110 protein-coding genes, 9 tRNA genes, 7 rRNA genes and 1 riboswitch (2 of these 127 cut by a window edge) are annotated in these 115,343 nt (G+C 40.3%); of the genes, 41 read left to right on the top strand and 85 right to left on the bottom strand.

What is annotated here, in order from left to right; translation table 11 throughout:
- The 6 genes from ilvA to ilvL all read right to left on the bottom strand — a co-directional run.
- Window positions 1–552, bottom strand: partial view of a threonine ammonia-lyase, biosynthetic gene (ilvA, locus tag GTH25_RS00910; protein ID WP_075674046.1) — the beginning only. 1,023 nt of this gene lie to the left of the window's left edge; only the first 552 of its 1,575 coding nucleotides appear in the window; its start codon is at window positions 550–552; its stop codon lies off the left edge, out of view.
- A 2-nt stretch (window positions 553–554) separates the two neighbouring features.
- A complete protein-coding gene (gene ilvD / locus GTH25_RS00905; RefSeq protein ID WP_075674045.1) occupies window positions 555–2,405 on the bottom strand; it encodes a dihydroxy-acid dehydratase in 1,851 nt (616 codons plus the stop codon).
- A gap of 72 nt (window positions 2,406–2,477) precedes the next feature.
- The gene (ilvE, locus tag GTH25_RS00900; protein ID WP_023583659.1) at window positions 2,478–3,404 is read right to left on the bottom strand and encodes a branched-chain-amino-acid transaminase; all 927 of its coding nucleotides are present in this window, start codon (window positions 3,402–3,404) and stop codon (window positions 2,478–2,480) included.
- A 10-nt stretch (window positions 3,405–3,414) separates the two neighbouring features.
- On the bottom strand, window positions 3,415–3,690 hold the full coding sequence (ilvM, locus tag GTH25_RS00895) for an acetolactate synthase 2 small subunit (protein ID WP_075674044.1): 276 nt from the start codon (window positions 3,688–3,690) through the stop codon (window positions 3,415–3,417).
- On the bottom strand, window positions 3,687–5,336 hold the full coding sequence (gene ilvG / locus GTH25_RS00890) for an acetolactate synthase 2 catalytic subunit (RefSeq protein ID WP_164530267.1): 1,650 nt from the start codon (window positions 5,334–5,336) through the stop codon (window positions 3,687–3,689). The genes ilvM and ilvG overlap by 4 nt, the downstream gene beginning before the upstream one ends.
- A gap of 130 nt (window positions 5,337–5,466) precedes the next feature.
- Window positions 5,467–5,568, bottom strand: a complete 102-nt coding sequence (gene ilvL / locus GTH25_RS00885; protein WP_071788577.1) for an ilv operon leader peptide — start codon at window positions 5,566–5,568, stop codon at window positions 5,467–5,469.
- Between the two features lie 451 nt (window positions 5,569–6,019).
- Between ilvL and GTH25_RS00880 the strand changes: the two genes are divergently transcribed.
- Entirely contained in the window at window positions 6,020–7,552 is a 1,533-nt protein-coding gene (locus tag GTH25_RS00880; RefSeq protein WP_075674374.1) for a YifB family Mg chelatase-like AAA ATPase, read from the top strand.
- A gap of 46 nt (window positions 7,553–7,598) precedes the next feature.
- Here the strand turns inward: GTH25_RS00880 and GTH25_RS00875 are convergent, their stop codons facing one another.
- Window positions 7,599–7,937: a MaoP family protein gene (locus GTH25_RS00875; protein WP_072070866.1), complete on the bottom strand. Its 339-nt coding sequence runs from the start codon at window positions 7,935–7,937 to the stop codon at window positions 7,599–7,601.
- A gap of 115 nt (window positions 7,938–8,052) precedes the next feature.
- On the opposite strand from GTH25_RS00875, the gene hdfR reads away from it, so the two are divergent.
- The gene (hdfR, locus tag GTH25_RS00870) at window positions 8,053–8,874 is read left to right on the top strand and encodes an HTH-type transcriptional regulator HdfR (RefSeq protein WP_075674375.1); all 822 of its coding nucleotides are present in this window, start codon (window positions 8,053–8,055) and stop codon (window positions 8,872–8,874) included.
- A 248-nt stretch (window positions 8,875–9,122) separates the two neighbouring features.
- On the opposite strand, the gene GTH25_RS00865 is transcribed toward hdfR, so the two are convergent.
- From GTH25_RS00865 to GTH25_RS00840, 6 genes are all read right to left on the bottom strand, one after another.
- Window positions 9,123–9,198, bottom strand: a tRNA-Trp gene (locus tag GTH25_RS00865).
- Between the two features lie 7 nt (window positions 9,199–9,205).
- Window positions 9,206–9,282 (bottom strand) — tRNA-Asp (locus GTH25_RS00860).
- A 50-nt stretch (window positions 9,283–9,332) separates the two neighbouring features.
- A 5S ribosomal RNA gene (gene rrf, locus GTH25_RS00855) occupies window positions 9,333–9,448 on the bottom strand.
- 116 nt (window positions 9,449–9,564) lie between these two features.
- Window positions 9,565–12,572: ribosomal RNA gene (locus GTH25_RS00850) — 23S ribosomal RNA — on the bottom strand.
- Between the two features lie 241 nt (window positions 12,573–12,813).
- Window positions 12,814–12,889, bottom strand: a tRNA-Glu gene (locus tag GTH25_RS00845).
- A gap of 84 nt (window positions 12,890–12,973) precedes the next feature.
- A 16S ribosomal RNA gene (locus GTH25_RS00840) occupies window positions 12,974–14,516 on the bottom strand.
- Together the 16S, 23S and 5S rRNA genes with 3 tRNA genes alongside form the textbook arrangement of a ribosomal RNA operon.
- 613 nt (window positions 14,517–15,129) lie before the next feature.
- Here GTH25_RS00840 and GTH25_RS00835 point away from each other — a divergent pair.
- Window positions 15,130–15,693: a gamma carbonic anhydrase family protein gene (locus GTH25_RS00835; protein ID WP_075674030.1), complete on the top strand. Its 564-nt coding sequence runs from the start codon at window positions 15,130–15,132 to the stop codon at window positions 15,691–15,693.
- Here the strand turns inward: GTH25_RS00835 and GTH25_RS00830 are convergent.
- The 5 genes from GTH25_RS00830 to dprA are packed head-to-tail and all read right to left on the bottom strand — an operon-like array spanning window position 15,669 to window position 19,039.
- Window positions 15,669–15,929, bottom strand: a complete 261-nt coding sequence (locus GTH25_RS00830; protein WP_075674031.1) for a DUF1488 family protein — start codon at window positions 15,927–15,929, stop codon at window positions 15,669–15,671. The genes GTH25_RS00835 and GTH25_RS00830 overlap by 25 nt on opposite strands.
- Window positions 15,926–16,750, bottom strand: a complete 825-nt coding sequence (gene aroE / locus GTH25_RS00825) for a shikimate dehydrogenase (protein WP_075674032.1) — start codon at window positions 16,748–16,750, stop codon at window positions 15,926–15,928. Before aroE ends, GTH25_RS00830 begins: the two co-directional genes overlap by 4 nt.
- Before the next feature lie 5 nt (window positions 16,751–16,755).
- Window positions 16,756–17,325, bottom strand: a complete 570-nt coding sequence (tsaC, locus tag GTH25_RS00820; protein ID WP_075674033.1) for an L-threonylcarbamoyladenylate synthase type 1 TsaC — start codon at window positions 17,323–17,325, stop codon at window positions 16,756–16,758.
- Entirely contained in the window at window positions 17,318–17,875 is a 558-nt protein-coding gene (locus GTH25_RS00815; protein WP_075674034.1) for a topoisomerase DNA-binding C4 zinc finger domain-containing protein, read from the bottom strand. Before GTH25_RS00815 ends, tsaC begins: the two co-directional genes overlap by 8 nt.
- Before the next feature lie 18 nt (window positions 17,876–17,893).
- Entirely contained in the window at window positions 17,894–19,039 is a 1,146-nt protein-coding gene (gene dprA, locus GTH25_RS00810) for a DNA-processing protein DprA (RefSeq protein ID WP_099660731.1), read from the bottom strand.
- A 130-nt stretch (window positions 19,040–19,169) separates the two neighbouring features.
- Between dprA and def the strand changes: the two genes are divergently transcribed.
- The 5 genes from def to mscL all read left to right on the top strand — a co-directional run bounded on the left by def (window position 19,170) and on the right by mscL (window position 24,048).
- On the top strand, window positions 19,170–19,694 hold the full coding sequence (def, locus tag GTH25_RS00805; RefSeq protein WP_075674036.1) for a peptide deformylase: 525 nt from the start codon (window positions 19,170–19,172) through the stop codon (window positions 19,692–19,694).
- A gap of 26 nt (window positions 19,695–19,720) precedes the next feature.
- Window positions 19,721–20,668 (top strand): methionyl-tRNA formyltransferase, encoded by a 948-nt coding sequence (gene fmt, locus GTH25_RS00800; RefSeq protein WP_164530266.1) that lies wholly within the window; start codon window positions 19,721–19,723, stop codon window positions 20,666–20,668.
- 99 nt (window positions 20,669–20,767) lie between these two features.
- Window positions 20,768–22,036 carry a 16S rRNA (cytosine(967)-C(5))-methyltransferase RsmB gene (gene rsmB, locus GTH25_RS00795; RefSeq protein WP_075674038.1) on the top strand — a complete coding sequence of 423 codons (1,269 nt, stop codon included), beginning with the start codon at window positions 20,768–20,770 and terminating at the stop codon, window positions 22,034–22,036.
- Between the two features lie 112 nt (window positions 22,037–22,148).
- Window positions 22,149–23,525, top strand: coding sequence for a Trk system potassium transporter TrkA (gene trkA, locus GTH25_RS00790; protein WP_075674039.1), 1,377 nt, complete (start codon window positions 22,149–22,151; stop codon window positions 23,523–23,525).
- Window positions 23,526–23,640: 115 nt separating this feature from the next.
- Window positions 23,641–24,048 (top strand): large-conductance mechanosensitive channel protein MscL, encoded by a 408-nt coding sequence (gene mscL / locus GTH25_RS00785; RefSeq protein ID WP_023583476.1) that lies wholly within the window; start codon window positions 23,641–23,643, stop codon window positions 24,046–24,048.
- Between the two features lie 3 nt (window positions 24,049–24,051).
- Here mscL and GTH25_RS00780 read toward each other — a convergent pair whose 3' ends face one another.
- The 37 genes from GTH25_RS00780 to GTH25_RS00600 form a co-directional block, all read right to left on the bottom strand.
- On the bottom strand, window positions 24,052–24,258 hold the full coding sequence (locus GTH25_RS00780; RefSeq protein WP_164530265.1) for an alternative ribosome-rescue factor A: 207 nt from the start codon (window positions 24,256–24,258) through the stop codon (window positions 24,052–24,054).
- A gap of 50 nt (window positions 24,259–24,308) precedes the next feature.
- Entirely contained in the window at window positions 24,309–24,722 is a 414-nt protein-coding gene (zntR, locus tag GTH25_RS00775; protein WP_069368787.1) for a Zn(2+)-responsive transcriptional regulator, read from the bottom strand.
- 296 nt (window positions 24,723–25,018) lie between these two features.
- On the bottom strand, window positions 25,019–25,405 hold the full coding sequence (rplQ, locus tag GTH25_RS00770; RefSeq protein WP_004246940.1) for a 50S ribosomal protein L17: 387 nt from the start codon (window positions 25,403–25,405) through the stop codon (window positions 25,019–25,021).
- A 37-nt stretch (window positions 25,406–25,442) separates the two neighbouring features.
- Entirely contained in the window at window positions 25,443–26,432 is a 990-nt protein-coding gene (locus tag GTH25_RS00765) for a DNA-directed RNA polymerase subunit alpha (protein ID WP_006535513.1), read from the bottom strand.
- Window positions 26,433–26,457: 25 nt separating this feature from the next.
- Window positions 26,458–27,078 carry a 30S ribosomal protein S4 gene (rpsD, locus tag GTH25_RS00760; protein WP_004246942.1) on the bottom strand — a complete coding sequence of 207 codons (621 nt, stop codon included), beginning with the start codon at window positions 27,076–27,078 and terminating at the stop codon, window positions 26,458–26,460.
- Between the two features lie 36 nt (window positions 27,079–27,114).
- Window positions 27,115–27,504 (bottom strand): 30S ribosomal protein S11, encoded by a 390-nt coding sequence (gene rpsK / locus GTH25_RS00755; RefSeq protein WP_002919257.1) that lies wholly within the window; start codon window positions 27,502–27,504, stop codon window positions 27,115–27,117.
- A gap of 16 nt (window positions 27,505–27,520) precedes the next feature.
- On the bottom strand, window positions 27,521–27,877 hold the full coding sequence (rpsM, locus tag GTH25_RS00750; RefSeq protein WP_036914623.1) for a 30S ribosomal protein S13: 357 nt from the start codon (window positions 27,875–27,877) through the stop codon (window positions 27,521–27,523).
- A gap of 146 nt (window positions 27,878–28,023) precedes the next feature.
- Window positions 28,024–28,140 carry a 50S ribosomal protein L36 gene (gene rpmJ / locus GTH25_RS00745; protein WP_071788572.1) on the bottom strand — a complete coding sequence of 39 codons (117 nt, stop codon included), beginning with the start codon at window positions 28,138–28,140 and terminating at the stop codon, window positions 28,024–28,026.
- Window positions 28,141–28,182: 42 nt separating this feature from the next.
- Window positions 28,183–29,505 (bottom strand): preprotein translocase subunit SecY, encoded by a 1,323-nt coding sequence (gene secY / locus GTH25_RS00740; protein WP_006535510.1) that lies wholly within the window; start codon window positions 29,503–29,505, stop codon window positions 28,183–28,185.
- A gap of 7 nt (window positions 29,506–29,512) precedes the next feature.
- Window positions 29,513–29,947, bottom strand: a complete 435-nt coding sequence (gene rplO, locus GTH25_RS00735; protein WP_004246944.1) for a 50S ribosomal protein L15 — start codon at window positions 29,945–29,947, stop codon at window positions 29,513–29,515.
- Between the two features lie 3 nt (window positions 29,948–29,950).
- A complete protein-coding gene (gene rpmD, locus GTH25_RS00730; protein ID WP_036914634.1) occupies window positions 29,951–30,130 on the bottom strand; it encodes a 50S ribosomal protein L30 in 180 nt (59 codons plus the stop codon).
- 5 nt (window positions 30,131–30,135) lie between these two features.
- On the bottom strand, window positions 30,136–30,636 hold the full coding sequence (gene rpsE, locus GTH25_RS00725; RefSeq protein ID WP_023583472.1) for a 30S ribosomal protein S5: 501 nt from the start codon (window positions 30,634–30,636) through the stop codon (window positions 30,136–30,138).
- Between the two features lie 14 nt (window positions 30,637–30,650).
- Entirely contained in the window at window positions 30,651–31,004 is a 354-nt protein-coding gene (gene rplR, locus GTH25_RS00720; protein WP_075674040.1) for a 50S ribosomal protein L18, read from the bottom strand.
- 9 nt (window positions 31,005–31,013) lie between these two features.
- The gene (gene rplF / locus GTH25_RS00715) at window positions 31,014–31,547 is read right to left on the bottom strand and encodes a 50S ribosomal protein L6 (RefSeq protein WP_023583470.1); all 534 of its coding nucleotides are present in this window, start codon (window positions 31,545–31,547) and stop codon (window positions 31,014–31,016) included.
- 14 nt (window positions 31,548–31,561) lie between these two features.
- A complete protein-coding gene (rpsH, locus tag GTH25_RS00710) occupies window positions 31,562–31,954 on the bottom strand; it encodes a 30S ribosomal protein S8 (RefSeq protein WP_004246950.1) in 393 nt (130 codons plus the stop codon).
- Between the two features lie 32 nt (window positions 31,955–31,986).
- Complete coding sequence (gene rpsN / locus GTH25_RS00705) at window positions 31,987–32,292, bottom strand: 30S ribosomal protein S14 (protein ID WP_006535503.1); 306 nt, start codon at window positions 32,290–32,292, stop codon at window positions 31,987–31,989.
- A gap of 12 nt (window positions 32,293–32,304) precedes the next feature.
- Entirely contained in the window at window positions 32,305–32,844 is a 540-nt protein-coding gene (rplE, locus tag GTH25_RS00700) for a 50S ribosomal protein L5 (RefSeq protein WP_075674041.1), read from the bottom strand.
- 13 nt (window positions 32,845–32,857) lie between these two features.
- Window positions 32,858–33,172 carry a 50S ribosomal protein L24 gene (gene rplX / locus GTH25_RS00695; protein WP_075674042.1) on the bottom strand — a complete coding sequence of 105 codons (315 nt, stop codon included), beginning with the start codon at window positions 33,170–33,172 and terminating at the stop codon, window positions 32,858–32,860.
- A gap of 10 nt (window positions 33,173–33,182) precedes the next feature.
- The gene (gene rplN / locus GTH25_RS00690) at window positions 33,183–33,554 is read right to left on the bottom strand and encodes a 50S ribosomal protein L14 (protein WP_004246955.1); all 372 of its coding nucleotides are present in this window, start codon (window positions 33,552–33,554) and stop codon (window positions 33,183–33,185) included.
- 176 nt (window positions 33,555–33,730) lie between these two features.
- Window positions 33,731–33,985, bottom strand: a complete 255-nt coding sequence (rpsQ, locus tag GTH25_RS00685) for a 30S ribosomal protein S17 (protein ID WP_023583468.1) — start codon at window positions 33,983–33,985, stop codon at window positions 33,731–33,733.
- Window positions 33,985–34,176, bottom strand: a complete 192-nt coding sequence (gene rpmC, locus GTH25_RS00680; protein WP_004238624.1) for a 50S ribosomal protein L29 — start codon at window positions 34,174–34,176, stop codon at window positions 33,985–33,987. The genes rpsQ and rpmC overlap by 1 nt, the downstream gene beginning before the upstream one ends.
- Window positions 34,176–34,586, bottom strand: coding sequence for a 50S ribosomal protein L16 (gene rplP, locus GTH25_RS00675; protein ID WP_006535500.1), 411 nt, complete (start codon window positions 34,584–34,586; stop codon window positions 34,176–34,178). Before rplP ends, rpmC begins: the two co-directional genes overlap by 1 nt.
- A 12-nt stretch (window positions 34,587–34,598) precedes the next feature.
- The gene (gene rpsC / locus GTH25_RS00670) at window positions 34,599–35,300 is read right to left on the bottom strand and encodes a 30S ribosomal protein S3 (protein WP_023583467.1); all 702 of its coding nucleotides are present in this window, start codon (window positions 35,298–35,300) and stop codon (window positions 34,599–34,601) included.
- Window positions 35,301–35,317: 17 nt separating this feature from the next.
- On the bottom strand, window positions 35,318–35,650 hold the full coding sequence (gene rplV, locus GTH25_RS00665) for a 50S ribosomal protein L22 (protein ID WP_006535498.1): 333 nt from the start codon (window positions 35,648–35,650) through the stop codon (window positions 35,318–35,320).
- A gap of 14 nt (window positions 35,651–35,664) precedes the next feature.
- Complete coding sequence (rpsS, locus tag GTH25_RS00660; protein WP_004246960.1) at window positions 35,665–35,943, bottom strand: 30S ribosomal protein S19; 279 nt, start codon at window positions 35,941–35,943, stop codon at window positions 35,665–35,667.
- A gap of 14 nt (window positions 35,944–35,957) precedes the next feature.
- The gene (gene rplB, locus GTH25_RS00655) at window positions 35,958–36,782 is read right to left on the bottom strand and encodes a 50S ribosomal protein L2 (protein WP_099660734.1); all 825 of its coding nucleotides are present in this window, start codon (window positions 36,780–36,782) and stop codon (window positions 35,958–35,960) included.
- Between the two features lie 19 nt (window positions 36,783–36,801).
- Window positions 36,802–37,104: a 50S ribosomal protein L23 gene (rplW, locus tag GTH25_RS00650; RefSeq protein ID WP_004246962.1), complete on the bottom strand. Its 303-nt coding sequence runs from the start codon at window positions 37,102–37,104 to the stop codon at window positions 36,802–36,804.
- Window positions 37,101–37,706 (bottom strand): 50S ribosomal protein L4, encoded by a 606-nt coding sequence (gene rplD / locus GTH25_RS00645; RefSeq protein WP_023583466.1) that lies wholly within the window; start codon window positions 37,704–37,706, stop codon window positions 37,101–37,103. The genes rplW and rplD overlap by 4 nt, the downstream gene beginning before the upstream one ends.
- A gap of 16 nt (window positions 37,707–37,722) precedes the next feature.
- Window positions 37,723–38,352: a 50S ribosomal protein L3 gene (gene rplC / locus GTH25_RS00640; protein ID WP_023583465.1), complete on the bottom strand. Its 630-nt coding sequence runs from the start codon at window positions 38,350–38,352 to the stop codon at window positions 37,723–37,725.
- 32 nt (window positions 38,353–38,384) lie between these two features.
- Complete coding sequence (gene rpsJ, locus GTH25_RS00635; protein ID WP_001181005.1) at window positions 38,385–38,696, bottom strand: 30S ribosomal protein S10; 312 nt, start codon at window positions 38,694–38,696, stop codon at window positions 38,385–38,387.
- Between the two features lie 350 nt (window positions 38,697–39,046).
- Complete coding sequence (gene bfr / locus GTH25_RS00630) at window positions 39,047–39,520, bottom strand: bacterioferritin (RefSeq protein WP_159363720.1); 474 nt, start codon at window positions 39,518–39,520, stop codon at window positions 39,047–39,049.
- Window positions 39,521–39,597: 77 nt separating this feature from the next.
- Entirely contained in the window at window positions 39,598–39,795 is a 198-nt protein-coding gene (gene bfd, locus GTH25_RS00625; RefSeq protein ID WP_075674371.1) for a bacterioferritin-associated ferredoxin, read from the bottom strand.
- Between the two features lie 215 nt (window positions 39,796–40,010).
- On the bottom strand, window positions 40,011–41,195 hold the full coding sequence (gene tuf, locus GTH25_RS00620) for an elongation factor Tu (RefSeq protein WP_036933947.1): 1,185 nt from the start codon (window positions 41,193–41,195) through the stop codon (window positions 40,011–40,013).
- Window positions 41,196–41,316: 121 nt separating this feature from the next.
- Window positions 41,317–41,392: transfer RNA gene (locus tag GTH25_RS00615), tRNA-Thr, on the bottom strand.
- A gap of 5 nt (window positions 41,393–41,397) precedes the next feature.
- Window positions 41,398–41,472, bottom strand: a tRNA-Gly gene (locus GTH25_RS00610).
- A gap of 82 nt (window positions 41,473–41,554) precedes the next feature.
- Window positions 41,555–41,639: transfer RNA gene (locus GTH25_RS00605), tRNA-Tyr, on the bottom strand.
- Window positions 41,640–41,654: 15 nt separating this feature from the next.
- A tRNA-Thr gene (locus GTH25_RS00600) sits at window positions 41,655–41,730 on the bottom strand.
- Window positions 41,731–42,166: 436 nt separating this feature from the next.
- On the opposite strand from GTH25_RS00600, the gene coaA reads away from it, so the two are divergent.
- Window positions 42,167–43,114: a type I pantothenate kinase gene (gene coaA, locus GTH25_RS00595; RefSeq protein WP_099660050.1), complete on the top strand. Its 948-nt coding sequence runs from the start codon at window positions 42,167–42,169 to the stop codon at window positions 43,112–43,114.
- A gap of 131 nt (window positions 43,115–43,245) precedes the next feature.
- On the opposite strand, the gene birA is transcribed toward coaA, so the two are convergent.
- The 10 genes from birA to btuB form a co-directional block, all read right to left on the bottom strand.
- Window positions 43,246–44,208, bottom strand: a complete 963-nt coding sequence (gene birA / locus GTH25_RS00590) for a bifunctional biotin--[acetyl-CoA-carboxylase] ligase/biotin operon repressor BirA (protein WP_075674347.1) — start codon at window positions 44,206–44,208, stop codon at window positions 43,246–43,248.
- A complete protein-coding gene (murB, locus tag GTH25_RS00585) occupies window positions 44,205–45,239 on the bottom strand; it encodes a UDP-N-acetylmuramate dehydrogenase (protein WP_159363718.1) in 1,035 nt (344 codons plus the stop codon). Before murB ends, birA begins: the two co-directional genes overlap by 4 nt.
- A gap of 162 nt (window positions 45,240–45,401) precedes the next feature.
- Window positions 45,402–45,517: ribosomal RNA gene (rrf, locus tag GTH25_RS00580) — 5S ribosomal RNA — on the bottom strand.
- A gap of 51 nt (window positions 45,518–45,568) precedes the next feature.
- Window positions 45,569–45,644, bottom strand: a tRNA-Thr gene (locus tag GTH25_RS00575).
- Between the two features lie 43 nt (window positions 45,645–45,687).
- A 5S ribosomal RNA gene (gene rrf / locus GTH25_RS00570) occupies window positions 45,688–45,803 on the bottom strand.
- 116 nt (window positions 45,804–45,919) lie between these two features.
- A 23S ribosomal RNA gene (locus GTH25_RS00565) occupies window positions 45,920–48,822 on the bottom strand.
- 241 nt (window positions 48,823–49,063) lie between these two features.
- Window positions 49,064–49,139, bottom strand: a tRNA-Glu gene (locus GTH25_RS00560).
- A gap of 84 nt (window positions 49,140–49,223) precedes the next feature.
- Window positions 49,224–50,766, bottom strand: a 16S ribosomal RNA gene (locus GTH25_RS00555).
- A gap of 397 nt (window positions 50,767–51,163) precedes the next feature.
- Window positions 51,164–52,030, bottom strand: a complete 867-nt coding sequence (murI, locus tag GTH25_RS00550) for a glutamate racemase (RefSeq protein ID WP_164530264.1) — start codon at window positions 52,028–52,030, stop codon at window positions 51,164–51,166.
- Window positions 51,975–53,852, bottom strand: a complete 1,878-nt coding sequence (gene btuB / locus GTH25_RS00545; RefSeq protein WP_099659457.1) for a TonB-dependent vitamin B12 receptor BtuB — start codon at window positions 53,850–53,852, stop codon at window positions 51,975–51,977. The genes murI and btuB overlap by 56 nt, the downstream gene beginning before the upstream one ends.
- A gap of 69 nt (window positions 53,853–53,921) precedes the next feature.
- Window positions 53,922–54,128: riboswitch (cobalamin riboswitch) on the bottom strand.
- 112 nt (window positions 54,129–54,240) lie between these two features.
- On the opposite strand from btuB, the gene trmA reads away from it, so the two are divergent.
- On the top strand, window positions 54,241–55,338 hold the full coding sequence (gene trmA, locus GTH25_RS00540; RefSeq protein WP_075672970.1) for a tRNA (uridine(54)-C5)-methyltransferase TrmA: 1,098 nt from the start codon (window positions 54,241–54,243) through the stop codon (window positions 55,336–55,338).
- A gap of 123 nt (window positions 55,339–55,461) precedes the next feature.
- Here the strand turns inward: trmA and GTH25_RS00535 are convergent, their stop codons facing one another.
- Both GTH25_RS00535 and fabR read right to left on the bottom strand, forming a co-directional pair.
- Complete coding sequence (locus GTH25_RS00535) at window positions 55,462–55,863, bottom strand: YijD family membrane protein (protein WP_075672971.1); 402 nt, start codon at window positions 55,861–55,863, stop codon at window positions 55,462–55,464.
- The gene (gene fabR / locus GTH25_RS00530) at window positions 55,863–56,549 is read right to left on the bottom strand and encodes an HTH-type transcriptional repressor FabR (RefSeq protein ID WP_069366914.1); all 687 of its coding nucleotides are present in this window, start codon (window positions 56,547–56,549) and stop codon (window positions 55,863–55,865) included. Before fabR ends, GTH25_RS00535 begins: the two co-directional genes overlap by 1 nt.
- A 199-nt stretch (window positions 56,550–56,748) precedes the next feature.
- Between fabR and sthA the strand changes: the two genes are divergently transcribed.
- Window positions 56,749–58,146 carry a Si-specific NAD(P)(+) transhydrogenase gene (gene sthA / locus GTH25_RS00525; protein WP_069366816.1) on the top strand — a complete coding sequence of 466 codons (1,398 nt, stop codon included), beginning with the start codon at window positions 56,749–56,751 and terminating at the stop codon, window positions 58,144–58,146.
- Here sthA and oxyR read toward each other — a convergent pair.
- The 5 genes from oxyR to argC form a co-directional block, all read right to left on the bottom strand.
- Complete coding sequence (oxyR, locus tag GTH25_RS00520; protein ID WP_075672972.1) at window positions 58,138–59,055, bottom strand: DNA-binding transcriptional regulator OxyR; 918 nt, start codon at window positions 59,053–59,055, stop codon at window positions 58,138–58,140. The two genes, sthA and oxyR, sit on opposite strands and share 9 nt — an antisense overlap.
- Window positions 59,056–59,315: 260 nt before the next feature.
- Window positions 59,316–60,698, bottom strand: a complete 1,383-nt coding sequence (gene argH, locus GTH25_RS00515; RefSeq protein WP_156732975.1) for an argininosuccinate lyase — start codon at window positions 60,696–60,698, stop codon at window positions 59,316–59,318.
- A 77-nt stretch (window positions 60,699–60,775) separates the two neighbouring features.
- Entirely contained in the window at window positions 60,776–61,984 is a 1,209-nt protein-coding gene (locus GTH25_RS00510) for an argininosuccinate synthase (protein WP_075672974.1), read from the bottom strand.
- Between the two features lie 75 nt (window positions 61,985–62,059).
- Window positions 62,060–62,833 carry an acetylglutamate kinase gene (argB, locus tag GTH25_RS00505; protein ID WP_088494073.1) on the bottom strand — a complete coding sequence of 258 codons (774 nt, stop codon included), beginning with the start codon at window positions 62,831–62,833 and terminating at the stop codon, window positions 62,060–62,062.
- A gap of 20 nt (window positions 62,834–62,853) precedes the next feature.
- On the bottom strand, window positions 62,854–63,858 hold the full coding sequence (argC, locus tag GTH25_RS00500) for an N-acetyl-gamma-glutamyl-phosphate reductase (RefSeq protein ID WP_075672976.1): 1,005 nt from the start codon (window positions 63,856–63,858) through the stop codon (window positions 62,854–62,856).
- 100 nt (window positions 63,859–63,958) lie between these two features.
- Here argC and argE point away from each other — a divergent pair, with 100 nt between their 5' ends.
- Entirely contained in the window at window positions 63,959–65,122 is a 1,164-nt protein-coding gene (gene argE / locus GTH25_RS00495) for an acetylornithine deacetylase (RefSeq protein WP_075672977.1), read from the top strand.
- Window positions 65,123–65,216: 94 nt separating this feature from the next.
- Here the strand turns inward: argE and poxB are convergent, their stop codons facing one another.
- Window positions 65,217–66,941 carry a ubiquinone-dependent pyruvate dehydrogenase gene (poxB, locus tag GTH25_RS00490; RefSeq protein ID WP_075672978.1) on the bottom strand — a complete coding sequence of 575 codons (1,725 nt, stop codon included), beginning with the start codon at window positions 66,939–66,941 and terminating at the stop codon, window positions 65,217–65,219.
- 568 nt (window positions 66,942–67,509) lie between these two features.
- Between poxB and GTH25_RS00485 the strand changes: the two genes are divergently transcribed.
- Genes GTH25_RS00485 through GTH25_RS00475 form a run of 3 tightly spaced genes read left to right on the top strand, consistent with a single transcriptional unit; the run spans window position 67,510 to window position 69,955 of the window.
- Window positions 67,510–68,331 (top strand): DUF3100 domain-containing protein, encoded by an 822-nt coding sequence (locus tag GTH25_RS00485; protein WP_023583450.1) that lies wholly within the window; start codon window positions 67,510–67,512, stop codon window positions 68,329–68,331.
- Window positions 68,328–68,777, top strand: a complete 450-nt coding sequence (locus GTH25_RS00480; RefSeq protein WP_075672979.1) for a hypothetical protein — start codon at window positions 68,328–68,330, stop codon at window positions 68,775–68,777. The genes GTH25_RS00485 and GTH25_RS00480 overlap by 4 nt, the downstream gene beginning before the upstream one ends.
- A complete protein-coding gene (locus GTH25_RS00475) occupies window positions 68,777–69,955 on the top strand; it encodes a M20 metallopeptidase family protein (RefSeq protein ID WP_075672980.1) in 1,179 nt (392 codons plus the stop codon). Before GTH25_RS00480 ends, GTH25_RS00475 begins: the two co-directional genes overlap by 1 nt.
- Before the next feature lie 64 nt (window positions 69,956–70,019).
- Here GTH25_RS00475 and GTH25_RS00470 read toward each other — a convergent pair whose 3' ends face one another.
- Window positions 70,020–71,033, bottom strand: coding sequence for a LysR substrate-binding domain-containing protein (locus GTH25_RS00470; RefSeq protein WP_164530263.1), 1,014 nt, complete (start codon window positions 71,031–71,033; stop codon window positions 70,020–70,022).
- 708 nt (window positions 71,034–71,741) lie between these two features.
- Between GTH25_RS00470 and proP the strand changes: the two genes are divergently transcribed.
- Genes proP through GTH25_RS00455 form a run of 3 tightly spaced genes read left to right on the top strand, consistent with a single transcriptional unit; the run spans window position 71,742 to window position 75,702 of the window.
- Complete coding sequence (gene proP, locus GTH25_RS00465; RefSeq protein ID WP_075672982.1) at window positions 71,742–73,244, top strand: glycine betaine/L-proline transporter ProP; 1,503 nt, start codon at window positions 71,742–71,744, stop codon at window positions 73,242–73,244.
- Between the two features lie 10 nt (window positions 73,245–73,254).
- A complete protein-coding gene (gene phrB / locus GTH25_RS00460) occupies window positions 73,255–74,685 on the top strand; it encodes a deoxyribodipyrimidine photo-lyase (protein WP_099659461.1) in 1,431 nt (476 codons plus the stop codon).
- Between the two features lie 39 nt (window positions 74,686–74,724).
- Window positions 74,725–75,702, top strand: coding sequence for a glycosyltransferase (locus GTH25_RS00455; RefSeq protein WP_099659462.1), 978 nt, complete (start codon window positions 74,725–74,727; stop codon window positions 75,700–75,702).
- 60 nt (window positions 75,703–75,762) lie between these two features.
- Here GTH25_RS00455 and ppc read toward each other — a convergent pair whose 3' ends face one another.
- The 3 genes from ppc to metB all read right to left on the bottom strand — a co-directional run bounded on the left by ppc (window position 75,763) and on the right by metB (window position 82,929).
- Window positions 75,763–78,399, bottom strand: coding sequence for a phosphoenolpyruvate carboxylase (gene ppc / locus GTH25_RS00450; protein WP_075672985.1), 2,637 nt, complete (start codon window positions 78,397–78,399; stop codon window positions 75,763–75,765).
- 921 nt (window positions 78,400–79,320) lie between these two features.
- Window positions 79,321–81,759, bottom strand: a complete 2,439-nt coding sequence (locus GTH25_RS00445; RefSeq protein ID WP_164530262.1) for a bifunctional aspartate kinase/homoserine dehydrogenase II — start codon at window positions 81,757–81,759, stop codon at window positions 79,321–79,323.
- 9 nt (window positions 81,760–81,768) lie between these two features.
- On the bottom strand, window positions 81,769–82,929 hold the full coding sequence (gene metB / locus GTH25_RS00440; protein ID WP_099659465.1) for a cystathionine gamma-synthase: 1,161 nt from the start codon (window positions 82,927–82,929) through the stop codon (window positions 81,769–81,771).
- Between the two features lie 282 nt (window positions 82,930–83,211).
- On the opposite strand from metB, the gene metJ reads away from it, so the two are divergent.
- Window positions 83,212–83,529 (top strand): met regulon transcriptional regulator MetJ, encoded by a 318-nt coding sequence (gene metJ / locus GTH25_RS00435; RefSeq protein ID WP_006534139.1) that lies wholly within the window; start codon window positions 83,212–83,214, stop codon window positions 83,527–83,529.
- Between the two features lie 134 nt (window positions 83,530–83,663).
- Here the strand turns inward: metJ and rpmE are convergent, their stop codons facing one another.
- A complete protein-coding gene (gene rpmE, locus GTH25_RS00430) occupies window positions 83,664–83,876 on the bottom strand; it encodes a 50S ribosomal protein L31 (RefSeq protein WP_006534140.1) in 213 nt (70 codons plus the stop codon).
- 203 nt (window positions 83,877–84,079) lie between these two features.
- On the opposite strand from rpmE, the gene priA reads away from it, so the two are divergent.
- From priA to rraA, 7 genes are all read left to right on the top strand, one after another.
- Entirely contained in the window at window positions 84,080–86,281 is a 2,202-nt protein-coding gene (gene priA / locus GTH25_RS00425) for a primosomal protein N' (protein WP_164530261.1), read from the top strand.
- A 342-nt stretch (window positions 86,282–86,623) separates the two neighbouring features.
- The gene (gene cytR, locus GTH25_RS00420) at window positions 86,624–87,619 is read left to right on the top strand and encodes a DNA-binding transcriptional regulator CytR (protein ID WP_229578522.1); all 996 of its coding nucleotides are present in this window, start codon (window positions 86,624–86,626) and stop codon (window positions 87,617–87,619) included.
- Between the two features lie 70 nt (window positions 87,620–87,689).
- Window positions 87,690–88,481, top strand: a complete 792-nt coding sequence (locus GTH25_RS00415) for an SPOR domain-containing protein (RefSeq protein ID WP_075672989.1) — start codon at window positions 87,690–87,692, stop codon at window positions 88,479–88,481.
- Between the two features lie 114 nt (window positions 88,482–88,595).
- Window positions 88,596–89,126 carry an ATP-dependent protease subunit HslV gene (gene hslV / locus GTH25_RS00410; protein ID WP_006534149.1) on the top strand — a complete coding sequence of 177 codons (531 nt, stop codon included), beginning with the start codon at window positions 88,596–88,598 and terminating at the stop codon, window positions 89,124–89,126.
- Between the two features lie 12 nt (window positions 89,127–89,138).
- Window positions 89,139–90,473 carry an ATP-dependent protease ATPase subunit HslU gene (hslU, locus tag GTH25_RS00405; protein ID WP_075672990.1) on the top strand — a complete coding sequence of 445 codons (1,335 nt, stop codon included), beginning with the start codon at window positions 89,139–89,141 and terminating at the stop codon, window positions 90,471–90,473.
- 97 nt (window positions 90,474–90,570) lie between these two features.
- A complete protein-coding gene (locus tag GTH25_RS00400) occupies window positions 90,571–91,488 on the top strand; it encodes a 1,4-dihydroxy-2-naphthoate polyprenyltransferase (protein ID WP_164530260.1) in 918 nt (305 codons plus the stop codon).
- Window positions 91,489–91,597: 109 nt separating this feature from the next.
- The gene (gene rraA / locus GTH25_RS00395) at window positions 91,598–92,101 is read left to right on the top strand and encodes a ribonuclease E activity regulator RraA (RefSeq protein WP_075672992.1); all 504 of its coding nucleotides are present in this window, start codon (window positions 91,598–91,600) and stop codon (window positions 92,099–92,101) included.
- Window positions 92,102–92,195: 94 nt separating this feature from the next.
- Here rraA and zapB read toward each other — a convergent pair whose 3' ends face one another.
- Window positions 92,196–92,438, bottom strand: coding sequence for a cell division protein ZapB (gene zapB / locus GTH25_RS00390; RefSeq protein WP_036933299.1), 243 nt, complete (start codon window positions 92,436–92,438; stop codon window positions 92,196–92,198).
- Window positions 92,439–92,732: 294 nt separating this feature from the next.
- Between zapB and GTH25_RS00385 the strand changes: the two genes are divergently transcribed.
- On the top strand, window positions 92,733–93,548 hold the full coding sequence (locus tag GTH25_RS00385; protein ID WP_075672993.1) for an MIP/aquaporin family protein: 816 nt from the start codon (window positions 92,733–92,735) through the stop codon (window positions 93,546–93,548).
- 42 nt (window positions 93,549–93,590) lie between these two features.
- The gene (gene glpK, locus GTH25_RS00380; protein ID WP_075672994.1) at window positions 93,591–95,123 is read left to right on the top strand and encodes a glycerol kinase GlpK; all 1,533 of its coding nucleotides are present in this window, start codon (window positions 93,591–93,593) and stop codon (window positions 95,121–95,123) included.
- Window positions 95,124–95,224: 101 nt separating this feature from the next.
- On the opposite strand, the gene emrD is transcribed toward glpK, so the two are convergent.
- Window positions 95,225–96,409, bottom strand: coding sequence for a multidrug efflux MFS transporter EmrD (gene emrD / locus GTH25_RS00375; RefSeq protein WP_164530259.1), 1,185 nt, complete (start codon window positions 96,407–96,409; stop codon window positions 95,225–95,227).
- Window positions 96,410–96,747: 338 nt separating this feature from the next.
- On the opposite strand from emrD, the gene fpr reads away from it, so the two are divergent.
- Complete coding sequence (gene fpr / locus GTH25_RS00370; protein ID WP_156732969.1) at window positions 96,748–97,494, top strand: ferredoxin--NADP(+) reductase; 747 nt, start codon at window positions 96,748–96,750, stop codon at window positions 97,492–97,494.
- Between the two features lie 65 nt (window positions 97,495–97,559).
- Here fpr and GTH25_RS00365 read toward each other — a convergent pair whose 3' ends face one another.
- Window positions 97,560–97,991 (bottom strand): DUF805 domain-containing protein, encoded by a 432-nt coding sequence (locus GTH25_RS00365; protein ID WP_098941450.1) that lies wholly within the window; start codon window positions 97,989–97,991, stop codon window positions 97,560–97,562.
- 97 nt (window positions 97,992–98,088) lie between these two features.
- Here GTH25_RS00365 and GTH25_RS00360 point away from each other — a divergent pair, with 97 nt between their 5' ends.
- Entirely contained in the window at window positions 98,089–98,724 is a 636-nt protein-coding gene (locus tag GTH25_RS00360; RefSeq protein WP_075672998.1) for a DUF1454 family protein, read from the top strand.
- Window positions 98,725–98,830: 106 nt separating this feature from the next.
- Window positions 98,831–99,601, top strand: a complete 771-nt coding sequence (tpiA, locus tag GTH25_RS00355; protein ID WP_069366847.1) for a triose-phosphate isomerase — start codon at window positions 98,831–98,833, stop codon at window positions 99,599–99,601.
- 105 nt (window positions 99,602–99,706) lie between these two features.
- Here the strand turns inward: tpiA and GTH25_RS00350 are convergent, their stop codons facing one another.
- Both GTH25_RS00350 and pfkA read right to left on the bottom strand, forming a co-directional pair.
- Window positions 99,707–100,708: a sulfate ABC transporter substrate-binding protein gene (locus GTH25_RS00350; RefSeq protein WP_159242284.1), complete on the bottom strand. Its 1,002-nt coding sequence runs from the start codon at window positions 100,706–100,708 to the stop codon at window positions 99,707–99,709.
- Window positions 100,709–100,971: 263 nt separating this feature from the next.
- Complete coding sequence (gene pfkA / locus GTH25_RS00345) at window positions 100,972–101,949, bottom strand: 6-phosphofructokinase (RefSeq protein WP_075673000.1); 978 nt, start codon at window positions 101,947–101,949, stop codon at window positions 100,972–100,974.
- 533 nt (window positions 101,950–102,482) lie between these two features.
- Here pfkA and fabG point away from each other — a divergent pair.
- A complete protein-coding gene (gene fabG, locus GTH25_RS00340; protein ID WP_099659471.1) occupies window positions 102,483–103,238 on the top strand; it encodes a 3-oxoacyl-ACP reductase FabG in 756 nt (251 codons plus the stop codon).
- 126 nt (window positions 103,239–103,364) lie between these two features.
- Window positions 103,365–104,516 carry a glycosyltransferase gene (locus tag GTH25_RS00335; RefSeq protein WP_164530258.1) on the top strand — a complete coding sequence of 384 codons (1,152 nt, stop codon included), beginning with the start codon at window positions 103,365–103,367 and terminating at the stop codon, window positions 104,514–104,516.
- A gap of 48 nt (window positions 104,517–104,564) precedes the next feature.
- Here the strand turns inward: GTH25_RS00335 and GTH25_RS00330 are convergent, their stop codons facing one another.
- Window positions 104,565–105,626 (bottom strand): glycosyltransferase, encoded by a 1,062-nt coding sequence (locus tag GTH25_RS00330; RefSeq protein ID WP_164530257.1) that lies wholly within the window; start codon window positions 105,624–105,626, stop codon window positions 104,565–104,567.
- A 234-nt stretch (window positions 105,627–105,860) separates the two neighbouring features.
- Entirely contained in the window at window positions 105,861–106,412 is a 552-nt protein-coding gene (gene cpxP / locus GTH25_RS00325) for a cell-envelope stress modulator CpxP (RefSeq protein WP_075673003.1), read from the bottom strand.
- A 211-nt stretch (window positions 106,413–106,623) separates the two neighbouring features.
- On the opposite strand from cpxP, the gene cpxR reads away from it, so the two are divergent.
- The 8 genes from cpxR to GTH25_RS00285 form a co-directional block, all read left to right on the top strand.
- Entirely contained in the window at window positions 106,624–107,322 is a 699-nt protein-coding gene (gene cpxR, locus GTH25_RS00320) for an envelope stress response regulator transcription factor CpxR (RefSeq protein ID WP_023583423.1), read from the top strand.
- Window positions 107,323–107,334: 12 nt separating this feature from the next.
- Window positions 107,335–108,711, top strand: a complete 1,377-nt coding sequence (gene cpxA / locus GTH25_RS00315; RefSeq protein WP_164530256.1) for an envelope stress sensor histidine kinase CpxA — start codon at window positions 107,335–107,337, stop codon at window positions 108,709–108,711.
- A 377-nt stretch (window positions 108,712–109,088) separates the two neighbouring features.
- Complete coding sequence (locus GTH25_RS00310; protein WP_164530255.1) at window positions 109,089–110,180, top strand: DegT/DnrJ/EryC1/StrS family aminotransferase; 1,092 nt, start codon at window positions 109,089–109,091, stop codon at window positions 110,178–110,180.
- A gap of 8 nt (window positions 110,181–110,188) precedes the next feature.
- Window positions 110,189–111,232 (top strand): glycosyltransferase, encoded by a 1,044-nt coding sequence (locus GTH25_RS00305; RefSeq protein ID WP_164530254.1) that lies wholly within the window; start codon window positions 110,189–110,191, stop codon window positions 111,230–111,232.
- Between the two features lie 7 nt (window positions 111,233–111,239).
- Complete coding sequence (locus GTH25_RS00300; protein WP_164530253.1) at window positions 111,240–111,932, top strand: WbqC family protein; 693 nt, start codon at window positions 111,240–111,242, stop codon at window positions 111,930–111,932.
- A 7-nt stretch (window positions 111,933–111,939) separates the two neighbouring features.
- Window positions 111,940–112,503 (top strand): acyltransferase, encoded by a 564-nt coding sequence (locus GTH25_RS00295; protein WP_164530252.1) that lies wholly within the window; start codon window positions 111,940–111,942, stop codon window positions 112,501–112,503.
- Window positions 112,504–113,196: 693 nt separating this feature from the next.
- Window positions 113,197–114,348 carry a hypothetical protein gene (locus tag GTH25_RS00290; RefSeq protein WP_164530251.1) on the top strand — a complete coding sequence of 384 codons (1,152 nt, stop codon included), beginning with the start codon at window positions 113,197–113,199 and terminating at the stop codon, window positions 114,346–114,348.
- A protein-coding gene (locus GTH25_RS00285; protein WP_164530250.1) for a glycosyltransferase crosses the window boundary here: on the top strand, window positions 114,326–115,343 show its 5' portion. It continues 116 nt past the right edge of the window; only the first 1,018 of its 1,134 coding nucleotides appear in the window; the start codon lies at window positions 114,326–114,328; the stop codon falls past the right edge of the window. Before GTH25_RS00290 ends, GTH25_RS00285 begins: the two co-directional genes overlap by 23 nt.

Raw genomic sequence — 115,343 nt, 5'->3', positions numbered from 1 at the left:
AAAAATACGGTCAAGATGAACATCTTGTTGTAAGAGTTCCATTGCCAGTGTTGCCTGTCCTGCAATGACAGCTGGATGATCAAATGGCGGAACAAAGGTGTATCCCATCTCTTCAGACAGCGCGATAGCTTTCGCTTTTGCTTCATCAAAGTTGGCTCCATAAAGCAATGCCTCTCCACCAAATTGGCGAACAGCATCAACTTTAATATCCGCCGTTGCTACTGGCATCACGATTAATGCTTTTACACCCATTCGATTCGCTGACAGCGCAACACCTTGAGCATGGTTGCCCGCAGAAGCCGTCACAACACCTTTCGCTTTTTGTTCAGGAGTCAGCCCAGCAATCATGGTATAAGCACCACGTAGTTTAAAGCTATGAACAGGCTGTCGGTCTTCACGCTTAACTAAAATGGTATTCTCTAAACGTTCAGAGATTTTTGTCATCTCTTGAAGAGGAGTGACTATTGCAGCTTCATAAACCGGTGCGCTCAGCGCCGCTTTTAAATATTCAGCGCTACTTGGCGCTGAATTTAAAGGTCTAAAGGCAGCCATTCTTAGCCCCCTAATTTAGATTTATCACGCACCGCGCCTTTATCGGCACTAGTGGCTAAAGACGCATAAGCGCGTAAGGCAAACGAAACTTGGCGCTGTCTATTTTTTGGTGTCCACGCTTTATCACCACGAGCATTTTGTGCATCACGGCGAGCAGATAACGTTTTATCATCTACCTTTAATGAAATTTCACGAGTTGGAATATTGATAGAGACGATATCACCCTCTTCCACTAAACCAATTACACCACCATTTGCAGCTTCAGGGGAAACATGTCCGATAGATAAACCTGATGTTCCACCAGAGAAACGTCCGTCAGTGATAAGTGCGCAAGCTTTACCTAATCCCATTGATTTTAAATAAGAGGTTGGATACAGCATCTCTTGCATACCTGGCCCACCTTTAGGACCTTCGTAGCGAATAATTACCACATCGCCAGCCACGACTGTTCCACCTAAGATAGCTTCAACAGCATCATCTTGGCTTTCGTATACTTTTGCAGGGCCACTAAAAATTAAGTTATCTTCATCAACGCCTGCGGTTTTTACAATACAACCATCTACGGCTAAGTTACCCGATAAAACCGCTAATCCACCATCTTGGCTATAAGCATGCTCTTTACTGCGAATACACCCGTTTTCACGATCGGTATCTAAGGTTGGCCAACGACAATTTTGAGAAAATGCCTTCGTGGTACGAATACCAGCAGGGCCCGCTTGAAACATCGATTTTACTTGCTCATCTTGCGTTAACATTACGTCATATTGCGCTAATGTTTCTGGCAAGCTCAGCCCTAAGATATTATTCACATTACGGTTAAGTAATCCGGCCCTATCTAATTCACCTAAAATACCCATAACTCCACCTGCACGGTGAACATCTTCCATATGATATTTTTGTGTACTTGGTGCTACTTTACATAAATGAGGTACTTGGCGAGAAAGTCTGTCGATATCTTCCATCGTGAAGTCAACCTCACCTTCTTGCGCGGCAGCCAATAAATGCAGAACAGTATTTGTCGAGCCCCCCATTGCAATATCTAAGATCATCGCATTTTCAAAGGCTTCTTTTTTAGCGATATTGCGTGGTAATGCGGACTCATCATCTTTTTCATAATAGCGCTTGGTTAATTCAACAATGCGCTTGCCTGCGTTGATAAATAGCTTTTCACGATCTGCGTGTGTTGCAAGTAATGAGCCATTTCCTGGTTGAGATAATCCCAGTGCTTCTGTTAAACAGTTCATTGAGTTTGCGGTAAACATACCTGAACAAGATCCGCACGTTGGGCAAGCCGATCGTTCGATTTGTTCACTATCCGCATCGCTGACATTTGGATTTGCACCTTGGATCATGGCATCAACCAGATCTAATTTGATCAGTTGGTCTGAAAGCTTCGTTTTACCCGCTTCCATAGGGCCACCCGAAACAAAAATAACCGGAATATTTAAACGTAAAGACGCCATTAACATTCCTGGAGTGATCTTGTCGCAGTTTGAGATACACACCATCGCATCAGCACAGTGCGCATTAACCATATATTCAACAGAGTCTGCGATAAGTTCACGGGATGGCAAAGAGTAAAGCATACCGCCATGCCCCATTGCGATACCGTCATCAACAGCAATAGTATTAAATTCTTTAGCAACACCACCAGCTGCTTCAATTTGCTCAGCAACGAGTTTTCCTAAATCCCGCAGATGCACATGACCTGGTACAAATTGCGTAAATGAATTCACAACAGCGATAATGGGTTTACCAAAATCAGCATCAGTCATTCCCGTTGCACGCCATAAGGCACGGGCTCCAGCCATATTACGACCATGTGTCGTTGTCGCTGAACGGTATTTAGGCATTTTTCACACTCCTGCGATAAAGAAAGCGAGTAGGGAACGATCTACCCGCTAAACAAATTTATTTGATTATGTTTATGAATTGATTGGATCTAACCAGCCGTATTTATCTTCTGTTTCACCTGTGAACAGACCAAAGAAGGCTTTTTGAATTGCTTTGGTCACAGGACCACAACGCCCGATACCCACTTGAATACCATCCACACTACGTACTGGGGTTATCTCTGCTGCGGTACCTGACATAAAGACTTCGTCTGCAAGATAAAGTGATTCACGAGAAAGCACTTGTTCACGCACTTCATAACCAAGATCTTTTGCTAATTTGATGATGGCATCACGCGTAATCCCCGGCAGTGCTGATGAAGTAAATGGAGGTGTAAAAATAACACCATCTTTTACTTCAAATAGGTTTTCACCGGCACCTTCAGATAAATAGCCATGAACATCTAATGCAATCCCTTCTTGATAACCATGACGGCGAGCTTCACTTCCTACTAATAATGAAGATAAATAGTTACCACCCGCTTTAGCTGCGGTTGGAATAGTATTTGGTGCCGCACGGTGCCAAGAAGAAACCATTGCATCAATACCTTTATCTAAAGCTTCTTCACCGAGATATGCTCCCCATGGGAATGCAGCAATGATCACATCTGTTTTATAGCCTGCTGGTGGATTAACCCCCATACCGACATCACCAATAAAAACTAATGGCCGAATATAAGCACTGACTAATTTGTTTTTACGTAAGGTTTCACGACACGCTTCCATTAACTCATCAACGCTTTGCTCGACAGGCATACGGTAGATTTTGGCTGAGTCATGTAAACGTTGCATATGCTCACGATGGCGAAATACCACAGGTCCTTTATGAGAATTGTAACAACGCACACCTTCAAATACGGAAGTACCATAATGCAATGCGTGAGACATTACATGAACCTTGGCCTCAGCCCATGGAACCATTTCACCGTTAAACCAAATATAATCAGCTTGCTTTGTCATTCTTTTATCCTTACATGGCACTTAGTGCACTCATGAATCGTAATTTTTCTTTCTGTTGATGTGATACTTGAATACCTGCAACATCAGCTAATTTTGTTAACTGGCTGCACAGAAGTTCTAATGGGCGCTGACTACTCACCGTTAAACTTAAATTGATATTGTTGCTCTCTGTGATATTCATATTCATTGAGCATATATGAAAACCACGATGACGGATAACTCTCAGGATACGTTCTAAGATCTCTGGACAAAAACGGGCTTCAATTGTGATATTGTGTTGGTTCATTTTGATTTCTCCATCATCTCATCATTACTTGCGCCCGGCGGAACTAAAGGCCAGACATTTTCTGCGTCATCGATAGATACCTGTAATAAATAAGGGCCATCGCTCTCTAATAAACATTTTATTGCATCAGCAACTTGTGCTTTTTCTGTGATACGTTGCCCAGGAATATCAAAAGCGTTAGCTAAGGCAACAAAATCGGGATTGTCTGTTAAAATAGTTTCGCTATAACGTTGTTCAAAAAACAGCTCTTGCCATTGGCGAACCATACCAAGACGTTGGTTATCTAATAACACCAATTTGACAGGTAATTGTTTACGTTTAATTGTCCCCAATTCCTGCACATTCATCATAAAAGAGCCATCACCAGATACACAGATAACACATGCATCAGGTCTAGCAATTTGAGCTCCAACCGCGGCAGGGATACCAAATCCCATCGTGCCTAAACCACTTGAGGTAATAAAATTTTCAGGTGCATCAAATGTCATATGTTGCGCTGACCACATTTGATGTTGGCCGACATCTGTTGTCACAACTGTATTTTCAGATTTCGCATCTGATAATTGTTTTAATAATAACGGTGCATAAATTGCAGAGCCTGGGTGGTCGTAACGCCATGCGTGTTCTGCTTTTAATTCTTGAACCTCTTGTTGCCAAGCTGTGATAGATAATGGCTGAGACAAAGCCGGTAACAACACTTTTGCATCACCCAATAACGCAACATGCGCCTGTTTCAATTTATTTAATTCTGCATAGTCGATATCGATATGGATAACCTTGGCATTAGGTGCAAAAGTATTTAATCGACCCGTTACGCGATCATCAAAACGTGCACCAACAGCAATTAATAGATCACTACGCTGAACAGCATAATTTGCCGCTTTAGTACCATGCATACCTAACATGCCTAAATAATTGGCATCTAATGCATCAGCACAACCTAATCCTTTTAAAGTAGAAACAACGGGCATTTCTGTTTGCGTCACAAATTCTCTTAACGTTTCCACAGCATTACTCATGGCAACGCCACCACCTACATACAAAATAGGTTTTTGTGCCTTCGCTAACATTTGCTTAGCTTGAGCCAGCTCTTGTATCGGATAGGGAAACTCTTGTTCTTCTGGCAATTCATAACTTGATAAATGGGAAGCATCAGCCAATTGAACATCTTTAGGAATATCAATTAAAACAGGCCCAGGGCGACCTTGAGATGCGATAGAAAATGCCTCTGATAACACTCTTGGTAATTCATCAACGGTCGAAACTAAAAAACTATGTTTTGTACACGCTAATGAAAGTCCTAAAACGTCAATTTCTTGGAATGCATCTGTTCCTATTAAATCAGAAGCAACTTGCCCTGTGATGGCAACAACAGGCACAGAATCTAACAATGCATCAGCAAGTCCAGTGATAACATTAGTAGCGCCTGGGCCTGATGTCGCGATACAAACACTCGTTGTACCTGTAGAGCGAGCAAAACCAATAGCAGCAATTGCAGCACCTTGTTCATGGCGACATAAAACATGTTCAACACCGCCATCATAAAGGGCATCGTAAACAGGCATGATCGCACCACCAGGATAACCAAAGACTGTTTCGATTTGATGTTTTCGTAATGCCTGTACTAACCACTGTGCTCCATTCATTTTCTCACCCTGCCATCTTAACTTCTTGTTTAATTTGAATTTATTTTCTACTTAATCTCTTTTTCAAACTGAGGCTCAAAAAAAACCCCCGCGCCTTTCGGTGCGGGGGTTTTTAAGAGATCCGGCTAGTTTAGTTAGCCTTTCTTCGTCCTAGTGCAGCCCCGCACGGTGGGTTAATAATCACCACCACGCTGACAATAATTAGGCTAATCACTAGGACGATAGTATTCATAGTTTTATAACTTCTTTTCTTATTAAAAATGTATGTTTGTTCTGTTATGTTGTGTTTTCTTTCACTCTGTCCTTTTAGAGTTATCATGATATTTTAGAATTGACAACGTTTATTTTAAAAATAATCACAACGCAATGAATTTTATACATATTTTTATACCCCAAATCACAACCAGAACATTTATCTATAAAATATTTATTTTTTAGTTATTAATGCCAATAAAAAACCTGTTGTTTTATTTTTTATACTATTACACGTCATTATTTAATGCCTAAAAGAGAACATATTTTTTATTATATTTATATTAATTTATTAAATTATTCATTTGTTAAATTAACCATTATATTTCAATGCATTATGTTATTTTCGAGATACTTCTCATTTATTTAACTCTCTATTTAACACAAAAGAAAAAATAATTTAAAAAGAGAAAAATAATGGAGAATAAAAAATGGCATTAGCAATAATATATACACGTGCCTCTCTAGGAATATCAGCTCCGCTTATTACTATTGAGGCTCATATTAGCCAGGGATTACCCGGATTAACATTAGTTGGATTACCAGAGACAGTCGTAAAAGAAGCAAAAGACAGAGTAAGAAGTGCACTAATTAATAGCGGATATACTTATCCTGCAAAAAGAATAACAATTAATCTATCACCAGCCGATTTACCTAAAGAAGGTGCGCGTTATGATTTACCTATTGCACTTGCAATATTAATTGCATCTGAACAATTAACATCAAATAAATTAGAACGTTATGAGTTTATTGGAGAGCTTGCGCTTTCTGGTAAATTACAACGAGTTAATGCAGTTATTCCATCAATTCTTAGTGCTTCAAAAGATCGTCGAATATGTATTGTATCAACAGAACATCAAACTGAAGTTTCATTATTACCCAATAAATCGGCTTTATTAGCCTCTCATCTTTTAGAAATTTGCCATCACCTAGAAAATAATACGCCATTAATTGAAACAGAAAATTTTATTATTAACGATGAAATTGAAAATCAAGATAATAAAGATATGAGCGATATAATTGGCCAAAACAATGCAAAAAGAGCAGCAGAAATCACAGCAGCAGGAAATCACAATATTTTATTTCTTGGCCCACCAGGAACAGGCAAAACAATGTTAGCGCAAAGGATAAGTACGCTTCTTCCACCTTTAACTACTAAAGAAGCACTTGATGTATTAATCATTAGTAGTTTAAGAGGAGTGACATTTGATGAAAAAAAGTGGCCTACAAGACCATTTAGGGCCCCACATCATACTTCCTCTGCTGTTGCTTTAACAGGAGGAGGTTCCCTTCCTAAACCAGGAGAAATTACATTAGCACATCATGGTATTTTATTTTTAGATGAACTGCCTGAATTCGAACGCCGTGTACTCGATGCATTACGAGAACCTCTAGATGCTAGAGAAATTACTATTTCTCGAGCAAAAGCCAAAATAAGCTACCCTGCCAACGTATTATTGGTCGGTGCATTAAATCCAAGCCCAACAGGGCACTATCAAGGTAATCACAATCGAGTACCAATAAAACAGATCCTGCGCTATTTAAACAAGGTTTCTGGACCATTTTTAGATAGGTTTGATTTATCTGTCGAAATGCCACTGCTTCCTCAAGGCGCGCTTATTCATCCTACACTTACCGCGGAAAGTAGTACTACAATTAGAGAACGTGTTCTAAAAGCAAGAGAAAAGCAATTTGAACGAGGTGGAAAAGTGAATACTTATTTAACCGGAAAAGAGATTGAATGCTATTGCTCGTTAAATACTAGTGATGCAACTTTTCTTGAAGACACACTAAATAAATTAGGATTATCAATACGAGCTTGGCATAAGATTTTACGAGTATCGAGAACTATCGCAGACCTTGAGAATGAAGAGAAAATACAAAGAAATCATTTAATTGAAGCATTAAGCTTTCGTGCAATGGATAGATTAATGATCTATTTACAGAAACAACTAGATGGGTAAATAAAAAGGAGCGAAAATACGCCCCTTTTAACTAAAACTAATGATATTAATCATCAGAGTCGGTATAGTCATCAGATGGATCGAGCTGCGGCTTTCCACCCGATAATGTATGAAAACGTTTTGGACGACTTATACGACTAGTATATTTCTTCCAAATTTTTTCTTCGACCGTTGCTGCTTCTCGTTCGCCACGACACATGGCAACAAATAATTTTTCCGTTTCGGTTGTTGGCTCTCGTTTGCCTAAATCAAGTTCATTAAAGGCTTGACCATGACGTTCCAATATCTGGGATTCCTTGATAGTGAAATCGCCATGACGAGAAAAACCACGCGGATAATGTTTATTGTCAAAAAAACGATTAGTCGTGATAAAACTTTCTGCCATCTGACACACTCCTAATTCTCTATCGTCATACTTATGGCGCGGAGTATTAGATAGTCATGCGGTTCTGTAAAACAAAATATTTAAATCGTAACGACAAATTTTTTTGGAGATAGATGTGGATACCGAATTACTGAAAACCTTTTTGGAAGTCAGTAAGACTAGACACTTTGGACGAGCCGCTGAATCTCTTTATTTAACGCAGTCTGCGGTTAGTTTTAGAATACGACAATTGGAAACACAGTTAGGTACAAATCTGTTTACACGCCATCGTAATAATATTCGTCTAACTGTCGCTGGTGAAAGGCTGATCCCTTATGCTGAATCGTTAATGAATACATGGCTTCTCGCTAAAAAAGAGATTAGCCATGCTTCTCAACATTCAGAGCTATCAATTGGCGCCACAGCATCACTCTGGGAAGCATATCTAACATCTTGGTTACAGGAATCTTATCTAGAAAGAAAAGAGCTCAGAATCGAATCTAGAGTCTCTACAAGGCAATCTCTTGTAAAACAACTTCATGCAAGAGAGCTCGATCTTCTTTTTACGACTGAATCACCAAAGATGGATGAACTAGAAAGTAAAATTATTGGTGATATTACTTTCCAGTTGATGAAAATAGCATCAAATAAAACAGAAGAAATAGCACAATTTATTAAAATTGAATGGAGCGCTGATTTTCAGCCTTTTATTCCTAATGGTGTAGCGCAAAAAATTGATCCTATTTTGACCACTAATTCCGCAATGATTGCTTATCAATTAATGAAAACAACGCAAGCAGCTGCGTTTCTACCTACACATTGGCTCGATCTTTATTCAGATCTTGCTCCTGCCTCAACAGAAATTATTCAAAAACCTTTATTTGCGGTTTGGCTAAATACTAGTGATCAGCAAGTATTGATACAACAACTATTAAAACAGCCGATAAATAATCAATAAAGCTTAAATCTACTCTATACAGTTATCCATGATATTAACGAATAACTTTTAGATTTAAGCTTTATCTCTAAAATTCATAATATATAACAGAGAATATTACCCATAAACATTGGTAAAAGGAGTGTATTGGTAGGTTAGTTGATGAGTGTTTTGAGCAGTAAATATTGAGAATATATAAATAACAAAAAGCCCAGTTAATTAACTGGGCTACAAAGAAGTATAAATTTTGTTATTACTTAATTGGTAACTGGCAGGGGCGGAGAGGCTCGAACTCCCAACACCCGGTTTTGGAGACCGGTGCTCTACCAATTGAACTACGCCCCTAAATAGTTGGCGGAACGGACGGGACTCGAACCCGCGACCCCCTGCGTGACAGGCAGGTATTCTAACCAACTGAACTACCGCTCCGCGTATTCTTTGTGCGACTAATGTTATTAAACACTAACGCTTTAATTGATGCCTGGCAGTTCCCTACTCTCACATGGGGAGGCCCCACACTACCATCGGCGCTACAACGTTTCACTTCTGAGTTCGGCATGGATTCAGGTGGGTCCGCTGCGCTATGGCCGCCAAGCAAATTCTGTTTAATCACCCGTTACTTCGATTTCTCTTCGTAACCAGCAATGTTCAATCTTAAACAAGCCTACTTCATCTACTATCGTCTCTCAGACAAAACACCTTCGGTGTTGTCAGGTTAAGCCTCACGGTTCATTAGTACTGGTTAGCTCAACGTATCGCTACGCTTACACACCCAGCCTATCAACGTCTTAGTCTTAAACGTTCCTTTAGGTCACTCTAGGTGACAGGGAAGACTCATCTCGAGGCAAGTTTCCCGCTTAGATGCTTTCAGCGGTTATCTCTTCCGCACTTAGCTACCGGGCAATGCCATTGGCATGACAACCCGAACACCAGTGGTGCGTTCACTCCGGTCCTCTCGTACTAGGAGCAACCCCTCTCAATCTTCCAACGCCCACGGCAGATAGGGACCGAACTGTCTCACGACGTTCTAAACCCAGCTCGCGTACCACTTTAAATGGCGAACAGCCATACCCTTGGGACCTACTTCAGCCCCAGGATGTGATGAGCCGACATCGAGGTGCCAAACACCGCCGTCGATATGAACTCTTGGGCGGTATCAGCCTGTTATCCCCGGAGTACCTTTTATCCGTTGAGCGATGGCCCTTCCATTCAGAACCACCGGATCACTAAGACCTACTTTCGTACCTGCTCGAGCCGTCACTCTCACAGTCAAGCTGGCTTATGCCTTTGCACTAACCGCATGATGTCCGACCATGCTTAGCCAACCTTCGTGCTCCTCCGTTACTCTTTAGGAGGAGACCGCCCCAGTCAAACTACCCACCAGACACGGTCCCCGATCCAGATTATGGACCTAGGTTAGAACATCAAACGTTAAAGGGTGGTATTTCAAGGTTGACTCCATGCAGACTGGCGTCCACACTTCATAGTCTCCCACCTATCCTACACATCAAGGCTCAATGTTCAGTGTCAAGCTATAGTAAAGGTTCACGGGGTCTTTCCGTCTTGCCGCGGGTACACTGCATCTTCACAGCGAGTTCAATTTCACTGAGTCTCGGGTGGAGACAGCCTGGCCATCATTACGCCATTCGTGCAGGTCGGAACTTACCCGACAAGGAATTTCGCTACCTTAGGACCGTTATAGTTACGGCCGCCGTTTACTGGGGCTTCGATCAAGAGCTTCTCCCTAAGGATAACCCCATCAATTAACCTTCCAGCACCGGGCAGGCGTCACACCGTATACGTCCACTTTCGTGTTTGCACAGTGCTGTGTTTTTAATAAACAGTTGCAGCCAGCTGGTATCTTCGACTGGCTTCGGCTCCGTCCGCAAGGGACTTCACTTACCGCCAGCGTGCCTTCTCCCGAAGTTACGGCACCATTTTGCCTAGTTCCTTCACCCGAGTTCTCTCAAGCGCCTGAGTATTCTCTACCTGACCACCTGTGTCGGTTTGGGGTACGATTGTTGGTAACCTGAAGCTTAGAGGCTTTTCCTGGAAGCAGGGCATCAATTGCTTCACCACCTTAGTGGTTCGTCATCACACCTCAGCATTAAGTGACCGGATTTGCCTAATCACTCTGCCTACATGCTTGAACCGGGACGACCGTCGCCCGGACAACCTAGCCTTCTCCGTTCCCCCATCGCAGTTACCACCAGTACGGGAATATTAACCCGTTTCCCATCGACTACGCTTTTCAGCCTCGCCTTAGGGGTCGACTCACCCTGCCCCGATTAACGTTGGACAGGAACCCTTGGTCTTCCGGCGTGCGGGTTTTTCACCCGCATTATCGTTACTTATGTCAGCATTCGCACTTCTGATACCTCCAGCATACCTCACAGTACACCTTCGCAGGCTTACAGAACGCTCCCCTACCCAACAACACTTAGTGTCGCTGCCGCAGCTTCGGTGCATGGTTTAGCCCCGTTACATCTTCCGCGCGGGCCGACTCGACCAGTGAGCTATTACGCTTTCTTTAAATGATGGCTGCTTCTAAGCCAACATCCTGGCTGTCTGAGCCTTCCCACTTCGTTTCCCACTTAACCATGACTTTGGGACCTTAGCTGGCGGTCTGGGTTGTTTCCCTCTTCACGACGGACGTTAGCACCCGCCGTGTGTCTCCCGTGATAACATTCTTCGGTATTCGCAGTTTGCATCGAGTTGGTAAGTCGGGATGACCCCCTAGTCGAAACAGTGCTCTACCCCCGAAGATGAATTCACGAGGCGCTACCTAAATAGCTTTCGGGGAGAACCAGCTATCTCCCGGTTTGATTGGCCTTTCACCCCCATCCACAAGTCATCCGCTAATTTTTCAACATTAGTCGGTTCGGTCCTCCAGTTAGTGTTACCCAACCTTCAACCTGCCCATGGATAGATCACCGGGTTTCGGGTCTATACCCTGCAACTCATTCGCCCAGTTAAGACTCGGTTTCCCTACGGCTCCCCTATACGGTTAACCTTGCTACAGAATATAAGTCGCTGACCCATTATACAAAAGGTACGCAGTCACCCCACCACTAAGCCTCCTCTGCTTGATTTTGTTGGTTGGACGTCGCATTCGCTCCGTCTACCGCACATTATCATGCAAAAGAATCGCTGTGAGTTCACCACTAGCTTAGTGGTGGGGCTCCTACTGCTTGTACGTACACGGTTTCAGGTTCTTTTTCACTCCCCTCGCCGGGGTTCTTTTCGCCTTTCCCTCACGGTACTGGTTCACTATCGGTCAATCAGGAGTATTTAGCCTTGGAGGATGGTCCCCCCATATTCAGACAGGATAACACGTGTCCCGCCCTACTCGTCGAGTTCACAATAACAGCATCTTCGGATACGGGGCTATCACCCTTTACTGCCGGACTTTCCAGACCGTTCTCCTGATGCTGCTATTGATTAAGACTCTGGGCTGTTCCCCGTTCGCTCGCCGCTACTAGGGGAATCTCGGTTGATTTCTTTTCCTCGGGGTACTGAGATGTTTCAGTTCTCCCGGTTCGCTTCATTAACCTATGTATTCAGTTAATGATAATATCCATTGGATATTGGGTTTCCCCATTCGGAAATCGTCGGGTATAACGGTTCATATCACCTTACCGACGCTTATCGCAGATTAGCACGTCCTTCATCGCCTCTGATTGCCTAGGCATCCACCGTGTACGCTTATTCGCTTAACCTCACAACCCGAAGATGTTTCTTCTCGAAGACAAATGTCTTGGAGTGTCACACTTCAAGGTCTGAGATTTTGAGAGACTCATCAATATACCTCGGTGATATATTGATTTGTTTTCAATTTTTCAGCTTGTTCCAGATTGTTAAAGAGCATAATAGGTAAAATAACTCATACGAATTATCTTAACTATTCTCTGACTTGCATCAGACTATAGTGTGGTACGCCTTTCACTCATACCGCGCAATTGGCGTCCCCTAGGGGATTCGAACCCCTGTTACCGCCGTGAAAGGGCGGTGTCCTAGGCCTCTAGACGAAGGGGACTTCAGTCAGCTTCGCAGACGCGCTTTTGCTCGTTCTTCATCAGACAATCTGTGTGAGCACTGCACATAACACGTATCTCTTAGGTAAGGAGGTGATCCAACCGCAGGTTCCCCTACGGTTACCTTGTTACGACTTCACCCCAGTCATGAATCACAAAGTGGTAAGCGCCCTCCCGAAGGTTAAGCTACCTACTTCTTTTGCAACCCACTCCCATGGTGTGACGGGCGGTGTGTACAAGGCCCGGGAACGTATTCACCGTAGCATTCTGATCTACGATTACTAGCGATTCCGACTTCATGGAGTCGAGTTGCAGACTCCAATCCGGACTACGACAGACTTTATGAGTTCCGCTTGCTCTCGCGAGGTCGCTTCTCTTTGTATCTGCCATTGTAGCACGTGTGTAGCCCTACTCGTAAGGGCCATGATGACTTGACGTCATCCCCACCTTCCTCCGGTTTATCACCGGCAGTCTCCTTTGAGTTCCCGCCATCACGCGCTGGCAACAAAGGATAAGGGTTGCGCTCGTTGCGGGACTTAACCCAACATTTCACAACACGAGCTGACGACAGCCATGCAGCACCTGTCTCAGCGTTCCCGAAGGCACTCCTCTATCTCTAAAGGATTCGCTGGATGTCAAGAGTAGGTAAGGTTCTTCGCGTTGCATCGAATTAAACCACATGCTCCACCGCTTGTGCGGGCCCCCGTCAATTCATTTGAGTTTTAACCTTGCGGCCGTACTCCCCAGGCGGTCGATTTAACGCGTTAGCTCCAGAAGCCACGGTTCAAGACCACAACCTCTAAATCGACATCGTTTACAGCGTGGACTACCAGGGTATCTAATCCTGTTTGCTCCCCACGCTTTCGCACCTGAGCGTCAGTCTTTGTCCAGGGGGCCGCCTTCGCCACCGGTATTCCTCCACATCTCTACGCATTTCACCGCTACACGTGGAATTCTACCCCCCTCTACAAGACTCTAGCCAACCAGTTTCAGATGCAATTCCCAAGTTAAGCTCGGGGCTTTCACATCTGACTTAATTGACCGCCTGCGTGCGCTTTACGCCCAGTAATTCCGATTAACGCTTGCACCCTCCGTATTACCGCGGCTGCTGGCACGGAGTTAGCCGGTGCTTCTTCTGCGGGTAACGTCAATTGCTAAGAGTATTAATCTTAACACCTTCCTCCCCGCTGAAAGTACTTTACAACCCTAAGGCCTTCTTCATACACGCGGCATGGCTGCATCAGGCTTGCGCCCATTGTGCAATATTCCCCACTGCTGCCTCCCGTAGGAGTCTGGGCCGTGTCTCAGTCCCAGTGTGGCTGATCATCCTCTCAGACCAGCTAGAGATCGTCGCCTAGGTGAGCCTTTACCCCACCTACTAGCTAATCCCATATGGGTTCATCCGATAGCGCAAGGTCCGAAGAGCCCCTGCTTTGGTCCGTAGACGTCATGCGGTATTAGCCACCGTTTCCAGTAGTTATCCCCCTCTATCGGGCAGATCCCCATACATTACTCACCCGTCCGCCGCTCGTCAGCAAGAAAGCAAGCTTTCTCCTGTTACCGCTCGACTTGCATGTGTTAGGCCTGCCGCCAGCGTTCAATCTGAGCCATGATCAAACTCTTCAATTAAAAGTGTTTGATGCTCAAAGAAATCGAAAACTTAGCTATTCATAAATGAATTTACTTTTGTTGTTCACTCTTCAAGACTTGATACATCTAATATTTTAGAAGATATCGTCTCTGCGAGTGCCCACACAGATTGTCTGATAATTTGTTAAAGAGCAGTGCAACATTCGCTGCCGTTTCCGGTCTTCTGCGTTGTTGCGAGGAGGCGTATATTACGTTATTCCTCTGAAGAGTCAAGAGTTTTTTCAAACTTTTTTCTTTTCTCTTCGCCGTCCTTCGTGGCTGTTGTCAGCTCATCGTCGGTCAGTGGATGCGCATTATAGGGAGTTCTCGGATTAGCGCAAGTATTTATTTCAACTTTTTTTCTGTTCGTTCTCTTTTTGAACTTTACGTCTATTTTTGATACAAAAAACATCTTTTGTGTATAAAAAATATACGCTTTATCTTGTTATTGTCTATTCGGTATATTCTATCAATCACACTCTATTACTCTATTTTCCCCTTTATTATCGATTTTTATAGTCTTACAGTATAAAAATCATTGCTCTCGCCAGCCTGCCCTATCCGTTGCTATGCTTTTCTTATTATAAAGTGAAACCAAAAACGAGGTTAAATTATGGGGAAATCCACAATCAGGAATTACTTACACCTTTCGCCTTCTATTGATAAAAATGTTTTTATTGATGAAACAGCAACTGTGATTGGAGACGTACGTATTAGTGAAGATGTCAGTATCTGGCCTATGGTTGTTATTCGCGGTGATGTGAATTACGTGAGTATTGGCAAAAGATCAAATATTCAAGATGGTTCAGTTCTTCATGTCACTCACATCTCACCCAAGGATCCAGAAGGTTTTCCTCTTATTATTGGTGATAATGTTACTGTTGGGCACAAAGCAATGTTACACGGGTGCACAATAGGAGATCGTGTTTTAGTCGGAATGGGTGCTATTTTACTTGATGGTGCAATTATTGAAGACGATGTAATGATTGGCGCAGGTAGTTTAGTTCCACCAGGAAAGCGACTTGAAAGTGGTTTTCTTTATTTAGGAAGTCCAGTGAAAAAAATCCGCCCACTTTCATCAGCAGAAATAGAGCACTTTATCTATTCTGCTAATAATTATGTCGGGTGGAAAAATAACTATTTAGCTACTCGTCAATCAGCCATTGATAAAGAATAGATAGGATGGAGAGTTGATAACTCATATTCCGTTACCAACTCTTCAAATTCTTCTTCAATATCCCAACGATTTTGTTTAAATAACAAAATTCCTTCCCCAACACCAAAACGCTCGATAAGCTCGTGCTCTGTAATTAGACAATCAAAAAGCATTCCGTTGATCATTATAGGAAAAAGAACACTCCTATTCTCCGCTAGCCATATTTCACGATCTGGAAATTGAATGGATTGGTTCATTGATTCAATCTTTCTCTTAATACATTAAGGACAGGATTAACATCTGGCACAAGTTCATACCACAGTTCAAATGCATAAGCGGCTTGTCCTACTAACATACCTAATCCATCTGATAAACGTGTACTTCCATGTTTTAGTGCGTTATATAGAAATGATGTCATCCCTGTTTGATAATAAAGGTCGTAGCACGCTGTATCAAAACCATAAACATCGTTAGGAATAGGCGGTAAATCATTAGTCATGCTGGATGCAGAGGCATTTATAATTAAATCATAATGTCTATCGGCAACATCTTCAGTAGCTATTGCTCGGATCGTTCCAAACTGACTAAATTCTTTTACTAATTGTTCAGCTTTGGCAAATGTACGGTTGGTTAAAGTAATATCACAATCAAAATCGAGTAATGGAAGCAATATTCCTCTTGTTGCACCACCAGCGCCAATAACTAAGACTGATTTAACCTTACTAGGCACAATAAAATCGAGTCTAGCTAAATCCAAAATAAGTCCTTGCCCGTCAGTGTTATCACCAAGGAGTGAGCCATCTTCCAATTTAACAATAGAGTTAACTGCACCACATGCTTTCGCTCTATCCGTTAATTTATCCACAAAGTGGAATGCATCTTCTTTAAAAGGAACTGTAACATTAGCACCCCGCCCCCCATTAGAAAAAAAATGTGAGGCTGTTTTGTCAAATTCACCTAAAGGAACAAGTAAACGTCCATAGCCATACTCTATTCCTGTTTGTTTTGAAAAAAATTGGTGGATGAAAGGAGACTGACTATGCTCGATAGGATTTCCCATCACTAAATATTTTTCCATCACAATCACCCTTGTCGGTATAATTCACCCGTTAATGCATCTCGGATTTCAGAAGGATTCTGTCTACCACCAACATTCCCTTCAACGATAGGAATTGTATCCTGAAACTGTTCTTTTACTTCTTCAACTGTACGACATGGTGGTAATCCACTTAAATTCGCACTCGTTGAAACTAAAGGTTTTCCATAGGCTAGGCAGAGTTCTTTAACAATTGTGTGGTCTGTTACTCTCACAGCTAAAGAAGTGAATTTTCCAGTTAACCACTTTGGCGTCGTTGATTTGGCAGGAATAACCCATGTAACAGGTCCCGGCCAAGATGCAAACATTCTATCTCGCTGAGTTTGAGTCAATGCACTATCGTCGATATAAGGTTTCAATTGCTCATAATTATCAGCAATTAAAATTAGCCCTTTGTCAATTGAGCGTTGTTTTAACGTTAATAATGCCATAACAGCATGCTCGCTATCAGGATCACAACCAACCCCAAATACGGCTTCTGTTGGATATGCGATAACTTTATTATTTTTTAATGCTGCTATTATAGTGTTGCTTACAGGTGATGCTTTGTTATTCATGTTCTTCTCTTTTTGTTTGTTGCTTTCCACATAATTTGCTGGCGCACACTAATCTTACTCCTTGAGAAGACCTTTTTTCCATCAATAATGGATAGTGGCAATGTTCGCATTCACCATTAACAGGCTTGTTATTTAATACAAATTGGCATTCTGGATATTGGTTACAAGCATAAAATATCTTACCAAACCTAGACTTACGTTGTAGTAATTTTCCTTTTTCGCATTGAGGACAAGGTATAACAGTTTCATCAGGTTTATCAATTTGTTCTATATGTTCACATTCTGGATAATTACTACAACCAATAAACATCCCAAATTTACCCTGACGCAAAACTAAATCAGCACCACAACACTTACAAGGTTGCCCTTCTAAAACTTTTATAATTTGTCCATCACCCTGTGATTTTAATGTTTTAATATAATGGCAATCAGGGTAAGCCGAACATCCTAAAAAAGGGCCATGTCCTCCATTTTTCATCACTAATACGCTGCCACATTCAGGGCATTTTTCCTGTTCAGGTTGCTGTGTAAACGGCATATTCTTTGCCATTGTTTTACCTCATTACACTTATTCCAATCGAGTATAGCCACCAGCCACAATAGCGACTTTTTCAATAAGCTCAAGTTCTAATAAAAGAGGAGCTAATTCAGAAGTTGATAATCCACTATCCTGAGCAATGATATCAATGGGTACTGCTTTATTAAAACGTAGAAAAGGTAATATCACATCCATTGCCTTTTGTTGTTCTAGTGTAAATTGTTCTACTTTGATCTCTTGTTTTTCATTATTAATAAGTGTTGTATATTCTTCTGTAATTTGTTTTTGTTGATACTCATTAACACAAGTAAGCCACTGCAAAGAGCTATTTAAATATTCAAAGATATCTTCAGGTGAGGATGCTAAATTTGCACCTTGCTTAATAAGTTGGTGATTGCCTTCAAAATGAATATCACCCAATAGCCCCGGTAACACGAACAACTCTTTACCTTGTTGCAAAGCATAGTTTGCTGTTATTAAAGAACCACTTTTAATTCCTGCTTCAACAATAAGTAGTGCAGTACTTAGCCCACTAATAATCCGATTACGTTGAGGGAAATAGCGCGCTAAAGGCGGTGTCATTGGTAAATGCTCAGAAATAAGAAGACCAGATTCTTTTATTTGTGTTGCAAGAGTGCGATGAAATGATGGATAAATCTGCTCTAAACCACTCCCTAGTACAGCAATAGTAATACCATTATTTTTTAATGCACTTCGATGTCCAATACCATCAATACCTTGAGCTAACCCACTTGTAATAGTTAACTCTTTTTTTACTAGTTCCTGTGCAAAATAAGTTGCCCACTTGGAACCATATGGTGTAGCAACTCGACTACCGATTAATGCAATTTGTGTGCTTTTTAAATGCTGTCTATTCCCTGCAACAAAAAGCAAAAGCGGAGGCGATGATATTTGCTTTAATAAGGATGGATAATCTGAATCTGTAATCGTTAATAATGATGATTCATTTTTATCTAACCATTTTAATGTATCGTTGACAGCATTTGCATGAAGTCTTAAGAATTGATGACTTTGCTGTTCTGACAGACCACAACCTATTAATAGTCTTTGATTTAATTGAGTTAAAGATTGTAGATACCTTGCAATTTGAATCGCTTTACTAATGGGGAGTCTTGAAACAGCGTTAAGCCTTATCCATATTTCTCTAGCATCCATGCATTATCCTAATATTATTTTTAGCAAACAGGGTGAGTGCTAAACACACCAAATACTGTCAATCTAGACAATAAATGTCTAGAATAGACGTTAAATCCTATTCACATTTTAGAAACAGTCCGAATAAATTATGGCAGTGTTACACGTATTACATTATCCAGACGAGCGTCTTCGCACGATTGCAAAGCCAGTCGAAAAAGTTGATGCCGAAATCCAAAAAATTGTCGATGATATGTTTGAAACAATGTATTTGGAAGAAGGTATCGGCTTAGCTGCGACACAGGTGAATATCCACCAGCGCATTATCGTCATTGATGTCTCTGAAACCAGGGATCAAAGACTGGTATTAATAAACCCAGAACTTCTTGATGCTGATGGCGATACAGGCATAGAAGAAGGCTGTTTGTCTGTTCCCGAACAGCGCGCTTTTATTCCTCGTGCAGAGTACGTAAAAGTAAAAGCCCTTGATTACAATGGTCAACCTTTTGAGTTAGAGGCTGATGATTTATTAGCTATCTGTATTCAACATGAAATGGATCATTTAGTTGGTAAACTATTTGTGGATTATTTATCCCCATTGAAACGCCAACGTATCCGTCAAAAAGTTGAAAAACTCGATAAGCTAGATAAAAAAAGAGCTAAAGCAAGACAGTAACAGTTAAATTGAAACAGGAAGAAAACGTGTCTGATTCATTACGTATTATTTTTGCGGGAACACCCGATTTTGCGGCTCGACATTTAGCGGCATTGTTATCAACTCAACATCGTGTGGTGGGAGTACTTACTCCTCCAGATAAACCCGCAGGAAGAGGTAAGAAACTGACTATTAGCCCTGTTAAAGCTCTGGCGTTAACTCATAATATTCCTGTTTATCAGCCTGTCTCTTTAAAACCAGAAGAGAATCATGAATGGATAGTAGCACAACAAGCAGACATTATGATTGTTGTCGCTTATGGCATGATCTTACCTAAAGCAGTTCTTGAAATACCGCGTTTAGGTTGCCTTAATGTGCATGGTTCTCTCCTTCCTAAATGGCGTGGTGCTGCACCAATTCAACGCTCTTTGTGGGCAGGAGATAAAGAAACAGGTGTCACAATTATGCAAATGGATGTTGGCTTAGATACAGGCGATATGTTGTATAAAGCCTCGTGCCCAATTACGAGTGAAGATACCAGTGCATCTCTTTATGAAAAACTTGCAGAGCTTGGACCAAAGGCTCTAACAACTACGTTAGATCTCATTACCTCAGGTAAAATAAAGACTGAAAAACAAGATGATAATTTAGCGAATTACGCACAAAAATTATCTAAAGAAGAAGCAAAAATTGATTGGTCATTATCTGCAGAACAGATTGAACGTTGCATAAGAGCATTCAATCCGTGGCCAATGAGCTTTTTTATGTTGGACGAGCAACCAGTGAAAGTATGGAAAGCACAAGCTATTGCTGATGATACAGATCAACCTGCAGGAACCTTATTAAAAGCAGATAAAACGGGTATTTATATTGCGACAGGTAACGGCATTCTAAATATCACAGAGTTACAACCATCAGGTAAGAAACCTATGGCTTCTGCCGATTTTTTAAACTCCAAGCGAGATTGGTTCACTCCTGGAAAAATCATTCAATAATTATTCTAAACCCTGATATTTAACACTATTATCAGGGTTTTCCTTTTTTCACGCCAATGTAGTACATCTCTGGCGCTCAATATTAAACGTTAACTCATCATGAAAACGTCATACAACTTACGTAGCATTGCAGCCAAAGCAATTAGCCAAGTATTAGATCAAGGCTTATCTCTAAGCACCGTCATACCAGAACTTCAAAAAAATGTTTCAGACAAAGACAAAGCATTACTACAGGAACTTTGCTTTGGTGTATTACGTACATTGCCACAATTGGAATGGATTATTCAGCAACTCATGGATAAACCATTAAAAGGCAAACAACGTATTTTACACTACCTTATTATGGTTGGCTTATATCAGCTTCTTTATACACGTATTCCTGCTCATGCAGCTCTAGCCGAAACCGTAAATGGCGCTGTTGCACTAAAAAAACCACAGTTAAAAGGATTAATTAACGGTGTGTTGCGTCAGTTTCAACGTCAACAAGATATCCTAAATGAACGTTTTCAAAACAGCGAAAATCATTTTCTCCATCCATCATGGCTACTTACCCGTGTTAAACAGGCTTATCCTGAACAATGGATGAGTATTGTTGAAGGTAATAATCAAAAACCACCTATGTGGTTACGTGTAAATCAACGCCATCATTCACGAGAAGAATATTTAACATTACTGAAAAAGGAAGAAATTACCGCTGTTGCTGATGATAACCACCCTTTTGCGATCCGTTTAGAGAACCCATGTAACGTAAATCTTCTTCCTGGATTTGCTGATGGTTGGGTAACAGTTCAAGATCGTTCAGCCCAGCGTTGTGCTGAATTATTGGCGCCAAAAAATAAAGAACAGATCCTTGATCTATGTGCGGCACCGGGCGGCAAAACAACGCATATTTTAGAGATAGCTCCTCAAGCTCAAGTATTAGCAATCGATATAGATGAACAACGTTTGAAACGTGTACAAGAGAACCTTACGCGTTTAAAACTTAATGCCGTAGTCAAAAGTGGTGATGGTCGTTATCCTGAACAATGGTGTGCCGGTATGCAATTTGACCGAATTCTCCTTGATGCACCATGCTCAGCAACAGGCGTTATCCGCCGTCATCCAGATATTAAGTGGCTTCGCCGTAATGAAGACATTGAGCAATTAGCTCAAATTCAAAAAGAGATCCTTCACGCTATTTGGCCATACCTAAAATCTGGTGGTACGTTGGTTTATGCAACCTGCTCTATTTTGCCTGAAGAGAATAAACAACAGGTTGAAGCATTTTTAGCGTCAACGAAAGATGCACAATGTGATTATCAGCACCAATGCTTACCAGAAGAAAAAGGTGGCGATGGTTTCTTTTATGCATTGATCAAGAAAATATGATCTTGTGATAAAAGATGATATCGGATCTAAAAAACGCTACTATTTTAACGCAAGATCATTAAGATCTTGCGTTTCTTTTCTATTTGTTAATCGAATACTCTGAGAAATTACGATGAAAATTATTATCTTAGGCGCTGGTCAAGTAGGTGGTACTCTCGCTGAAAATCTTGTCGGGGAGAATAATGATATTACTGTCGTTGACACTAATGCAGATCGTTTGCGCCAACTTCAAGATAAATTCGATTTACGAGTAGTCAATGGGCATGGCTCTCACCCAAGGATCTTAAGAGAAGCTGGTGCTGAAGATGCAGATATGCTAGTTGCCGTCACCAACTCTGACGAAACCAATATGATAGCATGCCAAGTTGCTTACACTTTGTTTAATACACCCAATAAAGTTGCTCGGATACGTGCCTCTGAATTTGTTCGTGAAGCAGACAAACTCTTCCTCCCAGAAGCTATTCCCATTGATTACTTAATCTCTCCTGAGCATTTGGTTATTGATTATGTATATAAATTAATCCAATATCCTGGTGCCTTACAAGTTGTTAATTTTGCCGATGGCCAAGTCAGTATCGTTGCGGTAAAAGCATATTATGGCGGTTCTCTCGTCGGAAATGCACTATCAACATTACGCGATCATATGCCACATATTGATACTCGTGTTGCTGCAATTTTTCGTCAAGACAGACCTATCCGACCTCAAGGCTCCACAATTATTGAAGCGGGAGATGAAGTTTTCTTTGTCGTTGCATCTCAGCATATTCGTGCAGTAATGAGTGAATTACAACGATTAGAAAAACCTTATAAACGCATTATGATTGTTGGTGGTGGTAATGTCGGTGCAGGTTTAGCCGCTAGATTAGAAAAAGATTATAGCGTCAAACTTATTGAGCATAATCAGCAACGTGCAACAGAACTCGCTGAACTACTCCATGACACTATTGTTTTTTATGGCGACGCATCGGATCAAGAACTTCTTGCTGAAGAACATATAGAACAAATCGATGTCTTTATCGCACTGACTAATGATGATGAAGCTAATATTATGTCAGCGATGCTAGCAAAAAGAATGGGTGCCAAAAAGGCGATGGTGCTTATTCAGCGTAGTGCTTATGTTGATTTAGTCCAAGGCGGAGTTATTGATATTGCAATATCACCACAACAAGCAACAATTTCTGCACTTTTAGGTCATGTTCGTAAAGCTGATATTGTTAGCGTTTCCTCATTACGACGAGGTGTTGCAGAGGCAATCGAAGCCGTTGCACATGGTGATGAAAATACATCAAAAGTTGTTGGCCGTCGTATACAAGATATAAAACTACCACCAGGAACTATCATTGGTGCAATTGTAAGAGAGCAAGATGTTATTATTGCGAACGCTAGTCACTCCATAGAACAAGGAGATCATGTGATTATGTTTATCACTGATAAAAAATATGTCCCTGAAGTAGAGAAGCTTTTCCAACCTAGCCCATTTTTCTTATAAAAACCAAGTAGAAATAAGAATAATAGTAATTGTTACTTATAATGGTCTACTATTATCATGTTAGATACTATATTTTTACATAATAAATCTATGTATAGACAAATAAGGGGTGGTTATGTCTTTTTTTAAAGAGTTTCGTGAATTCGCAATGAAAGGCAACGTTGTTGACATGGCAGTCGGTGTCATCATTGGAGCAGCCTTCGGTAAGATTGTTTCATCATTAGTTGCTGATATTATTATGCCACCATTAGGCTTATTAATCGGTGGTATTGACTTCAAACAGTTTAGCCTTGTATTAAGAGATGCTAGTGGGGATGTACCAGCAGTTGTACTAAATTATGGCATGTTCATTCAAACTGTTTTTGATTTTGCCATTGTTGCATTTGCGATTTTCTGTGCAATCAAATTAATTAACAAGACACGTCGTCAAGCAGAAGAAGCACCTAAAGCACCACCGGCACCTTCAGCAGAAGAAACTCTATTAACAGAAATTCGTGATTTATTAAAAAATCAGCAAAAATAAAAACTAAAAGGCCAGTGATAACAATTGAAAAAATCTTTTGTTATCACTGGCCTCCCAGTTTCCCTTCTTGTCATGTTTCGCTTTTCTCATATAACTTCCTTTTCCTTTTTTATTCTTTTCCACGCGTTGTCTAAATAGTGGATCATGAACAAGTGCTGCTAAGGCATTATCTTTAATAACACCTTTCTGGTGCCGATATTTGCTAGACATAAAAACCTCTTAAATTGTTAAAGAACATAAAACGTAATGCGGTACAGATATTATTGCTTTGTGGCTCCAGATTCAAGTATTTCAAGAATAGAACAATAAGTACTTTCATGAGCACTACCACAACATGCATTACTTAACATCTTCAGTGAATCTCGCATTCTTTCCATTTCTTTCAAGCGAATTTCGACTTCAGCAAGTCTTGCATCAACAATGTGTTTAGATTCAACACAAGTGTGATGAGCGGGATCAACACGAATAGAAAGTAGCTCTGTAATCGCGTCTAATGTAAAGCCCAACTCTTTTGCATAACGAATAAAACGTAAACGTTGGAGATCTTGCTCTGTATATAAGCGATAACCGCCTTCTGTTCGCCTGTCATGATCCATCAATCCTTGTTTTTCATAAAAACGGATTGTATCTGTTGTCACATTCGCTAATTTTGCAACCTGTCCAATACGATACATGGATCATTTCCTCACTCTAACTGATGTCTAAGCATAACAAATAATCAAAAGAATAGAATTGAAATATAGTGCGAAGCTTATCTTACCAAAATAGCAGTATGCTGAAATAACAGAAAATAAATATGATGTAACACAAGAGTAGGCAAAAAAGCATGGAATAACAAATAGAAAGGCTAGGATATGGCTTGATAGATTATTTTTATAACAGTAATTTCATAACTATCATTTTCGATAGATGTAAAAAAACCGGATTAAAAATCCGGTCTTTTTATTCGCTTCACTAAATAATAATTAAATTATTCAGCTGCTGCTTCTGTTTCAGAATCAGCACGGTCAACAAGCTCAATGTAAGCCATTGGAGCGTTGTCACCAGCACGGAAGCCACACTTCAGAATACGAGTGTAACCACCTGCACGGCTCGCAAAACGCGGACCTAATACTGTAAACAGTTTTGCCACGACTTCGTTATCACGAGTACGGGCGAATGCCAGACGACGATTAGCTACGCTGTCGGTCTTGGCAAGAGTAATCAGCGGCTCAACGACGCGACGCAGTTCTTTCGCTTTAGGCAAAGTTGTCTTGATGATCTCATGACGAACTAAAGAACCTGCCATGTTACGAAACATAGCCTGACGATGGCTGCTGTTGCGGTTCAATTGACGACCACTCTTACGATGGCGCATGACCTTATCCTTCTCAGTAAAACCTTAACCTGTGATCTTATTCATCAGCGATACTTGCAGGTGGCCAATTCTCAAGGCGCATGCCCAGAGATAAACCACGCGACGCCAGTACGTCTTTAATCTCAGTAAGAGATTTCTTACCAAGGTTAGGCGTCTTAAGTAATTCAACTTCAGTACGCTGTACCAGATCACCGATGTAGTGGATTGCTTCTGCCTTCAGACAGTTAGCAGAGCGGACAGTCAATTCAAGATCGTCTACTGGGCGCAGTAAGATAGGATCGAATTCTGGCTTCTCTTCTTTAACTTCTGGTTGACGAACATCACGTAAGTCAACAAAAGCTTCAAGCTGTTCAGCCAGGATAGTCGCTGCACGGCGAATCGATTCTTCTGGATCGATAGTACCGTTAGTTTCCATCTCGATAACCAGCTTATCCAAGTCGGTACGCTGTTCAACACGAGCTGCTTCCACATTATAAGCAATACGCTCAACTGGGCTATAGCACGCGTCTACTAAAAGGCGACCGATAGGGCGCTCATCTTCTTCCGAATGAATTCGGGCAGAAGCCGGCACATAACCACGACCACGCTGAACTTTGATACGCATATTAATAGATGCGTTCTCGTCTGTAAGGTGGCAGATAACGTGCTGCGGCTTGACGATTTCGACATCACCGTCATGGATGATATCGGCTGCAATAACAGGGCCAATGCCAGATTTGCTCAAAGTAAGAATAACTTCATCTTTACCATGAACTTTTACCGCCAACCCTTTAAGGTTGAGCAGTATTTCTAGGATATCTTCCTGAACACCTTCTTTGGTGCTGTACTCATGCAGTACACCATCAATCTCAACCTCTGTTACCGCACAACCCGGCATAGACGAAAGCAGAATACGGCGCAGTGCGTTACCAAGAGTATGGCCGAAGCCTCGCTCTAATGGTTCAAGGGTCACCTTGGCGTGCGTCGAACTGACTTGCTCGATATCAACCAGGCGCGGTTTTAGAAACTCTGTCACAGAACCCTGCATTGTGTCCTCTCTTTGGTGCTAAGCCTTACTTGGAGTAAAGCTCGACGATCAGGTGCTCGTTAATGTCAGCAGACAAGTCAGTACGTTCAGGAATACGTTTGAACACACCTTCCATCTTAGCAGCATCAACTTCCAGCCATGTTGGCTTTTCACGCTGTTCAGCCAGCTCTAAAGCAGCCTTAATACGAGACTGTTTTTTCGATTTTTCACGAACGCTGACTACGTCATTCGGGGAAACCTGATAAGAAGCAATGTTAACCACGCGACCATTTACCATGATTGCTTTATGGCTAACCATCTGACGTGCTTCTGCGCGAGTTGCGCCAAAGCCCATACGATAAACAACGTTATCCAGACGACCTTCCAGCAGAGTCAGCAGGTTTTCACCTGTGTTGCCTTTCAGACGAGTTGCTTCTTTGTAGTAGTTACGGAATTGACGTTCTAGAACACCGTAAATACGACGTACTTTTTGTTTTTCACGTAACTGAACACCGTAATCAGAAAGACGCGGTTTACGTGCGCCGTGCTGACCTGGTGCTTGTTCCAGTTTACACTTGGTGTCAATCGCCCGAACGCCAGATTTTAGAAATAAATCTGTACCTTCACGGCGGCTCAGCTTGAGCTTAGGACCCAAATATCTTGCCATTTTCTTTCTCCAACTTTCCTAAAAACGAAAACGTTATTAAACGCGACGTTTTTTCGGTGGACGACAACCGTTATGAGGAATCGGAGTCACATCAGTAATATTAGTGATGCGGAAACCAGCCGCGTTTAATGCACGGATAGTTGACTCACGACCAGGACCAGGTCCTTTAACCATAACTTCCAAGTTCTTAATTCCGTACTCTTTAACAGCTTCAGCGCAACGTTCTGCTGCAACCTGAGCCGCGAACGGAGTAGATTTACGAGAACCACGGAAACCGGAACCACCGGCAGTAGCCCAACCCAATGCGTTACCTTGACGATCGGTAATAGTAACGATTGTGTTGTTGAAAGAAGCATGGATATGAGCCACACCGTCAGAGACTTGTTTTCTTACACGCTTACGTGCACGAATAGGTGCTTTTGCCATTGTTCAAATACCCCGATTATTTCTTGATCGGCTTACGCGGACCCTTACGGGTACGTGCGTTAGTCTTAGTACGCTGACCGCGAACTGGTAGACCACGACGATGACGTAAACCACGGTAAGTACCAAGATCCATCAGACGTTTGATGCTCAGGGTAACTTCACGACGCAGATCACCTTCTACAACGTATTTGGCAACTTCGTCACGCAGCTTGTCGATTTGCTCTTCAGACAGCTCACTGATCTTAACATTTTCAGCAATACCAGCAGCTACACAGATAGCCTGTGAGCGGGTCTTACCGATACCGTAAATCGAAGTTAATGCGATTACAGTATGTTTATGATCAGGAATGTTAATGCCTGCTATACGGGCCACTATGCACTCCTAAATTAGCAGTTATACAGTACCATTCTGAAAAGCCCGTTTTCAGGATACTCAAACAATACTGTATATATTATAAAAGATTGGGCTGGCTAATTTAGCCAGCTCAACCGAACTTTGCAAGAAAAAAATGCAATAAATTAGCCTTGACGCTGTTTATGCTTAGGCTCGACGCTGCAAATTACACGCACGTGACCGTGACGTCTAACAATTTTGCAGTTACGGCACATTTTCTTGACGGAAGCACGAACTTTCATTTTTACTCTCCGTAACTTCTAAAACAAATCGCTTATCAGTAATTAACCTTTAAGATTTGCTTTTTTCAATGCAGACTCATACTGACTTGACATCAGGAGAGTTTGCACTTGAGCCATAAAATCCATGATGACCACAACCACGATTAAGAGGGAAGTACCACCAAAATAGAAAGGTACTTTCATTGCGTCACGCATGAACTCCGGGATGAGACAGATAAAGGTAATATACAAGGCACCGATTAAGGTTAAACGTGTCATTACTTTATCTATATATTTAGCCGTCTGCTCTCCCGGGCGAATTCCTGGTACAAATGCACCGGACTTCTTCAGGTTATCTGCCGTTTCTCTTGGGTTGAAAACCAACGCCGTATAGAAGAAACAGAAGAATATGATTGCAGCAGCGTATAGTAACACATAAATAGGTTGACCAGGCTGTAGATTTAAAGAAATCGTCGTCAGCCAACCCCACCCTGTACCATCGCCAAACCAAGAGGTTATTGTACCAGGAAACAGGATAATACTTGAAGCAAAAATTGCTGGTATAACACCCGCCATATTTACTTTAAGTGGTAGATGTGTACTTTGTGCCGCGTATATTCTACGCCCTTGTTGACGTTTTGCATAGTTAACAACGATACGACGTTGTCCTCTTTCTACAAAAACAACAAAGAAAGTAACCGCGAACACCAATACTGCAACCAACAATAACAGGAGGAAGTGCAGTTCGCCTTGCCGCGCCTGCTCGATGGTTTGACCAATGGCAGGCGGAAGACCTGCAACGATACCTGCAAAGATAATGATTGAGATACCGTTACCAATACCACGTTCAGTGATTTGCTCACCTAACCACATTAAGAACATTGTCCCAGTGACTAAGCTCACAACAGCCGTAATATAGAATGGTAGACCTGGATTAATTACCAGACCTTGCATTCCTGGCATATTCGGTAAGCCTGTTGCGATACCAATTGATTGGAATATCGCCAGCACCAAAGTACCATAACGGGTATATTGGCTGATCTTACGACGACCGGCCTCCCCTTCCTTCTTAATCTCTGCTAACCGAGGGTTAACCACTGATAAGAGTTGGATAATAATCGATGCCGAAATATAAGGCATGATACCCAGCGCAAAGATAGAAGCACGGCTAAGAGCACCACCAGAGAACATGTTAAACATTTCAATGATGGTGCCTTTTTGCTGATCGAGCAATTTGGCAAGCACAGTGGCATCAATACCAGGGATAGGAATAAAAGAGCCAATCCTAAAGACAATAAGTGCACCAAGAACAAACAAAAGTCTGCGTTTTAGTTCACCAACACCACCTTTAGCACTCTGAAAATCTAAACCTGGTTGTTTAGCCATCTGTCACTTATTCCTCAATTTTACCGCCAGCTGATTCGATTGCTGCACGGGCACCTTTGGTAACACGCAGACCACGAATAGTCACTGCACGGTTAACCTCACCAGACAGAATTAATTTTGCAAATTCAATCTGTGGGCCAACAACGTTTGCGGCTTTCAGTGCATTCAGATCGATTACATCGCCTTCAACGTAAGCTAAATCAGACAGACGGATTTCCGCAGTCACGAATGATTTACGTGAAGTAAAACCAAATTTTGGTAAACGACGATATAAAGGCATCTGGCCGCCTTCAAAACCACGACGTACGCCACCGCCAGAACGAGACTTCTGACCTTTGTGACCACGGCCGCCAGTTTTACCTAAGCCAGAACCGATACCACGACCTACACGTTTAGGCGCATGCTTGGCACCTTCAGCCGGAGACAGAGTATTTAAACGCATCTCTTACTCCTCAACTTTAACCATATAGGAAACCAAGTTGATCATACCGCGAACTGCTGGTGTATCTTCGCGTTCTACAGTGTGACCGATGCGACGCAGACCTAAACCAGTCATGGTTGCCTTATGTTTAGGCAGACGGCCGATTAAGCTGCGTGTTTGAGTAATTTTAATAGTCTTAGCCATGGTCATTACCCCAGAATTTCTTCAACGGATTTACCACGCTTAGCTGCGACCATATCTGGAGACTTCATGCTATCTAAAGCGTCCAGTGTTGCACGAACCACGTTAATCGGGTTAGTGGAACCATAGGTTTTAGCCAGTACGTTACGAACGCCAGCCACTTCTAGAACTGCACGCATTGCACCACCTGCGATGATACCGGTACCTTCATGAGCAGGCTGCATAAATACGCGAGAGCCTGTGTGAGTACCTTTAACAGGGTGGAACAGAGTGCCGTTGTTTAAAGCGACGGTTTTCATATTGCGACGGGCTTTTTCCATCGCTTTCTGGATTGCTGCCGGAACTTCGCGAGCTTTGCCATATCCGAAACCAACGCGGCCATTACCATCACCAACTACTGTAAGAGCGGTGAAGCTAAAGATACGACCACCTTTAACGGTTTTAGATACGCGGTTTACCGCGATCAGCTTTTCCTGCAGTTCGCCAGCTTGTTTCTCGATGTGAGCCATCTTACACTCCTACCTTAGAACTGAAGGCCAGCTTCACGGGCAGCATCTGCCAGTGCCTGGACTCGACCATGATATTGGAAACCGGAACGGTCAAATGATACTACTTTGATACCTTTTTCCAGAGCGCGTTCAGCAACAATTTTACCAATTACTGCTGCTGCTTCTTTGTTTCCAGTGTTTTTCAGTTGCTCAATGATAGCTTTTTCTGTAGTAGAAGCGGCCACCAAAGTTTCAGAACCGTTTGGTGCAATAACCTGCGCATAAATATGGCGAGGGGTACGGTGTACCACCAGGCGAGTCGCACCCAATTCCTGGAGCTTACGGCGTGCGCGGGTCGCACGACGGATACGAGCTGCTTTCTTATCCATAGTGTTACCTTACTTCTTCTTAGCCTCTTTGATACGCACAACTTCGTCGGCGTAACGAATACCTTTACCTTTATAAGGTTCAGGGCGACGGTAAGCACGCAGTTCAGCTGCTACTTGGCCAATCACTTGCTTATCCGCACCTTTCAGTACGATTTCAGTTTGTGTTGGACATTCAGCAGTGATGCCTGCTGGCAGTTGGTGTTCCACTGGATGTGAAAAACCTACTGATAAGTTAACCGCATTGCCTTTAATAGACGCACGATAACCTACACCTACCAGTTGCAGTTTCTTAGTGAAGCCTTCGGTAACACCTACAACCATTGCATTTAACAGAGAACGAGTAGTACCCGCCTGTGCCCATGCATCAGCAAAACCATCGCGAGGTGCGAAAGTTAAGTGGTTGTCAGCATGTTGAATTTCAACTGCATTATGGATAGTACGAGTTAGCTCGCCGTTTTTACCCTTAATCGTAATTACCTGACCGTTGAGTTTAACCTCTACGCCGGCAGGAATGACGACGGGTGCTTTTGCCACACGAGACATTCTTTCCTCCCGAATTAAGCTACGTAGCAGATAATCTCGCCACCAAGACCTGCTTGGCGAGCTGCACGATCAGTCATAACACCTTTTGAGGTAGAAACAACAGCGATGCCCAGTCCTGCCATAACTTGTGGCAGCTCATCTTTTCTTTTATAGATGCGCAGACTTGGACGGCTTACGCGCTGAATGCTTTCTACTACAGCCTTACCTTGGAAATATTTTAAAGTGATTTCCAGTTCTGGCTTAGTGTCGCCTTCAATTTTAAAATCTTCGATATAACCTTCTTCCTTAAGCACGTTGGCAATCGCCACTTTCAGCTTGGAGGAAGGCATTGTGACCGCAACTTTGTTCGCGGCCTGACCGTTACGGATACGGGTCAGCATATCCGCGATGGGATCTTGCATGCTCATCTGTCTTTACTCCCGTGATTCAATTATGGTAATTACCAGCTAGCCTTTCTAAGGCCCGGGATTTCACCGCGCATAGCGGCTTCACGGACTTTAATACGGCTTAGGCCAAATTTCCGCAGGAAACCGTGCGGACGTCCAGTTTGACGGCAGCGGTTACGCTGACGTGAAGGACTTGAATCACGTGGCATAGTTTGCAGTTTCAGAACAGCATTCCAACGATCTTCGTCAGACACGTTCACATCTGAAACGATAGCTTTCAGTTCTGCGCGTTTTGCGAAGAATTTCTCAGCTAAATTCGCACGTTTTACATCACGTGCTTTCATAGATTTCTTAGCCATGAATGCCCTGCCTTACTTGCGGAACGGGAAGTTAAACGCTGCTAACAGTGCGCGACCTTCATCATCTGATTTCGCAGTCGTAGTAATGGTAATATCCAAACCACGAACACGATCCACTTTATCGTAATCGATTTCAGGGAAGATGATTTGCTCACGTACGCCCATGCTGTAGTTACCACGACCGTCAAATGACTTAGCGGATAAACCACGGAAGTCACGGATACGAGGTACAGCAATAGAGATCAAGCGTTCAAAGAACTCCCACATGCGTTCGCCACGCAGGGTCACTTTACAGCCGATCGGATAGCCCTGGCGGATTTTGAAGCCTGCAACAGATTTGCGTGCTTTGGTGATCAAAGGTTTTTGACCTGAGATTGCTGCTAAATCAGCTGCTGCATTATCCAGCAGTTTTTTATCAACAATCGCTTCACCAACACCCATATTCAGGGTGATCTTCTCGACCCGAGGGACTTGCATGACAGAATGGTAACCAAACTGAGACATCAGTTGTTGGACCACCTCGTCTTTGTAGTAATCATGCAGTTTCGCCATCGTATACTCCAAATTACTTGATAGTTTCTTTATTAGATTTGAAGAAACGAACTTTTTTACCGTCTTCGAATCTAAAACCTACACGGTCAGCCTTACCAGTTGCCGCATTGAAGAGTGCAACGTTAGAAACTTGAATAAAAGCTTCTTTTTCAACGATGCCACCTGGTTGATTCAGAGCCGGAACTGGCTTCTGATGTTTTTTAACCAGATTGATACCTTCAACGAGAACTTTACCAGAAGAAAGAACCTGTTTTACTTTACCGCGCTTACCTTTATCTTTACCAGTAAGAACGATAACTTCGTCATCACGACGGATTTTCGCTGCCATTGCCTGCTCCTTAGAGTACTTCAGGTGCCAGAGAGATTATTTTCATGAACTTCTCATTACGAAGTTCACGAGTAACCGGCCCAAAAATACGCGTACCAATAACTTGCTCGCTGTTGTTGTTTAACAATACACAAGCGTTGCTATCGAAGCGAATGACAGAACCGTCAGGGCGACGAACACCCTTCTTGGTGCGCACCACTACCGCTTTCAGTACATCACCTTTCTTAACTTTACCACGTGGAATTGCTTCCTTGATGGTAATTTTGATGATGTCACCTACATCTGCGTAGCGACGGTGCGAGCCACCTAGAACCTTGATACACATTACGCGACGTGCACCGGAGTTGTCGGCCACGTTCAGCATAGTCTGTTCTTGGATCATTTTAGTGCTCCGCTAAATGTCAACTACTACTGAGCCACTTCCACATTAGAAGAGGCCGTTCAATATCCCATAATACGAGGGAGCGGCATTATAACACCACATTCTCGATATGGACAGAAAAAATAAACGGCTCGTTCAGTTTTGAGCCGTTTATTTCGTACGAAAAGGCTATTTTATTACAGAACAGCTTTTTCTACAACGCGAACTAACGCCCAAGACTTAGTCTTAGACAGTGGACGTGTTTGACGAATTTCTACTACGTCACCAATTCCACATTCGTTGTTCTCGTCATGTACATGCAGTTTAGTCGTACGACGGATAAACTTACCATATAATGGGTGTTTAACCATACGATCGATAGCAACGACAATAGATTTCTCCATTTTGTCACTAACTACACGACCTTGCAGAGTACGGATTTTATCGGTCATTACGCACCCGCCTTCTCAGTCAGTAAAGTCTTAACGCGTGCGATATTACGACGCACTTGTTTCAACAGATGAGACTGTTGTAACTGACCACTTGCTGCCTGCATACGCAGGTTAAACTGCTCACGCAGTAAGTTCAGCAGTTCTGTGTTCAGCTCTTCAACGCTCTTTTCGCGCAGCTCTTTTGCTTTCATTACATCACCGTCTTAGTTACAAAGGTGGTTTTGATAGGCAGTTTTGCTGCCGCCAGCTTGAATGCTTCACGGGCCAGTTCTTCAGGCACACCATCCATTTCATATAGGACTTTACCTGGCTGGATTAAGGCAACCCAATACTCAACGTTACCTTTACCTTTACCCATACGGACTTCGAGCGGCTTTTCAGTGATTGGTTTGTCTGGGAACACACGGATCCAGATTTTACCCTGACGCTTAACTGCACGGGTCATTGCACGACGTGCCGCTTCGATCTGACGTGCAGTCAGACGACCACGGCCCACAGCTTTAAGACCGTAAGTCCCGAAGCTTACATCCGCACCAGCAGCTAAGCCACGGTTGCGGCCTTTGTGCACTTTACGGAATTTTGTACGCTTTGGTTGTAACATCAGCGACTCTCCTTACTTGCGGCCTTTACGCTGCTGCTTTTTAGGTTGAGCAGCCGGTTTCTCCGCCTGTTCAACTGCAGCCATACCACCCAGGATCTCACCTTTGAAGATCCATACCTTAACGCCGAGCACACCATAAGTGGTTTGTGCTTCTGAGGTATTGTAGTCGATATCTGCACGCAGAGTGTGCAGAGGTACACGACCTTCACGATACCATTCAGTACGAGCGATTTCAGCGCCACCTAAGCGACCACTTACTTCCACTTTAATACCTTTAGCGCCTAAACGCATAGCGTTCTGTACCGCACGCTTCATAGCACGACGGAACATAACACGACGTTCCAGCTGTGAAGTGATGCTGTCAGCAACTAATTTTGCGTCCAGTTCAGGTTTACGTACTTCGGCGATATTAATTTGCGCAGGAACGCCAGCGATATCCGCTACGTTTTTGCGCAGTTTTTCAACATCTTCACCTTTTTTACCGATAACGATGCCTGGGCGAGCAGTGTGAATAGTCACACGGATGCTTTTCGCAGGACGTTCGATAACGATACGAGATACAGATGCTTTAGCCAGTTCTTTAGTTAAGTACTGACGTACTTTAAAGTCGCTGTCTAGGTTGTCAGCGAATTCATTGGTACCCGCATACCATGTGGAATTCCAAGGCTTGACAATGCCAAGGCGGATACCATTAGGATGTACTTTTTGACCCATTGCTAGTCTCCAGAGTCTCAGCGATCAGACACAACCACAGTGATGTGGCTGGTGCGCTTCAGAATACGATCTGCACGGCCTTTTGCACGAGGCATAATGCGCTTCATAGAAGGACCTTCGTCAACAAAGATCTTAGCTACTTTCAGATCATCAATGTCAGCGCCATCGTTGTGTTCTGCATTAGCAATAGCAGACTCCAGTACTTTCTTCACTAAACCAGCAGCTTTCTTGTTGGTAAAGGTTAAAATTTCCAGAGCTTGCGACACTTTCTTACCGCGAATCAGGTCAGCTACCAAGCGAACCTTCTGAGCAGAAGAACGAGCGTGGCGATGCATAGCGATAGTTTCCATCTCTTCCTCCTACCTTATTTTTTCTTAGCCTTTTTATCGGCTGCATGACCGCGATAAGTACGGGTCGGCGCGAATTCACCCAGTTTGTGACCAACCATTTCGTCGGAAACGTAAACTGGAACATGCTGACGACCATTATGGACAGCGATGGTCAAACCGATCATGTTAGGAAAGATCGTTGAACGACGGGACCAAGTCTTAACAGGCTTTTTGTCACCGCTTTCCACCGCTTTCTCTACCTTCTTCAGCAAGTGCAGGTCAATAAAAGGACCTTTCTTGAGAGAACGTGGCATGGCTTATCCTCTAATTATTTCTTAGTACGACGATGAACGATAAAATGTTCAGTGCGTTTGTTTTTACGAGTCTTCTTACCTTTGGTTTGGATACCCCAAGGTGTTACAGGGTGTAAACCAAAGTTACGACCTTCACCACCACCATGTGGGTGATCGACTGGGTTCATCGCAGTACCGCGAACGGTAGGACGAATACCACGCCAGCGACTTGCACCAGCTTTACCCAGAACGCGTAACATGTGCTCAGAGTTGCCAACTTCACCGATAGTTGCACGGCAATCAGAAGGAACTTTACGCATTTCACCAGAACGTAGACGAATAGTGACATAAGCACCATCACGAGCAACGATCTGAACGTAAGTACCAGCTGAACGAGCTAACTGACCACCTTTACCTGGTTTCATTTCTACGTTATGAACTGTAGAACCAACCGGGATATTACGCATTGGTAAGGTGTTACCCGCTTTGATAGCAGCATCAACGCCAGACTGAACTTTATCACCCGCTTTCAGGCCTTTTGGAGCCAGAATGTAGCGACGTTCACCATCAGCATACAGCACTAAAGCGATGTTAGCTGAACGGTTTGGATCATATTCCAGACGTTCTACTGTCGCAGGGATACCATCTTTGTTGCGTTTGAAGTCAACAATACGGTAAGCCTGTTTGTGACCACCACCGATATGACGGGTAGTGATACGACCATTGTTGTTACGACCACCGGACTTGCTGTTTTTTTCCAGCAATGGCGCATAAGGTTTCCCTTTATGCAGCTCAGGGTTTACCACTTTAACTACGTGGCGACGGCCCGGAGACGTAGGTTTACATTTAACAATTGCCATTGTTCTTTACTCCTCCGACTTACTCAGCGCCGCCGACGAAGTCCAGATTCTGGCCTTCCTTCAGGGTGACGTAAGCTTTTTTCCAGTCGCTACGACGACCAATACGCTGACCGTGACGTTTCACTTTGCCTTTCATCAGCAGAGTGTTAACACTTTCAACTTCGACTTCAAACAGTTTTTGTACAGCTGCTTTAATCTCTGCTTTGGTCGCGTCTTTAGCAACTTTGAGAACGATGGTGTTTGATTTTTCCATCGCGATAGAAGCTTTTTCAGATACATGCGGCGCGCGCAGTACTTTCAGCAGACGTTCTTCACGGATCATGCCAGCATCTCCTCAACTTGCTTCACAGCGTCAGCAGTCATGACGACTTTGTCGAAGGCGATTAAGCTAACAGGGTCGATAGTTGCTGCATCACGTACGTCAACTTTATATAAGTTGCGTGCTGCTAAATATAGATTCTCATCTACATCAGCTGTAATGATCAGAACATCTTCCAGAGCCATATCTTTCAGTTTCTGTGCTAAAAGCTTAGTTTTAGGCGCTTCAACAGAGAACTTCTCTACGACGATCAGACGATCTTGACGTACCAGCTCAGACAGAATGCTCTTCAGAGCACCACGGTACATCTTTTTGTTTACTTTTTGACTGTGGTCCTGTGGTTTAGCTGCGAAGCTAACACCACCAGAGCGCCAAATTGGGCTCTTGATTGAACCTGAACGTGCACGACCTGTACCTTTCTGTCTCCAAGGCTTTTTGCCTGAACCAGAAACTTCAGCACGGGTTTTCTGAGCACGAGTACCTTGACGAGCACCAGCAGCGTATGCAACGACTACTTGATGCACAAGCGCTTCGTTAAAGTCACGCCCGAAGGTAGTTTCGGAAACAGTCAGCGCGCCTTGCGCGTCTTTCATTACCAATTCCATTCCTATCTCCTCGACGTTACGCCTTGACAGCTGGTTTAACGATCAGGTCACTGCCAGTTGCACCTGGAACAGCACCTTTGACCAGCAGCAGGTTGCGCTCAGCGTCAACACGTACTACTTCCAGGCTCTGAACGGTAACTTGTTCGTTACCCAGTTGACCTGCCATTTTCTTGCCTTTGAACACCTTACCCGGAGTCTGGTTCTGACCGATAGAACCCGGAACACGGTGAGACAAGGAGTTACCGTGGGTAGCATCTTGAGTACGGAAGTTCCAGCGCTTTACAGTACCAGCAAAACCTTTACCTTTAGATGTTCCAGTAACGTCGACTTTTTTAACGTCAGCGAAAATTTCTACGCTAATGCTTTGACCTACAGTGTATTCTTCGCCTTCATTCAGACGGAATTCACGTAGTAAGCGGCCAGCTTCAACACCAGCTTTAGCAAAATGACCTGCTTCAGGTTTCAGTACACGGTTAGCTTTTTTGCTACCAGTAGTCACCTGAATGGCACGATAACCGTCTTTCTCTAGATCTCTGACCTGAGTAACACGGTTGTTTTCAATTTCGATAACGGTTACAGGGATTGAAACGCCATCTTCAGTGAAGATACGAGTCATTCCTACTTTCTTACCGACTAAACCAATCATTGTTTCAACCTCTCAATCGCTTGATGACCTGATTAACCTAGGCTGATCTGCACGTCTACGCCGGCAGCCAGATCCAGACGCATCAGAGCATCAACGGTTTTCTCGGTTGGCTCAACGATGTCAACCAGACGTTTGTGAGTGCGAATTTCATACTGATCACGCGCATCTTTATTAACGTGCGGAGAAATCAACACTGTGAAACGCTCTTTGCGAGTCGGCAGTGGGATTGGACCACGAACTTGCGCACCAGTGCGCTTAGCAGTCTCTACGATTTCCGCAGTTGATTGATCAATCAGACGATGATCAAAAGCTTTCAGGCGGATACGGATTCTTTGGTTCTGCATGAGACCAGAGCTCCAACTATTTTTTATAAACGTAAATGATCACTACTCGTACCCATTTCGATTGATGAGAGAGTGTAATCGTTCTGCATATAACTCCCCAATCGGGAGTATTATATTAATGCAATATAAAATCTGCATTAGCTGATAAATCAGCCTCACTAAATCAGTGAGCCTGCGCATTATACTTGCCTGAGTGATGAAATCAAGCCAAGAATAAAAAATCAGCGATAAAAATTCATTTTATCTTTTCAAAAATAAAAAAAGCAAAGGCAACCTTCATTACCTTTGCTTTTAAAAGCGTCTAATCATCCACTACAGGAGATAGATTATTCCTTTCTGTATAAGCTAAATTACTCTTCAATAATTTGAGCTTGTAGATAATTTTGAAGTCCCATGCGTTCGATAAGTTCAAGCTGGGTTTCTATCCAATCAATATGCCCTTCTTCATCGGTTAGAATTTCTAGCATAAGATCACGGCTGACATAGTCATGAATTGAATCTGCGTAAGCAATGGCTTCACGCAAATCTTTGGCGCCACCTAATTCTAATTCCAGATCAGAACGTAGCATCTCTTCAACATCTTCACCTATGTTTAGTTTACCTAAATCTTGTAAGTTTGGAATGCCTTCAAGGAACAAGATACGCTCGATATATTTATCTGCGTGTTTCATTTCATCTATGGATTCATGATATTCCATTTCATTGAGGCGTGTGAATCCCCAATTCTTGAACATTCGGGCATGTAGGAAATACTGATTAATTGCAACAAGCTCACCACCTAATAACTTATTAAGGTGGGCTATCATTTTTTTATCACCTTTCATTTTTATGCTCCTTTGCTTCTAGTCTTTTCAGTGTAGACCTTTTATACAAAGAGGAGAGAAAGGAAATTTAAAATATGTTATGCAACTTCAGAAATTTGTGGGTAAAGAGCTAATTGCTCATTTTCGATAAGTTGGCGGGCTTGGCGTACGCACTTACCGCAACAACTTCCAACGGGTAAGATCTTGCGTAATTCATTAATATTGTGGATTTGATGTTTATGAACAGTCGAGATAATTTTTTTATCACTCACACCGTGGCAAAGACATACGTACATAATAACAACCTCATTAACTACTCACGACCAAGATAGTAAATGATAATTATTATGATTTCAATTTCTATTTATTTGACTTAGGTGTTTTATTGTTTATATCATCAACGATGATGCAGGAAAAACATTAATATCTTACTGAGATTTAAAATATCTAATCTTCAGATACAAAAAAGGGCATCCTACGATGCCCTCTTCATGCATAAATCTATCAGGAATTAACCTAATACTTTAGCAACAACGCCCGCACCTACTGTACGGCCACCTTCACGGATAGCGAAACGTAAACCGTCGTCCATCGCGATTGGGTGAATCAGTTCAACGATCATGTTGATGTTGTCACCTGGCATTACCATTTCTACGCCTTCTGGTAATTCGATAGTACCAGTTACGTCAGTTGTACGGAAGTAGAACTGTGGACGGTAGCCTTTGAAGAATGGAGTGTGACGACCACCTTCATCTTTGCTCAGAATATAAACTTCTGATTCGAATTTAGTGTGTGGCTTGATTGAACCTGGTTTAGCCAATACTTGTCCACGTTCGATTTCTTCACGTTTAGTACCACGCAGAAGAACACCAACGTTCTCACCTGCACGACCTTCGTCAAGTAATTTACGGAACATTTCAACGCCAGTACAAGTTGTTTTAACGGTTGGTTTGATACCAACGATTTCAACTTCTTCACCAACTTTAATAACACCACGCTCAACACGACCTGTTACTACTGTACCACGGCCTGAGATTGAGAATACGTCTTCGATTGGTAACAGGAATGGTTTGTCAATTGCACGCTCTGGTTCTGGGATGTATGAATCCAGTGCTTCTGCTAATTCAACAATTTTTGCTTCCCACTCAGCTTCGCCTTCCAGTGCTTTCAGCGCTGAACCACGGATTACTGGAGTGTCATCACCTGGGAAATCGTACTGAGACAGAAGTTCACGAACTTCCATTTCTACTAATTCCAGTAACTCTTCATCATCTACCATGTCACATTTGTTCAGGAATACGATGATGTAAGGAACACCAACCTGACGGCCTAACAGGATGTGCTCACGAGTTTGTGGCATTGGGCCATCAGTCGCAGCAACAACCAGGATAGCTCCGTCCATTTGCGCAGCACCAGTGATCATGTTTTTAACATAGTCGGCGTGACCTGGGCAGTCTACGTGTGCGTAGTGACGAGTTGGTGTGTCGTATTCTACGTGTGAAGTAGAGATGGTGATACCACGAGCTTTTTCTTCTGGTGCGTTATCGATTTGATCGAATGCACGAGCAGCACCACCGTAAGTTTTAGCTAAAACTGTAGTGATTGCAGCAGTCAGAGTTGTTTTACCGTGGTCAACGTGGCCGATAGTACCAACGTTAACGTGCGGTTTTGAACGTTCAAATTTTTCTTTAGACATTTAAATTGTCCCTCTAAGACACGGAATCGGTGGTTACACCACATCAACCAAGCAGTAAGTAAATTAGCGATTTGCTAGTGCTTGTTAAGATTTTAATCAGGGAGGCAAGAACATGAAGGAGTGGTGCTGATAGGCAGATTCGAACTGCCGACCTCACCCTTACCAAGGGTGCGCTCTACCAACTGAGCTATATCAGCACATCTGGAGCGGGCAGCGGGAATCGAACCCGCATCATCAGCTTGGAAGGCTGAGGTAATAGCCATTATACGATGCCCGCAGAACTCGGCTACCTGACTTAAAATCAGCTTTGTATTCTACTTAAGTGTTTACTAATTTAAAACACTTAAGTTAGGAATTAATGGTGGTGGGAGAAGGATTCGAACCTTCGAAGTCTGTGACGGCAGATTTACAGTCTGCTCCCTTTGGCCGCTTGGGTATCCCACCAAACCTAATTTTTAATGGTGCCGGCACCAAGAGTCGAACTCGGGACCTACTGATTACAAGTCAGTTGCTCTACCAACTGAGCTATGCCGGCTAAGTGGTGCGCATTCTAGGAGGACTTTCATCATGATGCAACAAAAAAATTGCGATATTTGTTCTTTTGCTTAGATTTTGTTCGTTTTTAATTGAATTGTTGATTTTTTAGGAAAAAAACGACCAAAATGCCAACAAAAATTCATGATAGATTAGCAAGCTAATTTATCTATTCAGTCCCAAATTTATTAATCATCAATAAATTTTTAGAAAAAAGATTATTGCACCCTTATTAGTCTACGCTAAAAAATATTTTTATGACTATTTTTTGTACTTTTTTTACAAATTTATTCAGTTCGTGTCAAAAAAAGTAGAAAAAATTAAAAAAATATCTACGCCTAAGAGACATCACTCGTTATGATGCTGTTTATTTTTTATCGGATACGGGTGTTTTAAACAGCCTGTCCAACCTGCGAATATTAGGCAGATGTTGGCTTATGAATAACAAAGAACGCTTTATAACCCCTTATTTAGAATTTGACAGGAAGCACTGGGCAACGTTAAGAGATTCCGTTCCTTTAACGCTAACCGAAAAAGAGATTGTCGATTTAAAAGGGATTAACGAAGAAATTTCTATTGATGATGTCATTGAGATTTATCTTCCTCTTTCAAGATTACTCAATTTTTACATAAGTTCTAATTTACGTCGTCAAGCCGTCTTAGAGCAGTTTCTTGGAACAAGAAGCGCCAAAATCCCTTATATTATTGGTATAGCCGGCAGTGTTGCTGTTGGTAAGAGCACCACAGCTCGTTTACTACAAGCACTTTTAACCCGTTGGCCAGAACATCGTAAAGTTGATTTAATTACTACTGATGGTTTTCTTTTACCTAATGCGGAGTTAAAGAAACGCGGGATAATGAAAAAGAAAGGATTTCCTGAATCCTATGATATGCATAGCCTTGTCTCTTTCGTTTCTGATATAAAATCAGGCAAGAAACAAGTAACAGCGCCTGTCTATTCTCATTTAGTCTATGACATCATCCCGGATAAAAAACAGGTTATTGAACAACCTGATATCTTAATTCTTGAAGGATTAAATGTATTACAGAGTAATCAGGATTATCCTCATGATCCGCATAATGTTTTCGTATCAGATTATGTAGATTTCTCTATTTATGTTGATGCTGATGAAGAATTACTAAAACACTGGTATATCAGTCGCTTTTTAAAATTTAGAGAAGGTGCGTTTACTGATCCTGAATCGTATTTTAATAATTACTCTAAATTAAGCAGAGAAGAATCTATTGAAATAGCATCTTCAATTTGGCAAGAAATTAATGGTTTGAATTTAAAACAAAACATATTGCCAACGAAAGAAAGAGCGAGTCTTATACTAACCAAAGGCCAAAGTCATACGATCACCAACGTTCGATTACGTAAGTAAATCTAAACAATTAGTGGTACTTGATCTCAATATCATTGTATTTCAGTTATTCAAAGTAATATCGATAAACAAAAAGCTTTCCAATTTAGGAAAGCTTTTTTAGTTTTAGATGTTCAATGCAATTTAAAGCATTACAATGCAATTCTCAATGAAATTTCACCACCTATATAAGGTATGATTTTTCCATCTTGTTCCAAAAGTAAGGCACCTTGGTCATTGATACCTTTGGCAATACCAAAGATCTCTTTTTCACCAATAATAAGCTTCACTCGGCGATCCATAAAGTTATCTAAACGTTTCCAACGCTCGATAAACATAGATAACCCTTGTTTTTCAAACTGAACAAATGCTTCCCTTAGTGCATTAGTAATTTCACAAGCAAGTTCATTTCTATCAATTTTGATACCAACTTGCTCTAAATTAATCCATTGCTGGTTAATGGCTTCAGTTTGATTTTTACTCATTGCAATATTGATACCAATACCCGTAACAATATGAGCAACATCACCGGTTTTCCCTGTTAACTCAACAAGAATACCTGAAAGCTTTTTATCATTTAAATAGAGATCGTTAGGCCATTTAACTTTAACGCCATCTGCACCAAGCTTTTGTAATACCTCAGCCATAATAACGCCGACAACCAAACTCAATCCTATTGCAGCAGCAGGTCCTTGATCGAGCCTCCAATACATACTCAAATATAAATTTCTACCAAAAGGCGAAATCCATTGGCGTCCTCTTCGGCCTCGTCCTGCTGACTGGTATTCAGCAATACAAACATCACCCGATTTTAATTCGCTAATACGCTGTATCAAATATTGGTTAGTAGAATCTATAACAGGAATAACACTGGCTGGTTCACCTTTAATGTTTTTGTTTACACTATCCGCATTCAACAAATTCATAGGAGCATCTAATTGATAGCCCTTTCCTGCGACAGTTTGAACATCTATACCCCAACTACGCAATGTTTGAATATGTTTATTAATACCTGCGCGTGTCATTCCTAAGCTTTCGCCTAGTTGCTCTCCTGAATGGATGTTTCCATCAGCAAGAATTTCAATTAATAATAAGGGAGTTGGTGTTTCTTTCATGAAATAGCGTCCACTGCATTGATTTCGCCATATTGGCCAATAAAACGGACTTCTGGCTCTAATTGCACACCAAAGCGCTCAAAGACTTTTTGACGTATATATGCAGCTAAATTAACAATGTCTTTGCCTGTTGCTAGACCCTCTTTATTGATAAGAACAAGTGCTTGCTTCATATGAACAGCAGCACCACCAATCTGATGGCCTTTAAGACCACATTGATCAATCAGCCAACCTGCAGCAAGTTTTACACCATCTTGTTGAACATATTGAGGACAGAAGGGATATTCTGCTTTTAAATGTTGTGCAATGCGAGTATCAACAATTGGGTTCTTGAAAAAACTACCTGCATTACCTGTTATGGTAGGATCTGGTAGTTTACTTGTTCTCATAGAGCACACAGATCCAAACACATCTTTTGGTGTTACTGTTTCTAATGATAATTTTGATAAATCGCCATAGGTAAGAATAGGCTCCCATTTTTTGCTAAGCTGTAACCCTACAGCAACAATGGCAAAGCCTTTCTGGTAGTGATGCTTGAAAATACTATCACGGTAACCAAACTGACATTCATCATTAGATAATCGATGAACATGACCTGTACTTAGCTCAACTATATCAACATAAGCACAAACATCTTTTAATTCTTTGCCATAAGCACCGATATTTTGTATTGGTGCTGAACCTACATTTCCTGGGATCAGCGCTAAATTTTCTAGTCCATAGATATTCTTTTTTAATAGAAATTCAATAAGTGCATGCCAATTTTCGCCCGCACCAACATGAATAGACCAATATTGCTCATCTTCAGTAATCTCAATTCCAGTAATACAATTGCGGATAACAATACCATTAAAATCTTCTGTAAATAGTACGTTGCTACCACCACCTAGAATAAGGGTGGGCAACTTCTGCTCATGGGCATTTTGCCAGCATGTACAAAGCTCATCTTTATTATTTGCAGTGTCTATTTGGTGAGCTTTTGCTCTCAAACCAAATGTATTAAATGCTTGCAATGAAACCGATTCTTTCATGAAAGTCTACCTCATTTAGCTGATGGCTTAGTTTAACAGCCAAGCATCGCTGAGGATAGCAAAGTGATAGGTGATTAGTGTGGGGATATTACATCTGTATTTCAAATTTCTTAGATAGCAAAAAAGCCAACCCAGTGGGTTGGCTTTCTCGTCTTATTTGATGCCTGGCAGTTCCCTACTCTCACATGGGGAGGCCCCACACTACCATCGGCGCTACAACGTTTCACTTCTGAGTTCGGCATGGATTCAGGTGGGTCCGCTGCGCTATGGCCGCCAAGCAAATTCTGTTTTTATAACTATCTGTTTATGTAGTTATAATTAATTTTTTATGGTGCTGATACCCAGATTCGAACTGGGGACCTCACCCTTACCAAGGGTGTGCTCTACCAACTGAGCCATATCAGCACTAGTGGCTTATTGTCACCGGCTGACACAGCCTAAATTTAATGCCTGGCAGTTCCCTACTCTCACATGGGGAGGCCCCACACTACCATCGGCGCTACAACGTTTCACTTCTGAGTTCGGCATGGATTCAGGTGGGTCCGCTGCGCTATGGCCGCCAAGCAAATTCTGTTTAATCACCCGTTACTTCGATTTCTCTTCGTAACCAGCAATGTTCAATCTTAAACAAGCCTACTTCATCTACTGTCGTCTCTCAGACAAAACACCTTCGGTGTTGTCAGGTTAAGCCTCACGGTTCATTAGTACTGGTTAGCTCAACGTATCGCTACGCTTACACACCCAGCCTATCAACGTCTTAGTCTTAAACGTTCCTTTAGGTCACTCTAGGTGACAGGGAAGACTCATCTCGAGGCAAGTTTCCCGCTTAGATGCTTTCAGCGGTTATCTCTTCCGCACTTAGCTACCGGGCAATGCCATTGGCATGACAACCCGAACACCAGTGGTGCGTTCACTCCGGTCCTCTCGTACTAGGAGCAACCCCTCTCAATCTTCCAACGCCCACGGCAGATAGGGACCGAACTGTCTCACGACGTTCTAAACCCAGCTCGCGTACCACTTTAAATGGCGAACAGCCATACCCTTGGGACCTACTTCAGCCCCAGGATGTGATGAGCCGACATCGAGGTGCCAAACACCGCCGTCGATATGAACTCTTGGGCGGTATCAGCCTGTTATCCCCGGAGTACCTTTTATCCGTTGAGCGATGGCCCTTCCATTCAGAACCACCGGATCACTAAGACCTACTTTCGTACCTGCTCGAGCCGTCACTCTCACAGTCAAGCTGGCTTATGCCTTTGCACTAACCGCATGATGTCCGACCATGCTTAGCCAACCTTCGTGCTCCTCCGTTACTCTTTAGGAGGAGACCGCCCCAGTCAAACTACCCACCAGACACGGTCCCCGATCCAGATTATGGACCTAGGTTAGAACATCAAACGTTAAAGGGTGGTATTTCAAGGTTGACTCCATGCAGACTGGCGTCCACACTTCATAGTCTCCCACCTATCCTACACATCAAGGCTCAATGTTCAGTGTCAAGCTATAGTAAAGGTTCACGGGGTCTTTCCGTCTTGCCGCGGGTACACTGCATCTTCACAGCGAGTTCAATTTCACTGAGTCTCGGGTGGAGACAGCCTGGCCATCATTACGCCATTCGTGCAGGTCGGAACTTACCCGACAAGGAATTTCGCTACCTTAGGACCGTTATAGTTACGGCCGCCGTTTACTGGGGCTTCGATCAAGAGCTTCTCCCTAAGGATAACCCCATCAATTAACCTTCCAGCACCGGGCAGGCGTCACACCGTATACGTCCACTTTCGTGTTTGCACAGTGCTGTGTTTTTAATAAACAGTTGCAGCCAGCTGGTATCTTCGACTGGCTTCGGCTCCGTCCGCAAGGGACTTCACTTACCGCCAGCGTGCCTTCTCCCGAAGTTACGGCACCATTTTGCCTAGTTCCTTCACCCGAGTTCTCTCAAGCGCCTGAGTATTCTCTACCTGACCACCTGTGTCGGTTTGGGGTACGATTGTTGGTAACCTGAAGCTTAGAGGCTTTTCCTGGAAGCAGGGCATCAATTGCTTCACCACCTTAGTGGTTCGTCATCACACCTCAGCATTAAGTGACCGGATTTGCCTAATCACTCTGCCTACATGCTTGAACCGGGACGACCGTCGCCCGGACAACCTAGCCTTCTCCGTTCCCCCATCGCAGTTACCACCAGTACGGGAATATTAACCCGTTTCCCATCGACTACGCTTTTCAGCCTCGCCTTAGGGGTCGACTCACCCTGCCCCGATTAACGTTGGACAGGAACCCTTGGTCTTCCGGCGTGCGGGTTTTTCACCCGCATTATCGTTACTTATGTCAGCATTCGCACTTCTGATACCTCCAGCATACCTCACAGTACACCTTCGCAGGCTTACAGAACGCTCCCCTACCCAACAACACTTAGTGTTGCTGCCGCAGCTTCGGTGCATGGTTTAGCCCCGTTACATCTTCCGCGCGGGCCGACTCGACCAGTGAGCTATTACGCTTTCTTTAAATGATGGCTGCTTCTAAGCCAACATCCTGGCTGTCTGAGCCTTCCCACTTCGTTTCCCACTTAACCATGACTTTGGGACCTTAGCTGGCGGTCTGGGTTGTTTCCCTCTTCACGACGGACGTTAGCACCCGCCGTGTGTCTCCCGTGATAACATTCTTCGGTATTCGCAGTTTGCATCGAGTTGGTAAGTCGGGATGACCCCCTAGTCGAAACAGTGCTCTACCCCCGAAGATGAATTCACGAGGCGCTACCTAAATAGCTTTCGGGGAGAACCAGCTATCTCCCGGTTTGATTGGCCTTTCACCCCCATCCACAAGTCATCCGCTAATTTTTCAACATTAGTCGGTTCGGTCCTCCAGTTAGTGTTACCCAACCTTCAACCTGCCCATGGATAGATCACCGGGTTTCGGGTCTATACCCTGCAACTCATTCGCCCAGTTAAGACTCGGTTTCCCTACGGCTCCCCTATACGGTTAACCTCGCTACAGAATATAAGTCGCTGACCCATTATACAAAAGGTACGCAGTCACCCCATAAAGAGGCTCCTACTGCTTGTACGTACACGGTTTCAGGTTCTTTTTCACTCCCCTCGCCGGGGTTCTTTTCGCCTTTCCCTCACGGTACTGGTTCACTATCGGTCAATCAGGAGTATTTAGCCTTGGAGGATGGTCCCCCCATATTCAGACAGGATAACACGTGTCCCGCCCTACTCGTCGAGTTCACAATAACAGCATCTTCGGATACGGGGCTATCACCCTTTACTGCCGGACTTTCCAGACCGTTCTCCTGATGCTGCTATTGATTAAGACTCTGGGCTGTTCCCCGTTCGCTCGCCGCTACTAGGGGAATCTCGGTTGATTTCTTTTCCTCGGGGTACTGAGATGTTTCAGTTCTCCCGGTTCGCTTCATTAACCTATGTATTCAGTTAATGATAATATCCATTGGATATTGGGTTTCCCCATTCGGAAATCGTCGGGTATAACGGTTCATATCACCTTACCGACGCTTATCGCAGATTAGCACGTCCTTCATCGCCTCTGATTGCCTAGGCATCCACCGTGTACGCTTATTCGCTTAACCTCACAACCCGAAGATGTTTCTTCTCGAAGACAAATGTCTTGGAGTGTCACACTTCAAGGTCTGAGATTTTGAGAGACTCATCAATATACCTCGGTGATATATTGATTTGTTTTCAATTTTTCAGCTTGTTCCAGATTGTTAAAGAGCATAATAGGTAAAATAACTCATACGAATTATCTTAACTATTCTCTGACTTGCATCAGACTATAGTGTGGTACGCCTTTCACTCATACCGCGCAATTGGCGTCCCCTAGGGGATTCGAACCCCTGTTACCGCCGTGAAAGGGCGGTGTCCTAGGCCTCTAGACGAAGGGGACTTCAGTCAGCTTCGCAGACGCGCTTTTGCTCGTTCTTCATCAGACAATCTGTGTGAGCACTGCACATAACACGTATCTCTTAGGTAAGGAGGTGATCCAACCGCAGGTTCCCCTACGGTTACCTTGTTACGACTTCACCCCAGTCATGAATCACAAAGTGGTAAGCGCCCTCCCGAAGGTTAAGCTACCTACTTCTTTTGCAACCCACTCCCATGGTGTGACGGGCGGTGTGTACAAGGCCCGGGAACGTATTCACCGTAGCATTCTGATCTACGATTACTAGCGATTCCGACTTCATGGAGTCGAGTTGCAGACTCCAATCCGGACTACGACAGACTTTATGAGTTCCGCTTGCTCTCGCGAGGTCGCTTCTCTTTGTATCTGCCATTGTAGCACGTGTGTAGCCCTACTCGTAAGGGCCATGATGACTTGACGTCATCCCCACCTTCCTCCGGTTTATCACCGGCAGTCTCCTTTGAGTTCCCGCCATCACGCGCTGGCAACAAAGGATAAGGGTTGCGCTCGTTGCGGGACTTAACCCAACATTTCACAACACGAGCTGACGACAGCCATGCAGCACCTGTCTCAGCGTTCCCGAAGGCACTCCTCTATCTCTAAAGGATTCGCTGGATGTCAAGAGTAGGTAAGGTTCTTCGCGTTGCATCGAATTAAACCACATGCTCCACCGCTTGTGCGGGCCCCCGTCAATTCATTTGAGTTTTAACCTTGCGGCCGTACTCCCCAGGCGGTCGATTTAACGCGTTAGCTCCAGAAGCCACGGTTCAAGACCACAACCTCTAAATCGACATCGTTTACAGCGTGGACTACCAGGGTATCTAATCCTGTTTGCTCCCCACGCTTTCGCACCTGAGCGTCAGTCTTTGTCCAGGGGGCCGCCTTCGCCACCGGTATTCCTCCACATCTCTACGCATTTCACCGCTACACGTGGAATTCTACCCCCCTCTACAAGACTCTAGCCAACCAGTTTCAGATGCAATTCCCAAGTTAAGCTCGGGGCTTTCACATCTGACTTAATTGACCGCCTGCGTGCGCTTTACGCCCAGTAATTCCGATTAACGCTTGCACCCTCCGTATTACCGCGGCTGCTGGCACGGAGTTAGCCGGTGCTTCTTCTGCGGGTAACGTCAATTGCTAAGAGTATTAATCTTAACACCTTCCTCCCCGCTGAAAGTACTTTACAACCCTAAGGCCTTCTTCATACACGCGGCATGGCTGCATCAGGCTTGCGCCCATTGTGCAATATTCCCCACTGCTGCCTCCCGTAGGAGTCTGGGCCGTGTCTCAGTCCCAGTGTGGCTGATCATCCTCTCAGACCAGCTAGAGATCGTCGCCTAGGTGAGCCTTTACCCCACCTACTAGCTAATCCCATATGGGTTCATCCGATAGCGCAAGGTCCGAAGAGCCCCTGCTTTGGTCCGTAGACGTCATGCGGTATTAGCCACCGTTTCCAGTAGTTATCCCCCTCTATCGGGCAGATCCCCATACATTACTCACCCGTCCGCCGCTCGTCAGCAAGAAAGCAAGCTTTCTCCTGTTACCGCTCGACTTGCATGTGTTAGGCCTGCCGCCAGCGTTCAATCTGAGCCATGATCAAACTCTTCAATTAAAAGTGTTTGATGCTCAAAGAAATCGAAAACTTAGCTATTCATAAATGAATTTACTTTTGTTGTTCACTCTTCAAGACTTGATACATCTAATATTTTAGAAGATATCGTCTCTGCGAGTGCCCACACAGATTGTCTGATAATTTGTTAAAGAGCAGTGCAACATTCGCTGCCGTTTCCGGTCTTCTGCGTTGTTGCGAGGAGGTGCATTCTACATCTTCCTCATTCAGTGTCAAGCGTTTATTTTCAAGGCTTTCCACTTTTTTCTTCGTTCTCTCGGCTAACTCACTTAGCGTGGTTTGCCGTGACAACGAGGGCGCATTATAGGGAGTTTTGTGAAGCTGGCAACACTTTTTTTGAGTTTTTTTACTGACCGTTGAATTTTCAATCAAATTGCACTTAAAGTGCCAGTTTTCTGAGCGATTCGAAGCCAAAACTCGCCAAAACAGGTTTTAGTAATTCGCTATTCTCATCTTCTTTTAAGCAATAAGCGAAGTTAATTTCATTTGAACCTTTTATTTTAGCTTGATTTACGACCAACCACGCAGTTCTTCGTGCAATTGCAGCACCAGAATCGATAATTCGTGTGCCATCAGGTAAAACAGAAAGAAGTTCATCTGCTAATAAAGGGAAATGAGTACAACCTAATACCACTGTATCGGGTGGCTCTTTCATTTTTAACCAAGGTGTAAGAATTTTGCGAAGCTCATCTAAAGGAACCTCTTCACCATGAAGTTTTCTTTCTGCCAGTTCCACCAGCTCAGCCGAACCTAAAGAGTGAACTTTGCAATCAGTTGCAAAGCGTTCAATAAGTTCGTGAGTATAAGGACGTTTAACTGTCGCTCTGGTCGCTAATAATCCAACCACACCGTTACACGTTAATTTAGCCGCTGGCTTAATAGCTGGAACAACACCCACAATAGGGATCTCTGTAAACTTGGCGCGTAAAGCAGGAAGGCTTACTGTACTTGCTGTATTACAAGCAATAACAATAGTGGCGAGATCATGTTTTTTAGCAACCGCGCTAACTATTCGAACAACACGGTCAATAATGAACTCTTGTGATTTTTCACCGTAGGGGAATGCTTCATTATCGAAAACATAGATATAGTGAGCCTCCGGTAGTTTTTCACGGATCTCACGATAAACAGATAAACCGCCAACCCCTGAATCAAAAACTAATACAGTAGGGTTAGCGGTAGATAGTGCATCAGAAGTTGTAACTTCCTGTGAGGAAGTATTCTCGTCCTGGCGTGCGATAGCCATAAGCTGTCTCATAATCTTTATCAAACAGGTTGGCTATTCTACCACGAATTGAGAGATGTGATGTAATAGGATATGAAGCAGTTAGATCCCAAATGCTCACACCGCCTAAAGAAACAGGTTTAGCCGGGCTTGTGCCGAAATCTTTATCTGTGCGCTGGCCGATATATTGGTAAGTAATTCCCATATCCAATTTCTCGACTTGCCAATCCAGTTGATATTTCAGCTGTTGACGAGCACGACGATCAAGACGTTGATGCGTTTCTTTATTTCTTGCATCTATATATTGCAAGTTAAAGGTATGATGAAAAATCCAAGTATCCATTTCACCTGTAAATTCCACACCTTTAATTAACGCCTCGCCAATATTATGATTTATCCATCCCTGAGTAGAATCAGCTTGAATAAGATTACTAACATCATTTCTATATGCCGTTAATCGCCACTCGACAGGCCCTGTTAATCCTTCAAAACCTCCTTCCCACTGTTTACTCTTTTCTGGCTGTAAGTTTGGATTACTTCCCCATTCACTATAAAGTTGCATCAGTGTCGGAGCTTTAAATGCCGTACCATAACCACCAATCAGACGATAACCATCAACAAACTCCCAACCTAGGTTAGTTTGCCAAGTAGTATGCCAGCCATACTCTGAGTGCTTATCAGAACGCACAGAAGCTTCAGCTATAATTTCGCCTAATTTCTGCTGTCCTGTTAGATATAAACCGGTATTGTCGAAGTGTTCTTTATTAGGAAATCCATTGGAGCCTGCTTTAATAGATTGACGTTGCCAATCAACACCCCCACCGATACTGCCATTCCCTAATAAAAGGTGATTTCCCCACTGCACATTATATTGTTCAGAGTTGGTAAAACGGCTTCCTTTACCATAGCGACCATAACGAGGATCATAGTCATAATCTTTGGTGTAGTTATAGCTAGTATTTAAAGAAGAAGAATAGTTATCGTGATGGAACTTCACACCACCATCATAGGTACGGCTAAATAGCGCTCGAGTATCCGTAATAATAGTGTTGTCGATATAATCAGGCTCAGCATCATAAGCAGTGCGATTATCAAAACCATAAGCACGTGCATATAAAGAAACGTTATCGTTAATATAGTGATTAACCCCTAACCACAGTGACTTATTCATAAAGCCATCGCGATCAGGTTGTGGATGCCCTCCAGTATTCCCATTGGCTTCTACATCATAACCTTTAGTATAGAGATAACTACCTGCTGCCGTTAATGTCGTTCTATCCCCAACTTTCTGTTTTACAGAGCCATCATATTCTTGATAACCATGAGAACCCATTGTGGCATTAAGCGTTCCTCCTTCTGTTTTTCTTTCTGTGAGAATATTAATCACACCACCAATTGCATCAGAACCATAAACAGAAGAACGAGGCCCTCTTATATATTCAATACGTTGAACAAGAGAAAGGGGAATTTGGCTAATATCGGAACTACCAGACACATTAGCCTGATTTAAACGCACACCATCCACTAAAATAAGAACATGACGAGATTCAGTCCCACGTACATAAATAGAGCTCACTTGCCCTATCCCGCCGTTTTGCCCCACATCAATACCTGGCATTCTGCGTAATACATCAATAACACTATTACTCTGCCAACGATCGATCTGTTCACGTTCAACAATAGTGATAGGCGCTAGAATAGAAGAGTTCGGCTCTTGAAAGCGATTCGCAGTCACACTTAATGTATCGCTGTTATTCGCAAACGCGCCAAAACTACTCACCATGACACTCAAAGCCACACTCGAAGCTATACTTGAAATAAAGAAAACTTTTTTATTATTCATGAAAATCTGCATCCAACAGAATAAGTAGCAGGATGCCGCCAAAATTAAATAAAGCGCGTATTTAATTTAAGATGCGACAGGTCTTCGGCAGGTCTTCGGACTCTAGGTTAAATAAACAATTTTGTGTATTTAAGATAATGACTTCCCACCGCACTTATTAAAGTGCTTTGTAGTGTCTTTTATTATCCTTGATCCTATTACCGCTGCGCGTCAGTTCTGGCTTTGCACCAGATTCCCTTTTCACTCCTATAGGAGACCGAATAACTATGCTACGATTTCAAATCCACTGAGTCCAGAAATTGAACATGAAGAATACTGGACATCTTCATGAGGATCTCTACAATTTCGCTCGCTTAACTTTATTACTGCCAAAAAAAGGCGAGATACCATGCAGAATTCATTACCAACGCAAACATATCAGTCTCAACTGAATGAAAAAACACAACGCCTACAAACAATGATGGCTCCTTTTAATGCGCCTGATGCAGAGGTTTTTTCATCCCCAGAACAGCATTATCGTATGCGTGCGGAATTCCGTATCTGGCATGAAGAAGATTCTCTCTATCATATTATGTTTGACCAAGAGACTAAGCAGCGTATTCGTGTTGACCAATTTCCGGTTGCCAGCCAGCTTATTAATAAAATGATGGTTACCTTGTTGGCAGAAATAAAAGATAAACCAACACTCAGAAAGAAACTGTTTCAGATTGATTACCTTTCTACGTTGAGTAATAAAATTATTGTCTCACTGCTTTATCACAAGAAAATTGATGAAACTTGGCAACAAGAAGCAATGGCATTACGCCAATCATTAATTGCTCAAGGATTTGATGTGCAATTAATCGGTCGTGCATATAAAACAAAAATTATGCTCGATAACGATTTTATTGATGAAGTGCTACCCGTTGCTGGCAAAGAGATGATTTATCGCCAAGTTGAAAATAGCTTCACGCAACCTAATGCACAGGTCAATATTAAGATGTTGGAATGGGCATTACAGGCAACGGAAAATGCAAAAGGCGATCTGCTTGAGCTGTATTGCGGTAATGGTAACTTTTCATTAGCGCTCGCGCGTAATTTTGATCGTGTGCTAGCAACAGAAATTGCCAAGCCTTCTGTTTATGCCGCGCAATATAATATTGCAATGAACCATATTGATAATGTGAAGATTATTCGCATGTCTGCGGAAGATTTTACTCAAGCAATGAATGGAGTAAGAGAATTTAAACGCCTAGAAGGGATTGATTTAAAAGATTACCAGTGTGAAACCATTTTTGTTGACCCTCCTCGTAGTGGTTTAGACGAGAAAACTGTAGAGTTGGTTAAAAGTTACCCTAGCATTTTATACATTTCTTGTAACCCAGAAACACTGTGCCAGAATTTGGAAACGCTAATTAAAACACATAAAATCAGTAAATTAGCTTTATTCGATCAGTTCCCATATACCCATCACATGGAATGTGGCGTGTTATTAGAAAAAAGATAACTACTTATTTCACTTGTTATCGATAAAAAACCCGCAATAGCACAAATAAAAACAAAAACACCAGCAAGATAACTTGCTGGTGTCAAAATTTCGCTGTGTTTACAACAAAGAGATAAGTACAGACTAGTACTGTTCTGCTTGTGATGCTCTTTCAGCTTCTTCTGCCTGTATACGTAGGCGTTGACGCTGTTTGAACTGACGATAAATCCACAACGCAACGATAACGATACACACTGAAGAGAAGAAATTTGAACCCCATTCAGGGTTAACTGTTCTGGTGTAAGCGTTATAACCGAACAAACCTAATAAAAAGAATGAAAAAATCAGCTTAGGCATACCATCGGTCATAGGTTGATTTAAATAGCGCTGATATAAACAGTAAACTGCCAAGATTAAACTGATAAGTGGGAAAACCGACCACGTCTCAATAAATGGATTAAAAAAACTCGAATAAGTACCATGTAAAGCGACACCAATGACTGTGGCAAGTAATAGCGTGCTTTTTTCACAGCGATTTTGTTCCATCATTTGTCTCCTTTCTGATGCGTTTTTTTCTTTATCTCTGGGTTATCTTGTAGAGGTATTTGCGTTTCTTGCTCACGTCGATACCAATAATAGGCACCTTTAGCAATCATTCGCAGTTGTATAACTAATCTTTCTTCTAATTGTTGACGCTTTTCAATATCGATATCCAGTGCTTCTGCGCCTGCACTAAATACAATAGTGACCATTGCTTCAGATTGCATTTCTGTAAAATAACGTGGCATATGGCTTTCTTGCTCAAGGTAGTCTGCCAGTTCTGCAATAAAATGTTGGATCTCTCGTGCGACCGCGGCACGAAATTCCGCCGAAGTCCCTGAACGCTCACGTAATAATAATCTAAACGCATTAGGATTATTGCCAATGAATTCCATAAAAGTAGCTACAGATGTTCTAATAACACTACCACCTTTAGCAATACGTTGACGTGCTTGGCGCATTAATTGACGTAGCATCAATCCACTTTCATCAACCATCGTGAGCCCTAGTTCATCAACATCTTTAAAATGGCGATAAAATGAGGTAGGTGCAATACCTGCTTCTCTAGCCACTTCTCGTAAACTTAGGCTTGTAAAGCTACGCTCGGCACTGAGTTGGCTAAAAGCAGCTTCAATTAAAGAGCGGCGGGTTTTTTCTTTTTGTTTAGCTCTGATGCCAATATTATTACTCACAGAAATCCTGATAATCCTAATTTGGTTTATACTCAATATATCAAACTTTGTTAAAAAAGCAGTGCGTACAATCATCTCTCAAGACACATTCTCATAAAAACTCAACAAAGTGTGACTAATGCCCTTAATGTCAATTGGGCTATTATTCATTCTAATGTTAATATAGCGTTGTCGGTTTGTATAAAACAGGTCTCTTCCTATGCAACATTCTCATTTCGATGCAATTGTGATCGGTTCAGGTCCTGGTGGTGAAGGCGCGGCCATGGGGCTTGTTAAACAAGGAAAGCGCGTCGCAGTTATAGAACGTTATAACAAAGTCGGTGGTGGCTGTACTCACTGGGGAACTATTCCTTCAAAAGCCCTACGTCACGCGGTAAGTCGTATTATCGAATTTAATCAAAACCCGCTTTACAGTGACCAATCTCGTCTGATTAACTCCTCTTTCTCTCAAATACTTCGCCAAGCAAGTACCGTAATTAGTCAGCAGACTAAAATGCGTCAAGGTTTCTACGAGCGTAATAATTGTACAATGTATTCGGGCGAAGCTGCGTTTATTGATGAACACAGGATCAGCGTGCGTTATCCTGATGGTACTTGCGATATTCTTTCAGCAGATAACTTTATTATTGCAACAGGCTCGCGTCCTTATTGCCCGCCAGATGTCGATTTTTCTCATTCTCGTATTTATAACAGTGACACTATTCTCGATTTAGAACATGAACCTCACCATGTCATTATCTATGGTGCTGGTGTCATTGGTTGTGAATATGCCTCTATTTTTAGAGGATTAAGAGTAAAAGTAGACTTAATTAATACTCGTGATCACCTATTATCTTTCCTTGATCAAGAGATGTCTGATGCACTTTCTTATCACTTCTGGAATAACGGCATTGTTATTCGTCATAATGAAGAATATGAAAGTATTGAAGGTGTCGATGATGGTGTGATTGTTCACTTAAAATCAGGTAAAAAAGTCAAAGCAGATTGCCTACTTTATGCGAATGGTCGAACAGGAAATACAGACACACTTGGCTTAGAAAACGTGGGTATTAAAACAGATAGTCGTGGACAAGTTTCTGTTAATGCACATTACCAAACCAGTTGCGAACACATTTATGCAGTCGGTGATGTCATCGGTTACCCAAGTCTCGCTTCAGCTGCTTATGATCAAGGTCGAATTGCAGCTTTGGCGATCACAACCGGAAAATCAGAAACACATTTAATTGAAGATATTCCGACGGGGATCTACACCATTCCTGAAATTAGTTCTGTTGGTAAAACAGAGCAACAACTCACTGCAATGAAAATTCCTTATGAAGTAGGTCGCTCTCAATTTAAACATCTGGCAAGAGCGCAAATAGCAGGTATGAATGTAGGGAGTTTGAAAATTCTCTTCCACCGTGAAACTAAGCAAATTTTAGGTATTCACTGCTTCGGTGAGCGTGCCGCTGAAATTATTCATATTGGCCAAGCGATTATGGAGCAAAAAGGTGAAGGCAATACTATCGAGTATTTCGTTAATACTACCTTCAACTATCCAACAATGGCAGAAGCCTACCGTGTTGCTGCACTTAATGGTTTAAATCGCTTATTTTAATGCGTTTTGTTTTTCTGCATAAAATGCGGTCATATGTTCACGGATTGTCTCTGCTAACTGTTCATAACGATTACGCAAAGGCGATCCGGGACGGTAAACCAAAATAATAGAACGTGATGGATTGGGATCAGTACATTCTAGATAACAAACCCCATCACGTTTTTGTTCTTGAGGTACAGATAAATCAGGTAATAACGTTATTCCACTACCAGCAGCGACCATATTACGCAAAGTCTCTAAACTCGTTGCTCTAAAATGCGTATCTTCTTTTGCACCCGCTTGAAAGCAAAAACCTAACGCTTGATCGCGTAAACAGTGCCCATCTTCTAACATTAATAAACGCTGTCCCGCTAAGTCGCCCATCGGCACAGACTCGCGTTCATGCCAAGGATGTCCTTCATAAATCGCTAACTTCATTGGCTCTTCAAATAGAGGCACTTCAATAAATGGCGCACTCTCTTTTACCATTGCTAAAATTGCACAATCGAGTTTTCCGCTATCTAACTGAGCTAATAAGCTATGAGTTTGTGCTTCATGAAGATACATCTCTAACTTAGGGTAGTTTTTATGTAATTCAGGAATGATATGAGGCAATAAATAAGGGCCAACAGTAGGAATAAGCCCAATATGTAAAGGCCCTGCCATACTTTCGCCTTGTAATGAAGCCATTTCTTGTAGAACTTTGACTTCACGTAAAACGGTTTTCGCTTGATCCACCAGCAACAAACCTTGTTGAGTAAACAGAACCTTACGGCTAGTTCTTTCAAGCAACATCACACCAAGTTCATCTTCAAGTTTACGAATTTGACCACTTAATGTTGGCTGACTCACATGGCAAGAATCTGCCGCACGGCGAAAATGTTTATGCTCAGCTAGAGCCACCAGATATTCCAAGTCACGGATATTCATTGCAGATCCCATATTTATTGCTGATAGTTAATGTCTATAGATAATATAGTAACTGATAAATTTTTCTATCAGTCGAATGTTATTCTGTCTCTCTTTTTCAAAATTTTTTGAATAAACAACTCAAACAAAACTAATTACTTCATACTCTAAAGAATTCAAGATGAATATAGATATTATCGGCAATTTAAAATAAAAGAACAGAGTGATATTCACTCTGTTCTTTTTGAATAACAATAAGTTGTCTCAGATAAACTCTTTTCTTACTTATTCATATCTAAAACTTCTTTGGCTTTTGCTATCGCATAAGCAACCTGTTTTTGAGAAACACCACCTTTTGCAAGACGTTTATCTAAGCAAGATTGAAGCGATAAAATATCGTACACATCAATCATGATTTTACTGTTAAACATCTGTAATTCAGAAAGAGGGAGTTCTTCAATCGCTTTACCTTGCTCAATGGCGCAAACAACCACTTCACCCACAATATGGTGAGCTTCACGGAATGGTACACCTTTAGCAACAAGATAATCCGCCAATTCAGTGGCGTTAGCATAACCTTGTTTAGCGGCTTCTTCACAGCGGGGGCGACGGATTTGAATGCCATCAAGAACTAATGTTGCCATATGCAAGCAATCAGACCATGTATCGACGGCGTCAAATAGGCCTTCTTTATCTTCTTGCATATCTTTATTGTAAGCGAGAGGTAAACCTTTTAAGGTCATCATCATGCCAGTTAATGCGCCTTGTACTCGTCCACATTTCCCACGGATAAGCTCCAGTGCATCTGGGTTTTTCTTTTGTGGCATTAATGATGAGCCAGAAGTCACTTTGTCTGATAATTCAATAAAGCCCGCTTCACCACTATTAAAGAAAATAAGATCTTCTGCAAAACGAGATAAATGCACCATACCAATAGCCGCAGAGGATAATATCTCTAAGACATGATCACGATCGGATACGCTATCTAAGCTATTATTGGTTGCACTCGCAAAACCTAACCATCCCGCTAATTGTTCACGATCGATATCATAAGCTGTTCCGGCTAAAGCGCCACAACCTAATGGGCTGACATCTAAACGTTTTAATGCATCAGCTAAACGGCTTTCATCTCTGGCTAGCATTTCATTGTATGCTAAACACCAATGTGCAAAAGTGACTGGCTGAGCGCGCTGTAGATGGGTATAACCCGGCATCACGGCATTTTGATTTTGTTCTGCGGTGATAACTAAGGCTTTTTGTAGCTCAACAATCGCTTGGCGAAGATGAATGACTTCTTCTTTACACCATAGCTTTAAGTCTGTTGCGACCTGATCATTACGGCTGCGGCCTGTGTGTAATTTTTTACCTAAATCGCCCACTTTGGCAATAAGCTTACTTTCAACCCAGCTATGAATGTCTTCAGCATCACTTTGCAAGATAGACTGCGGATTTGCCGTGACTTCTTCTGATAATTCATTTAACGCTTGCTCAAGTTGAGCTTGTTCATCTTGCGACAATACGCCAACTGTGACTAACGCTTTAGACCAAGCTACTGAGCCAAAGATATCCTGTTGTGCCAGTCGAAAATCAAACCGCAGTGAATCATTGAATTGTTTAAACCGTTGATCAGCTTCCTGACTAAAACGTCCACCCCAGAGTGCCATAATCGCTTCCTGTATTTATTCTGTGTAATAAAAAAGAGTGAGAGTGATGCTTGTTAGCACCACTCTATTGCTTTGCGTTATTTCTTGCTCAGTGCACGAATACGTGATGGCAGGGAATATAAACGGATAAAGCCTTCAGCATGGCTGTGATCGTAAACTTCATCTTCACCAAAGGTTGCAAACTCTTCAGAGTACAGGCTGTTGTCTGATTTCTTCTGAATAGCATTCACATGCCCCTTATAGAGCTCTAAAACCACTTCGCCATTCACATCTTTTGCCAGTGATTCAGCAGCAGCTTGTAGTGAAGCACGAATTGGCGTAAACCAACGTCCATCATAAGCGACATAAGACATCTCTAAGCCTAATTGCTGACGCCATTTAAATGCATCTCTATCAAGAACAAGTTGCTCAACACCACGCAGAGCAGCCATCATGATAGTGCCCCCTGGGGTTTCGTAGCAGCCACGTGATTTCATTCCTACTAAACGATTTTCAACAATATCAATACGTCCGATACCGTGTTTAACACCTAATGTATTTAGTGTATCTAAACATTCAAAAGGTGATTGTGTTTTACCGTTTACTGCAACAACTTCACCTTCTTTAACTGTAACTGTAACTAATTCTGGCGTTTCTGGTGCTTTCTTAGGATCAACGGTCCATGCCCAGCAATCTTCATTTGACGCATTCCATGGGCTCTCTAATACGCCACCTTCTGTTGAAATATGCCATGCGTTTTCATCACGGCTATAAATTTTCTCAAGAGTTGCTGTTGTTGGGATATTACGAACTTTTAGATAATCCAACAGCGCTTCACGAGAACGTAAATCCCACTCTCTCCAAGGAGCAACCACTTTTAGTTGTGGAGCAAGTGCCGCATAAGTACTTTCAAAACGAACCTGATCGTTACCTTTACCCGTTGCACCATGAGCAACAGCATCTGCACCTAATTTTAATGCGAGTTCAACTTGTGCTTTAGCGATAACAGGACGTGCCATTGAAGTACCTAATAAATAGCTACCTTCATATAAAGCACCGGTTTTTAACACAGGATAAACATAGTCTTTGATAAACTCTTCGCGTAAATCAACGACATAACACTCTGAAGCACCTGAAGCTAATGCTTTTTGTTCTACACCCACTAAATCATCACGGCTTTGACCAACATCAGCAACAAAAGCGACAACCTCACAGTTATCATAATGTTCTTTTAGCCAAGGAATGATTGCAGATGTATCTAATCCACCAGAGTATGCCAATACAATTTTCTTAATACCTTTAGTCATAGTGATAACCTTCAATTCCCAATTTGTTTAAATTCTGCCAACTACCAAATAGCGATAAGATTTCTAGAGTGATTTTTAAGCTAAAATTCGGGTTCCTACTGCAACACCATTAAATAATGTCGTCAGTTTTTCAGCATGGCGCCAGCTTGCAATTTCAACAGGTCGTCCTAACGTTTTAGCTGCTTCCAATGCCGCATTTACTTTCACTATCATGCCGTCAGTGATAATGCCCTGATCGATTAACATTTGTGCTTTTTCAGCTGACATCTCAGCAATCTTCTGACCTTTACCATCTAAAATGCCACTAACATCAGAAAGCAGAACTAAATCAGCACCTAATGTTTCAGCAATAGCAGTTGCCGCTTGATCAGCATTCACATTCATCAGCTCACCTTTTTCAGTCATCCCGATAGAACTGATAATAGGTAGATAGCCAGCACCCAATAATAAATTGAGTAAATCAGGAGAGCCGGGAGTTGCATTTCCTACATGGCCTAACTCTTCATTGATTTGAGTGACTTTAGCTAATTGTCCATCACCCAAAGAAAGCCCCACCCCATTAAGCCCAAACTTGGTTGCCCACGATAACAAGGTTTTATTGGCACTTCCGGCAAGCGCCCCTGTAATAATGTCTATCTGATCTGCAGGTGTGACACGAAGACCTTGCTTTTTCACCACAGGCAATTGCAATTTACCCATTAACTCATCCACCAAACAGCCACCACCATGTACGATGACTAAAGGACGAGAATGTGTTGAGCGATATTGTTGTAATGCAGTGAAAAACCGCGTTAACGCTTCTTCATTATCAAGGAGTACACCACCCAGTTTGATAATTAATGGTTCCATGAAACTTCCCTACTCATTATTTAAATAAGTGATTCGGTTTCAGCGAAACCAAACCGAATGTTCATACATTGCACTGCTTGTGCAGCAGCTCCTTTCAGCAAGTTATCTTCAACACCTACCACAATCAGATGTTCACCTTGCTGAGCAAATCCGATATCACAAAATGCAGTTCCTACAACGGCTTTTAATGCAGGCAATCCTTTTTCATAAACACGTACTAATGGTTTATCTTGATAAGCATCTTCAAAGACTTGTCTTACATCCTCTTGTGTCACGCCTGCTTTTAACTTACAGGTGATAGTGGCTAAGATCCCTCTCGCAAAATTGCCTAAATGAGGTGTAAAAATCACATCAATACCCAGATGTGTTGCAATTTCAGGTTGATGACGATGAGTAAACACGCCGTAAGGTTGCAAACTCACTTCACAAAAACTGCTGGTTAAGGACGCTTTTCTACCTGCACCACTCACACCACTAGTCGCATTAATAACAGGCCACTGTGCTGTATCTAAAAGTCCCGCTTCCACTAAAGGTTTTAGTGACAGCTGAGAGACGGTTGGATAACAACCCGGCACAGCAATTAATTGCGCCTGACTAATAATGTCGGCATTCCATTCAGCTAATCCATAAACGGCCTGTGATAACCAATCAGTATTCTTATGCTCGAATCCATAGTATTGTTGATAAAAATGCTTGTTTTGTACTCGATAGGCGCCGGACAAATCAAATACCACACAACCTTGCTCTAAAAAGACTGGGGCAATGTCATGGCTGACTTCATGAGCAGTTGCGAGAAAAACGATATCAATGTTTTCAGCAGCTTTAGCAACATCAACCATCGGCTCAAGTGGCAGATCCACTAAACCACGATATTGTGGATGAAGTTCAGAAAAGCACTTTCCTGCATCTGCACTTTGAGCTGATACCATCAGTCTGCTCAAATTCACATGAGGATGCTGCTGAAGATAGGCGGCTAATTCAGCGCCAGTGTAACCACTTGCTCCTACAATCAGAGTATTTAACATGTCATTCTTACCTTGTACTATGAACACAAACCGATTAATGTATTTTTATTCAAAAAAAGTGCATGAATATTGATACTATTATGAAGAAAGGCTGTCAACAGTGAATATTAAATTACCTACATTTATTGAGATTTATCGTCAATTAATTGCAACACCCTCTATCAGTGCTACAGACGCTAAAAACGATCAAAGTAATGAAGCACTGATTAACTTACTTGCTAATTGGTTGGAAACATTAGGTTTTTCAATTGAAATTCAACCTGTACCTGAAACACGAGGCAAATTTAACCTTCTAGCAACATTAGGAACGGGAAAAGGTGGATTATTGCTCTGTGGCCACACTGACACAGTACCGTTTGATGACGGTCGTTGGACGCAAGATCCTTTTACACTGACAGAAAAAGAAAATAAGTTATATGGCTTAGGCACTGCTGATATGAAGGGATTTTTTGCCTTTATTCTCGATGCATTGCGAGATGTAGACACTAAGACGTTAACTCACCCTCTTTATATTCTCGCCACTGCTGATGAAGAAACCTCTATGGCAGGGGCACGTTATTTTGCTGCTAATACGGCAATCCGTCCTGATTTTGCCATTATTGGCGAACCCACATCGCTAAAACCTATCCGTGCACATAAAGGGCATTTATCAAATGCGATACGTATTACTGGACAATCAGGACACTCTAGTGATCCAGAAAAAGGCGTAAATGCGATAGAGTTGATGCATGAATCTATTACTCACCTTAGTACACTGCGCGATACGTTAAAAACTCGCTATAACAACCCTGCATTTGTTATCCCTTATCCTACGATGAACTTTGGCTATATTAATGGTGGTGATGCAGCAAATAGAATTTGTGCTTGTTGTGAATTGCATATGGATATTCGCCCATTGCCGGGATTAACGTTGCAAGATTTGGATGATTTACTTCACGAAACATTAGCCCCAGTCAAAGCACGTTGGCCGGGTCGTTTAAGTGTTGAGGCATTACACGATCCTATTCCGGGTTATGAATGCCCAACCGATCACAAAATGGTCGCGGTGATCGAAAAACTATTAGGTGAGAAAGCGCAAACAGTGAATTACTGTACTGAAGCGCCGTTTATTCAAGATCTCTGCCCTACCTTAGTTTTAGGCCCAGGTTCTATTGAACAAGCACATCAGCCTGATGAATTTATTGATATGGCATTTATTGAGCCAACGCGTGAATTAATGGGGCAATTAATTGAAAACTTCTGTTTAACAGAGAAAACTCAATAATGAAAAAACCCTATCAGCTTATGTTGATAGGGTCTGGCCTATTGATTTACGATTTGTACTTATACTCTAAATAATTCAAGTTGCAGGTAGGCGATTAGCGTAACCAATTAGTTTTGGCTAGTTGAACAATTTCATCACCTCTACCATTAATAATCGCTTTCATCATATACAGGCTAAAACCTTTTGCTTGTTCAAACTTCACTTCAGGAGGCATTGAAAGCTCTTGTTTTGCAGTGACTACATCTACAATCACAGGACCATCATGTTCAAAGGCTTCTTTAAGTGCATTATCTAAGTCTTCACCTTTTTCTACTCGAATACCTTTAATACCGGACGCATTGGCAATAGCAGCAAAATCTGGATTATGTAAATCCGTGCCATCCGTTAAATAACCACCGGCTTTCATCTCCATCGCGACAAAACCTAATACACTGTTATTAAAAATAATCACTTTGACTGGTAAATTCATTTGAGCTAATGAGATAAAATCACCCATTAACATGGTAAATCCGCCATCACCACACATTGCTACAACTTGGCGTTTTCTATCTAACGCCTGCACACCAATAGCTTGAGCCATCGCATTTGCCATAGAACCATGATTAAACGATCCCAGTAAACGACGTTTTCCATTCATTCCAACATAACGAGCTGCCCACACTGTTGGTGTTCCAACATCACAGGTAAAAATGGCATCATCATTTGCTAGTTCACTTAATCGACGTGCTAAATATTGTGGGTGAATAAGTTCACGCTCACTGGGTTGTGCAAGTGCATCTAGATCTTGCCGTGCTTTGGCATAATGTTTTAATGAAGCGTCAAGGTGAGTGGTATCTGTTTTCTCTTTTAAACGAGGCTGTATCGCATTTAGTGTTGCTTTAATATCGCCAATCATCGCCATATCGACATGACAATGTGAACCAAGACTGCTTGGATTAATATCAATTTGAATAATATTGGCTTTTGATGGATAAAATGCCCGATAAGGGAACTGCGTACCTAATAACACCAAAGTGTCGGCATTTTCCATCGCATGATAACCCGATGAAAAACCAATTAGCCCAGTCATTCCTACACTATAGGGATTTTTCCACTCAATGTACTCTTTCCCCCGCAATGCGTGTACAACAGGGGCTTTTAAGGTTTGAGCCAGCTTAATCACTTCATCGTGAGCTTGAGCACATCCTGCACCGCACATTAAGGTGATATTTTTTGCATTATTCAGTGCATCGGATAGTTTTTCAATTTCGAAACGATTAGGCATGATGAGTGGAAATTGTAACGGATACCAATTTTCATGCGCATCTTCTGGGGCTGGTTTTAGTGCAACATCCCCCGGCAATACAACAACTGCAACCCCTTTTTTCAAAATAGCGGTTCGCATCGCAATGGCTAGCACTTGAGGGATCTGCTCTGGATTTGAGACTAACTCACAGTAATGACTACATTCGCGAAAAAGTTCTTGAGGATGTGTTTCTTGAAAGTAATTGCTACCAATTTCAGCAGAAGGAATATGCGCAGCAATGGCTAACACAGGAACATGATTACGATGGCAATCAAAAAGCCCATTGATAAGATGTAAATTTCCCGGTCCACAAGAGCCAGCGCAAACCGCTAATTGGCCATTAACTGCTGCTTCTGCCCCTGCGGCAAATGCCGCGACTTCTTCATGGCGGGTTCCCATCCACTCAATTGTTCCCATCTTTCGCAAGCTATCACTTAATCCATTGAGAGAATCGCCTGTTACGCCCCAAATACGTTTTACACCTGCATTATGGAGTACTTTAGCAATATAAGTTGCAACGGTTTGCTTACTCATGGTGATATTTTTCCTCAGTTTTGGGTAAATTGCACCTCTGCAAGCTACACTTATCTCCTTCCCATATTCTGTTTCTTTTCCTCACCAGCTTGCAGAGAAAATCATCTCACTAACTCAAATATAAAGAATAACACCAATCACTATAATGTCACTGTCGTGATAAAGTAAGCACTGATAAAAATGTAAAAATAAAATATCACTTCCAAATACATTCATTAAACTTATAATAACCGCACCAAATAAGAATATATCTCATTAATAACGTATTATTATTTACTAAGTGGTAGACAAAGTTTATTTATAGGATTATTTTAATAATTAAAATAATTTTTAATTATTATTTTTCTCTTCACATCTTTATTAACAATTAAGCTGACTCATTTCAGCCTTACCCACTGTCTTTATTAAAAAATTTAACTTTCTTCTATTTGTTAATAAATTTATCACCATTGTATTATTTCATGCCCCATGAAAAAGAGGTATGAAATAAACATGACATTGGTCACGCTACCTTTTGCTTTTTGTCCTCTAGAATAAAGCCTGATTATTTTTCAACGGAGATTAACGGATGGACAAAAGTAGAAGTCCGATAAAGGTTTTCTTTATTAGTATTCTGGCAGTCCTTTTCTTAATTTTTATTTCACAATATGTCATTGGTAAAAAAGAAATTAAGATTGGCATTGCGGTAATACCTATTTTACCAATGCTATTTGCTGTAATTATTGGTATGTGTATATCTGCTGGATTTACCCGTAAAAAAATTAAAGTATGGGGTAAATTATTCACAGAAAAAGAAGAAGGCTTCTGCGGTAAAATGGTAGGTTTCAGCCTGCTTATTTTAGGTACACAATATGCAGGAATGATTGTTCCTAATATTAAAATGATTTTAAGTGTCGGTATTCCTTTATTTGTTCAGGAACTCGGAAACTTATTACCAGTATTAATTGCAGTTCCATTAGCCATTAAATTTGGATTTGGTCGTCGTGCAATTGGTGCTTGTTCATCTATTAGCCGTGAACCTTCTATTGCTGTTATTCAAGGTAAGTTTGGTACAGGCTCTCAGGAATATATTGGTGTATTAGCCATTTATTTATGTGGTTCTGTTATCGGTACTTTATGGTTTAGCGTATTAGGCAGTATTGCTCCATTAACAGGATTGCATCCACTTGCGCTTGCAGCAGGCTCTGGCGTGGGTTCAGGTTCAATGTTAAGTGCTGCATCAGGCGCATTAATTAATGGTCTTGATGAAGCATTAGCACAGCAAGTATTGAGTGTTGCCGCTGCATCTAACTTATTATCTTCAGCACTAGGCGCACTGTCATTAACCTATTTAGGTTTACCTCTTTCAGAAAAAATTTATAAAATTTTCACCAGAGGCAAAACTGCATGAAAAATATAATTATTGATATGAAATTTGTATTCGTTGCTATTTTACTGGCAATGTTTACTCAGACGTTAACATCAGGGATCGCTCTTTATGCAATGTGGGATAGCTTTATTGCTATGTCATTAGTGGTATTTATTTCACTCGTTGCAAAACATTATTTACCTTCATCTTTACCAACATTTGCTTACGCAACAATTATCGGGATACTTATTTGTTTACCCGAAACTCCGGTAAGAGATTTCTTTATTAGTTCTATTGGTAAAGTTTCTTTCTTATCTTGTTGTGTCCCTTTATTAGCATTTGCTGGTTTATCTGTTGGTGGTCAATTAGAAGAACTTAAGAAAATGTCATGGAAAGTTATTCTTATTTTCATGATTGTTTCAACTTGTTGTTTCTTTGGAGCATCAATCGTCGCGCAAATTGGATTTACTATGCAGGGAGTTATCTAATGAATAATATTTACAATGTCAGTGAAAAACTCTTTCAATTAAATGACTTTAGTAAAAAAACACGACAAGACTTACACAAAATACCTGAGCTATCAGGTGAAGAATATAAAACATCTAAATACTGTCGTGAATTAATGGAAAGTTTTGGTTATCAAATTAAAACTTTTGATGGATATACTGGCTTCACAGCAGACTTAATTGTTAATTCTGAATTTCCATTAATTGCTATCCGTGCTGATATGGACGGATTAGAAATGCCAGACTTAACGAATAATGAACATAGTTCAGTTCACCAAGGTTGTGCACACAACTGTGGTCACGATACTCATATGACTATGGCATTAACCAGTGCTAAATATCTTGCCGAAAATAGAGAAGAGATGAGCTCGAACGTTCGCTTTATTTTCCAAATGGCTGAAGAAGATATGCGTGTACCTGGCGCTGAAAAAATGGTTGAACTCGGCTGCATGGAGGGCGTTGATGAAACTTACGCACTTCATAATGATGCAGCGATTGAAACAGGTTGTGTTCGCTTTAATGATGGTGTGATGTCATCTTATGGCTCAGCATGGACATTAGATGTTTATGGTGTTTCTGCTCATGGTTCAACACCACACAAAGGTTTAGATGCTATTCGTGAAGCAACACGCTTAATTGATTACATGGATTACGTTGTTGCGAAGAAAACAGATCCATTTAGCCCTGCTGTCTTTGGTTGTGGCATGATCAATGGGGGAACAATCCCTAATGCATTAGCTGATCACGTACAAGCTCGCGGTACTATCCGTTCTATGGATGAAAATACCGACCAAGTGCTGAAAGCAAGTTTTGATGAAATCGTTGCACGCAGTACAGCTGGCGGATTTAAAACAACATTAAGCTATAGCGGATACCCTGCTGTTGTGAATCACCCAACTGCACATCAGCGTTTATTAGATGCGATGCGTAAATTCTTACCAGAAGAAAATATTGAATCGAACGGTAAGCCAATGACAGGTAGTGAAGACTTTAGCTATATGGTTAACGCCACAAAAGGCAAAGTCGGTGCAATGTTCTTCTTAGGAAGTGGTAATCAAGCGAAGGGTATTAATAATTACCTTCACGCAAATCCTTATTTTGTCGATGATGATTGTTTATTAGTCGGTGCTCAGATTTTTGTTAATATTCTGACTCGCTAATCTCGATTATTCTGCCCTAAGCCCGTTATTGCCCCCGCAACAACGGGTTTTTTTATTTTGATATCTATTCTACAACACTATTATTCACATTCACTGAGCGTAAATCAGGTAATCCTTGGTATACCTCTTTACTGTGCCATTGGGTTTCCCATTGCTCAGGCATCTGAATAATATTTCTATCAATATGTGGCGCATAGAGAGAAATAAACTCATGCATATAATCTTTCATATGGGTGTGTTTACTAACACAGATATGGGTATAACTCGGTTGCACTAAATGATCGATATTAATACATTTTAATGCACCACCATCTTCTGTCTCATCATAAGAGGCTGCCGCAATAACACCGATGCCTAAATGGCGCTTAACATAGTATTTAATAATCTCCGTATCCGTCGCTGTTAACGCCACATTAGGCTTAAGATTATTTTTATAAAATACCTTGTCTAATTTAGATCCCCTTGTAAAACCAAAAACATAAGTAATCAGCGGATACTCTGCCATTTGCTCGATGGTAACCTGCTCATCGTCTTTCAATAAAGCAAGAGGATGGTCATAAGGGACTAATAAACTGCGAGTCCAACGATAACAAGGCAGTGTAATGAGATCTTCATAAAGGTGCATAGATTCTGTTGCGATAGCAAAATCCACATCGCCATTTTTAACCATCTCTGCTAGTTGAGCAGGTGCCCCCTGATGAAAATGTAGAGAAATATTAGGGTAATAGCGACGAAAGTGATCAATCACATTCGGTAATGAATAACGTATTTGAGTATGTGTTGTTGCAATATGTAAATCGACTTTTTTATTACGATCTTCTTCAGCCACAATGCTTTTGATTCGGTCAACCTGCCCAAGAATATCGCAAGCAATTTTATGAACCTCTTTACCCATTAGGCTTAAGGCTAATAAGTTATTATTTTTACGCACAAACAGTGACACATTTAATTCATCTTCTAATATTTTTAGTTGCTTACTGATTGTCGGTTGTGAGGTATAGAGTTTTTCAGCCGCATTAGTAATGTTGAAATTATTTTTTACGACTTCAACAAAGCTTTTCAGTTGATTAATGTTCATAGAGGTACCTGGGTTAATCTGCACAAATGCGCGGTTAATTATTAATTTTATTAATTTTTATTCTAACTATGAGTAATGGATAAACTATCTTTAATATCTCTGTCGTGATATCTCATCATACTATCTTGATTTAGCTTTATAATAAGAATAGCGAGATCTATTCTATTATCCACACTTTCACTTTAACTATTCGAAAGAATAATAAAGCAAAATAAGGTGTTATTATTTTCTACTTACCGATCAACCTTTGTATTATGCATAATACTCATACAGTTGCGTTAGCCTGAATCAAAAAACAACAAACCAATCTAATACCTTGTTATTAAAATAAAATTTTAATTTTTCTCTTATTGTTTTATTGCAAACACTTTTAGTTTACTTAAGCCAAATTTACAATCACTAACACCATAAATTTTACAGAAATACAGAATTACGTTATGATATTGATCACGTTTTAATACTTAGAGGCTATGTTTTGTTATATCAAAACAACGAAGAAAACATCCTAATATCTTATTCAATCTCATCTATACTTAATAAATATTCTCTTATCTATTAGCTTAATATCACTATTTAATTTTGGTAGAAGTAAGCTGTTTTTTAGTGAATTTTTATCACTCACTCTTCTCGCTAACAAATAGTCACTTCATTTCTTTTAATTAATTGAATAACAAGAAATTACGAATACCTTAATAAAGGTCACTTAATATGAAAATGAAGAAAAAAAGAAACAAACCTCTACAAATCAATGATATAACTATTATTGATGATAGTAAGCTCAAAAAAGCCATTACTGCTGCCGCATTAGGTAATGCCATGGAATGGTTCGACTTTGGTGTTTACGGCTTCCTAGCTTACGTTTTAGGTCAAGTATTCTTCCCGGGAGCATCACCTGGCGTACAAATGATTGCTGCGCTCGCTACATTCTCCGTTCCATTCCTTGTAAGGCCATTAGGTGGTGTTGTATTTGGAATGTTAGGAGATAAATTTGGTCGCCAAAAGGTTTTATCTGTCACCATTATAATAATGGCACTCAGTACGTTTGCCATTGGTTTGATCCCCGCTTACGAAACCATCGGTATTTGGGCACCAGTCTTATTATTACTCGCTAAATTAGCACAAGGATTCTCCATTGGTGGTGAATATTCAGGAGCAGCAATTTTTGTTGCTGAATACTCACCAGACCGTAAACGTGGATTTATGGGAAGCTGGTTAGACTTTGGTTCTATTGCTGGTTTTGTTATGGGTGCGGGTGTCGTTGTACTTATTTCAACCATTATGGGAGAAACAGCATTTCATGAATGGGGATGGCGTATCCCGTTCTTCTTAGCATTACCATTAGGTCTTATCGGCTTATATTTACGTCATGCTTTAGAAGAAACTCCAGCATTCCAACAACACGTTGATGAAATGAATAGCGACGACCGTAAATCTATCCAAGATCCACCTCGTGTTTCATTACGTGAAATCGCATCGAAATATTGGAAAAGCTTAACCGTCTGTGTAGGTTTGGTGATTGCCACTAACGTGACCTACTATATGTTATTAACTTATATGCCGAGTTATTTATCTCATAACCTAAATTATTCGGCAGATCACGGTGTGCTGATCATCATCGCGATTATGATAGGTATGTTGTTTGTACAGCCGGTCATTGGGTTACTGAGTGATAAAGTTGGTCGTAAGCCATTTGTTATCGGCGGTAGCATAGGGTTATTTATCCTTGCCTACCCTGCATTTATGATGATTAACAGTGATGAAATCGGCTTAATTTTCTTAGGTCTATTAATTCTTGCCGTCCTACTCAACTGTTTTACTGGGGTTATGGCATCAATTTTGCCGGCTATTTTCCCAACCCATATTCGTTATAGTGCATTAGCGATTGCTTTTAATATTTCGGTACTAATTGCAGGGGCAACACCAACAGCGGCAGCTTGGTTAGTTGAAGCAACCGGTGATTTATATATGCCTGCTTATTACCTGATGATTGTCGCTGTTGTCGGCTTGATAACAGGTATCAAGATGATCGAAACCGCAAATAAACCTTTACGAGGTGCAACACCTGCGGCATCGGATAGATCAGAAGCTAAAGAAATTCTGTCTGAACATTATGATAATATCGAACAACGTGTTGAAGATATTGAAGCAGAAATAGAAGCATTACAGAAAAAACGCCAAGCCCTAATCGATCAACATCCTAAGTTAGATTAAGAGAGGTTACATGCACCCGTCTTCTGTTCATTTAGTCTGGTTTCGTAATGATTTAAGAGTGACGGATAACAAGGCACTCTTTAACGCCTGCCAAGATAAACAAGCACAGGTGCATGCTCTTTTCACCGTAACGCCTGAACAATGGAAAGTTCACAATATGGCTTTGTCATGTCAGGCGTTTATTCATGATGCTTTACTTGATCTTTCAATATCGCTGGCAAAACTTAATATTCCACTGACAGTAGTGATTAGCGATACTTATTCAAATGCAGCCGATAAAGTTGCTGAATATTGCCAACAACATCGAGTTACCGCGCTTTTTTTCAATCACCAATATGCCCTTAATGAACAACGCCGTGATAAAAAAGTTACTGAGTTACTAGAAAATAAAACAACCATTTATGCTTATCATGACAATGTGTTTATTCCACCGGGTAATGTAGTCACACAACAAGGGGAGATGTATAAGGTTTTTACTCCCTTTAGAAATGCATTTTTACGACTCTTTTTTTCACAAGATAACGCTTCGTTACCTATCCCAGAAATAAGAGCACATCAAGAAACAGTATCTCCTTTAAAAGCGCCGCTTTTTTCACTTGAAAATACAAACGCATCTTCTTTTGTCGCCACGGAAGAAGATGCACTTAAACGCTTAAAACAGTTCTGCTATGAAAGTGTTCCACATTATGCAAAATGGCGAGATATTCCGGCAGTTGATGGCACAAGCCGATTATCTCCCTACCTTTCTGTCGGTCTGTTATCTATTCGCCAATGTTTTAATCGCCTTTACCAAACTGAACCTGGTTTCTTAGAAAACAGTACATCAGGTGCCTTTGTGTGGTTTAACGAGCTTATTTGGCGAGAATTTTACCAACACTTAATTGTCGCTAATCCTCATTTATGCAAACACATTGCTTTTCAGCTTTGGACAGAAAAAATTAATTGGCGTAATGAACAAGATGAATTTAACGCTTGGACTCAAGGCTTAACAGGCTTTCCAATTATTGATGCAGCAATGCGACAGCTTAACCAGACAGGTTGGATGCATAACCGCCTACGTATGCTCACGGCGAGCTTTCTTATCAAAGACTTGTTAATTGATTGGCGTTGGGGTGAGCGTTATTTTATGTCGCAACTTATTGATGGCGATTTCGCATCAAATAATGGGGGTTGGCAGTGGGCCGCATCAACAGGAACAGATGCCGTACCTTATTTTCGAATTTTTAATCCGACGACCCAAGGACGAAAATTCGATCCTGATGGTGAATTTATCCGCCATTGGCTTCCAGAACTCGCCAATGTGCCTAATCGATATATTCATACCCCTCACGAATGGTCAGCAAAAACTAATAATTCACTCGATTATCCATTACCCATAGTTGATCACGCAAAAGCACGAATAAGAGCGATTGAGTCTTATGAAGAAGCAAAAAAAGGGTAAGATAGTAAAACTTTATTTATCGATAACTGGCTCAATATTGTGAAAACACCCCAAATTTCTGTCATCGTTCCTATGTTTAATGAAGCGTCTCGTATTACGAGATTATTGGATAGTGTGATCACTCAAACTTTCACCGATATTGAAGTCATTATTATTAATGATGGTTCGACAGATAATAGTGCTGAAATCGCAACATCTTATTGCCAAAAAGATGCACGAGTGAAGCTTTATCATCAAACTAATCAAGGATTATCCAGCGCAAGAAATACGGGTTTAAAATATGCTCAAGGTGAATGGATAGTTTTTTTTGATAGTGATGATTTTATTAAGCCTGAATTACTCGCACATTGGTATCAATTAGCTGTTACCCAACACGTTGATGTTTTAATTGGCAATGGTGAACGATTCAATCCAAGTGATCTTAAAAAGCACCAAAGACCAATCCACCAACGACAGCCTTATCAACAAGTTATAAAAGGTAGTGAGTGGATCATCCATGCCGTTACTCAACATCAATGGCCACATTTCGTTTGGTTACAATTAACTCGGCATGACTTAATAAAAAAACATCAACTTCAATTTATTGAAGGTCTTTATCATGAAGATATTTTGTGGACAATGCAATTAGCGCTTGTTGCAGAGCGAATAGGTTTTGATAACCAACCTCTCTATTATTACTGTGCTAATCCTAACTCTATTACACGTAAACCCGACCAACAAAAAGAAGCCCAACGAACACAAAGTTATTTGCAGATAATCTTACAGCTATTAAAAGAAGCAGATAAACAATCAGATCAGTTATTAGCAAAAGCACTCCGCCAACAGGCAGTTCGTGAATTAGGCAGTTTTTTTATTCTTTTTCGTAAATGTTGTGATGCAAAAAATCAAAAAATAATCGCAAAACAATTTTCTACCTACTCTTTATTTTTCCCTCTCAATAAAGGCGTAAATAATTGGCATCAACGCTGGTTTATTTTTCGTGTTAACTGCATTTTATTTATCGCATCTTTGAAATAAATAAGCATAAAAAACAGCGCTGTTATTAAGCGCTGTTTTTATTTCTAAATATTGGTGACTCTAGCCGGTATTACGCATACCTGCGGCAATACCCGCAATTGTTACCATTAGCGCTTGTTCAATACGTGGGTCAGACTCGCTATGTGTACGAGATCGCTGTAATAACTCAGCCTGAAGTACGTTTAATGGATCGGTATACACATTACGTAGTGCAATAGATTCAGCAACCCATGGTAAATCTGCCATTAAGTGCTCATCTTTTGAAATGGCTAAGACACTCTTAATATCATCGGAAAGCTGTTGACGTAATTTAGATCCTAATGGCCATAAACGCTCTTCAACTAAACGTTGATCGTAATATTCCGCCAACCATAAATCCGCTTTAGCGTACACCATTTCCAACATCGCAATACGTGTATTAAAGAACGGCCAGTTCTCACACATATCGTCTAATACCGCTTGTTTTCCACTATCAATTTCATGTTGTAATGCAGCGCCAGCACCCAACCAAGCAGGTAGCATTAAGCGGTTTTGAGTCCATGCGAAGATCCACGGAATAGCGCGCAAGGTTTCAACACCCCCGGTTGGGCGACGTTTTGCAGGACGTGAGCCTAATGGTAGTTTACCCAACTCGCCTTCTGGCGTTGCCGCTCTAAAGTAAGGAACAAAGTCTTCTTGTCCTCGTACATAGTCACGATACATTGCACAAGAAACGTCAGACAAGGAATCCATTACCTCAATCCAAGGCGCTTTTGGCTCCGGTGGTGGTAATAAATTCGCCTCTAAGATTGCGCCTGCATAGTGAGCAAGACTGCTGATGGTGACTTGCGGTAATCCGAACTTAAAGCGGATCATTTCGCCTTGTTCTGTCACACGCAGGCCACCTTTTAAACTTCCTGGTGGTTGAGAAAGTAATGCTGCATGTGCTGGCGCGCCACCACGACCAATCGTACCGCCACGTCCGTGGAATAGTGTTAATGTCACACCCGATTTTTCACAGAGCTTAATTAATGCATCTTGAGCACGATATTGTGCCCATGATGCAGCCATCACACCCGCATCTTTTGCTGAGTCTGAGTAGCCAATCATCACCATTTGTTTGTCATCAATTAAATCGCGATACCAAGAAATATCAAACAAACGAGTCATTACGCTTTCAGCGTTATTCAAGTCCTCAAGTGTTTCAAATAAAGGAGCTACTGGTAATCGAATATTCGCGCCAGCTTCTTTCAGTAATAGTTTTACAGCTAATACATCAGAAGGCACTTTTGCCATTGAAATCACATAAGAGGCGATAGAATCTTTAGGTGATTCAGCAATCACACGACAAGTCTCAAATACTTCTTGAGTCGCTGCACTTGGTTGCCAATTAGTTGGGATCAGTGGGCGCTTAGAACTTAATTCTTCAAGTAAGAATGTTTGTTTCTGCTCTTCAGACCAACTCGCATAATCACCAAGCTCTAAATACTGTGTCAATTCAGAGAGTGCTTCTGTGTGATTGGTACTTTCTTGGCGAATATCGAGCTTAACTAGCTGTAAGCCAAAACAACGAATACGACGTAATGTATCTAACAGTTGCCCATTGGCGATAATACGCATACCACACTGAGTCAGTGATTGATAGCAAGCGTATAACGGCTCCCAAAGTTGGGCATTATCAATTAACAGCCCTTCAGGAGGTAGAGATTGCTGTCCTTTAATGCGTTGTTCTAAATAATCACGAGTGACTTGTAAGCGAGTACGTAATTGTTTAGCAATTTCACGATATGGCTCAGCAACTTCAGCACCACCTGCTAATTCGCGCAGCTCAGGTGTACTTTCTGTCATTGAAAGCTCAGAAACAAGAACTTGAATGTCATTTAAGAATAAATCAGCGGCTTTCCAACGGCTTAATAGTAAAGCATGGCGTGTGATCTCTGCCGTTACATTTGGGTTACCATCACGATCTCCCCCCATCCATGAGGTAAAACGAATAGGAGAAGCTTCTACAGGTAAGTTGTAATCAATGGATTCTTTAAGCTGCTCATTAAATTCACGTAAAAAAGCAGGAACACCTTCCCATAAGCTATTTTCAACAACCGCAAACCCCCATTTCGCTTCATCAATAGGTGTTGGGCGAATTTTTCTAATTTCATCAGTGTGCCATGATTGGGCAACTAACTGACGCAGACGGCGCATAATATTAGTACGCTCATAATCTGCTAGATCATCGTGGTCGAGTTGAGATAAACAAGTATTTACCTCAACCAGCTTATGAATAAGTGTACGACGTGCGATTTCGGTTGGGTGCGCCGTTAATACCAGCTCAATAGAGATTTGCTCTACCGCTTCTTTTAATTGCTCGTCGGTAAAATTCTTATCTTTTAGTCTGGTGATCAGTTTTGCCAATGCCACAGGATTACTCGCCGCTTCACCGTGAGGTGAAATGCTATGGTATTGTTCTGCCACATTCGTCAGGTTTAAGAATTGATTGAATGCTCTAGCAACAGGTAATAATTCATCATTAGAGAGATTCTGTAACGTCAGCAACAGTTTTTGTCGCTGAACTTCATTACCCGCTCGTGATGATTTAGATAATTTTCGAATAGATTCAACTTTATCTAAAATTTCTTCACCGAGTGCTTCTTTTATCGTATCTCCAAGTAGCTTGCCAAGCATACTGACATTGCTACGCATAGCAGAATATTGTTGATTCATAAGACTCCTGACCTTGTCTTTGTGGCGGTAACAACATGCTTCTTCCTATTAGAAAAGTCATGTCCTCCCAGTTGTGTAATTAACTTTCATTTCTGATGTGACTTTATTTTGATTTTTGTGATAAGCCACACTGCTTTTTTTACTTAGCTTACTATTCATATCAGAAAATAATCGTTTTGGGGGATTTTTCTGAAATTTAATTACGGCTTTAGTCTTATAAGAATGGCTAATATTCATGCTGTTCTAGCTCAATTTTAGCAAGAATAAGGACTTTTTTTTGTTTCTTATCTACTACGAAGAGTTTTTTACTAAAAAGGGGAAGATACGTGAAAATTTATCTGGTGAAAAATTTAGATGATTTTTTTTAATATTGATAAATTGTCTGGTCTGCTTTTTTGATTTTTAGCTAATTTCGCTGGTGGGGCTATAACTCGTGTTTCTATTTCATCGCTTATTTTTATTCTTTTTTACATTTTTACTAGATCACGATTTCCGATTAAGATTTTCATAAGATAAAAACGAATAAAGCGCTGAATATCAGCGCTTTAAGTTAAGAATAACGAATTTTCTTTCAGTAAATTAAATTGTCTGTTGTAAATAATGTGGTTAATCGAATTGTACTCTTAATAACGTTCAAACACGTTGTAACCGTACTTCAACTTCCACTCAAGACGCTTAAATTTCACATCATGAGCTACTGACAAAAGTTCTCTTTAGCTTGATGGTTCACCTCCGTCATTTCATTTCTTAGTGGGACAATCTGTCTTACTACTTTTGACATCAATCGCTCCTTTGTGACTAGAGATAATTCAAGTATAGCTAAAGAATTTAAAAAAATTGGGTGATATGACACAAAAATGACAAAAGATTATCAGCAAAAAATAACCTGCTGATAATCTTTATAAAAGAGAAAAATTTGAATTACAGTAACTGAGAAAGGCGGTTTAAATCTGACTGAATTGCGCCTGCGGTCACGTCTCTGCCAGCTCCCGGCCCTCTGATCACAAGAGGGTTATCACGATACCAACGGCTTTCAATCGCAAATAAATTATCACCTGGTAATAGCGAGGCAAGAGGATGATCTTTTCTCACAGCTTCAACACCGACTTTTGCTTTACCATTAGCATCAAAACGGGCGATATAACGTAATACCATATCCATTTCATTTGCGGCAGCTAATCGTTGTGCCATTTGTTCATTGATCAATGCACTGTTATCAAAAAACTCTTCTAGCGATCCCGTTTCAGCTTGTACAGGTACTAAAGATTCAACTCGGACTTGTTCTGGTTCGATGTCATAACCAGCTTCACGAGCAAGAATAACCAGTTTACGCATCACATCTTGCCCTGATAAATCGATTCGTGGATCAGGCTCGGTTAATCCTTGTTGCCAAGCCTGTTCCACCAGCTCACTGAAAGGCACTGTGCCATCAAATTGCAAGAATAACCAAGAGAGCGTGCCAGAGAAAATACCGCTAATTGATAAAATTGTGTCACCACTTTCACGCAAATCACGCACCGTATGATTAATTGGTAAACCCGCACCGACTGTTGCGTTATATAACCAATGGCGACCTGTTTTAGAAAAAGCATCTCGTGTGGCACGATAACGTAAACTTGAAGCCGAGCCAGCAATCTTATTTGCACTGATAACATGAAAACCGTAGCTAGCAAAATCTTCATAAGAGGCAGCAAGAGACTCATTAGCCGTAATATCAACAACCACTAAATCATCATAAGGGTGAGCTCTCATCCAAAGATACAGCGACTCTTCATTATGCTCTGTCGCTTCCTCATCAAAGAAAGCCAATGCACGGCTTGGATTAATACCTTGATAATCAAGTAAACTACGACGGCTATCAACGACACCCGCAAGAATAAATTCAAAATCACTACGTGCTGACAAAGGCTCTTGTTCGCGAGCAAACAATTCTAACCAACGTGAACCAATATTTCCTTTACCAAACAGCACTAAGCCAATCTGTTTTTCAGCTCTAAATAGAGTTTGATGTAAACCTTGCAGTAGATGCTCGGTATAATTACGTAACACTGCAACTAAGCTGATGTTATCTTCAGCATGCCAAATAAATTCAACCGGTTGGTCTTTAAGTTGTTGATAGAAACGATGACAATGGAGTGGATTTTTACAAACACCTGCACCGACTAAAGCTACTAGTGAGAAGCCTTCTCGTAGATGTAATTTTCCCGGTAAAACCGCATCTTGTAATACATCTAATGCACTGTTAGCGACTTCACTGGTATAGCAAAGCTGTAAAAGTTGGCTGTCTTTATCAACACCCGTAGCTAAAGGACGGATTTGCGCACGTTTAAGTAATTCATCAACCTCTTTCGCCACTTGTTCAAAGTTTTGATGAGATGGAAGTTGGAGTTCAATCAAACAAACATCATCATGGCTAGTAACGATTTTAGCACCCGTACCTGATGCCAAAACACGTTCTATACGAGTTGAACCCTGTTCTGGTTGATAACTACAACGAAGTTGCAAATCAATATTACTGCCTGAAACGGGTTGAAGTGTACGTGTATGTAAAACCGGCGCGGCCAATCGAGCCAATTCGCTCGCTTCATCTAAACGCAACAATGGTAATAAACAAGCATCTTTTACTTTGCGAGGGTCTGCACTATAAACACCCGCAACATCACTCCAAATTGTTACTTTACCGACATCCGCTAAAGCACCTACTTGTGTTGCAGAGTAGTCGCTGCCGTTACGACCTAATAAGACCGTTTCACCTTGTTGGTTGCGACTAACAAAACCGGTTACGACAAAACGGCTTTCGGGATGTTTAGCTAATAGTGATTGTAATAATGGACGAGATAAAGTTTCGTTCACTTGAGGCTGAGCTGCTCTCTCAGCACATAAAAATTCACGCGCATCTAACCACACACTAGGTAAACCTTGCTCTGTAAGCAATTTCGCCATTAATCTTGCAGACCAAATTTCACCGTGACCGACAACTTCTGCATAAGTCGCGTCTGTAATCGGTTTATCCAACAAATAGCTTAAGCGTTCAAGATCAGCAATAAAGGCTTGAGAGAGTAATTCTGCATTCTCTTTTGAAAGTAGCCCTTCAATTAAAGATAACTGGTAACGACGCAAAGCTTGCTGAACTTGATGGGCAGAAATACGATCACTTTGGCTAAGTTTCAGCCAGCTAATCAACTGATTCGTCGTCGAGCCCGCCGCAGAAACCACCATTAGGTCATTAGGTTGGCTATAGTTCGTCATGATATTCACGACACGTTGATAACATTTTATGTCCGCAAGACTGCTACCACCGAATTTATGTAACTGACGGCAAATCGGCTCCGCCTGTTGTTTAATCGCCACTACGCTCATGATCCATGGTTACCTTTTAGTTGCTGCATCAAACGCACTTTGCAAATCGTTGATTAAATCCTGACTATCTTCAATACCCACCGAGATACGAAGTAATGAGGGGCTGATCCCTGCTATTTTTTTCGCTTCTTCTGACATACCTGCATGTGTCATGGTGGCAGGGTGACAAATTAAGGTCTCTACCCCACCTAAAGATTCTGCCAGTGTAAAGAGTGTTAATTGAGATAAAAAGAGTTTAATCACATCCAATCCCCCTTTTAACTCAAAACTTAACATCGCACCGAAACCTTGTTGCTGTTTTTTTGCTATTTGATGACCAACATGATTTTTCAGTGCGGGGTAATACATTTTTTCGACTAAAGGCTGTGTTTGTAAAAACGCCACTAATGCCTGTGCATTTTCTTGTTGAAGTCGAATTCGAGGCACTAATGTTCTTATACCTCTTAATAATAAATAGCTATCAAATGCGCCAGAAGTGACGCCAATATTATTCGCCCACCAGCTTAGCTCCTCAAGCTGTTTCTGACACTGACAGATAACAACACCTGCGACAATATCTGAGTGTCCATTGAGATATTTTGTACATGAATGCACAACAATATCTGCTCCTAATGCTAATGGCTTTTGCAAAACAGGGCTCATAAAGGTGTTGTCTGCAACCACTAGAGCACCTTGCTGATGAGCAAGCTCACTTATTTTTTGAATATCCGTTATTCTTAAAAGAGGATTACTTGGTGTTTCAATAAAAACAATTTTGGGGTGATGCTCTAAAGCCTGCTTAAGTGCGACATCATCATTTTGATCAACAAAAATCACACGGTAGGCACCACGCGCTTGTTGACTGTTAAAAAGACGATAACTTCCCCCATAACAATCATGAGGTGCAACAATCACATCGCCAGGTTTTAGAAAAACAGTGCAAATTAAATGAATTGCTGACATTCCACTACTAGTGACAACTGCGCCTACGCCACCTTCTAGCTCTGCTAATGCCTTTTGCACCATATCGCGTGTTGGATTACCTCGACGAGAATAATCATGATCGCGAGGCTGATTAAATTCTAAAAAGTTATAGGTACTAGAAAGATAGATAGGCGGTACGACACAACCAAATTGAGTGTCTTCATTTAGCCCATTATGGATAGCAATTGTTGCTGTTTTCTTCGTCATACAGGCACCTTGTCACAGCGATAAGTGGAGAAATCGACAACAGCATATCCAATTAGACACCAAGACGTCAATACATCTAGCCATCTAAACTCCTTTACGGATAGATTAAGTAATGGAATAATACATAAATTAAGAATATCGCCAGTGACTGTTACTTTTTCTCTCACCTTCAGCCAGAAGGGTCGGTGGTTTTAGAAAAGTCATGATAAACTGGTATTGCCCATCAGAATGTGGGTTAACCCTATTCTGACTTCAACTAAATGATATTAATTAAGGTAATCCATGGCTGAATGGAATGGTGAATATATCAGCCCTTACGCTGAGCATGGCAAAAAGAGTGAGCAAGTTAAAAAAATTACAGTTTCAATTCCATTGAAAGTGTTGAAAATTTTGACTGATGAACGCACTCGCCGTCAGGTTAATAACCTAAAACATGCAACCAATAGTGAATTATTGTGTGAAGCATTTTTGCACGCATTTACCGGACAGCCTCTCCCAAATGATGAAGACTTACGTAAAGAACGTAACGATGAAATCCCTGAAGAGGCAAAAGAAATAATGCGCCAGCGCGGGGTTGATCCCGATACTTGGGAGTATTAATCAGCGTCAATTTTTGATTTATTGCTTGATTAACACGAACAAAAAAGCCCAAAGCAAAAACTTTGGGCTTTTTTTCAATTCCGAACTGTCTGCAAGATGCCAGACTAGGCTGACATCTTGTGACAACAAATATCTTATTTGCTGCCTGGAATTTTGAAGCGTTTGTTGAACAGATCAACACGACCACCAGTTGCAACATCACGTTGTTTACCAGTATAGAATGGGTGGCATTTGTCACAAACGTCCAGATTCAGGTTATGACCTGCAGTGGAGTTGATTTTCATAACGTTACCGCAAGAGCAAGATGCAGTAATTTCTTCGTATTTAGGATGGATATCTTTTTGCATGGAAAACCTCTACTAAGGCCGTGTCGCCATTCAGCCCACAGCCGAACACCACACGTCGTGTTGATTGAAATTAAGTGTTTGGTAATTTATCTACCAAAGGGGGCGGATCATACAGAATATCCACTAAACGCGCAATGAAATCTGCACACTTTTTGTGATATTCTTAAGGTCACCTTTTCGCTAAAACTCTCGGAAACCCTGATATGACTATAGTTCAGGTAATTTTACCTGTACCACTGTTCTCCTCTTTTGATTATCTGTTACCAGAAGGGATCGACACGCCTTTTGTTGGTAGTCGAGTGATCGTGCCTTTTGGCAATAAACGTCGCTCTCTTGGTATTGTCAAAGGACTCAGTACACACAGTGAGTTTCCTATCGAAAAGCTAAAGCCTATTGATGAAGTCCTTGATAGCGAAACACTCTTTCCGGGGGTTCTATGGGATATGTTAAATTGGGCATCCGCTTACTATCACTATCCTTTGGGAGAAGTGTTATTTCACGCTATGCCAATTTTATTAAGGCAAGGGAAACCCGCAGAATTCACCCCATTATGGCAATGGTATGCCACAGAAGAAGGGATTAATCTCGACCTCAATAGTTTAAAAGGGGCGAAAAAACAGCAACAAGCCTTAGCAGCCCTTCGCCGTACACCGTTATATCGCCATCAACTTGATGAATTTGAGATCACAACAGCAACACTCAATAACTTAAAAAAGAAAGAGTTTGCCGATCTCCGACCTATTCAACCGACGCCTATACACTGGCAAAACAGACTTGCTGTTCAAGGTGAACGCTTTAAATTAAACACAGAACAAGCTATTGCCGTAGGAGCAATCACTGCCCAGGCCGATCAATTCTCACCTTGGTTATTATTAGGTATTACAGGATCAGGAAAAACGGAAGTTTATTTAAGTGTTTTAGAAAAAATTCTCGCACAAGGTAAGCAAGCCTTAGTTCTAGTGCCAGAGATTGGCTTAACACCTCAAACAATTCGCCGCTTTAAGGCTCGCTTTAATGCCCCAGTAGATGTGTTGCATTCTGGTTTAAATGATACGGAACGCTTAGCTGTTTGGTTACGTGCAAAGCGAGGTGACAATGCCATTATTATCGGTACGCGTTCGGCACTTCTAACCCCTTTTCAGCATCTTGGCATTATCATTATCGATGAAGAACATGATGGCTCTTATAAACAACAAGATGGTTGGCGTTACCATGCACGTGATCTCGCCGTTTTTCGTGCAAAGCAAGAAAATATTCCTATCGTAATGGGAACCGCAACCCCATCAATTGAAACCAGTTTTAATGTTGAGCAAAAGAAATATCAACAACTCACACTAACTCAACGTGCAGGTAATGCAAAACCTGCAACAGAGCATTTAATTGATTTAAAGGGGCAACCTCTGACAACGGGATTGTCTCCAATTCTTATTAAAGCGATAAAAGAGCACCTTAATGCAGGTAACCAAGTGATGCTCTTTTTAAATCGCCGTGGATTTTCTCCTGCATTGTTATGTCATGAATGTGGCTGGATAGCAGAATGTCCTCGCTGTGATCACTATTACACTCTCCATCAAAAACATGGCATGTTACGTTGCCATCAATGTGATAGTCAGCGACGAATTCCAGCACAATGTCCACAATGTGGCTCAACGAATTTAATGCCGGTAGGATTAGGAACAGAACAACTTGAGCAAGGGATTGGTGAATTATTTCCTGATACGCCAGTGACGCGAATTGATAAAGATACAACAAGCCGCAAAGGCGCTTTAGAGCAACAACTGGAAGATATTTATCAAGGTGGTTCACGTATTCTTATCGGTACACAGATGTTAGCCAAAGGGCATCACTTTCCCGATGTCACCTTAGTGGCTTTGCTTGATGTGGATGGCGCTCTGTTCTCCAGTGATTTTCGTGCAGCCGAACGCTTTGCTCAGCTTTATATACAAGTGTCAGGTCGCGCTGGCCGTGCAGGTAAACAAGGCGCGGTATATTTACAAACTCACCAGCCTGATCACCCTCTTTTGCTGACACTATTAGAAAAAGGCTATGAGGCTTTTACTAAAGAAGCTTTACAAGAGCGGCAAGCAACTTTTTTACCTCCTTATTCGAGCCATATCATGATCCGCTCTGAAGATCACAATAATCAACGTGCGCCTCAGTTCTTGCGACAACTCAAACAGTTTTTTGAACAACATCCAATGCGAGACACTAATTTGTGGGTAATGGGGCCCGTTCCTGCAATTCAAGCTAAACGAGGTGGAAATTATCGTTGGCAATTATTGCTCCAGCATCCTTCTCGGGGTTATTTACAAAAATTAATGTCTGTCACTTATCCTCAAATTGTCGCCTTACCTGAGAGTAAAAAAGTGAAATGGAATATTGACGTCGACCCAACAGATTGTTAAGTGTCTTTTTCAACCTAAGTTGAATGTATTTTAGCCAGACGTATGTTGAGGGTATAGCTTCGCTCGAATACTCGTTACCACCCAAGACTATTTATCAATTTTGCGAACTACCTCATAAAAACGATTGGTATCACACTTTTTATGCAAACTAGGTAACAGAATCTATTTAAAAAGCGGGTAGAATAACAATTTAGAATATTTCTTGAATTAAAAACCGTCGATAAAATCCTTTTTTGAATATTGGCGGTTTTTTTGCAATAAAAAAGCAATCGTTTAACTAAACCATCCAAAAGGGAGGTATGGGGTTTGCAACAGAATAATAAAGATAATACGCAAGCAACAATGAAAGATGTTGCCCTTGCAGCCGGCGTGTCCACAGCAACTGTGTCACGTACTTTAATGAATCCGGAAAAAGTATCCTCACAAACCCGTCAGAAAGTTGAACAGGCTGTTCTTGATGTGGGCTATTACCCACATAACCTGTCAAAGAACCTTAAGCGTAACGAGTCAAAAACGATCCTTGTGATCGTACCTAACATCAGCGATCCATTTTTTACTGATGTTGTGTGTGGCATCGAAGAAACCGCTGCACAACATGGCTATCTCGTGTTAATTGGTGATTGTAAGCATCAGCAAAAACATGAAAATGCCTTTATTAATCTTATTATTACCAAACAAATTGACGGTATGTTACTTCTTGGCTCACACATCCCTTTTGATGTTTCCAAAGAAGAGCAGAAAAATTTGCCACCGATGATCATGGCAAATGAGTTTGCACCTGAACTCGAATTACCTACCGTCCATATTGATAATCTCACTGCATCTTTTAGAGCAACACACTATTTACAGCAAATGGGTCATAAGCGTATTGCCTGTATTACAGGCCCTGAAGATATGCCTTTATGCCGTTATCGCTTGCAAGGCTATATTCAAGCTATGCGTAGAACGGGCGTACCTTTGCGCGAAGATTATATTATTCGTGGTGATTTTACCCATGAAAGCGGTGCAGAAAGTCTGAAAAAGCTGATTTCTTTACCTGAACCACCGACAGCTGTGTTCTGTCATAGTGATATTATGGCAATTGGCGTTATGTGGCAGGCGAAAAAATTAGGATTGGAACTTCCTAAAGATCTCTCTGTGATTGGTTTTGATAATCTTGATATTACACGTTATAGCGAGCCTGCTCTGACAACAATGGAACAACCTCGTTATCAGATTGGTCGTGAATCTATGTTGTTATTACTTGACCAATTACAAGGTAGACCTGTCGCACCTGGCTCTCGCTTATTAGATTGTGAGCTAATTATAAGAGATAGTGTCTGTCGGCTTAAAAGCTAGGCAAAACACACTATGTTAAGTAACATATCGTTTGTGATACCTATTCCTTTAATTATCAGCGAATCGAACTGTGGCACAACGAGACTATGTGGGACGAGGGCAGACATCTGCTCGTCGTAAAAAGACAACGAAAAGTAAAAGCAAAAAGGCTGCTAAAGGGCTGCCTTTAACAACGCTTATCGCGGCAATCGCTATTGTGGCGCTGTTTATCGGTGGCCTCTATTTTATTACACATAATAAAAAAGAAGCCGTAGAAACAACGCCGACTATCACTGGGCAACATCCAGCGAATAGCCTACCGCCCAAACCTCAAGAGCGTTGGCAATATATTAAAGAATTGGAAAATCGTCAGGTAGGTACGCCTTTACAACCTGAATACCCTTCATCGGGTAGCCAGATTAATCCGAAAGCAACACTTTCACCTGAGCAGTTGCGTTTTTTACAACAAATTGAAGCGGATAAGCGTCAACCTGCCGTTCAACTGCCAGAAGTGCCTTACAATGGTGAAGTACCTCGCTCACAAGTGGTTGTAACACCACCTGCAATAACAACACCTTCTGTTACACAACAGCCTGTACAAACTCAACAACCGCAAGCACCTGCGATTGTTACACCGCCTAAACCTGCTGTCACTGAAGCAAACTTTTTAGTGCAATGTGGCTCATTTAGAAATACCGAACAAGCTGAATCAGTAAGAGCAACACTAGCTTTTTCTGGTGTTGAAAGCCGAGTAACAAAAGGCAATGATGGTTGGATCCGCGTTTTATCAGGCCCTTACAATAAAGAAAAAGCCAACTCAGTGAGTAAACAAGCAGCTGGAGCTGGCGTATCAGGTTGTATTCTTCGCTCTTCTGGGGGTTGAAAAATAAATTTTCTCCCCCACCTATAATTCTAATTCACACAACGGGCCGTGCTTTATCTTAAATAAAGGCACTTCCCGTCTCATTTTTTTATTGATTAAACCAGGGGCTGACTCATGACTACAATCGTAAGTGTTCGCCGTAAGGGCCAAGTTGTAATCGGTGGTGATGGACAGGCGACGATGGGTAATACCGTCATGAAAGGCAATGTTCGCAAAGTACGCCGTCTTTATAACGACAAAGTCATTGCGGGATTTGCTGGCGGCACTGCTGATGCTTTTACTCTTTTTGAACTGTTTGAGCGCAAATTAGAACTTCACCAAGGGCATTTAACGAAAGCTGCGGTAGAACTTGCTAAAGATTGGCGCACAGACAGAATGCTACGCAAATTAGAAGCGTTGCTTGCTGTTGCAGATGAAAATACATCTCTTATCATCACGGGTAATGGTGATGTGGTTCAACCAGAAAACGATTTAATTGCTATCGGTTCTGGTGGCCCTTATGCACAAGCAGCGGCTAGAGCTATGCTAGAAAATACTGAACTCTCTGCACGAGAAATTGCTGAAAAAGCACTTAGCATCGCTGGAGATATCTGTATTTACACTAACCATAATGTCAACTTTGAAGAACTCTCTTCAAAAGAGTAAGGATTAGAGAGCATGTCTGAAATGACTCCTCGCGAGATTGCCAGCGAACTTGATAGATTTATTATTGGTCAAGATAAAGCGAAACGTGCTGTGGCGATTGCCCTACGTAACCGCTGGCGTCGTATGCAGCTTGATGAAGCGCTGCGTCATGAAGTAACACCTAAAAATATTCTGATGATTGGACCTACTGGTGTAGGTAAAACTGAAATTGCACGCCGTTTAGCAAAATTGGCGAACGCACCTTTCATCAAAGTTGAAGCGACGAAATTCACCGAAGTGGGTTATGTGGGTAAAGAAGTCGATTCTATTATCCGTGATTTAACCGACTCTGCGGTTAAAATGGTACGTAGCCAAGCTATTGATAAAAATCGTTTCCGTGCTGAGGAAATGGCTGAAGAGCGTATCCTTGATGTACTGATCCCACCAGCAAAAAATAACTGGGGTGTAGCAGAGCAAGCATCAGAACCATCAGCTGCACGTCAATCTTTCCGTAAAAAATTACGTGAAGGCCAATTAGACGATAAAGAGATTGAAATTGAGTTATCTGCAACACCAATGGGTGTTGAAATTATGGCTCCTCCAGGAATGGAAGAGATGACTAACCAATTACAATCTATGTTCCAAAATTTAGCAGGTCAAAAACAAAAAGCGCGCAAGATGAAAATCAAAGATGCGTTTAAGCTTATTGTTGAAGAAGAAGCCGCTAAATTAGTTAACCCTGAAGAGCTTAAACAGCAAGCTATTGATGCGGTAGAACAACACGGTATTGTCTTTATTGATGAAGTAGACAAAATCTGTAAACGTGGCGGACAAAGTTCTGGCCCTGACGTTTCTCGTGAAGGTGTACAACGTGACCTCTTACCACTGGTTGAAGGTTGTACAGTTTCAACAAAACACGGTATGGTAAAAACAGACCATATTCTATTTATTGCATCAGGCGCTTTCCAAGTTTCAAGTCCTTCTGATTTAATTCCTGAATTACAAGGACGTCTGCCAATTCGCGTTGAACTTCAAGCGCTGACAGCAGAAGATTTTGAGCGTATTCTAACTGAACCTAATGCATCATTAACAAAACAGTATGAAGCATTAATGGCTACCGAAGGTGTGTCCATTAGCTTTACCGAAGACGGTATTCGCAAAATTGCTGAATCAGCATGGCGCGTAAACGAAACCACTGAAAATATTGGTGCGCGTCGTTTACATACTGTTTTAGAGCGTTTGATGGAAGAAATTTCCTATGATGCAAGTGAACGTCAAGGTCAATCAGTATTGATTGATGCAGAATATGTGAAACAGCATCTGGATGAGCTTGTAGCAGATGAAGATCTGAGTCGATTTATTTTATAATCAACTTGTGCGATCCTTATCAGCAATATTTACGTGGGAGGCTTGCCTCCCATTCTTATTTTTATAATAACAACGAACATGAGTATCGAATTTCAGCATGAGCTCTCTAAATTCCACTAGCCGGACTCAAGCCTGGCTTGAAAGTTTACGACCCAAAACACTCCCTTTAGGGTTAATTGCCATTGTGACGGGTTCAGCATTAGCGTATTGGATGGGTCATTTTGAGCTACCTATTGCACTGCTTGCTATATTAACAGCGGGAACGTTACAAATCCTATCGAACCTTGCTAATGACTATGGTGATGCCGTAAAAGGTACGGATACTGAAGAGCGTTTAGGGCCACTTCGTGGAATGCAAAAAGGCATGATAACAGCGGCTCAAATGAAAAAAGCGCTGATCCTAAATGTTATTATTTCCTGTATCTGTGGTATTGCACTGATTATTGTCGCCTGTAAAAAGCCTGAAGACGCTATTGGCTTCTTAGTGATGGGTTTACTCGCTATTGTTGCCGCTATTACTTATACCGTGGGTAAACGGCCTTATGGATATATGGGACTGGGTGATATTTCTGTTTTAATTTTCTTTGGCTGGTTAAGTGTCATCGGAACTTATTACTTGCAATCGAATACCTTTGATATTGTTACTCTACTTCCAGCCACAGCCTGTGGTTTACTTTCTGTCGCTGTTCTAAATATTAATAATATGCGCGATTTAGAAAGTGATATTCAGGCAGGTAAAAATACATTAGCTGTTCGTTTAGGCCCTGCTGGCTCACGTACTTACCATACGTATGTTATTTTTCTCTCTATTGCTTGCTTAATTATCTTTACCCTACTTTATATGCACCGCTGGACAGCGTGGTTATTTTTACTCGCAACCCCAATGCTTTTATTGCATATCAAGCGTGTGAATGCCGATCACTCTGGTGAGGCGATGCGCCCTCTACTCGAACACATGGTAAAAGCAGCACTGCTAACTAACGTTCTTTTCTCTTTAGGTTTAGTTTTAGAATAATTTCACTCGATTGTTGATTTGACTCACTGAATTTTCAGTGAGTCTTTTGCCAACCGCCCCTGTTAAGGGATATACTGGGATTTCCTGTGGCAACCTGACGTAATCTCCTATGAAATATGATACTTCTGAACTCTGTGATATCTATCAAGAAGATATCAATGTCGTAGAACCGCTTTTCTCAAACTTTGGTGGTCAAAGTGCCTTTAACGGGCAAATCATCACCGTTAAATGTTTTGAAGATAATGGCCTGCTTTATGACTTACTCGAAGAAAATGGCAAAGGCCGTATTCTTTTGGTCGATGGCGGTGGCTCTGTACGTAAAGCCTTAGTTGATGCTGAACTAGCGCAACTCGCTGTTTCTAATGAATGGGAAGGCATTGTCGTTTATGGTGCAGTACGTCAAGTTGATGCATTATCAGAGCTTGATTTAGGTATTCAAGCGATGGCAGCTATCCCGGCAGGTTGTCCAAGTGAAGGCATTGGTGAAAGTGATATCCGTGTTAACTTCGGGGGCGTTACCTTCTTCTCTGGTGATTATCTTTATGCTGATAACACAGGGATCATCTTATCTGAAGAGCCATTAGGCTTAGATGAAGATTTGATTGAAGTGTAATTATTACTTTTTATCTGCGTTCTTACGATTTCAATACTCAAAAGCCACCAAAAGGTGGCTTTTGTTTTCTTAGGCTTTAAGCAAATAAAGACAATTATTGCACGTCTTCCATTTTGCCTAACAGTGCGCGTAAACGCTCTTGCCAGCTTGATTGCTCTTGTTTCAGCTCTTCATTTTCACGAACCAGAGCTTCGCGCGATCCTTTCGCTTCTTGAACTTCTTGGTTCAGCGCATCATTTTTTTCTTTTAGCTCTTCGATTTCCATCTGTAATAACGTGATGGTATCAATTGCTTGTTGTACTTTTGATTCTAACTTCTCGAAAACTTCAAATGACATACTGTAATCCCCCATATAATCGATACTTCCGATTGTAAGTAGCCTATCAACAACTGTCTAGCATCTTCCGAGGAATTACATTCTTTTTTCAATTTATCAAAAACACTGGTCAGATCACATTACAAATGTCGATCAAGTCACTAATTAAGAGCGTTTTCACTCATTTTCTTGATGAGACACACAAATTTCAATTTCGCTTATTCTCGTTTACGCTCATTAACGATAAATTCACAGTTATCTTTTCAATTCGAAAAGAATACTAACAATAAATAACCCTCTTTCAGGATAGAATATATGAGCCAGACGAAAACCTCTCTTATGGGTCAATGCATTTCTGAATTTATCGGAACTGCGTTGCTAGTCTTCTTTGGTCTTGGTTGTGTTGCTGCAGTACGTATTGCAGGTGCTCAACTGGGATTGTGGGAGATAAGTATTATCTGGGGGCTGGGTGTTGCCTTAGCCGTTTATCTTACCGCCGGCACCTCTGGTGCACACCTGAACCCTGCTGTTACCGTTGCGTTTTGGCTATTTGCTTGCTTTGAGCGCAGAAAAGTTGTTCCTTATATTATTGCACAAATGTTAGGTGGCTTCTTTGCCGCAGCCATTGTGTACTTTATGTACTACAATGTTTTTATCGACTATGAACAAGTTAATGGCATTGTCAGGGGCTCACAAGAAAGTCTCTTCACTGCCGGTGTATTCTCTACTTATCCCGCAGCTCAAATTTCCGTTGCACATGCCTTTGTTGTCGAAGTTATCATTGCCGTTATCCTTGTTGGCTTAATTTTAGCCTTAACTGATGATGGTAACGGTGTCCCTAAAGGCCCATTAGCACCTTTATTAATTGGTATCTTAATTGCCGTAATCGGTGGTGCATTTGGTCCACTAACTGGATTCGCCTTAAACCCAGCTCGTGACTTTGGTCCAAAACTGGTTGCGTACTTTGCTGGCTGGGGTGATATTGCGCTGACTGGTGGACGTGATATCCCTTATTTCTTAGTTCCAATGATTGCTCCATTTATCGGTGGTATCTTAGGTGCATTGGCTTACCGTAAATTAATTGGCCGTCACTTACCTTGCGATACCTGCAAAATCGAAGACGATAAATAAAACTAAGAGCAATATTGTTGATTATCAGAACAGGTTACTAACATGACAACAGAAACAAATACATCGAATACCGAGAAAAAATACATTGTTGCGCTGGATCAGGGCACAACCAGTTCACGCGCCGTAGTCATTGACCACGATGCAAATATCGTCAGTATCTCACAACGTGAATTCACCCAAATCTATCCTAAACCAGGCTGGGTTGAACACGATCCAATGGAAATTTGGGCAACACAAAGTGCTACCTTAGTTGAAGTATTAGCAAAAGCAGATATTCCATCCGACCACGTTGCTGGTATTGGTATCACAAACCAACGTGAAACCACTATTGTATGGGATAAAGAAACCGGTAAACCTGTTTATAATGCGATTGTATGGCAATGCCGTCGTACTGCGGATTTCTGTACTCGCTTAAAAGATAAAGAAGGTGTTGAAGAATATATTCGTCAAAATACGGGTTTGATGGTTGACCCTTATTTCTCTGGTACAAAATTAAAATGGATCCTCGACAACGTCGAAGGCGCTCGTGAAAAAGCCGAAAAAGGTGAATTGTTATTCGGTACTGTCGATACTTGGTTAGTTTGGAAAATGACACAAGGCCGCGTTCACGTTACTGACTTTACTAATGCCTCTCGTACCATGTTATTTAATATCCACTCTTTAGATTGGGATCAAAAAATCCTCGACCTGCTGGATATTCCTCGCAATATGCTACCAAAAGTGGTGGCATCTTCCGAAGTTTATGGCCAAACAAACATTGGTGGTAAAGGTGGTACACGTATTCCTATCGCAGGTATGGCGGGTGACCAACAAGCTGCACTCTATGGCCAACTTTGCGTACAAAGCGGTATGGCGAAAAATACCTATGGTACAGGTTGCTTCTTACTGATGAACACAGGTAAAGAAGCCGTTCGCTCTAATCATGGCTTGTTAACAACAATCTGTTGTGGTCCTCGTGGTGAAGTAAACTATGCCCTAGAAGGTGCAGTATTCGTTGGTGGTGCTTCTATTCAATGGCTACGTGATGAGCTAAAACTGATCGATGAAGCCACTGACTCTGAATACTTCGCAACAAAAGTTAACGATACAAATGGTGTCTATGTTGTTCCTGCATTTACAGGTTTAGGTGCACCATATTGGGATCCGTATGCGCGTGGTGCTATTTTTGGTTTAACCCGTGGTGCTAACCGTAATCACATTATTCGTGCAACTTTAGAATCTATTGCTTATCAAACACGCGATGTTCTTGATGCAATGCAAGCCGATTCAGGTGCGCGTTTACAATCACTGCGTGTGGATGGTGGCGCTGTTGCTAACAACTTCTTAATGCAGTTCCAATCCGATATTTTAGGTACTCGTGTAGAGCGCCCTGTTGTCCGCGAAAGTACCGCATTAGGTGCCGCATTCCTTGCGGGTCTTGCTATCGGTTTCTGGAGTGATTTAGAAGAAGTCAAAAACAAAGCGGCGATTGATAAAGAATTCCGCCCTGGTATTGAAACCACTGAGCGTAACTATCGCTATAACGGCTGGAAAAAAGCGGTTGCTCGCGCTCAAGAGTGGGAAGATCGCGGTTAATTGCAGTAAAACAGTTTGAGAGAGAAGTAGCCTAGGCTACAAAACTAAAATGCCGAGATTTTTATCTCGGCATTTTTTATTTAACTTACTGTATCAGTCAATTAAATCGTATGCTCTTCATGGCTAAAACGATGAGCCAAAGGAAGCCAACAAAGTATAATAGCTACCGACATACCAAACATAATCATGCCTAAGCTAAATTGGTTATGTTGTGGCAATAAAGCTGAAAACCATGTTGCTACACCTGAACCCACATTTTGTAAACCACCCACCAGCGCACCAGCTGAACCGGCCAAATAAGGGAATGGCTCCATCGCACCAGTTGTTGCTAATGGGAATAACATACCTGCACCAAAGAAAAACAGCGCCGCTGGCACCAGTAATGTCCAGATATTAATAATATTTAGCCAACCAGGGATCCACATTAAAATACCCGCAGATAAACAACAAAAAACAGAGTGCCACATCAGTTGTACAAAGGTTTTACCTTCACGACCAGCATACCAAGCCCCAAAAAATGCCGCTGGGATCGGTAAAATAAATAATATACTGATAGTAATACTATTTAATCCTAACACTCCCCCCATTAATACACCGCTTGATGCCTCAAAAACGGCAATACCGGATAATGCGCAAATCAACATAATCAAAAATGCACTGAAGGTACTATTTGAAAGCAGCAAGTAAAATGATGATAGCATCTTACGTTTTTCAACTTGTACTGGGCGCGTTTCTGGCATCCAACGATACATACAGAAAAGAACGCTACTTCCCAATAATAATAGGAAGATATAACACGCATGCCAGCCAAAAAAGTGAGCAACAACACCACCAATCATCGGCGCTAATAATGGGCTAACTAAAACACCCATATTTAATAAGCTATTAGCGTAACGCAATGCAGTTCCTGTATATAAATCACGAGGTTGAGTACGTGTCATGACACCGGCAACACCTGTTCCCATCCCTTGTAAGGTACTTGCAATAACCAGTGTGGCTAAATTTTGCGAGAAAATTGCCACCAGCGTTGATAAACAAAAGATCGTCATTCCGACTAAAATAACAGGACGGCGCCCTACTTTGTCGGAAATAGGTCCATAAATTAGCTGTGAAAAACCATAAGAAAAAAGATAGGCACCCATGACTTGCTGTACCGCCCCAGTGGGTTCACCAAAGTAAACCGCCATATCAGCAATAACAGGAACATAAATAGTTTGAGTCATTTGACCCACAGCAACCAGTGCAATTATCAATAATAATAAATTTGCATGTTCTAACTTTCTCATTTCTTTTCTTTGCTCAAGAATTTCAGATAAATAAATTAACGGACAGGCGTACACCACAGAGAATTTATAAAAATAAACTCTGCGAAATGCACTTGTGCTAAATAATGAGACTAAGGTAACAAATCTAGCAAAATTTGCGAAGTGGTCAGCAATTTTTATCTTGCTAATAATGGCAGTGAAACACACTATAGTTGTCAATATAAATGTACATATTGTGTCATTTATTGACAGGATCTTAGATTAATCACATCACCACACCATCTTGATAAATAAAAAGCCGCTTCCTATTTAGAATAAATAAGCAACATAAGCATGTTTATCAAAAGGAGATAATCTCTATGGCAAATTGGGTGAATGGAAAAGTTACTCAAGTTCATCACTGGACTGATGCGTTAATGAGTCTCGTCGTCAATGCTCCTATTGATAAGTTTACAGCCGGGCAATTTGCAAAATTAGCGCTAGATATCGATGGCGAGCGAGTACAACGAGCCTACTCTTATGTAAACGCACCAGATGATCCTAATTTAGAGTTCTACCTAGTAACTGTTCCTGATGGAAAATTAAGCTCTAAACTAAGTGATCTAGAAGTCGGTGATGAAGTACTGATAACTGAGCAAGCCAGCGGTTTTTTTGTATTAGAAGAGGTTCCCACAGTAAATACGCTTTGGATGCTTTCGACGGGAACAGCCATTGGACCTTATTTATCTATTTTGCAATTAGGAGACGATCTTGAGCGATTTGAAAATATCGTTCTTGTTCATGCTGTTCGATATGCTAATGATTTAAGTTATTTACCTTTGATGGAAAAACTCGTTGAACGTTATCAAGGTAAATTACGCATTCAAACCGTTGTCAGCCGTGAAAATCATATTGGCTCATTGACAGGACGTATCCCTGCACTCATTGAAAGTGGCGCTTTAGAAAAAACGGTTGGCTTAACTATCAGCCCAGAAGAGAGCCATATTATGTTGTGTGGTAATCCTCAAATGGTCAGAGACACTCAACAATTATTAAAAGAACAACGGGAAATGCGTAAACACTTACGACGCAAACCCGGACATATCACCAGTGAGCAATATTGGTAATAATACAAAAAATAAGGGTGAGTCTATTTATCTCACCCTTATTCATTTGATTTTAATAATATGAATTAACGCCAACGACGATAGTTCACTTGTTCTGCCTGTTTACCGAAGTAGTTTTCACCGTCATTACCAACGAATACACCGCAATCAAGCAACATGATCATCCCAATAAAAGAAGGAAGAAAGCGTCCCATTGCCCATTGCCAAAATGGCTCTAAACTACTGGTATCGGCTAATCCTAACATCACGGCAAGTAGGAGTAATAAAAGCCATATTCCTCTTTTATTTCTATCATGAAGTCTTTTTGTAAAAATTGCACATAGCGGATAAAGAATAGAAAGGAATACTATCCATATTACAGTGGTAGGTAATGGATAAATCACATCATTGATAATAAAGAGGCCTAAAAAAAGCGCAAAGCAAGCACCCAAACCAGCCCAAAAGTCACGACGCCCAATTCGTCCTTTGAATGAAAATGCCCAATGTTGTAAGGTCATAAATTCTCAATAATTTACTTAATTTGTGAATTACACTGTCCATTTAGTATCAAATAATACAGACTAGCCAATAACAGCACAGATAAGCGGAGGACAGATGATAAAAGCAAACACACTTTCTACGTTATACCTGATAATCATAAGCATTGCTCTTTGTTTGCCAACTTCTGTTTTTGCAACAGAGATGTCTGTCGCACAAAAACAGCCTACAAAGGATGACATCGCCTATCTTAAACAAGATGCACCTGTTTTTGAGATAACTATTCCGGAGCTAAGAGCAAAATTCAATCAACAAAATCCGTTGTTATCGCTTAATGAATATAAGATTATCACCAATCACGATATTGCGATCCCTCTTGTCAGAGCAGCAACACGGATCACGCCTTATCTCTATTCATCTGCAATACTAGAGCGCGGTAGCGAAAAAATAAAAAGTTTACAACTAACGCTACTCCACACCCCTGATTCACCTGAGCTAGAAAAGATAAATCGTGAGATTACGACACAATACATTATTACTTTGGTCACTCAATTTGACTCATCAATAACCTCAGAGCAAATTCAAGAGGCTCTCAATTTATTTGCATTTAAAAATCAAACTTCTGATTACATTAGTCATGATGTAGGTGCAATTCGCTATATTATTGTCCATGAAGATGACCAATTAACAACCTTCGCCATTGAACCGATTAAGCTTTCTTTAAACAGCAAGATCGTTTCAGCTATTCCGTGATAAAAAACAAAGCTATTCTATTCATTGTTCTCTATACTGTTGTGCATCAACAGAATTCGTGTTTATTAGCAAACTAAATTTAAACCACTCGGTTGGAGGAAAAGTTATGCGCCATCCATTAGTCATGGGTAACTGGAAACTCAACGGCAGCATTCATATGGTTCATGAATTAATTGCTGCATTACGTAAAGAAGTTAGCGGTGTTGCAGGTTGTGATGTTGCTATCGCACCACCAGCAGTTTACCTATGCCAAGCACGCCATGAAATTGGTGGAAGCCGTATTGCATTAGGTGCTCAAGATACAGGTGTTAACTTATCAGGAGCTTTCACTGGTGAAACTTCAGCAGAGATGCTGAAAAACGTTGATGTTAAATACGTTATCATTGGTCACTCTGAGCGTCGTACTTATCATAAAGAATCTGACGAGTTTATCGCTCAAAAATTCGGCGTGTTAAAAGAGTTAGGTTTAACACCAGTATTATGTATTGGTGAAACTGAAGCAGAAAACGAAGCTGGCAAAACTCAAGAAGTATGTGCTCGCCAAATCGATGCTGTGTTAAATGCACATGGTGCAGCAGCATTTAAAGATGCCGTTATCGCTTATGAGCCAATCTGGGCTATCGGTACAGGTAAATCAGCAACTCCAGCACAAGCTCAAGCTGTTCATAAATTTATTCGTGATCACATCGCGAAGAAAGATGCCGCTATCGCTGAACAAGTTATCATTCAATACGGTGGCTCTGTTAACGATAAAAATGCAGCAGAACTGTTTGGTCAACCAGACATCGATGGTGCATTAGTAGGCGGCGCTTCACTGAAAGCTGACGCATTTGCCGTTATCGTTAAAGCAGCAGCACAAGCTAAAGCGAAAAAATAATTTTTATCTTTCTGGCTGATGCCGTTAATTGATAAAAAATAGAGAAAATCACCTTACTGGATATAAAACAGAAGGTGATTTTTTTGTTTCTCTCACCTTTGATTATCAACGACGACTGATCTCATCAAATATGCCCCCTGTCGCAAAATGTATTTTCTGCGCAGATTGCCAATCACCAAAAACTTCATTAAGTGTAAATAGTTCTAGTTTTGGAAAACTGTCTTGGTATTTCTCTGCGATTACTTTATCTCTAGGACGATAATAATTTTTTGCCGCGATCTCTTGTCCTTCTGGTGAGTAAAGATAGTTTAAGTACGCTGTGGCAATTTCTCGTGTTCCTCGTTTATCAACAACTTTATCCACTACCGACACCGTAGGCTCTGCAAGAATAGATATTGATGGTGTGACTATCTCAAACTTATCTGTGCCTAATTCATTAATTGCTAATAAAGCCTCGTTTTCCCATGCAATTAATACATCACCAATGCCTCGCTCAACAAATGTATTTGTTGCTCCTCTCGCACCTGAATCTAATACTTCAACTTGTTGATAAAGTGCTTGAACAAAGGCTTTGGCTTTTTCACTATCTTGATGATTGGCTTTTAATCCATAGCCCCACGCTGCAAGGTAATTCCATCTTGCACCTCCTGAAGTTTTGGGGTTAGGCGTAATAATTGAAACACCCGGCTTAATTAATGAATCCCAATCGACTATTTGCTTAGGATTTCCTTTTCTCACCAGAAAAACAATTGTTGAAGTATAAGGTGCAGAGTTATCGGGTAATCGAGTGATCCATTGTTTATCGATACTTCCTCTTTGGGCGATCGCATCGATATCATAGGCAAGGGCTAGTGTGACAACATCTGCCTCAATACCATTGATAACTGATGTCGCCTGCTTTCCTGATCCACCATGTGATTGGCGGATAGTGACTTTATCTCCCGTTTTCTGTTCCCAATACTGACTAAATACTGGGTTATACTGCTGATAAAGTTCTCTTGTCGGATCGTAAGAGACATTCAATAATTGAATATCTTTAGCCCATAAAATATTAGAAAAAAGTAATGTCACTAAAGCTGCCGATAATAAACCCCATTGTTTAAACATATCTATCCATCCCCTATCGTTAAATATTTAACTAGGCTGACAGAAAGTTTTATAACGATGAAATAACAAAAAGCCGATGGATATACACAACAGGAATATGGCTATCAATATAAGGAAAATAAGAAAAGAAGCTGGAAGATAAAGATCACTAAGTGAAATATTTTCACTCGAGAAGCTACTCTGACACAAGGAAAATGTATCAGAGCAGTTCACGAATAAGGATAGAACTCAGAAAGGCTCTGGTATTGCGGAAAATCTATTAATTAGTACAGTTTTTTCGCGGTTTCATACCAGTCAGCTTTAAAGACACGTTTCATATTCATAACCGCATCAATAATATCATGGTGAACCAGTTTTTCGTTTTGAATACCAACACAACGACCGCCATAACCTTCTAATAGCAGTTGTACAGAGTAAGCACCCATACGAGAAGCAAGAATACGATCGTAAGCAACTGGAGAACCACCTCGTTGAATATGACCTAATACTGTTGCACGTGTTTCATGTTTAGTTTCAGCTTCAATAAAACGTGCTAATTCATGCACATCACAAACGTGTTCGGTAATTGCGACGATAGCATGACGTTTGCCACGTTCGATACCTGCTTTGATTTCTGCCAGCAATTCATCACGATTAAATGGTAATTCAGATTCAGGCAGAACAACAAATTCACAGCCCCCAGCGATTGCCGCAGACAGTGTTAAGTCACCACAGTAGCGTCCCATCACTTCTACGATAGAGATACGTTTGTGAGACGTTGAGGTATCACGTAAGCGGTCAATGGCTTCAACGGCAGTTTCTAATGCAGTGAAATAACCGATGGTGTAGTCAGTACCAGCAACGTCATTATCAATTGTGCCCGGTAAGCCGATGCATGGAAAACCTGCTTCCGTTAATTTTTTTGCACCTAGATAAGAACCATCACCACCAATAACCACTAAGGCATCAAGCTCATTTTGTTTCATGTTTTCGATGGCAACAGCACGTACATTGTCTTCGCGGAATTCAGGGAAACGAGCAGAGCCAAGGAATGTACCACCACGGTTGATCATGTCTGACACGCTAAAACGGTCGAGTTTTTTCATGCGATTTTCGTATAGCCCCATATAGCCATCCATAATCCCATAAACCTCTAAACCTTCACTTAGTGCGGCACGAACAACACCACGGATCGCGGCATTCATACCTGGTGCATCACCACCACTTGTTAAAACCCCAATTCTTTTGATCCCATTGACCATGATTACCTCTGATTCTTATTCGATGTAATTATTGCAAAATTGTTGGAATAACTTTTTATCTCAATACCGGCTTGTCTGGTGTTATATGCCGATATTGCAAATGCTGAATTGATTCAACAATACCATTGTACGCATATTTTTTACCAGTTCATCATTATCGTACATTTTTTTTCATAAACTTGATGCGCATTAAACTAATCAGATAGCCTGTATAAAGATTATACTAGCCTATCTCAAATGTGTTTCACTAATAAGTTAACACTTTTTATACAGACACTTTACTGCCTTTTTGCATTCATCTCAAAAAAACGCTATTTATGCTAAAAAATAGCATCGGCATATTTTGATAAATATTCAGTTTTTCTCTTAAACGATGTTTTATCTGCCGTTTACCTTCCTAGTTTGATGAGTCATCCTTTTAAAGAAAAAAATCACCTAAGGTACATTTGTGACTTATGGCAAAGTTCTTTGGCTCATTCTTCTCTTTTTAGCCTAGACTGATACAGTAGAACTCTCACTTAATAGGAGGTTTTATGTTTGATTTAACGGGTAAAATCGCTTTAGTTTCAGGTGGTGCAAAAGGTATTGGCAAAGGTATTGTTATCGCACTAAAAAACAGTGGTGCGAAAGTGATTATTGCGGATATTGATGATGCTGCTGGTAATAAAACAAAAAATGAATTAGATGTAGGTTTTATGCATCTTGATGTCACTCAGCAATCCGCCTGTGAAAAAGTCGTTGATGATGTCGTAAAAGAGTATGGCAAGCTCGATATTCTGTGTTCCAATACTGGTATTTTCCCTCAAGCAACAATTAAAGAGATGACAGAAGCTGACTGGGATAAAATGCATACCGTAAACCTAAAAGGCATGTTCTTTTTAGTAAAAGCCGCACTTCGTGTAATGGAGAAACAAAAACAAGGTCGAGTGATCATTACCTCTTCCATTACAGGTGCGATTACTGGCTATCCGGGCTGGAGCCATTATGGTGCAAGCAAAGCAGGACAATTAGGCTTTATGCGCAGTGCAGCTCTTGAATACGCACGCCATGGCATTACCATCAACGCCGTGATGCCAGGAAATATCCTTACTGAGGGTTTACAGGCTCAAGGTGAAGCTTATTTAAATCAGATGAAGGCTTCTATCCCAACTCACACATTAGGTGAGCCAGAAGATATCGGCTACGCTGCCGCATTCTTTGCGTCGAATGAAGCAAAATATATTACAGGCCAAACAATTATCGTCGATGGCGGACAGATTTTACCTGAATCTCCAGAAGCGTTGTTGTAATATATTTTAGGGTAGAATAATCTGCCCTAATTTTTCACTTATAATTAATATAAAATTTTTTGAATTATAACTAATTAATCGTGTTATTAGGTGATTTCAATAAAAGAATGGAACGGATTTAGCATCATGAAAATACTTCATTTGATTAATTTACAAGGGTTTGGTGGTGCTGAACGTTTGTTTATTGAATATTTAAAAAATAGTTCATTTCAGAATGAGATTTTGTGTACCAGTAACTCTTTAAATAAAAACCTACTCCCAGAGCTTAAGCATTTTAATATAAAACATGCCAATAAAATTGCTTCTACTAAAATAAAATATCCTTCTTTTTTAAGAAAATACGTCTTAACAAAAAAGATTGAAGCAAGTAAAGCTGATGTCACTTTAGTATGGGACTTTGTCCCAAGATTATCTAGAAAACCTAATAATACTAGTTTGGTCTATTATGATCATGGCTGTTCTTGGCGCTATCCTCTTACCAAAAAAACACTAGATTTTTTTGGTATGCTCAATGATGCTATAGCTATATCCACAGCATCCAAACGTGTCATGGAGTTGAGATTCAATACAACATATGAACCTAAAAAAGTTATTAACCGCTTACCATTAAAGCCTATTGAAATAGCAAAAACACTTCATGATGATAATCAAATTACTCTGGGTACAGCCTCTCGCTTAGTAGGATTAAAAGGAATAGGAATTAGTATTCTCTGCCTATCAGAATTAATAAAATTAAATATAAAAGCAAAATTAATTATTGCGGGTGATGGTGAACAAAGGAATGAGTTAGAGGAATTAGCGATACGCAATAATGTAAAAGACTATATCAGTTTCATTGGATATCAATCAAACATGGATACATTTTATTCAGATATCGACATTTATCTAAGCACTCCAGTAACAGAACCTTTTGGTTTATCTTGCATTGAAGCTTTAGCTCAAGGTATTCCAGTTATCTTCCCTAATATTGACGGCCAACCTGAAGCGATAAAAGATAAATATTGTGGTATAGGAATTACACCTACATTATCTATTGATGAATATCATAATTTAACAGGTTTAGATATAAACTTCCCTTATACAGTTTATGATCCCACTTCTGATACATTAACCTCACCCAAATTAATATCTCCCCAAAATTGTACTACGGCTGTAGTAGAAATAATTAATAATTATGTAACTTTTAGTCAAAATGCAATTAAATGCTCAGAAGAAGCCATAGATTATAATCTATTTATTAGAGAGTTTGAACATGCTATAAAAAATAGTCAATCATAACTTAAAACATAATCTATTGAATAAAGGATAATATTATCCTTTATTCAATCAGTTCAACTTTAATGCAGATAATAAACGATTTGCAAAGTTTGCATCATTAAATTTAGTAATAGTATTTTTTATTTCATTATGTGAAGGCAATAAACGTCCATTAACAATACTTTGTAAGTGATTCGCTAAACTAGTCATATCTCTTACTGGATACAGTAACCCATTGGATTCAGGTATTATAATATCTTCAGGACCAGTTGAACAATTAGAGCTAATACAAAAAACACCATGAGAAGATGCTTCACACAATACCATTGGAAAACCTTCATTTGTAGATGTTAAAACTAATGCTGAAGTATATTTAATATTTTCTTTAATATACTTCCATGCATTTTTTTTCCAACCATGCCAATTTATATTAGATATTATATTTAATTCTAATGCCAAATGTCTTAAATATTCAGCATCTTTTCCATCACCAATAATATCAAGGATCCAATTTCCTTTTAATTTAGAGAGTGCATAAAATAGTTCATTAATATTTTTGGGTTCATCAGAAATTAACCTTCCAACATATAAAAACCTTACATTTTTATCCCGTGTAATTGTAATATTACTTTCTCCAACTGGATTATAAATAGTAAATATTTTATCTTTTTCTATTCCGATATCAGTCATCTGCCGAGTAATGCCTGAACTAATTGATAAATGATAATCAGCCTTATGTAAGTAAATTGACTTATATAAATTATGCAATGAGAAATGTATCCATGAATAAATTATTACATTGCTTCGAGTAATTTTTCTGGCTAAATTAGCAATATAGCAACATACAGTATCATAAGAAATAATTATATCCGGCCTTTCTTTTCTGATAACTTTTGCTAATTGTACGGCATAACCTACTCTTCTTAATTTAGTGTTTTTTATCTTTGAAGATAATCGTCTATATCTGTGACCAGTTAACCATTCATCACTAACTTGATTGTTATTTTCATTAAAAAAGATAAATTCAGTACTAATACCATGAGAATTGAGTATACCTATGGATTTATTAAAAACAGTTTCCATACCACCAAATCCGCCTAAATTAAAACCAATAATTAATACTTTTTTCATTATAAAAAATAAACCAACTCAAAGAATATTTATTGATTATATTAGAACTTTACAACTATTACTATTTTAAACAGTGTTATACATTTCACAAACAAAAAAACAAAAAAAAAGCCCCTCTCCAGAGGGGCTGCAAAAGACAGGGATGGTGTCTATGGCAAGGAAAAAACTTCGTTGTTGCTACTTACTCTCTAACTAGGTACATCTTTACTACACTCTTACTCAACTACTTACTAATTAGTTACGTGCGTCAAAATCTGACATTTGCTGTTGGTAATTCTTTTCCAACTGCGCTTTCTGTTCTGGGGTTAACAACTGATACATCTGATTATGGACTTTTGCCATTTCTACATGGCGTTCAATTGCTTGTTTGTCCATATCTTGCATTTGTGCTCTTACTGCTGCTTCATCAAATTGAGGTGCTGTCACTAATTTGTGCATATTCTCATGACGTTGACGGTAATTTCCGTTATATCTGTCTTGATGATGCTGGCGCATTAAATCGCGCATTTGAGTACGTTGTTGCTCAGTTAATGTGATACCATTGAACATACGTGATTCGGCATAGCCACGATCCATCATATGTCCACCGTTGTTCATCATATGACCGCGCTGTCCGCGGTGGCCTCTATAATCGCGATCACCATGCATTCCATAGCCATAACCGCAGTGATAATTACCATTATATTGTTGCTCAGTAGGCGGATTAGTGTTGGCTGTTTCGGCTAACACGACCGACGGAGCTGCTAAAAACATTGATGCTAGTGCAACTACTGCTACTTTACGCATTGCTTCACTCCTAATTCGGTAAATTAATACCGACTAAATTAATACGAACTCAATGTGCATAATTCATATATATAATTCATATGTGTAATTCTTTGCTATGTGGATTACTATACCGTTGCGGCTGCAAACTAGCGTCAGAGCGTGTAAAAGAACGTAAAGTCATAGATTCGCGCTATTTATTATCGTATTTTTCTCTTGGAGGAATTGACGAATGCATAAAATCTTATTAGTGGATGACGATCGCGAATTAACATCGCTATTGAAAGAACTGCTTGAAATGGAAGGCTTTAATGTTGTAATCGCCTCTGATGGCGAACAAGCACTTAAACTTTTGGATGCTTCTATCGACCTGTTATTACTGGATATTATGATGCCACGTAAAAACGGGATTGAGACACTCAAAGAGTTACGCCAAAATTTCCAGACCCCTGTCATTATGTTAACGGCAAGAGGCAGTGATCTTGACCGAGTACTCGGCTTAGAGCTAGGTGCTGATGACTATTTACCAAAACCTTTTAATGATAGAGAACTGGTTGCTCGTATTAGGGCTATTTTGCGTCGTTCTAATTGGAGCGAACAAAAACAGACCGACAGCAATACATCTCCAACATTACAGGTCGATAAATTACAACTTAATCCTGGTCGCCAAGAAGCAAGTTTTGATAATGAACCGCTAGAGTTAACAGGAACGGAGTTTACTTTACTTTATTTACTTGCTCAGCATTTAGGGCAAGTCGTATCACGCGAACATCTAAGCCAAGAAGTCCTTGGTAAACGCTTAACGCCGTTTGATAGAGCGATTGATATGCATATTTCTAATTTACGCCGTAAATTACCAGAAAGAACAGATGGACAACCTTGGTTTAAAACTTTACGTGGCCGTGGTTATCTGATGGTTTCAATAACTTGATAAATATTTTTTATGATAAATAGTCTGTCAGCGCGCATTTTCGCAATATTCTGGCTGACGCTAGCATTAGTTCTCGTGCTAGTTATGATGGTTCCAAAGCTGGACTCGCGCCAGCTTACCCCTCTTTTAGAGAGTGAATACCGTCAAGGCGTTATGCTAGAACAACATATCGAAGCTGAATTAGCTCAAGATCCCGCTAACGATCTCCTTTGGTGGCGTCGATTAATTCGTGCCATTGATAAATGGGCTCCTCCTGGTCAGCGCCTAATTATTGTTACGAGTGAAGGACGCATTATCGGCGCTCAACGTAATGAGATGCAGGTTGTCAGAAACTTTATTGGTCAATCTGATAACGCAGATCACCCTAAAAAGAAAAAATACGGTCGTTCTGAGATGTTAGGGCCTTTCTCTGTCAGAGATGGTGAAGATCATTACCAACTTTACCTCGTACGACCTTCAAGTAGCCCTCAATCTGACTTTATCAACTTATTATTTGATAAACCGTTATTGCTACTGATATTCACCATGCTTATCAGCACCCCATTATTAGTATGGCTTTCTTGGAGCTTAGCGAAACCCGCAAGACAGCTTAAAAATGCAGCTGATGATGTCGCTAAAGGCAACCTACGCCCTCATCCTGAACTAGAGACTGGCCCGCAAGAGTTTTTAGCCGCAGGTACTAGCTTTAATCAGATGATAAGCGCTCTCGAACGTATGGTTGAAGCACAACAACGCTTAATTTCTGATATTTCTCACGAGTTACGAACACCATTAACACGCTTACAATTAGCAAGCGCACTGTTACGTCGTCGTAGTGGAGAAAGTAAAGAACTAGAACGCATTGAAACAGAAACTCAACGCCTTGATGGTATGATTAATGATTTACTAGTTCTTTCACGCAACCAACATAAAAACGAGTTATTGCGCGAAACAGTAAAAGCCAACGAGCTGTGGGATGACATTTTAGATAATGCTAAGTTTGAGGCTGAACAGAGTAATAAGACGCTACAAGTGACAACGCCTCCAGGAGCATGGCCTATCTACTGCAATCCATATTCACTTGCTAGTGCATTTGAAAATATTGTTCGTAATGCCCTACGTTATTCACATTCTCGCATTGAGGTTGCATTTACTGAACAAAACCAAGGTATCACAATTATTGTTGATGATGATGGCCCAGGTGTTAGTCCTGAAGATAGAGAGCATATCTTCCGACCTTTCTATCGCACTGACGAAGCAAGAGATCGCGAATCAGGTGGCACTGGCTTGGGATTAGCTATTGTTGAGACAGCAGTAAGCCAACATAGAGGCCATGTTAAAGCCGATGACAGCCCATTAGGTGGATTGAGGGTTGAGATTTGGTTGCCGAGGGCTGGAAAACAGTCTTAATGACAATTAATTTTTATTAATAAATTACATAAGAAACCACTAGTCATTCAATCCTATGATTAGTGGTTTTACTTTCATGTTAATCATAAATATTGTTCTCAGTCTCATTTTAACTCAATAGTTTCTTACTGAAGAATATGATCAGATAGCTATCATTTCCAAATATATTACTTATTATACTTTTATAACTAAATCAACATACTATCTAATACTACTTCCTAATAATTATTAGCACGAGTAAAGTATTACCACATTTAATAAAGCTCGCTTTAAGACTAATATATTTACATTGTGTATAATAACAAAAATATACACCTCATGAACTCTGGGTACTTTCCCAGTGCGGTAGCTATACTTTTCCTTTAGAGAAAATGTTTATGAATACAATAACAGTCACAAGCCCACTGTTCCCGCCATTAGAAACTTTAGAACCTTACTTAAAAGATATATGGGATAAAAAATGGCTAACAAACAATGGGTATTACCATCAATGCCTTGAAAATGCGCTTTGTGAATACCTAGATGTTCCTTATATTAGTTTATATTCGAACGGAACATTAGCCTTAATAGCAGCAATCAATGTGTTAGAGCTTAAAGGAGAGGTTATAACGACACCATACAGTTTTGTTGCAACAAGTCATTCTCTATTACACAACAATATTTCCCCTGTCTTTGTAGATATAGAACCAGATACCTATAATATCGATCCAAGCAAAATAGAAGCCGCAATCACAGATAAAACAAGTGCAATTTTACCCGTTCATGTTTATGGTCGCCCATGTAATTATGAAGCAATACAAAAAATTGCAGATAAGTATAATATTCCTGTCATTTATGATGCAGCTCACGCTTTTGGTGTTAAAGAGAATAATCAATCAATATTAAACAAGGGTGATCTATCAGTTTTAAGTTTTCACGCAACTAAAACTTACTCCACCATCGAAGGGGGAGCAATTATTTGCCACACAAAAGAAATGAAAGAAAAACTCGATAGATATAAAAACTTTGGTTACACAAATGAAACTATAATTGATGAATTAGGCTTCAATGCAAAACTCAATGAAGTACAAGCAGCATTTGGCTTAGCTACATTAAATTATATCGATGAAGCAATAGATAAAAGAAAAAAAGTCTCTGAGTTTTATCACTCTCATTTAAGTAATATGTCTGGCATTACCCTACCCAATATACCAGAAAGCTTAATATGGAATTATTCTTACTATCCTATAATAATAGATAAAAATAAATATGGAAAAACAAGAGATGAACTTTATCTAAAATTAAAAGATAATAATATAATAAGCCGTCGATATTTTTATCCATTAATCACTGATTTTAATATTTACAAACAATATAAAGTAGAAACACCAATAGCAAAAAAAATATCTGAAAATGTTATTTGCCTACCAATTCATCATTTATTAATTGATGACGACTTAAATAGAATTATAAATATTATTAAAAGTTAAAAATGATAATGAATAAGTTAAAATCACCTCTCCCTGAAAAAGAGATAATCGATAAATGGAGCTCTGAAGAGGTTATCGTCAGTGTAATATGTTGCACATATAATCAAGAAAAGTATATAGAAGACACTATACTTGGCGTACTTTGCCAAGACACAACTTATAGATATGAATTTATTATACATGATGATTGTTCTACAGATTCAACATCAAATATAATAAAAAAATATACAGATAACTACCCTAATATCATCAAACATATCATTCCACCTAAAAATATTTATTCACAAGGAATACAACCAGGTGTTAATGCATTCTTATTTACAACAGGTAAATATATTGCTCTATGTGAAGGTGATGATTTTTGGATAGATAAACATAAAATAACAAAACAAGTTAAAATTTTAGAAAAAGAAAAAAGCATTAATTTATGTTTTAGTTCAGCTTATACACTACAGCCCAATGGAAAAATTGAGGTTACTGCAAACTATCACAATAAAATTTTTATTTCATCTCTTTCCACTGTTATTCGTCAGGGTGGCGCATATATGCCCACTGCTTCTATTATATTTAGAAGAGAAGTTTTCATATTATTTAAAGATAATTTTTCAAGAGCCTCCATTGGTGACTATTACTGCCAAATACTTGGTAGTATAGAAAAGGGGGCTATATATTTACCAGATATTACATGTGTTTATCGTATCAATTCCGTAGGCTCTTGGTCTGAAAATAGAAAAAATATTAATAAAGAGTTTTTAATTTCAGAAATAAATGAATACGAGAAACATTTATATAAGTTAATTAACTTAGGCGTAGATAAAAAAGATATAGATTTTGCACTAGCAGATCTTATAAGAATAAGTGCCAATCAGTTATTCCTTAAAAAAGAATGGAATGGTTCAAAATTATTAATTATAAAATCTTGGGATCTTTATAAGAATATAAATAGAAATCAAAAAAAACTATATTTATACAGAAACTTTTTGCCTATTTTATTTTTACGAGAAAAAATAAAAATGATTTTTAAAAATAAAATATTGAAAAAATTAGGATGAATACATAATGAAATTAGCTGTTATGCAACCCTATCTTTTCCCATACATAGGATACTATCAATTAGCTTACTGTAGCGATCTTTTTATATTTTATGATGATGTTAATTATATAAAAAAGGGATATATAAACAGGAACAATATAGCAACTAAAAATGGAGTTTTTTTATTTTCACTACCCATAAAAAACGCATCTCAAAATAAGTTAATAAATGAATTATATTTCACTGAAGAAACAAAAAAAATCTTATTAACAATAGAAATGTCATATTCTAAATCAAAATATTTTTATGAGATTTATCCATTAATTGAATCAATATTCAATAATAAAGATAGGAAAGTATCAAATATAACATCATTATCAATTATTAAAATATTCGAATATCTTTCATTAAATTTCAACTATGATTTTTCATCAACGATTGATTATGACCGAGAAAATGGCGCTCAAGAAAAAATATATGACTTATGTAAAATAAATAATTCCAAACAATACATAAATGCAATTGGAGGAATGGAACTCTACGATAAAAAAGAATTTCAAAAAAGAAATATAGAATTAGGATTTATCAAACCATCAATCACAAACTATCCACAAGTGAATTCATCTACTTTTATAGATAATTTATCAATGATTGATATTCTAATGAACTGTAGTAAAGATGAAATAATTAATCAACTCAATAATTTTAAAATTATATAGGCTAAATATGTCATTCTATACTCAAGAACAACTATTAGAAATCGGTTTTAAAAGTATTGGTGAAAATTGTAAAATAAGTACAAAAACATCCATATATAGACCTGAAGAAATTGAAATTGGAAATGACTGCCGTATCGATGATTTTGTTATTTTATCTGGAAAAATTCATTTAAAAAATAATATTCATATTGCCGCATTTTGTAACTTAAGTGCAGGTGAATGCAGTATTTTATTTGAAGACTTTTCTGGATTAGCATATGGTTGTCATGTATTTACTGGAACTGATGACTATAGTGGTAGAACAATGACAAACCCAACTGTACCGTTGAAATATAAGGGATTAAAGGAAAAAAATATTATAATTGGGAAACATGCAATTATAGGAACAAATTCTATTATTATGCCTGGTGTTAATATTGCGGAAGGGACAGCTGTTGGCGCGTTATCGATGGTTACAAAAAATACAAAACCATGGGGTATATATTTTGGCAATCCAGCCAAAAGAATCAAAGAAAGAAAAAAAGACTTATTAAGTTTAGAAAAAGAATATTTAGAAAGTAAAAAAGCATAATTCATTGATAAATATATCAAAATTTTCATTTACCAATATAAAAACAAATTATATATAATTGATTTAAATGATATTAATCCATATTGGTTCTAATTTAGTTCTCCATTTCTTATCAATATTACATCAATGATTAGCTAAAAAACCATTCCTTCTTAATCTACTATTTTTATTGGCACGCCATACATTTTTGTCTTTCTACCAGTGCCTTATGTTTAAACATATAGGATAAAATCATAGTAGGATCTATCATAGCTAACAAACACTAACATAAAACCATATAAGTGTCATATAAAGTATAATGAGCGGCTAAAAATTCAGAGTAGCAAGTAAGAGACTGATATTCAAAATTAAGTAATTAAACTGTTGTATCAAAATATACTGCCACCTATTGATGAATAGGTGGCATATTCTTTTCATTAACGTTTGTTGATGTAATTCAGAATGATCTGGCTGAATCGATAGCTATTCCAGTATTTATATATCCTCAATCAATGCTAAAATACCCAGCTATTACTTGACCGTCTGGTTTGAAGAGTCTACTCTCAGTGCGGTTTTTAGCATATTGATAAAGTATGCTTATATAACAAAACTCTTATATTACAAAAAGATAAGGGTTTTTCGAGATAAATTTTGGCGCTCTGGGAGCCGTAAACCCAGTGCGGTAGCTTTGACAAATCAACTATGTAAATAAACATGATAAAAAAAAACACGTTAATAATAATTATAGTTTTCTTTTATAGTCTAAAAATTGCTAGTCCTTTTGGAATATTCATTTTGAGTTTTCTAATTCCAAACACTATTGTCTTATTACTATTAGGCAGTAAATTAAAAATAAAAAACTTATCTTTAAATATAATAATTGTTTTTTTAATTTCAATATCATATTTTCTAACTATTAATTGGGGTATTTTCCCATTAGATAAATATGCTCATTATTACTATCTAACAACTTTTATTAATATAATATTAATATCTTTATTATTTGAAAGTCAAAGGACTACCTTCGAGAGTAAATATTTCTGGGATAAAACAACAAAAGTATTAATTTCCATTAATCTCTTCTTTTTCTTTATACAAATATTCCTTTTTTATGGATTTAATTATATTCTTGACTTTGGTTTATTAACTCAAGGTAATGAAATAAGAGGCATTACTCAATTTAAAGGTATTGAAATTCTCAGAGCTAGTGGGTTATATGAAGAACCATCAATATATTCAGCCTACATGTTCTCATTTTTAGTTATCAGATATATATCAGTATATAACAATTTTAATAAACTAGATTTTTATTTGATTTTCGGTGTACTATCTTTATTCTTAACCACATCAATACTATCAGCTATTCTTGGTATTATATTTATATCGTTAGTATATATAAAATGGAATTTGAGGTCTATAATCGTTAGCTTAATTTCAATGTCTATATTGATATATATATCATGGGACTATATGATATATAGAATAACAAATACAATAAACGGTATAGATCCTAGTAATGCAACCAAAATGAATGTAATTAAAGACTTCATTGATAATGATAGTCTAATAAACATTGGATATGGAATAATAAAAAAACATCTTTTTTATGGATACGATGGCCTAGGCGATACTACTTTATATATTAGTTTAATTACTATTTTTGGAATATATATTGGTGGACTATTAACTTTTTTTATTATTTTTAACATATTAAAATTAAAATACAATATAAGTATTAAGCTATTAATTGCAGCTATATTTATAAAATTCTCTTGGCCAGGCTATACTTTTTTTTGGTTCTTATATCTTTTTATTATATTTTTGAATGCTGGAAACCATAATAATGAAAAACATACTATTATGTAATTTGAGCTACTATCCGGAAATAGGTGGAGTAGAAAACTCACTAAGACATCTTAGGAAAGAGTACTTGAATTTAGGTTTTAACGTATATTTAATTGTTGGAACAAAAAATAAAAGAAGTACTTTAAAAAATAATGATAACATCTATTATTTTGAAAGAAATAAATACCCTGGAATAATAGGAGTTATATTAAATAATTTTATAATGATATTTCAGCTTTTAATTCTAATGAAAAAAATAAGTAAAAAAAATATTGATTTCTGTATTAGTAGAAATCAGTTTGTAGGTGTTATTTCTTGTTTTTTCTTTAAAAGAAAAACTATTTATGTTGCTCCTGGTTTTGCACATCACCAACAAAATACTAAAAATCTCCATTCAAGTATAATTGTAAAAATAAAAAGAAAGATAAATACCATATTAGATAAATTAGTTTTAAAACTCTCAAATAAGGTTTTCGTATTTAGCGAAAACATGAAAATGCAAGCCAACGAAATATATCATAATCAAAATAAAATTAATATAATTAATCCTGGAGTGGATTATATTAGATTTCAACCTATCTTAGATGAAAAAAAAATTGAATCGATAAAAAAAACAATAAACTACAATCATCATGATAAATTAATTTTATGTGTTGGACGCTTAGTAAAAGCAAAAGGATTTAATTTTGCTATAGATGCAATGAAGTATTTACCTGAAAATTATAAATGTATTATCGTTGGTGATGGAGTTGAACGAAATAATCTTGAAGAAAAAATTAAACTATTGAATTTAAATAATCAGGTTTTTTTAATTGGTAGCCAGAATAATCCTGAAAATATATATCCCTTAGCAGATATATTTGCGATGACATCTACTTACGAACCTTTTGGTCAAACTATATTAGAAGCAATGAGTTGCAATTTACCTATTGTTGCCTTTAAAAATAGCAAAGATGTAATAACTGCTACAGAAAAAATTTGCATAGACCATGCCTACTATTCGTCATTAAATGCTA

The organism is Proteus terrae subsp. cibarius (assembly GCF_011045835.1).
Lineage (GTDB): Bacteria > Pseudomonadota > Gammaproteobacteria > Enterobacterales > Enterobacteriaceae > Proteus > Proteus cibarius.
This window is presented reverse-complemented; position numbering and strand designations above follow the sequence as displayed.

Excerpts from the sequence above, each read along its gene's own strand:
- hslV (WP_006534149.1), top strand. The coding sequence starts at position 88,596 with ATGACTACAATCGTAAGTGTTCGCCGTAAGGGCCAAGTTGTAATCGGT.
- cytR (WP_229578522.1), top strand. The coding sequence starts at position 86,624 with ATGAAAGATGTTGCCCTTGCAGCCGGCGTGTCCACAGCAACTGTGTCA.
- GTH25_RS00300 (WP_164530253.1), top strand. The coding sequence starts at position 111,240 with ATGAAATTAGCTGTTATGCAACCCTATCTTTTCCCATACATAGGATAC.
- rraA (WP_075672992.1), top strand. The coding sequence starts at position 91,598 with ATGAAATATGATACTTCTGAACTCTGTGATATCTATCAAGAAGATATC.
- fabG (WP_099659471.1), top strand. The coding sequence starts at position 102,483 with ATGTTTGATTTAACGGGTAAAATCGCTTTAGTTTCAGGTGGTGCAAAA.
- murB (WP_159363718.1), bottom strand. The coding sequence starts at position 45,239 with ATGAAAGAATCGGTTTCATTGCAAGCATTTAATACATTTGGTTTGAGA.
- glpK (WP_075672994.1), top strand. The coding sequence starts at position 93,591 with ATGACAACAGAAACAAATACATCGAATACCGAGAAAAAATACATTGTT.
- GTH25_RS00445 (WP_164530262.1), bottom strand. The coding sequence starts at position 81,759 with ATGAGCGTAGTGGCGATTAAACAACAGGCGGAGCCGATTTGCCGTCAG.
- GTH25_RS00475 (WP_075672980.1), top strand. The coding sequence starts at position 68,777 with ATGAATAATATTTACAATGTCAGTGAAAAACTCTTTCAATTAAATGAC.
- bfd (WP_075674371.1), bottom strand. The coding sequence starts at position 39,795 with ATGTACGTATGTCTTTGCCACGGTGTGAGTGATAAAAAAATTATCTCG.
- argC (WP_075672976.1), bottom strand. The coding sequence starts at position 63,858 with ATGTTAAATACTCTGATTGTAGGAGCAAGTGGTTACACTGGCGCTGAA.
- rpsD (WP_004246942.1), bottom strand. The coding sequence starts at position 27,078 with ATGGCAAGATATTTGGGTCCTAAGCTCAAGCTGAGCCGCCGTGAAGGT.
- GTH25_RS00330 (WP_164530257.1), bottom strand. The coding sequence starts at position 105,626 with ATGAAAAAAGTATTAATTATTGGTTTTAATTTAGGCGGATTTGGTGGT.
- zapB (WP_036933299.1), bottom strand. The coding sequence starts at position 92,438 with ATGTCATTTGAAGTTTTCGAGAAGTTAGAATCAAAAGTACAACAAGCA.
- rplR (WP_075674040.1), bottom strand. The coding sequence starts at position 31,004 with ATGGATAAGAAAGCAGCTCGTATCCGTCGTGCGACCCGCGCACGCCGT.
- GTH25_RS00365 (WP_098941450.1), bottom strand. The coding sequence starts at position 97,991 with ATGACCTTACAACATTGGGCATTTTCATTCAAAGGACGAATTGGGCGT.
- GTH25_RS00385 (WP_075672993.1), top strand. The coding sequence starts at position 92,733 with ATGAGCCAGACGAAAACCTCTCTTATGGGTCAATGCATTTCTGAATTT.
- phrB (WP_099659461.1), top strand. The coding sequence starts at position 73,255 with ATGCACCCGTCTTCTGTTCATTTAGTCTGGTTTCGTAATGATTTAAGA.
- tsaC (WP_075674033.1), bottom strand. The coding sequence starts at position 17,325 with ATGAATAACAAAGCATCACCTGTAAGCAACACTATAATAGCAGCATTA.
- rplP (WP_006535500.1), bottom strand. The coding sequence starts at position 34,586 with ATGTTACAACCAAAGCGTACAAAATTCCGTAAAGTGCACAAAGGCCGC.
- GTH25_RS00510 (WP_075672974.1), bottom strand. The coding sequence starts at position 61,984 with ATGACTAAAGGTATTAAGAAAATTGTATTGGCATACTCTGGTGGATTA.
- GTH25_RS00780 (WP_164530265.1), bottom strand. The coding sequence starts at position 24,258 with ATGTCTAGCAAATATCGGCACCAGAAAGGTGTTATTAAAGATAATGCC.
- GTH25_RS00350 (WP_159242284.1), bottom strand. The coding sequence starts at position 100,708 with ATGTTTAAACAATGGGGTTTATTATCGGCAGCTTTAGTGACATTACTT.
- coaA (WP_099660050.1), top strand. The coding sequence starts at position 42,167 with ATGAATAACAAAGAACGCTTTATAACCCCTTATTTAGAATTTGACAGG.
- GTH25_RS00295 (WP_164530252.1), top strand. The coding sequence starts at position 111,940 with ATGTCATTCTATACTCAAGAACAACTATTAGAAATCGGTTTTAAAAGT.
- rpsN (WP_006535503.1), bottom strand. The coding sequence starts at position 32,292 with ATGGCTAAGAAATCTATGAAAGCACGTGATGTAAAACGTGCGAATTTA.
- rpsS (WP_004246960.1), bottom strand. The coding sequence starts at position 35,943 with ATGCCACGTTCTCTCAAGAAAGGTCCTTTTATTGACCTGCACTTGCTG.
- GTH25_RS00830 (WP_075674031.1), bottom strand. The coding sequence starts at position 15,929 with ATGAACCAATCCATTCAATTTCCAGATCGTGAAATATGGCTAGCGGAG.
- ppc (WP_075672985.1), bottom strand. The coding sequence starts at position 78,399 with ATGAATCAACAATATTCTGCTATGCGTAGCAATGTCAGTATGCTTGGC.
- proP (WP_075672982.1), top strand. The coding sequence starts at position 71,742 with ATGAAAATGAAGAAAAAAAGAAACAAACCTCTACAAATCAATGATATA.
- GTH25_RS00765 (WP_006535513.1), bottom strand. The coding sequence starts at position 26,432 with ATGCAGGGTTCTGTGACAGAGTTTCTAAAACCGCGCCTGGTTGATATC.
- rpsJ (WP_001181005.1), bottom strand. The coding sequence starts at position 38,696 with ATGCAGAACCAAAGAATCCGTATCCGCCTGAAAGCTTTTGATCATCGT.
- cpxR (WP_023583423.1), top strand. The coding sequence starts at position 106,624 with ATGCATAAAATCTTATTAGTGGATGACGATCGCGAATTAACATCGCTA.
- mscL (WP_023583476.1), top strand. The coding sequence starts at position 23,641 with ATGTCTTTTTTTAAAGAGTTTCGTGAATTCGCAATGAAAGGCAACGTT.
- cpxA (WP_164530256.1), top strand. The coding sequence starts at position 107,335 with ATGATAAATAGTCTGTCAGCGCGCATTTTCGCAATATTCTGGCTGACG.
- oxyR (WP_075672972.1), bottom strand. The coding sequence starts at position 59,055 with ATGAATATCCGTGACTTGGAATATCTGGTGGCTCTAGCTGAGCATAAA.
- trmA (WP_075672970.1), top strand. The coding sequence starts at position 54,241 with ATGCAGAATTCATTACCAACGCAAACATATCAGTCTCAACTGAATGAA.
- murI (WP_164530264.1), bottom strand. The coding sequence starts at position 52,030 with ATGGCTATCGCACGCCAGGACGAGAATACTTCCTCACAGGAAGTTACA.
- GTH25_RS00835 (WP_075674030.1), top strand. The coding sequence starts at position 15,130 with ATGGGGAAATCCACAATCAGGAATTACTTACACCTTTCGCCTTCTATT.
- zntR (WP_069368787.1), bottom strand. The coding sequence starts at position 24,722 with ATGTATCGTATTGGACAGGTTGCAAAATTAGCGAATGTGACAACAGAT.
- rplO (WP_004246944.1), bottom strand. The coding sequence starts at position 29,947 with ATGCGTTTAAATACTCTGTCTCCGGCTGAAGGTGCCAAGCATGCGCCT.
- tpiA (WP_069366847.1), top strand. The coding sequence starts at position 98,831 with ATGCGCCATCCATTAGTCATGGGTAACTGGAAACTCAACGGCAGCATT.
- ilvL (WP_071788577.1), bottom strand. The coding sequence starts at position 5,568 with ATGAATACTATCGTCCTAGTGATTAGCCTAATTATTGTCAGCGTGGTG.
- emrD (WP_164530259.1), bottom strand. The coding sequence starts at position 96,409 with ATGAGAAAGTTAGAACATGCAAATTTATTATTATTGATAATTGCACTG.
- priA (WP_164530261.1), top strand. The coding sequence starts at position 84,080 with ATGACTATAGTTCAGGTAATTTTACCTGTACCACTGTTCTCCTCTTTT.
- rpmE (WP_006534140.1), bottom strand. The coding sequence starts at position 83,876 with ATGCAAAAAGATATCCATCCTAAATACGAAGAAATTACTGCATCTTGC.
- btuB (WP_099659457.1), bottom strand. The coding sequence starts at position 53,852 with ATGAATAATAAAAAAGTTTTCTTTATTTCAAGTATAGCTTCGAGTGTG.
- rplV (WP_006535498.1), bottom strand. The coding sequence starts at position 35,650 with ATGGAAACTATCGCTATGCATCGCCACGCTCGTTCTTCTGCTCAGAAG.
- def (WP_075674036.1), top strand. The coding sequence starts at position 19,170 with ATGGCAGTGTTACACGTATTACATTATCCAGACGAGCGTCTTCGCACG.
- GTH25_RS00875 (WP_072070866.1), bottom strand. The coding sequence starts at position 7,937 with ATGGCAGAAAGTTTTATCACGACTAATCGTTTTTTTGACAATAAACAT.
- tuf (WP_036933947.1), bottom strand. The coding sequence starts at position 41,195 with ATGTCTAAAGAAAAATTTGAACGTTCAAAACCGCACGTTAACGTTGGT.
- secY (WP_006535510.1), bottom strand. The coding sequence starts at position 29,505 with ATGGCTAAACAACCAGGTTTAGATTTTCAGAGTGCTAAAGGTGGTGTT.
- GTH25_RS00815 (WP_075674034.1), bottom strand. The coding sequence starts at position 17,875 with ATGGCAAAGAATATGCCGTTTACACAGCAACCTGAACAGGAAAAATGC.
- argH (WP_156732975.1), bottom strand. The coding sequence starts at position 60,698 with ATGGCACTCTGGGGTGGACGTTTTAGTCAGGAAGCTGATCAACGGTTT.
- rpmD (WP_036914634.1), bottom strand. The coding sequence starts at position 30,130 with ATGGCTAAGACTATTAAAATTACTCAAACACGCAGCTTAATCGGCCGT.
- poxB (WP_075672978.1), bottom strand. The coding sequence starts at position 66,941 with ATGAGTAAGCAAACCGTTGCAACTTATATTGCTAAAGTACTCCATAAT.
- rpsH (WP_004246950.1), bottom strand. The coding sequence starts at position 31,954 with ATGAGCATGCAAGATCCCATCGCGGATATGCTGACCCGTATCCGTAAC.
- ilvE (WP_023583659.1), bottom strand. The coding sequence starts at position 3,404 with ATGACAAAGCAAGCTGATTATATTTGGTTTAACGGTGAAATGGTTCCA.
- GTH25_RS00535 (WP_075672971.1), bottom strand. The coding sequence starts at position 55,863 with ATGGAACAAAATCGCTGTGAAAAAAGCACGCTATTACTTGCCACAGTC.
- rplF (WP_023583470.1), bottom strand. The coding sequence starts at position 31,547 with ATGTCTCGTGTGGCAAAAGCACCCGTCGTCATTCCTGCCGGCGTAGAG.
- pfkA (WP_075673000.1), bottom strand. The coding sequence starts at position 101,949 with ATGGTCAATGGGATCAAAAGAATTGGGGTTTTAACAAGTGGTGGTGAT.
- rplB (WP_099660734.1), bottom strand. The coding sequence starts at position 36,782 with ATGGCAATTGTTAAATGTAAACCTACGTCTCCGGGCCGTCGCCACGTA.
- rplC (WP_023583465.1), bottom strand. The coding sequence starts at position 38,352 with ATGATTGGTTTAGTCGGTAAGAAAGTAGGAATGACTCGTATCTTCACT.
- GTH25_RS00880 (WP_075674374.1), top strand. The coding sequence starts at position 6,020 with ATGGCATTAGCAATAATATATACACGTGCCTCTCTAGGAATATCAGCT.
- GTH25_RS00480 (WP_075672979.1), top strand. The coding sequence starts at position 68,328 with ATGAAAAATATAATTATTGATATGAAATTTGTATTCGTTGCTATTTTA.
- rplE (WP_075674041.1), bottom strand. The coding sequence starts at position 32,844 with ATGGCGAAACTGCATGATTACTACAAAGACGAGGTGGTCCAACAACTG.
- rpsE (WP_023583472.1), bottom strand. The coding sequence starts at position 30,636 with ATGGCTCACATCGAGAAACAAGCTGGCGAACTGCAGGAAAAGCTGATC.
- rsmB (WP_075674038.1), top strand. The coding sequence starts at position 20,768 with ATGAAAACGTCATACAACTTACGTAGCATTGCAGCCAAAGCAATTAGC.
- ilvM (WP_075674044.1), bottom strand. The coding sequence starts at position 3,690 with ATGAACCAACACAATATCACAATTGAAGCCCGTTTTTGTCCAGAGATC.
- metB (WP_099659465.1), bottom strand. The coding sequence starts at position 82,929 with ATGACGAAGAAAACAGCAACAATTGCTATCCATAATGGGCTAAATGAA.
- rpmC (WP_004238624.1), bottom strand. The coding sequence starts at position 34,176 with ATGAAAGCAAAAGAGCTGCGCGAAAAGAGCGTTGAAGAGCTGAACACA.
- cpxP (WP_075673003.1), bottom strand. The coding sequence starts at position 106,412 with ATGCGTAAAGTAGCAGTAGTTGCACTAGCATCAATGTTTTTAGCAGCT.
- metJ (WP_006534139.1), top strand. The coding sequence starts at position 83,212 with ATGGCTGAATGGAATGGTGAATATATCAGCCCTTACGCTGAGCATGGC.
- rpsQ (WP_023583468.1), bottom strand. The coding sequence starts at position 33,985 with ATGACCGATAAAATCCGTACTCTGCAAGGTCGTGTAGTTAGTGACAAA.
- ilvD (WP_075674045.1), bottom strand. The coding sequence starts at position 2,405 with ATGCCTAAATACCGTTCAGCGACAACGACACATGGTCGTAATATGGCT.
- rplQ (WP_004246940.1), bottom strand. The coding sequence starts at position 25,405 with ATGCGCCATCGTAAGAGTGGTCGTCAATTGAACCGCAACAGCAGCCAT.
- sthA (WP_069366816.1), top strand. The coding sequence starts at position 56,749 with ATGCAACATTCTCATTTCGATGCAATTGTGATCGGTTCAGGTCCTGGT.
- rpsK (WP_002919257.1), bottom strand. The coding sequence starts at position 27,504 with ATGGCAAAAGCACCTATTCGTGCACGTAAGCGTGTAAGAAAACAAGTC.
- rplD (WP_023583466.1), bottom strand. The coding sequence starts at position 37,706 with ATGGAATTGGTAATGAAAGACGCGCAAGGCGCGCTGACTGTTTCCGAA.
- GTH25_RS00305 (WP_164530254.1), top strand. The coding sequence starts at position 110,189 with ATGAATAAGTTAAAATCACCTCTCCCTGAAAAAGAGATAATCGATAAA.
- rplN (WP_004246955.1), bottom strand. The coding sequence starts at position 33,554 with ATGATCCAAGAACAGACTATGCTGAACGTGGCCGACAACTCCGGTGCA.
- trkA (WP_075674039.1), top strand. The coding sequence starts at position 22,149 with ATGAAAATTATTATCTTAGGCGCTGGTCAAGTAGGTGGTACTCTCGCT.
- GTH25_RS00310 (WP_164530255.1), top strand. The coding sequence starts at position 109,089 with ATGAATACAATAACAGTCACAAGCCCACTGTTCCCGCCATTAGAAACT.
- fpr (WP_156732969.1), top strand. The coding sequence starts at position 96,748 with ATGGCAAATTGGGTGAATGGAAAAGTTACTCAAGTTCATCACTGGACT.
- GTH25_RS00360 (WP_075672998.1), top strand. The coding sequence starts at position 98,089 with ATGATAAAAGCAAACACACTTTCTACGTTATACCTGATAATCATAAGC.
- ilvG (WP_164530267.1), bottom strand. The coding sequence starts at position 5,336 with ATGAATGGAGCACAGTGGTTAGTACAGGCATTACGAAAACATCAAATC.
- aroE (WP_075674032.1), bottom strand. The coding sequence starts at position 16,750 with ATGGAAAAATATTTAGTGATGGGAAATCCTATCGAGCATAGTCAGTCT.
- GTH25_RS00400 (WP_164530260.1), top strand. The coding sequence starts at position 90,571 with ATGAGCTCTCTAAATTCCACTAGCCGGACTCAAGCCTGGCTTGAAAGT.
- rplX (WP_075674042.1), bottom strand. The coding sequence starts at position 33,172 with ATGGCAGCGAAAATCCGTCGTGATGACGAAGTTATCGTTCTTACTGGT.
- rpmJ (WP_071788572.1), bottom strand. The coding sequence starts at position 28,140 with ATGAAAGTTCGTGCTTCCGTCAAGAAAATGTGCCGTAACTGCAAAATT.
- GTH25_RS00335 (WP_164530258.1), top strand. The coding sequence starts at position 103,365 with ATGAAAATACTTCATTTGATTAATTTACAAGGGTTTGGTGGTGCTGAA.
- GTH25_RS00485 (WP_023583450.1), top strand. The coding sequence starts at position 67,510 with ATGGACAAAAGTAGAAGTCCGATAAAGGTTTTCTTTATTAGTATTCTG.
- hslU (WP_075672990.1), top strand. The coding sequence starts at position 89,139 with ATGTCTGAAATGACTCCTCGCGAGATTGCCAGCGAACTTGATAGATTT.
- rpsC (WP_023583467.1), bottom strand. The coding sequence starts at position 35,300 with ATGGGTCAAAAAGTACATCCTAATGGTATCCGCCTTGGCATTGTCAAG.
- birA (WP_075674347.1), bottom strand. The coding sequence starts at position 44,208 with ATGAAAGAAACACCAACTCCCTTATTATTAATTGAAATTCTTGCTGAT.
- bfr (WP_159363720.1), bottom strand. The coding sequence starts at position 39,520 with ATGAAAGGTGATAAAAAAATGATAGCCCACCTTAATAAGTTATTAGGT.
- GTH25_RS00290 (WP_164530251.1), top strand. The coding sequence starts at position 113,197 with ATGATAAAAAAAAACACGTTAATAATAATTATAGTTTTCTTTTATAGT.
- rplW (WP_004246962.1), bottom strand. The coding sequence starts at position 37,104 with ATGATCCGTGAAGAACGTCTGCTGAAAGTACTGCGCGCGCCGCATGTA.
- dprA (WP_099660731.1), bottom strand. The coding sequence starts at position 19,039 with ATGGATGCTAGAGAAATATGGATAAGGCTTAACGCTGTTTCAAGACTC.
- argB (WP_088494073.1), bottom strand. The coding sequence starts at position 62,833 with ATGGAACCATTAATTATCAAACTGGGTGGTGTACTCCTTGATAATGAA.
- GTH25_RS00470 (WP_164530263.1), bottom strand. The coding sequence starts at position 71,033 with ATGAACATTAATCAACTGAAAAGCTTTGTTGAAGTCGTAAAAAATAAT.